Genomic DNA, 115343 nt, shown 5'->3' with positions numbered 1-115343 from the left:
CGCCGTACGCACTCTCCGCATGAGCGACCATCTGCCGGATCGACGCGGCCTCGCCCTGGCCGCGCCGGTTGTCGATCGGCTGGAACCAGTTGAAGCATGTGCTGAAGTTGTTCGCGGACGTCGTCTCTGCGAAGACCAGCAGAAAGCCGTGCCGGTCGGCGAAGGTGGTCAGCCCGGAGTTGTCGGCGTAGACCTGGGCGCTTTGTGTGCAGCCGTGCAGTGCGACGACGACCGCAGGATGCGCGGGCAGGCTCGCCGGCCGGTACACGTACATGTTCAGAGCGCCGGGATTGGCACCGAAGTCGCTCACTCGTTCCAGCGGCACGGTGGCCGCGTGCGGCGCGGGTGTATCCACTGCGGCCGCGTGCGCGGCGGGCGTGTCCAGTGCGGCCGCGTGCGCGGCGGGCGCGGTGGCGAGCCACAAGGTGGCAAGGAGCAGGGCGAGTAAGGAACCGAGGATCCTGACCGGACGGGGCAGGTATGGGGGCAACGGCATCAAGGACCTCCCGCAGGCGTACCGAGGTGCCGATCACGCTAGAAACGATCTCGCGCCCCGGAAATGGTGACGCCACCCATAGCGTTGCCCGCCGACTGCGGCGCACACCCCGTTGCCTGAGCGCCGTCCGCCTGCTACGAGCGGCCCTGGGTACCGCCCGCGCGGGGCAACCCCGCTGGCGTGCGCATTCCGATGGGTAGTGGTGCACTGGACATGTAGGAATCAGACCTCATCCAACGAATATTTCTCGCTCGCAGGAGCGGTTCCGCCAGCCTCGCGTGTCGATGAAGAGCGATCGCTGCGACGGCACGGACTGTCATTGCCTAGTTGGGGTCCTCGGCGCGTTCCTTGCGAGTAACCGAATCCACTGGATTGGGAGGTGCTTCATGTCTGGTCACGCCGGCAAGATTCGTAACATCTTCCTCGTTGGGCTGATTTGGCCGCTGATCACGCTGGGCATCTACCACCTCGTCTGGTACTACAAGGTGAATCGCGAGGCCCGGGATTTTGATCCGCGAATCGAAGTCAACCCAGTACTGTCCGTGCTGGCAATAACCGTTGGCTGGGTGGTGATCGTTCCCCCCTTCGTTTCGGTCTACAACACTGGTCAGCGCATTGCCCGAATGCAGAAGTCGGCGGGGATGCAGCCCACCTGCAACCCCTGGATCGGAATCGTCCTCTTGATTTTTATTGTTTTGTACCCGCTGTACTACCAGCACGAGCTGAACCAGATCTGGACCCATTACCAGAACCCGGTTGAGGGTGAGCAGGTACCTCTCGCGGTCTGACGGGTAAACGGGTAATTGGGCACGGCTCCGGAGAGCGATTCAGCCGATGGTCAGGGTCGACCGGCAGCAGCTGACAGCCCCTGGCAGTACTTGACCGTCGCCGGGTCCGCCCGGTCCGCCGGGCCGCCGTCCGTCTCCGGCGGCAGGGGATACGCGGCGACCTCGTCGTACAGCTCCCGCAGCGGCTTGGAGCGGGCGAGCGCGATCTGGCGCTCCATCTGGGCCAGCAGATGGCCGCGCCACTCCCGCAGATTGCGGATCCGTGCGGACAGTCCCTCCGGGTGGAGCGTGATCCGCATGGCGTTCAGCGGCGGCGTGAGCAGGCGCTCCGGCAGGCCCTCCAGCAGCATCGCGATGCCCCGGTTCGCAGCGACCACCGTGTACACGCCGTCGACGACAATGGCCGGAAACAGCTCGTACCCCTGGAGCAGTCGCTCGATCCCCTCGCGCAGCGCCCCCATCGCGGGGTCGTCGAGCGAGGTCTCGGCGTACCGAGGCGCGTAACCGGCCGCCAGCAGCAAGGCGTTGCGCTCCCGTACGGGGATCTCCAGGTGCTCCGCCAGGCGCAGGATCATCGCTTCGCTCGGGCGGGAGCGTCCCGTCTCTATGAAGCTGATGTGACGGGCCGAGGAGTCCGCGCGAAGGGCCAGTTCCAGCTTGCTGACCCCGCGCCGCTCGCGCCAGCCGCGCAACAGTGGTCCTACTCCCGTGCCGGACGCGACAGTTGTCATCCGCCGACCGTAATACGACATGGCGGCGCCGCGGCGGCAAAGAAGGTGCCCCGGCTGGACGGGGGTTCCGGCCGGGGCGGCACGTGGGGCGCGCCCGTGGCGCTCATCCACATGTGGGTGAAAGGTAAACCATTGGAGTTCGTTCTGTGTAGCCCCTGTGACTCTTGTGGCGTGAGTTATGCGTTTTCGCTACTGACCGGCGCCCCGCGGCACCACCGTCGCCAGCACGGCAGGCAGCGGATACCAGTCGGCCGAGACCACGCTCGCACTGCGGCCCGCCAACAGCGCGACGCGGTCCCGGGCCTGAGTCTCCGTCGGGTTCGTACCGTCGATCGCGGGCGCGACACCCGCCGCGTCGGTCATGACGACGAGGTAGCGGTTCCGGTCGTACCAGGACGTGTCGATGGAGCCGCCCGCGTAGGCGGAGGCATCACCGTCGAACAGGACGAACCACGGGCGAATACCGGCGTCGGCATACCGGGTGCGGGGGTCACCCGCCGAAGCGCCGAGGACCGCGGGGAACGCGCCCGCCTCGCGCAGCCGGCCCGCCGCCGCGAGATCACGCAGATACGTGGCGTATTCCCGGTCGGTCCACAGCGTGTCGAACGGGTTGCCCGTCTCGACCGTGCCCGGGATGAGCTCGATCACGAACTTGCCCGCGAGCGCCGAACGCGCGGGCCAGCCGTTCGTCCGTGTGGCCGTGTCGAGGTTCGGTTGCCCGCCCGCCAGGTCCGCCGGACGGTACAGCGCGTCGCCGAGCCTGGCCGAGAGCAGGGCGTCCAGCGCGGCGGGACCGCGTCCGTTCTTGCCCTGGAAGCCGTCCTTCATCTCGACCTTGATGAGGATGGGCCGGTGGCCGGGGTGGGCGTCGTGCCAGGCTCTCATGTCCGCGAGGCAGCCGCCGAGATCCTGGTTGCGGGACTTGGTGCGCAGCTCGGCGGGGTTCGCGGCGTTCTCGCAGTTGTTGTCGTTGCCGACGGGGTTGCTGTGCGACACCCGCCACGACCGGCCGAACACATTCGTCCAGACGTCGAGTTCGAGCATCCCCGCGCCGGAGTCGAGAGCGTCGGCGAAGTAGCTGTACTTCCCCTTCTCGTAGGCGTTGTGGACGCCCACCCAGGTGGCCGAGGAGTAGGGCAGCTGCCCGGGGTCCGCCGAACCGGGCGCGGCGGCCTGTGCCGGAGTGAGTGCGGCGGCGAGCAGTCCGGCCGCGACTGCTGTGGTCGCGGCAGCACGCGAGAACTTCCCCATGGGTCCCCTGTCTTTACGTCGTGTCTATCAAGTCGACGGAAGGTTAGGGGAGTTGTGTGAACCGTGGGGAGACTGTACCCGGCCGTTACAGATGCTTCGCCGTTACGGAGGCTTCGGGGCGTGAGCCGTGATCGAGGAACTCGTCCAGGATGCCGGGGGCCGTCACGGCGGCGAACGCGGGCGCCCGGTCCGCCGGGAAGTCCCGTATGTGGTAGCCGTGTTCGCCCGCTGCCACCGCCGCCGTGATCGTCACGAGCCCGGCCCGGCGGGCGAAGGGCGAGCTGGAGAAGGTCCAGGCGGCGATCGCGTCCCGCTCCAGGGCGAGGGTGTCGCGGCTGAACGTCCCGGCGCGGACAAGGAGATGCGGGCCGTGCAGCGCATGGCCGAGACTGCGGTACGCGTCCCGGGCCAGCAGCCACACCGCAGGCGTCGCCACCAGCGCGAAGATCCACGCGCAGTGCAGCAGTACGGATGTCAGCAGCGCGCCGGGAATCAGCAGCGCAGCGGTCACCGGGAGGACGAAGAGAAGCATCCCGCGCATCATCCGGCGCCGTAGGGCGACGCGGGGATGTCGTTCCAACTCGACCGATACAAGGGGTAGTCGGGGCGTACGCAGCGCACCTGCGGCGACGCGCAGTGCCTCGTCGCGCGGAGCGGGCGGGAGCAGGACGCTGCGTGCGCGGGCCTCCTCCCGGTTCCCGAGCCCGCCGGCGACCGCGGCGGCGCTCGCCCCGCCACCGGCGCGCAGCAGCAGCGGCTCACGGAGCAGGACTCCGCGCAGCCGGGCGCGTTCGATGCTGACCGAGCGCGTGGTCAGCAGCCCGCGGCGTACGGTCAGCGTGCGCGCGTCGGTCCATGCGGCCGAGAAACCCCACCAGTTCTCGACGTACGTCGCGAGGGCGCCGACGGAGCCGAGGGCGATCACGGCGACGAGGGCCGCGGGGACCGTCAGCCACAGCACGCTGTTGCCGAACTGCCTGAACGCGTTCTGGACGAAGCCCACCCGCCACAGCTCCACGCCGACGCCGTCGAGGATCCGGTAGACGGTGCCGGCGACGACGCCCACGCCGCCGATCACCCAGAAGGTGAGCGGCGCGTAGCGCAGCCAGCGCCAGTCGATCCGGCTGAGCACCGGGTCGTCGGCGAGCGCGCGGCTGTCGGCACGCGCGAGCAGCGCGCCGCTCAGCCGGTGCGCGTCGCGGACCGGCACCGCGTTCAGGGCGATCTCGCCCCGGCCGTCGCCGCTTGTGGTGGTGCCCGCCCTGACGACCGTGAGGCCGAGCAGCCGGTGCAGTGGCGTGGCGGTCAGATCGACGCTGCGGATGCGGTGCAGCGGGACGGTGCGCAGGCGCGTGGTCAGCACTCCGCTGCGGATGGCCAAGGAGTCGGCGGTGACCTGGTAGTGCGTACGGGACCAGCGGATCAGGCCGATGGCGGTGACGACTGCAAAGGAGAGCGCGAGGGCGGCGAGGGTGATCCAGCCGCTTGCGGGTATCCGCCCGCCGGTGGCCAGGGCGGTCAGAGCGAGCGAGCCGAGAGGCGGGGCCAGCCAGCCGCAGTGCACGAGCAGCGTGCGCGGATCGGGCCGGTGCCAGGGCATGGACGCCGGTGCGTTGTTCACGCGGCATCCCCCGGCACTGCCTGGGCTGCCTCGCCGATACGCCGCGACAGCTCCTCGGCATCCGCGTCCGACAACCCGGCGATCTTGATGTCGCCCGCGGTGGACGCGGTGGTGACGGTGAGCGTTGCAAGCCCGTACCGCCGCTGTACGGGGCCGCGCACCGTGTCGACGGTCTGCACCCGTGACAGTGGCGCGATCCTGCGCTTCTGCCAGAGCCAGCCGCCCGCCGCGTAGACGGAGTGGGTGCCGAGCTCCCAGGCGTGCACGGTGTATCGGCGGCGCGGCATGAGGGTCAGATAGCCGAGCGCCGGCAGTACGAGAGTGACGAGGAGCAGGGGACCGAGCCAGGGGAGCGCTCCGGCGAAGAACAGCGCGGAGAGCAGGGCGAGGGTGAACGCCGTAAGGAGCATCGGTCCGCTCACGACTATGAGCGCTTGGACGGTCCACCAGCGCCGGGCTCGGGGGTCGACCTGGTGCCGGGGCGGCCGCAGGCGGGGGGCGGCGTGGAGGGACATGTCGGCAGTCACCCTTTCCAAGTCAACTGTATTGGATGGCGATACGTTACAACGGTACAAGTGACTTGTAAAAGAAAGGCGGTTGCCGGTGCCGAAGAAGGTCGACCACGAGGCCAGACGCCTGGAGATCTCCGAGGCGCTCTGGAGGATCGCGAGCACGCGGGGGCTCGACGGGGTGAGCCTGCGGGACGTCGCCGCGGAGGCGGACATCTCGCTGGGCAGGCTGCAGCACTACTTCCGTACGAAGGACGAGATGCTGCTCTTCGCCCTGCGGCACATCAACGTCCTGGCGGACCGGCGGATCCGGGAGCGAGTGTCGGCGGTGGCGGCGGACCTGGGCGGCGAACCGCCACCGCGGACGGTGCTGCGCGAATGCCTGGCGGGGATGCTGCCGCTGGACGAGAAGAGCCGGGTGGGGGCGTTGGTGGGCGCGGCGTATTTCGCACGCGCGGTCCACGACGACCGGCTGCGCGCGGAGGCGCAGGAGGGGATCCCGAAGCTGGCGGAGTTCTTCGCGGGGCTGTTGAGGGAGGCGATGGAGCGGGGGGAGGTGGTGGCGGGCCGGGATGCGGATGACGAGGCGATGCGGCTGATCAGCCTGGTGGACGGGTTGACGGCGTACACGCTGCTGGGGGTGCAGGGGGCGGAGCGGGCACTGGGGCTGCTGGACGGGTATCTGGAGGGGCTGTTCGTGGGGTGAAGGGCGCCGCGCCCTCGTGGGGCGCATTCGCAGGGACCTAGGGTTCCCGGCAACGGCCGCACCGTGGGTGCGGTGGCTCGGCCGGGTTCCGGCGCCGCGAAGCCGGCGCTTCAGGGCCGGGGGGCAGCTCCCGAACTCCCTACGGGGTCCGGGGCGGAGCCTCGGTTTCGGGATGGGGGTACTCCCCCTGGCTGCGCCGGGGGCACCCCCACCCAGGCGAAGCTCTGGGGGAGGGCGGGTAGGGGAAGCTCCCCGGCCGAGCCACGGCACCCCACGCCCGACGGACCCGCGCAACACGACCCGCGGACCCCCACGCAACGTGACCTGCGGACCCTCGCCCCCCGCACCCGACGCGCCCCCATGCAACGCGACCCCATGCAACGCGACCCGCGGACCCCCGTACCCCGCAGGCCGCCCGCAACGCGACCCGCGGACCCTCGCACCCCCCACGCAACCCGCACCGCACCGCGTACCCCGCGTGCGCCCCCCGCCCCCGCGAGGCACCATGGCCCCATGCTTCTGGCCCGGCTCGCCGGCACGTCACGAGACGTCGCCGCTACCTCCGCCCGCTCGCGGAAGATCGCCGCGCTCGCCGACCTCTTCGTCGGCACCCGCCCCGAGGACGTCGCCCTCGTCATCGCCTATCTCGCCGGCCGCCTCCCCCAAGGCCGCATCGGCATCGGCTGGAGCGTCCTCAAAGAGCCCACCCCTCCCGCGGCCACCCCCACCCTCACCGTCTCCGCCACCGACACCGCGCTCACCGCGCTCGCCGACGTCACGGGCCCCGGCTCCCAGGGCGAGCGCAAGCGCCTCGTCCACGACCTCATGGCCTCCGCCACGGCCGATGAGCAGGAGTTCCTCAGGCGGCTGCTGATAGGCGAAGTACGCCAGGGCGCGCTCGACGCGATCGCCCTGGAGGCCGTCGCGAAAGCCGCCGGCGCACCCGCCACAGACGTACGCCGTGCCGTCATGCTCGAGGGCTCGCTGCCCCGCGTCGCCCGCGCCCTGCTCGCCGAAGGACCCTCCGCCCTCCAGCAGTTCCAACTCCGCGTCGGCACCCCCGTACTGCCCATGCTCGCCCACACCGCGAAGACGGTCACCGAAGCGGCCCATGCCCTCGACGCCCCCTGCGCGGTCGAGGAGAAACTGGACGGCATCCGCATCCAGCTGCACCGCCGCGGCGACGACATCCGGATCTACACCCGGTCCCTGGACGACATCACCGACCGCCTCCCCGAAGTCACCGACGTGGCACGGCAGATGACGGGCGACCAGTTCATCCTGGACGGCGAGGTGATCGCCCTGGACCCGGCCGGGCGCCCCGTGTCCTTCCAGGACATCGCCTCCCGCGTCGGCTCACGCGTCGACGTGGACGCCGCCCGGGCCACGCTGCCTCTCTCGCCCGTCTTCTTCGATGTGCTCGCCGCCGACGGGGAGCCAACCCTCGACCTCCCCGGCACCGCACGGCACAGCGCCCTCGCCCGCCTCGTACCCGAGCCGATGCGTGTGCGCCGTACGCTCATCGAGGACCCGGCGGACGCCCAGCAGACCGCCGCCGCCGAGGAGTTCTTCACCGCAACCCTGCGCCGCGGCCACGAGGGCGTCCTCGTCAAAGCGCTCGACGCGCCCTACGTCGCGGGCCGCCGCGGCCGCTCCTGGCTCAAGGTCAAGCCCGTCCACACCCTGGACCTCGTCGTCCTGGCCGCCGAATGGGGCCACGGCAGACGCACCGGGCTCCTCTCCAACCTCCACCTCGGCGCACGGGCCGCCGACGGTACGTACGTCATGCTCGGCAAGACCTTCAAAGGCCTCACCGACGAGATGCTGCGCTGGCAGACGGAGCGGCTGCGTGAACTGGCAACCGGGGACGACGGGTTCACGGTGACGGTCCGCCCCGAACTCGTCGTCGAGATCGCGTACGACGGAGTGCAGCGCTCCCCGCGCTACCCGGCCGGCGTCACACTGCGCTTCGCGCGAGTGCTGCGCCACCGCCCCGACAAGCCCGCCGAGCAGGCCGACACCATCGAGCAGGTCCTGGATTCCCGCGGCTGACCCCGGCTCAGCGCAGCCCCAGCACCTTCTCGGTGAAGGCCGTGAGATTGTCGACCGTGCGGGCGATACGCTCGTCGAGGCCGAGCGTCTCCTCGTGCAGTCCGCCGCGCAGCTTGGGCTGCTTCCGGCCGCGGATGTACAGCGAGCAGGCGAGATCCGCACAGAGGTACGTACCCACGGTGTTCCCCTCCCGCCCAGCGGCCCCGGCCAGCGGGGCGGCGAACAGGGTCACCCCGGACGAGGCATGCCCCGTGAAGCAGGCCTGGCACATGCTGGACTTGACGGCACTGGTCCGTCCGGCGGAAGGCACCCGCAGGGTCACGCCCACCGGACGGCCCTCCCGGGGCAACACAAAATGCGCGCGCAGCGGCGCACCCGGATCGGTCCAGCCGAGAAAGTCGAGGTCGTCCCAGGGGAGCTCGGCGAAGTCGAGGGGCAGTTTCATGCGCGTGGCCTCGCCCTTCGTGCAGTTGACGAAGGATCCGCGTATCTGCTTTTCGGTCAGTGGTTCCACCGATGGAACGTACACAGAGCGCGTTTGCACGGGCATCCCATTTAAGGTGGCCGAAGCCGCCACCGTTTCCTGAGCCGCTTCCTGAGCCGTTTCCTGAAGGGATCCCGGTCATGCCCACAGAGCCGCTGTCGCAGAAGGAGATCGAGGACCGCCTGCGGGAGCTCCCCGGCTGGTCCCTGGAAGGCGACCGGATCGCCCGCACGTACCGCCTCCCCAACCACTTCGCGGCGACCGCGATGGTCGTGCACATCGCCCAGATCCAGGACAAGCTGAACCATCACTCGGATCTGACGCTGGGCTACAACACTGTCGCTGTGTCGGTGAACACCCACGACGCGGGTGGCGCGGTCACCGAGAAGGACTTCGAGCTCGCCCAGCGGGTGGAGGAGATCGCCGCAGGCCACGGCGCGAGCTGAGCCGACGCGTCGGGGACACGGACCCAGGGGCCGGTGTCCGCGACGACGGATCACTGTGGAGGCGCGAGGAACCTTCGGTCACGCGGCGGACGCAGTTGTGGCACGACCTCGATCGTCAACGCCGGCCCAGCCGGGGTCGCGAACCCACGCGCGCCGGCATGGCCAGTTCGGCCCGTAGCGCATCTTCCAGCGCTGAAAGGCCGTCCTCCACGCCCTGGAGCGGCCATTCGTCCGCCGTTGAGCTGCCCCCGAAGGCCACGGGCCGGACCCGGAGCAGGGCACTGTGCACCTCACTCACAGCGGAACGAACCTCGTCGCCGGATATGAGGGACGCCTCGACGATCCACTTGTAAGCGGCCGACCGATTGTCGAGCAGCTTCCCGTCATCCTCGTCCTTCAAGATGGAGGCGAGAGAGTCATGCCAGCCGTAGAGCCTGATCAAGAGGTCCCTGTACAGGCCCTTCTTGTCATCCAGCCAGCGGACCTGTTCTGCATGTGCTCGTTGTTCCTGCTGGATACGTACCTGTCCGCGCTGAGCAAGCCATGCGCCCGCAAAGCCAGTTACAGCCCCCACCGTTGTGCCTGCAAGTCCGACCAGTGCAGCTTCCATGACTGCTTCCTAGCAGAAAACTCGCTCGGCGAGCAGAGAAGGATCAAGGTCGGCCGCCTCGCCCGGCCCGCAGACGGCCCGGCCATGCCCGTTCATAGATTTTTTCCGACCGCCGCCCACGCCGACCTGACCGGAAAAATCCTTTGGCGTCGGCGCGAGGGTACGGGCGGCCGCGGCTCTCGTATCGGTCCGAGCACTGTCGCACGCTGACGATGCGATCAGTGCTGCCGTGGTCAACGCGGCGGTGAAGAGCGGAAGGATTTGCGCATCAAACACTCCAGCGTTCCAGCGCTGACATTGCCGCGAATCCTAGTACCACGGCCGTAGATCGCGCCGGTGACCTGCGGTGACGCTGGAGGCAAGGCAGCCACCGGTTTGGACGCGGCCTGTGATCCGTCGTGAGCGGGGAGTTCCGCTGCGGCGTCCCGGCCTGGTGGCGTGAGCAGGGGGCATCGTGCTGCGCGCTTCAAGATCGGTCGGCATATGCTGTTCGAGGAATCGGACGTGCGGCCTGGATCAAGGCGCACGGCATACCTGCCGAGCCTGGTGCCGGGCGTCGCAAGGACGCCGGCTGCGGGACGGGGTGGTGACCGATGCACCGGGCGAGGCGGTCGGCGAGTACGAAGCTGGGTGCCGTCGCGGCGATGAGTCTGCCGGCGCCCACGGGTCTACCTCCCGACCGAAAACCAACTCATCGGGAGTAAGTCATGGGCCTCATCCACATCGAGATGTTCGCAACCCTCGACCTCGTCGGGCAGTCGCCCGGCGGCCCCGACGAGGACCCGGTGGGGTTCCCGTTCGGCGGCTGGCAGGCGCCCCTGCTGGACGAGGTCGCCGGGGCGCAGGTCGGTGCCGCGTACGAGGGCACGGACGCCCTCCTGCTCGGCCGGCGGACGTATGACATCTTCGCCGCCTACTGGCCGTACCAGGAGGGTGGCGAGGACAACGAGATCGCCACGCTTTTCAACAGCGTCCCGAAGTACGTGGCCTCCCGCGGCAGGCCCGACCTCTCGTGGGCCGGGTCCACGCAGCTCGGCCCGGATCTGGCCGGTGCGGTGCGCGAGATCCGTGACCGGCACGAGCATGTGAAGGTCGTCGGGAGCCTGAACCTGGTGCAGACCCTCCTGCGCGAGAAGCTCTTCGACCGTCTCGACCTCTGGGTGCACCCGATCGTGCTCGGCGTCGGGAAGAAGGTGTTCGACGGTGGCGCGGTGCCCACGAACGTCACACTCCTCGAACCGCCGGTAGCCGGTCCGAAGGGCACCGTGTACCTGCGCTACGGGCTCGCCGATGGCACGCCCGCGACGGGGGACATGAGCGCACCCGATCGTGGTGCCGGGCGCGACGACTGAAGCCCCCCGCGCCAGGTGGGTCCGTGTCATCGGCGGTGAATGGGTGCAGGCCAATGCCGCGCTGCGCGTGGAGTGACGAACGGCGGGGGGCGGGAACCCGGGCCGCCGTGGCCTCCCCGTGCTGCTGCGCCCGGGCGATGTCGCGATCGCGCGCGGACCGGGCATGTACACCACCGCGGATCAGCTCATGCGTGAGCCGATGGCCGTCATCGGCCCCGGCGGCACCTGTCACACCCTGCAGGGCGAACCGCTCGCGGAGTCCATGCACTTGGGCGTACGGAGCTGGGGCAACGACCCGCAGGGCTCGGCCACCATGCTGGTCGGGACGTACCAGATGAAGGGCGAGGTCAGCGGGCGTCTCCTGGACGCGCTGCCCGAGTTGCTCCATCTGCCCGCCGACATCTGGAACTGCCCGCTGATGCCAGTGCTCGACGACGAGATCTCCCGGGACGAGCCGGGCCAGAGCGTCGTCCTCGACCGGGTACTCGACCTGGTGCTGATCGCCGTGGTGCGGGCCTGGTTCTCCCGCCCCGACGCGGCGGCACCCGCCTGGTACGTCGCCATGGGCGACCCGGTGGTGGGCAGGGCGCTGCGGCCGCTGCAGGACGACCCCGCCCATCCCTGGACGGTCGCGTCGCTGGCCGCCGAGTGCGGGGTCTCCAGGGCCGGACTCGCGCGCCGGTTCAACGAGTTGGTGGGGGAGCCCCCGATGGCGTATCTCACCGGCTGGCGGCTCACGCTCGCGGCGGATCTGCTGCGTGACACTGATGCGACGGTCGAGGCGGTGGCCAGGAAGGTCGGCTACAGCGGGTCCTTCGCGCTGAGCGCCGCCTTCAAGCGCGTACGGGGCATCAGCCCGCAGGAACACCGCGCGGGCGGCGTGTTGCCGGAGCCGCAACAACAATCGTCGTGACCGCGCCGCCGCCTGCCGGTACGGAGCAGGGGAGCGGGAATCAGGTGCAGGGCTCCAGCTGCCACCACTGGCCGGGCGAGTCGGTGTCCTCCCACTGCTGCACCCGCGCGCCGTCGTCCTTGCTGCCGTCCGCGACTTCGAGCAGCAGACCGCTGATGAAGCTGACGATCGTGACGGTGCCCGGGGCGTCCAGATGTCTCTCGACGATCCACTCCTGGGCCCCGAAGTTGTTGGGCCGCCACTGCTGGATACGGGCGCCGTTCTCGGTCGACGCGTTCGCGACGTCCAGCCGCTTGCCGCTGGCGGCGTTCACGAAGTGGTAGAGCCCGCTGCCGTTCGGCACGGGGTCGATCTGCCACTGCTGGCCCGGGGTCCCCGTTTCTTTGGCCTGCTGGACAACGGCTCCGCCGCCCTTGGCTCCGCCGTACACCTCCAGGAGCAGCCCGCTGCCGATGTTGCGCACCAGGTAGAGCCCAGGTTTCAGTGGCCCGCTCAATGTCCGTACTCCTTGCTCTGCGGTGTCGCGTCGCGCAGAACGATCGTACGAGAGGGGTCTGACACGCCGCCGGGCCGAATGAGCGCCGGGCCGTATGACCGCCGGGCCGAATGAACGAAGCCCTCGCCGGACGCCTCACGGCTGCGAGGGCTCAGCCCGTGCTCAGTGCACTGTCCAGCGGTGCACTGCCGAGTCAGCGCACCGCGACCTTGAAGACCGGCGAGCGCGTGCCGCCCCCGACGATCCGCAGCTTGTTCTGGCCCTTGAGGCCGAGGTAGACGCGCATCTTGAAGCTCGACCTGTGATTGAGCTGCATGGACGCCGGCAGAGTCACCCATGTGTCGCCCTGCTTCTGCTGGAGCGTCACCGTGGTGCCGGGGGACAGGTGCCTGGCGGCTCCGTAGACACGGAACTGCTCCCATGCCCGGACGCCGCTCACGGTGGCTGTCGCGGTCAACTCGGGTCGTACGGGGTCTGGCCGCGCGCTGTCCTGGCCGGTTGCCGACGTCCGCGCGGGAGGTGTCGGGGACACGACGGCCATTGCTACGCCGACCGACCCGGCCAGCACGGCGGCGGTCGCGACTCCGGCGACGGATGCGCGTCTGAAACGCTCCATTGGGGGCTCTCCTGGGTGAGGGAACGGTGGAACTGTGGATCACCAAACCTAGACATAGTGGTCGTAAATATGATGAATCGACGCGCCCGGCGCCGACGCGCCTCATACGACAGCGCCGCCCGGCTCGTGCCGGGCGGCGCTGTCGTATGAGACCCATGAGGCTGTGGCTGAGAGTCGGGCCGAGTCGGCCCGAGCCAGGGCGATTCGTCGCTCAGGCGCCGTAGTCGAACGTCGCCGGGTTCGGGCCGAGGCGCTTGCCCTCGTCCAGGGCGGCCAGAGCGCTCATGTCCTCGTCGTCCAGCTCGAAGCCGAAGACATCAATGTTCTCCTGGATCCGGGACGGGGTCACGGACTTGGGGATCACGACATTGCCGATCTGCAGATGCCAGCGCAGCACCACCTGGGCCGGTGTGCGCTCGTGCTTCTGCGCGATCGCGACGACCGTCGGGACCTCCAGCAGGCCCCTGCCCTGGCCGAGTGGAGACCAGGCCTCGGTCTTGATGCCGTGCTGGGTGTGGAAGGCGCGCAGTTCCGCCTGCTGGAGCTGCGGGTGCAGCTCGATCTGGTTCACGGCGGGGACGACCGAGGTCTCCTCGATCAGTCGGGTCAGGTGCTCCGGAAGGAAGTTGGAGACGCCTATCGCCTTGGCGCGGCCGTCGGCGTAGATCTTCTCGAAGGCCTTGTACGTGTCCACGTACGCACCCTTCGAGGGCACCGGCCAGTGGATCAGATACAGGTCTATGTGGTCGAGGCCCAGCCTGTCCAGCGAGGCGTCGAAGGCGCGCAGCGTGGAGTCGTACCCCTGCTCGCTGTTCCACAGTTTGGTGGTGATGAAGAGTTCCTCGCGGGGGATGCCGGAGGCGGCGACGGCACGGCCGGTGCCCTCTTCGTTCTCGTAGATGGCTGCGGTGTCGATGCTGCGGTAGCCGGCCGCCAGGGCCAGGCCGACCGCCTTCGCCGCCTCGTCGTCGGGCACCTGCCAGACGCCGAAGCCGAGCTGCGGCATCGCGACGCCATTGTTGAGGCTGATGGAGGGGACCTTGCTCACGAGCGGTCGATCCTTACGTCGTCGGCTGGTACTCGGATGCACTCGAATGCACGCGAAGGGTCAACGATCTACCCCCTGGGTGCATTCCCGCCACCGAAGTTGGCGTGATACAGCTCCGACCTTATCGGTCCGGACCATTGACCGCGTCTCATCAAGACGCAACTCTATGGCACATAGCTGAACGCCGGTCGCTCATGTGAACAGGCGTCCAGTCCTGCTCCACCATGCGTCACGGCGCAATCACTCATGAATCACTCCTGACCCCCACATCTCAGGAAGGCAGGTACGGCTCATGCAGGACAGCAAGGAAACATCGGAGGAAACGGTCAACTGGCAGACCCCGGAGTATGTGGTCGTCGAGACCGCTCTCGAGGTCACCGCCTACGCACTGACCGACCGCTAGGCCCCGCCGCCATGCTGCTGCAGGTGCTCGGCACCGCGGCGGGCGGCGGACTGCCCCAGTGGAACTGCGCGTGTCCCGGCTGCGCCGGGGCGCGCGCACACCCGCACCGGCGCCGTCGTCACGCCTCACTCGCCCTGCGCGCTGACGAGGGCCGCTGGTATCTCGTCAACGCCACCCCCGACATCGGCGACCAGATAGAGGACAGCCATGCGCTGCGGCCCGGGCCCGGACCGCGCGAATCCCCCGTGGCGGGCGTCATCCTCACCGACGCCGAACTCGACCACACGCTCGGCATCGCCCGGCTGCGCGAGGCAGACGGCTTCGACATCCTCGCCACCCGGCCAGTACGGGACGCACTGCTCGGCCGGCTGCGGCTCGGCGAGGTACTCGCCCCGTACACCCGTATCGAATGGCGGGAGTTGGGCCGCGAAGCGGAACCGCTCGACAAGCGCGGCACCGTGGAGATAGCTGCCGTAGCCGTTTCGGCCAAACGCCCTCGCTATGCCGCCGGCACCGGAGAGGACGAGCGAACCTGGGTCGTCGCCCTGCGGCTGCGCGAGAGAACCACCGGCCGCAGCCTGCTCTACGCGCCCGCCCTCGCCCACTGGACCGACGCCTTCCAGCAGGCCGTCGAGGAGGCCGACTGCGTCATCCTCGACGGCACGTTCTGGGACGACGACGAGCCGCAGCGGACCGGGATCTCGGCCGGGACAGCAACCGGAATGGGTCATCTGCCGATCGACGGGCCGAACGGCACCGCGCGACGGCTCGCCGGACTGCGCGCCCGCTGCCTCTATACGCACCTCAACAACACCAACCCCCTTGCGGACCCGGACGCCCCGCAGCACGCGCTGCTCGGCGAATGGGGACTCGAGGTCGCCGCCGACCGAATGGTGATCGAGCTGTGAGCACAGTCGCCCCGCCCGCTGCGGGCACCGATGAGTTGTGGAGCCCGGAGGAGTTCACGGCGCACTTACGTGCCGTACCGGCCGATCGCTACCACGACCGGCACCCGTTCAACGTACGGATGCACGAAGGCGCTCTCACCCCGGAGGAGCTGCGCCGCTGGATCCTCAACCGCTTCCACTACCAGCGGCACATCCCCGTCAAGGACGCCCTGATCCTCGCCAAGTTCGACGACCCGGCGCTGCGCCGCTCCTGGCTGCGCCGGATCCAGGACCACGACGGACTCGTCGAGGGCGCGGGCGGTATCGAACGCTGGCTGCGGCTCGGTGAAGCCGCCGGGATCGACCGCGAGCGGCTCCGGTCGGGCGCGGAAGTGCTCGCGGGCGTGCGGCTCGCGGTCGACGGATACGTCAACTTCTGCCGGCTGCGCTCCCCGCTCGAAGCCGTCGCCGCCTCGCTCACCGAACTCGCCGCGCCCACCATCATGCGCACCCGCATCGACGCCTTCGAACGCCACTACCGGTGGATCGAGGCCGACGGACTCACCTACTTCCGCACTCGCATCGGGCAGGGCGGCCGCGACAGCGAAGAGGCGCTCGCGCTGGTACTCGCATGGGCGCGGACCCGGCAGGAGCAGGAGGCGGCCGTCGGGGCCCTCCGCTTCAAATGCGATGTGCTCTGGTCCCTGCTCGACGCTGTCGACGGCGCGGGGGAGCGGACATGACCGACAGCTGGAAACCGGTGCTCTCACGGTCGGTGCTGTTACGGCACGACCGGGTGCGGGGCACCGATCTGCTCGTACTGCCGGAGCGCGTGGTGGTGCTCCAGGGCAACGCCGGATCCATCGTGCGGCTCTGCGACGGCGAGCGTGACGTCGACGCGATCGTGGCGGAGCTCGCCGAGCGCCACCCGGGCGCGCCGGTGGCCGAAGAAGTCCCGGTATTTCTGGGCCGATTGCGCAAGGAGGGCTGGCTGAAATGACGGACCGCATCCGCACGGACGTCGATCCGCCGTGGGCGCTGCTCGCGGAGCTCAGCCACGGCTGTCCGCTGCACTGCGCCTATTGCTCCAACCCCGTCGAACTGGTCGGTCGGTCAGAGGAGTTGACCACTTCGCAGTGGGCCGATGTCTTCCGTCAGGCCGCTGACCTGGGCGTTGTACAGAGCCATCTGTCCGGCGGCGAACCGCTGCTGCGCCGCGATCTGACAGAGATCGTCGCAGCTGCCGACGGCGCGGGCATCCACACCCAACTCGTCACCAGCGGCGTCGGGCTCCACGAGAGGCGGCTCGCGGCCCTGACTGCGGCCGGGCTGCGCAGTGTGCAGCTCTCCGTCCAGCACGCCGACCCCGTCGCCTCGGAGCTCATCGCCGGAGCCCGCTCCTTCGCCGCGAAGGAGCGCGCGGCCCGGCTCGTACAGGAGGCGGAGCTGCCGCTCGGCCTCAATGTCGTACTCCACCGGGCCAATCTGGACGCGCTCGACGACCTGCTCGAACTCGGCCTGGCCTGGGGCGCGGAGCGGATCGAGCTGGCCAACGCCCAGTTCTACGGCTGGGCCCTGCGCAACCGGGCCGCCCTGCTGCCGGACCGGCAGCAGATCGCCGACGCCCTCGAACGCGTCGAGCGGTGGCGCGAGCGGCTGGCCGGCCGGATGGACCTGGTGTGGGTCGTGCCCGACTACATCGACGGCACCGCCAAGCCCTGCATGGGCGGCTGGGGCGCGGTTTCGCTCACCATCGCGCCCGACGGCACGGTCTACCCCTGCCCGGCAGCCGCCGCGCTGCCCGGCCTGGACGCACCCAACGTCAAGGACCACTCCCTGGAGTGGATCTGGCGCGAGTCCAAGGCGTTCGACATCTACCGCGGCGAGGAGTGGATGCAGGAGCCGTGCCGCAGCTGCGAGCTGCGCACCAAGGACTTCGGCGGCTGCCGCTGCCAGGCGTACGCCCTCACCGGCGACGCCACCCGTACGGACCCGGTCTGCCACCTCTCGCCGGACCACGCGTTCGTACGCGACCTCGTCGACCACCCGCCGATGGCCGCACCCGCGTACGCCTACCGCAAGGAAGGACCATGAAGCGATTGACTCCCCTGCTGCTGGCGGCTGCTCTCGCGGGCAGCGCTCTGTCCGCCGTGCCCGCCACCTCGGACCCCGCAGTCCCGACCGCGGCCGTTCGGTACGAGGCCGAGAGCGCCCTCATCCACCAGGGCGCCGTGGAGAGCAACCACGCCGGATTCACCGGAACCGGATTCGTCAACTACGACAACGCGGCCGGAAGTCATGTCGAGTTCACGGTGGACTCCGCCGAGACCACGAGCACCACCCTGGCCCTGAGATTCGCCAACGGCACGACGGCGAACCGCCCGCTCGACATCACCGTCAACGGCCAACTGGTCGCCGACGATCTGGCCTTCGACTCCACCAGAAGCTGGACCGGCTGGCAGACCAAGAACGTCACCGCAGTCCTGAAAGCCGGGTCCAACACCGTACGAGCCACCTCCGCAACCGCGGCCGGCGGCCCCAACCTCGACTCGCTCACTGTCGGCGAAAGCCCCTCCGCCGCCGACTGGTCGGTCGCGATGGTCGAGTCCACGATGGCGCGCTACTCGCCGAGCCAGATCGGCGGCTGGTCCTATCCCGTGGGCCTGTATCTCTACGGCCAGTACCTCGTCTACCAGCGCACCCACGACGCCCGCTATCTGAGCTACATCAAGAGCTATGTCGACCGATTCGTCGACAGCGGCGGAAACATCGGGCAGAGCTTCAACAATCTCGACAGCATGCAGGCCGGACGGCTGCTCACCATCCTCCACCACGAGACGGGACAGGCGCGCTACCAGAAGGCGGCGAAGAAGATCCGGGACCGGCTGGGCACCTATCCGCGCACCTCGGAAGGCGGATTCTGGCATTCGACATCGGATTCCCGGCGCAGCCAGCTCTGGGCCGACGGTGTCTACATGGTCAATCCGTTCCTGGTCGAGTACGGAAAGGAATTCGGCGACTCGACGTACACCAGCAATGAGGCGACTATGCAACTCGCCGTCTACGGCGGCCATTTGCAGGTCGGCAGTGGGCTGCTGAAGCACGCCTGGGACGAGTCGCGCGACGCGAGCTGGTCCGATCCGAAGACCGGTCTCGCGCCCGAGCACTGGTGCCGCGCGATCGGCTGGTACTCCATGGCGATCGTCAACGTCCTGGACGCCGTGCCCGCCGACCATCCGCGCCGCGCCCAGCTGCTGACCCTGCTGCGGAATCTGGCCGCGGGCATCGAGAAGTACCAGGACCCGGAAACCGGCCGCTGGTTCCAGGTCGTCGACAAGGGCTCACGCAGCGACAACTGGACCGAGACGTCCTGTTCCAGCATGTTCACCTTCGCCCTCTCCCGCGCCGCACAGCAGGGATATGCCGACGCCCACTACGCACAGGTGGCGCAGCGCGGATATCAGGGCGTGCTGCAGAAGATCTCGCTCGGCGGCGACGGCCGCACCAATCTCACCGACATTTCCATCGGGACGAATGTCGGGAACTACGGCTACTACATCCAGCGCGACCGGAAGACCAACGATTTCCACGGTCTCGGTGCGTTTCTCATCATGAACGAACAACTGAGGGCGAACAACTCCGGCCGAGGTGAAGGAAAATGAACACATCCCGCAGAGCCGTACTGGGCGCAGCTGTCGGCAGCGCCGTGGCGGCAGGACTGCCGTCGCTCGCGACCGCGGCGAGCACCGCCTCCTGGCAGCTGCGCTGGTCGCCCTCCGCGAGCGGCGACAAGCTCAAGGCCTTCGAGACGATCGAGGACGACCGGGCGGGCTCCCACCCGGCCGGCGCACCGCACATCTTCGCCGAGGGCGACAACTTCCGGTTCAACATGCACACCGTGGACCGGGACACCAGCACCGACCGGCAGCGCCACGAGGTCACCGGCTGCCGCAACGGCGGCTCCTACCTCCAGTGGAAGTCCGGCCAGACCTGGCGCGTCACGTACTCGATGTACATCCCGAGCACGCTGAAGGCGACCACCAGCTTCACGCACATCATGCAGATGAAGCAGCCCGGCACCGGCTCCTCGCCGATCGTCGTGCAGTCGCTGCGACGCGTGAACGGCGTGCAGACCATCGAGCTCAAGGTCATCGCGGGCGATGTGCTCGTGGGCCGTACGAACCTCGAACCGCTGCACAACAAGTGGACCGACGTCGACTTCCAGATCAAGATCGGCAACGGCACGTCGGGATCGGTCCGCTGGATCCTCAAGAGCGGCGGCACCACGGTGATCGACAAGTCCAAGTCGGGCGTGGACACCTTCCTCGCCGACCGGGTGCGCCCCAAGTGGGGCATCTACCGCTCCCTGGGCGACAGTTCGGGCTCCCTGCAGAACTGCCACATGCTCCTCACCAATATGCGCGGCTATCAGCTCGTCTGAGGAGGACGACGTGAAGAACTTAACGAGAACCGCCGCCACCGCCTTGCTCGGCTTCCTGGTCGCGCTGGGAATCGCGCAGCCGCCGGCCGGGGCCGAGCCGCCCGCACCACCTTCGCTCGCGACCCCCGCGGCGGCAGCGGTACCCGCACCCGCTGCCCCCGAGTTCAACGTCCGCGACTACGGCGCCGTCGGCAACGGCTCCACCAACGACACCGCGGCCATCAACAAGGCCATCACCGCCGCCAACACGGCAGGCGGCGGAATCGTCCGCTTTCCCCCGGGGACGTACGAGTCCAAGAACACCATCAAGATGAAGAGCAATGTCACCCTGCAGCTCGACGCGGGGTCGACCATCAGCGGCAACGGCGCGGACACCTATGACCCGCCCGAGTCGAACCAGTGGGACGACTACCAGGACTACGGCCACAGTCACTTCCACAACGCCATGATCTACGGCGACAACCTCAGCAACATCGGCTTCACCGGCTCGGGCGTCATCGACGGCGACGGCGCGCTCATCACCGGGAACCCCAAGTCCGGAGAGGCCGACAAGATCATCTCGCTGACCCGCTGCAAGAACCTCACCCTCAGCGGCATCACGCTGCGCGAGGGCGGCCACTTCGCCGCGCTCCTCAACAACTGCGACAACGTCGTCTCCGACCGCCTCACCATCGACACGGCGATGGACCGCGACGGCTGGAACATCATCTCCACCACCCACGTCAAGATCACCAATGCCCACCTCGAGGCCAACGACGACGCGCTCGCCTTCAAGAGCGACTACGCGCTCGGTGCCAAGCTCAACAACGGGCATGTCACCGTCACCGACTCCTATCTCTCCGCCGGCTGCTGCAACGCGCTGATGTTCGGCTCCGAGACCTGCGGTGACTTCACCGACTATCGCTTCGAGCGGATCACCATCAAGGGCTCGGACAAGTCCGGCCTCGGTCTGGTCTCCATGGACGGCGCCAAGATCTCGGACGTCCACTACAAGGACATCACCATGACCGACGTCCGCTCGCCGATCATGCAGAAGGTCGGTACGAGGAAACGGTGCGGGAACAGTCCCGGCGTCGGCTCCATCAGCAACATCACGTACACCAACATCAAGGCGACCGGCACCACCCCGTCCTTCTCGCCGACCATCTGGGGCGAGTCCGGCAGCGGCCGCATCCACGACATCACCTTCAACAACGTCGACATCACCGTGCCCGGCGGCAACGGCAGCATGTCCACCAACCCGCCGAGCAACGACCCTAAGGACTACAACCCCAAGGCGATCGGCACCCGCCCCGCCTACGGCTGGTACATCCGAAACGCCGACAACGTCCGCTTCACCGACAGCGAGGTGCGGTTCGCGGCCAATGACGGCCGGCCCGCCGTCATCGCCAACAACGCCACCGGTATCCGCTTCGACCGCTTCACCGCGCAGCGCGGCAGCAACAGCCCAGCGGACCTCCTCTTCCAGTCGGTGAACGGCTACTGCGTGGCGGGCAGCGCCAATACGAGTGGGGGCGAGCTGCGGATCGGTCAGACCGGCTCCAGCCAGCACTGTGACGGCGGCGGCCCTGGCCCCTCGCCCACCCGTTACGAGGCCGAGAACGCCGCGTACTCCACCGGCTCGACCGTCGACTCGGACCACACCGGCTACTCCGGCGCGGGCTTCGTCAACACTCCCAATGCGGTGGGCGCCTATGTCGAGTGGACGCTGAACGCCACCGAGGCGGGCAGCGTCGACCTCGCCCTCGCGTACGCCAACGGCACCACCACCGCACGCCCGATGGACATCGCCGTCAACGGCGTCACCGTCGCCGGGGGCTCCCCCTTCGCCGGCACCGGCGCCTGGACCTCCTGGCGCACGGTCACCGTGCCCGTCGCCCTGAAGGCGGGGACCAACACCGTACGCGCCACCGCGACCACCCCGAACGGCGCACCCAACATCGACTATCTGGACGGCCCCGCATGACCAGACGACTCTGGGCGCGTCTGGCGCTGGTTGGCGCGCTGCTCCTGGGCGCGCTCACCCTGCCGGGACCCGCCCGTGCCGATCTCCAGCACCCGCGCCAGGACTTCCTGCGCGCCTCCGTCGGCGGTCTCTTCCTGCACTGGGGGCAGCGCACTGCCCCGTCGCACGACAGTTGCGGCCAGTGGGAGACCGATGTCACCGGTGGCGGCTGGACGCCCGACTACTGGGTCCAGGAGGCGCAGAAGCTGCACACGCAGTACCTGGTGCTCGCGACCTTCCACAGCCGCCTGGGCTACGCACGCCCCTGGCCGTCCAAGATCCCCGGAAGCTGCAGTACGAAGCGCGACTTCCTCGGTGAGCTGATCACGGCAGCCAAGGCCAAGGGCCTCAAGACGATCCTGTACATGACCGACGACCCTCAGTGGCACAACGAGGGCGGGCATGAGTGGCTCGACTCGGCGGCGTACTCGAAGTACAAGGGCCGCACCGTCGATCTGACCGGCCGGGACGGCTTCGGGGAGTTCAGCTACGACAACTTCTTCGAGGTCATGGACCGCTATCCGGACCTCGGCGGCTTCTGGATCGACAACGACAACGCGTACTGGGAGAGCCACAACCTCTACGCGCAGGTGTACCAGAAGCGCCCGGGTTACACGATCAGCAACAACAACGAAGACACGCCGATCATGGACATGATCAGCAATGAGCAGAAGACGGGGATGAGCCCGTCGTACGACTACCCCCAGGCGGTCTACACGGCGGCGCCCCGGCTCATCGAGGCCGACTTCAAGCTCCCTTCCACCGGATCGTGGTGGTACACCGGCTCCGATCCCTCCGTCGACCGCAAGCTCACCCTCGGCCGGCTCATCACCAACGTCGGCTCCTCGGTGAAGGCGCTGATGGCCGAGACCGCCATGGTCAACGGCAAACTCCCCGCCAACCAGGTCGCGTTCAACAACTTCGCCAAGGGCTATCTCGACGCCATCGGTGAGTCGCTGAACGCCACCGAGGGCGGCGGCTATGTGCACGGGGGCCTCGCGCCCGGGTTCTGGAACGACGGCGCGCACGGAGTCACCACCGTCAGCAAGGCCGACCCGGACAAGCACTACATCCATGTGCTGACCCCGCCGTCCACATCCACCCTGCGGCTGCGGGACAACGGCTACCGGGTGACCGGGGTGACCAACCTCCGTACCGGCGTGCCCATTGCGTACAGCCAGAGCGGAGGAACGCTCAGTCTCAGCGGGCTCGGCGGCTGGGATGCGTACGACACCGTCTTCAAGGTCACGACGGCCGGACGCGAAGGCATCATCCCCGCCGCCTCGTACACGATGAGCGCCAGTGCATCGGCAGCCGGGCACGGCGCCGAGGCCGCCGCGGACGGCGACTACCGCACCTACTGGGACAGCAACAAGACCACCCCCGTCTCGCTCCGCTTCGACCTGGGGTCGGCCGGGCGGGTGCAGTATCTCGGCGTCAACCAGCGTGAGGACTCGGTGAGTTACGCACGCTCGGCCACCGAACAGTCCGCCCGGATCAGGGACTACCGGGTGTACGTCAGCAGCGACGGCACCAACTGGGGGAGCCCCGTCAAGACCGGCACCCTGCCGAGCCGCCGCGGGGTCGCCGTCATCGACATCCCCGCGACCACCACCCGCCATGTGCGCCTCGAAGTCGTCAACACCCATGCGGCATCGAGCGATTCGACCCGCTACAAGCGGCTGCGGATCGACGAGGCCTGGATCGGGAGCGCCTACGCGGCGGGCGGCACCACCACTCCGGCGCCGCAGCGCCACGAGGCCGAGGACGCCGCATACTCCACGGGTGCCACCGTCGACTCGGACCACACCGGCTTCACCGGCACCGGTTTCGTCAACACGCCCAACGTGGCCGGGGCGTATGTGGAGTGGACGGTCCAGTCGGCGACCGCCCGCAGCGCCTCGATCGCGATCAGGTACGCCAACGGCACCACTGCGGGCCGCCCGCTGGACGTCGTGGTGAACGGCACGGTCGTGTCCGCGAACCGGGCATTCGACGGCACCGGCGCGTGGACCACCTGGGCCGACTCGACCCTCACCGTCCCGCTCACTGCCGGGGCCAACTCCGTACGCGTCACCGCCACCAGCGCGAACGGCGCACCCAATCTCGACCATCTCGACGTGGAGGCGCCATGAGAGCCCATAAAGCCCTGCTGGCGGCGGCGCTCGCGCTGCCGCTCGCCGCGGCCGGACTGACCGCGGCCCCGCCGCCCGCCGCCGCATCGGACAACGGCCAGTCCCTGCGGCCCGCGATGGGCTGGTCCAGCTGGAGCTTCGTACGCCGCTGGCCCACCGAGGCCAAGCTGAAGGCCCAGGCCGACGCGCTGGTCAGCAGCGGTCTCAAGGACCACGGCTACGTCTACATCAACCTCGACGACTTCTACCAGAGGTGCGACTCCAACGGCTTCTCGGTCGACCAGTACGGGCGGTGGGCCGTCGACGAGGCGAAATTCCCCTCCGGCATCAAGGCGCTGGCCGACTATGTCCACTCCAAGGGGCTGAAGTTCGGCTTCTACGTCACTCCCGGCATCGCCAAGAACGCCGTCACCAAGAACACGCCGATCGAAGGCACCTCGTACCACGCGAAGGACATCGCCGACACGTCCAAGCTGGAGAAGAACTACAACTGCAAGAACATGTACTACATCGACTACAGCAAGCCCGGCTCCCAGGAGTTCGTGAACTCCTGGGCCCGCCAGTTCGCTTCCTGGGGAGTCGACTATCTGAAGATCGACGGCGTCGGCAGCCATGACATCCCCGACGTCCGCGCCTGGGACAAGGCCCTGCGCGCTTCGGGCCGGCCCATCAACTACGCCCTCTCCAACAACCTCGCCATCGCCGACGCGCCCACCTGGCGACAGCTCGCCAACAGCTGGCGCACCCAAGGCGATGTCGAGTGCTACTGCGGCCCCGGGCCCAACGGCAGTGGCTTCCCCCTCACCACGTGGGACAAGGTAACCTCCCGCTTCACCTCGGCCGCGAACTGGCAGCAGTACGCGGGACCTGGCGGCTGGAACGACCTCGACTCGCTGGAGATCGGCAACGGCGACCAGGTCGGCCTGGGCGCCGACCAGCGGCGCTCGCACATGACGCTGTGGGCGATGGCCGCCTCCCCGCTGCTGCTCGGCACCGACCTCACCGCGCTCAACGCGACCGACAAGGCGATGCTGACGAACGACCGGCTGATCGCGGTCAACCAGGACGGCGTCGCGGCGAAACGCATCGTCAACTCCAGTCCCAAGCAGGTCTGGAGCAAGCGCGAGGCAGGCGGCGACTACATCGTCGCGCTCTTCAACACCGGGACCTCGGGCAACCAGACCGTCAGCGTGAACTGGTCGCAGGTCGGCTTCTCCGGGGCCGCCGCCGTCACCGACCTCTGGTCGGGCCAGAGCGGCCCAGTGGTGAGCGGCTCCTACAGCGCGGTGCTGCGGCCGGGGGAGACCCGGCTGATCCGGGCCACGCCGCAGTCGGGCACCGGCGCCCGGTACGAGGCCGAGAACGCCTCGTACAGCGCGGGGTCGACCGTCGACAGCGACCACGGCGGCTTCAGCGGCAGCGGCTACGTGAACACGCCCAATGCGGCCGGGGCGTATGTGGAGTGGACGGTCGAGTCGGCCACCGCCCGCGAGGCCGCACTGACCTTCCGGTACGCCAACGGCACCGCCGCGGGCCGCCCGATGGATGTGTCCGTCAACGGCGCCGTCGTCTCGGCGGGCCGCGCCTTCGACGGCACCGGCGCCTGGACCGCCTGGGCCGACGCCACCCTCACCGTCCCGCTCAAGGCGGGTTCGAACACCGTACGCGTCACCGCCACGACGGCGAACGGCGCACCCAACCTCGACTACCTCGACAGGGGATGACCGACGTGCGACCCCCCACCACACGGCTCCGTAACTCCGTGATCGGCGCCTCAGTCACCGGACTGCTGGGCTCACTGGCACTGGCGGCCTTCCCCGCCGCCGGCGCCACGCCCCAACCGCCGGCAGCGACGCCCAAGGCATCCGGCGCGCTGGCCGCCGCTCCGTACGAATACCTCGGCTGGGGCAGCCCCCAGAAGCCGACCGACGTCATGGCCGCCACCGGCATCAAGTGGTTCACACTCGCCTTCATCCTCTCCGACGGCGGCTGCAACCCGAAGTGGGACGGCAGCCGTGCCCTCAAGGGCGGCTCCGACGAGTCGGCCATCAAGTCCATCCGCGCGGCCGGCGGCGACATCGTCGTCTCCGTCGGCGGCTGGAGCGGCGCGAAGCTCGGCGAGAAGTGTTCCAGCGCGACCGCGCTCGCCGGGGCATACCAGAAGGTGATCGACGCCTACCGGCTCAAGGCCTTCGACATCGACATCGAGAACACCGAGTTCGGGAACGCGACCGTGCGGCAGCGGGTGGTCGACGCGCTGAAGATCGTCGAGCAGAAGAACCCGGGCATCGTCACGTACATCACCATGGGCACCACGCCCAGCGGCCCGGACGCCACCGGCAAGGACCTGATCAAGCGCGGGGCCAGGGCGGGTCTGGCCGCCGACGCCTGGGTAGTCATGCCCTTCGACTTCGGCGGGCACAGCGGCACCATGGGCCAGGCCTCGGTCAGCGCCCTGGAAGGCCTCAAGAACGCGGTCAAGAGCGCGTACGCATACAGCGACTCCGTCGCCTACCGGCACATCGGGGTCTCGTCGATGAACGGCAAGACGGACGAGGCCGGGGAGACCGTCACGCTGAACGACTTCAAGACGATCCTCACCTATGCCCAGCAGCACCACATCGCGCGCTACGCCTTCTGGTCCGTCAACCGCGACCGCAGTTGCGGCTCGGGCGGCGCCGGGGACGCGTGCAGCGGTGTGTCCCAGTCCCCCTACGCCTACACCAAGGTCGTCGCCCAGTACGGGGGCTGACACCCCGTCGGCGGCATACCTTCCCCACTCCCCATCCCCCCACGGAGGAACACACAGCTCTGGCCCTCGACGACGAACGCGGACGGGGGTGAGCCGGCCGGGTCCGACAGGTTTTTCCGGGTGACGATCGGTTAGCCGGTCGTCGACAGCGGCCGCCCGGCGCGGAACGCACGCTCCGTGCCGGGCAGTCGCCGCGCCTGTCAGCCGTAGAGCGCGTCCACCTCGACCGCGTACGCGGCCTCGATCGCCTTCCGCTTGAGCTTCAGCGAAGGCGTGAGCAGCCCGTGCTCCTCGCTGAAAGGATGCGCCAGGATCCGGAAGGTACGGATCGACTCGGCCTTCGACACCAGGGTGTTGGCGGCCACCACCGCCCGGCGGATCTCCAACTCCAACTCCGGGTCCCGCACCATCTCGGCCGGTGGCAGCGGCGGCTTGTTCTGCATGGCCAGCCAGTGCTCGACGGCCTCCTGGTCCACGGTGACCAGGGCCGCGATGTACGGACGGTCGTTGCCGACGACGATGCACTGCGCCACCAGGGGATGATGGCGCACCCGCTCCTCGAGGCCCACGGGCGAGACGCTCTTGCCGCCCGACGTCACCAGGATCTCCTTCTTCCGCCCGGTGATGGTCAGATAGCCGTCCTCGTCGAGCGCGCCGAGATCCCCGGTGGCCAGCCAGCCGTCATGCAGCACGGCGTCGGTGGACTTGGGGTCCCCGAGGTACCCGGCGAAGATATTGCCGCCGTGCAGCCACACCTCGCCGTCCTCCGCGATGTGCACCGTGGTGCCCGGGATCGGCTGGCCGACCGTGCCGTACCGGGTGCGCTCGGGCGGGTTGGCCGTCGCCGCCGCGGTGGACTCGGTGAGTCCGTACCCCTCGAAGACCGTGACGCCCGCGCCCTCGAAGAAGAGGCCGAGCCGCCGGTTCATGCCGGAGCCTCCGGACATCGCATGCCGCACGCGGCCGCCCATCGCGTCACGGACCTTTCCGTACACCAGCTTCTCGAAGAACTGGTGCTGCAACCGCAGTCCGGCGGAGGGGCCGGGGCCGAGCCCGAAGGCCCGGTGCTCCAGGGCCTCCGCGTACTTCACCGCGACCTCGACGGCCTTGTCGAAGGGGCCCGCTTTCCCGTCGGCCTCGGCCTTGCGGCGGGCGGCGTTGAAGACCTTCTCGAAGATGTACGGGACGGCCAGGATGAACGTCGGCCGGAAGGACGCGAGGTCCGGCAGCAGCACGCTCGCCTGCAGCACCGGCTGATGGCCGAGCTTGACCCGGCCGCGGATCGCCGCCACCTCGACCATCCGGCCGAAGACGTGCGAAAGAGGCAGAAACAGCAGGGTGGCGACCTCGTCGCCGGGCTTGGAGCGGAACACCGGCTCCCAGCGGGCGATCATCGTGTCGGCCTCGAACATGAAGTTGGCGTGCGTGATCACACAGCCCTTGGGGCGGCCGGTGGTGCCCGAGGTGTAGATGATCGTGGCGATCGAGTCGGGGGTGACCGCCCGTCGGTGCCGGTGCACCACGTCGTCGTCGATGTGCTCGCCCGCCTGGAAGAGTTCGGCGACCGCCCCGGTGTCCAGCTGCCACAGCCGCTTCAGCTGAGGCAGCCGGTCCACCACCGATCCGATGGTCATGGCGTGGTCCTCGTGCTCCACCATGCACGCCGTGACCTCGGAGTCGTACAGCATCCAGAAGACCTGCTCGGCCGACGAGGTGGGGTAGATGGGGACGGACTGCGCGCCGACCGCCCAGATCGCGAAGTCGAAGAGGGTCCACTCGTAGCGCGTAGGGCACATCAGCGCGACGCGGTCCCCGAACCGCACACCGTGCGCGATCAACCCCTTGGCCAGCGCCAGCACCTCGTCGCGGAACTGCTCGGAGGTCATGTCCTGCCAGAGTCCCGCCGCGTCCTTGCGGCCGAGCACGACCCGGTCCGGATCGTCGTCGGCATGGTCGAAGACCGCGTCCGCAAGTCCGCCGACCTGAGGCGCTGCGTCCATGGGTGGGACAGTGAACTCGCGCAATGGCCTGCTCCTTGTGGCGCTCCCCGCACAGCGCCGTGACGCTACCCCACCGGGCCGCCGGGCGGGAGAGCCTTCCAGAACTGTGGACGAATGGCATCAGCACAGGTCAGGGACGGATAGCCGGTCGCGGGGAGGGAGGTTCGGACGTGCTTCTGACCGCAGAGTAAGTAAGCCGCGCCCGAATCTCCACCAAATCTGTACGGTGCGATCACCCTCGCTCTACGGCTACGGGCGGATTGGTCCGTACCTGTGCTTCCGGCGCGGCCGGGGCCCGCACCCACAGCAGCACCGCGAGGCCTGCCAGCAGTCCGGCGATCCCTGCCGCCACCGCCGCGGTGTTCAGCCCCGACGCGAAGGCCGTCCGCAGTACTGTCTCGGCCGTCGTGGCACGCAGCGCCGTGGCGCCGCCGCCCGCGAGGGTGTGCGCCGCGCCCGCGGCCCCGTCGACGCCGGCGCCGTCGAGCGACGTCGTCATCCGGGCGGTGGCGATCGTACCGAAGACCGCGACGCCGAGTGCGTAGCCGAGCTGGCGGAACGTATTGACCGCGCCGCCCGCCATGCCCGCGTTCCGCTGCGGCACGGAAGACAGCGCCGCGCCCGCGAGCGCGGGCGAGACCAGGCCGACACCGATGCCCGCGACGGCGAGCCCGGCGGTCACGGCGGCCCACCCCGAATCGGCGTCCAGCACGCCCTGCGCCACCGTGCCGCCACCGATCAGCAGCAGCCCGCCGCCGATCACCCACCGGTGCGGCGCACCGTGCAGCAGCCGGCCCGAGACCGCGGCCGCCACGAACGCCGTTGCGGCGAGCGGCAACAGCGCAAGCCCGGCCCGCACCGGGCTCATGCCGAGCAGCGTCTGCAGCCAGATCGAGGTGTACGGCAGCACCCCGAAGGCGGCCGCGTTGTAGGCCAGGCCCGCGGCCATCACGGCCAGGAACGAGGGCCGCGCGAACAGCGAGAGATCGATCAGCGGATCGGCCACCCGACGCTCCACCGCGACGAAGGCGGCAAGACCGGCGGCCGCGACGGCGAACCACACACCGGTGCGGGCAGACGTCCAGCCGGCCTCACCGGCCCGTACCACCGCGTAGGTTGCCGCCCCGGCGAACAGCGCGAACGACGCCGTACCCGCCCAGTCGATGCGCCGCGAGCCGCGTCCGGAGGGCTGCACCGCGCGCAGCGTCATCCAGATCGCCGCCACGCTCACCGGCAGATTGATGAAGAAGATCCACCGCCAGTCCAGGCTCTGGGTGAGCACTCCGCCGAGCACCGGGCCGAGCGCCGCCGCCGCTCCGCTGACCGCGCCCCACACCCCGAGCGCAACGGACCGCTCCCGCCCCTGGTACTCGGCGGCGAGCAGCGACAGCGTGGTGGCGAACATCGCGGCGGCGCCGAGCCCCTGCACGCCACGCATCGCGATCAGCGCCGCCGGACCCGACGCAAGGCCGCAGCCCAGCGACGCCGCCGCGAACAGCGCTATGCCCGCCACATACATCCGGCGGCTCCCCAGCACATCGGCGGCCGCCCCCGCGCCGAGCAGCAGCGCCGCGAGCACCAGCGCATAGATGTCGATCACCCACTGCAGATCGCTGAGCGAGGCGTCCAGCGCACCCGCCATGTCCGGCAGCGCGACGATCACCACCGTCACATCCAGCAACAGCATGAAAGTCCCCAGACAGACCGCGGTCAGCGGCCTCCACTTGCCCATGACGTCCTCCGTCGGCATCGGTGTTCCTACCTGCCGTACGATCCGAGAACCAGCCCGCGATCCCGCAGTCGATCGCGAACAGGCGCCGGAATCCGACACGGAGAGGCGGTTCAGCGGTGGAATCGCACGCATCGGACGCGCTCGACCGGCAGCTGCTGCAAGCCTTGGACATCGACGGACGCGCGCCCTTCAGCCGGCTCGCCGCCGTACTCGGCGTCTCCGACCAGACGGTCGCCCGGCGCTTCCGGCGGCTGCGAGCGGAAGTCGGCGTACGCGTCGTCGGCGTACGCGACGTCGAACGCCTCGGCCAGGAGCGGTGGATGCTGCGACTGCGCTGCACCCCCGACGCGGCGGACGCCATCGCCCGCGCTCTCGCACGCCGTCCCGACACCGCCTGGATCGGCCTCGCTTCGGGCGGTACCGAGGTGGTCGGCATGATCCGGATGCGGACCCGCGGCGAGCACGACGAACTGCTCCTCGGCAAGCTTCCGCGCACCCCCAGCATCGTCGAGATCCGCGCCCATCAGCTGCTGCACGGCTTCTACGGCGGGCCGGCCGGCTGGCTGGGCAAACAGGGCGCGCTCACTCCCGAACAGGCCGACGCGCTGCGACCGGTGTACGAGGAGCCGTCGGCCCCCGGCGGCGTCACGCGCATCACCGAGGACGACGAACCGCTCGTCACCGCCCTCGAAGCCGACGGCCGGGCGTCCTTCGCCGAGCTCCAGAAAGCCACCGGCCGCTCGGAGTCCGCCGTACGCCGCAGGCTCGACCAACTCCGGCGCTCCGGCGCGCTCTTCATCGATGTGCAGTTCGACTCCGACGCCTTCGGCTACGGCACTCGCGCCCTGCTGTGGATCACCGCGGCGCCCTCGGCCCTCGAGACGGTCGGCCGCGCGCTCGCAACCCATCCCGAGGTGGCCTTCGCCGCCGCGACGGCCGGGCACTGCAATCTGGTCGCGGTGATCGTCTGCCGTGACACGGCATCCGTCTACCGCTATCTGAACGAGAGCCTCGGCCGACTGGCGGGTGTACAGCATGTGGAGTCCGCGCCGGTCCTGCGGACGATCAAGCAGCTGAGATACGAGGAGCGCCGCTGAAGCCGGTGGGCTGCGTGCTGACGGACTTCACCGGCGAGTGACCGGCGGCCGCGGCCCGGCCGGGCGGTGCAGCCGGTCGCCGCCCGCGAGGATCGACGCGGACAGCGCATCCGCCGCCTCCTGCGCGCCGTGGTGCGCGCCCGCGTGGCGGTTGTGCAGCAGTACGAAGTCCACATCGCCCAGTTCCGGCAGGTCCGCGCGGGCGGGGACCGGGACCAGGCCCGGCGGGATCAGACCGCGGGTGTGGGCCATCACGCCGAGACCGGCCTGTGCCGCCGCGATCAGGCCGCTCAGGCTGGTGCTCGTACAGGCGATCCGCCAGGCGCGGCCGTGCGCCTCAAGCACCTCCAGGGCGCGGGCGCGCGTGATGCCGGGCGGCGGGAAGACGATCAGCGGCACCGGGCGGTCCGGGTCGAGCCGCAGCTGCGGGGCACCGATCCAGGTCAGGGCGTCCTGCCAGACGAGCTCGCCGCGGGTGTCACCGGTGCGCCGCTTGGCGAGCACCAGATCGAGTCGGCCCGCCTCAAGGCGCTTGTGCAGCGTGCCGGAGAGCTCGACGGTGAGCTCCAGATCGACCTCGGGGTGATCGCGGCGGAACGACTGAAGGATCTCCGGGAGCCGGGTCAGCACGAAGTCCTCGGAGACCCCGAAGCGCAGCCGCCCGCGCAGCCGCGTCCCCGTGAAGAACGCGGACGCGCGCTCGTGCGCCTGCAGGATCGTATGGGCGAAGCCGAGCATCGCCTCGCCGTCCTCGGTGAGCACCACGCTGTGCGTGTCCCGCGCGAACAGCTGCCGCCCGGTCGCGTCCTCGAGCCGCCGCACATGCTGGCTCACGGTCGACTGCCGCAGCCCGAGGCGGCGCGCCGCCTGGGTGAAGCTCAGGGTCTGCGCCACGGCGAGGAACGTGCGGAGCTGGGCCGGGTCGTACATCCTTCGAGAGTAGCCTGCTATCGCTAATCGTGATGACAGTCAGAGCGGTGTACGGGATTCCCGATCGGTCCGACCAGGGTGAGCATGGAGGGGGCACGACCCGTACCGAGAGCAAAGTGAGCACATGAGCCGCCGCACGCTGCAGTTGCCGTCCTGGCTGCCGGTAGATCCGTACATCATGGCGCTGCTGGGGACGGTCGGCCTCGCGGCACTGATCCCGGCGTCGGGTGCGGCGGCCGACGTGGTGGGCGGGGCGTCGACCGGGGCGGTGGCGCTGCTCTTCTTCCTGTACGGCGCGCGCCTGTCGACGCACGAGGCGCTGGACGGTCTGCGGCACTGGCGGCTCCATCTGACGGTGCTGGCCGCGACGTTCCTGGCCTTCCCGCTGCTGGGCCTCGCGGCGCGGGTCCTTGAGCCTCAGGTGCTCACTCCGCAGTTGTACAGCGGGCTGCTGTTCCTCTGTCTCGTCCCGTCGACGATCCAGTCCTCGATCGCCTTCACCTCCATCGCGCGCGGCAATGTGCCGGCGGCAATCTGCGCGGGCTCCTTCTCCAGCCTCGCCGGCATCGTGCTCACGCCACTGCTGGCGGCGCTCCTGCTGGGCGGGAGCGCGGGCGGCCTCTCGACGGACTCGCTGATCAGGATCGTCCTGCAACTGCTGGTGCCGTTCCTGGCGGGGCAGCTGCTGGGACGGTGGGTCGGCGGGTTCCTGACGCGCCGGAAGAGGGCGCTCGGGTATGTCGACCGGGGGTCGATCCTGCTGGTCGTCTACACGGCCTTCAGCGAGGGCGTGGTCGCGGGCGTCTGGCACCAGGTGACTCCAGTGCGGCTGGTGGCGCTGCTGGGGGTGGAGGCGGTGCTGCTGGCGGCGATGCTGTTGCTTACGTGGTACGGGGCGAAGCGGCTGGGGTTCGGGCGGGGGGACCGGATTGCGATCCAGTTCGCGGGGTCGAAGAAGAGCTTGGCGGCGGGGTTGCCGATGGCGACTGTGCTGTTCGGGGCGCAGGCGGCGGTGGCTGTGCTGCCGTTGATGCTCTTTCATCAGATGCAGTTGATGGTGTGTGCGGTGCTGGCGAAGCGGAGGTCGAGGGATGCGGGGGCGGTGGCTTTGCCCCACTCCGCCCCGGGGCGCGCCCCAGCCTCCAAGGCCCCGAATTCGCGGCGCAGCGGGTCGAGTTGGGCTGCGTGACGAGCTGCTCGCGGACCTCACCCCGGCCGAACGTGATCAATTCGTCGCCCTGCTGGGGCGCATCGCCGACCCCGACGCGCCCTGCGACTGACAGGATCGCCAGGTGACGACGTACGCCATACGCCCCTTCGGGCCCCGCCCCTGCACCCTGGTCGTATGCCGCGGCTGCTGCTGCGGTGACGCCCGCAAGAACCCCGGCACCGACCACGACGGCCAGCTTGCCAGGCTGCGCGAGGCCGCCGCGGACTCCGGCGGGCGGCTTGCGGTGCGTACGAGCGACTGCCTCGGCCCCTGCGGCCAGGCGAATGTGATCGTGGTCCAGCCCTCCACGGAGGGTCGCGGTCGAGGGGCCCGCGCGGCCTGGATCGGCTGGGCACTGGACGACGACGCGACGGACGACATCCTGTCCTGGGTGCGGGCGGGCGGCCCGGGCCTTGCGGAACTCCCGGCCACGCTCGAACTCCAGACGATCCCGGCCCCGGCGGAAACCCGGCGCCGCGCCCGCACCTCGCGCCGGACAGGGTCCAAGTGACATCGACCCGCATCGCCGGCCGGGCAACCGATGTGCTGCCGGTCAGAAGCCGTCAGCCCGCACTGGGGCGGGGTTCCGGCCTCTTCCAGCGGCGCCCTCAGAGTAGAATTGGTACTCATGTCGAAGCCTGATGATCTGCTCGTCGACGTCGCCGCCATGGTGGAGTCGGAGCAAACCAATCAGATGTCCTTGACCGTGGTCGTCCCTGGTGCCGTTATCACCGGACGGCTGGCTCCTGAGGCCGTGTGGAGGGCGCGGGTGGCTGAGGTTCTCAAGGATTCGGACCGGCTCGGCCCGTTCGCCACCATTTTTGTGACCGCCGGGGCGGGCGCCCCGGCCCAGCAGGGCGACAAACCCTCACATCTGCACTTTCATGTCGCGAGGATCCTCCAGGGCAGTCTCGGGATTCCGGAGACCGGCGGGATGTACCGCATCGCCATCAAGGACGTGAGCGCCTGGACCGTAGGGGACTTCAGCTACTCCGACCACTGAGCAGGGCGCCCTCGACTGCGGCCGGACCGGCAGACGCGGAAGAGGTGCATGTGCATGGGGCCGAAGTCGCAGAGTCACGAAGAGCCGACCGAGGCCGTCCATGAGGTGGACCGGGCAGTACAGCACGCCCTGGACCGTCTGACGTTGCTGACCAACGCCGCTGAGGCGCTGGGCAGCACCCTCGACATCGACGAGGGTCTGCGACGCCTGTGCCGCACGCTGGTGCCCGGTCTCGCCGACTGGTGCGCGGTGGATGTGCTCGACGAACACGGCCGCCTGCACCGGAAGGTGATCGAGCACCGTGAGTCGGATCTGCTGTCACCCGGCCTGTACGAGGGTGAGCTGCCACCCGTGTCCGAGAAATCGGCTGCGTCGGTGGCCCGCGCGCTGCGGGGCGCCGGCCCACTGCTCGTCACGAATTTCACCGCACCCGCAGGCGCGCCCGATCCACTGCACATCAGGGAGCTGGAACTCTTCGACCACCTGGGAGCCGACACGGTGGTGATCGCGCCGCTGCGGGCCCGCCGCCAGGTACTGGGCGCTCTGACCCTGGCACGCACAACGGCTACCGGTGCGCTGGACGAGGGCAGTCTTCCGCTGGCGGAGGACCTGGCACACCGCATCGCGCTCGCCGTCGAGAACGCACGTCTGCACGGCGAGGTCCAGCACACAGGGGAGCGCATCCAACGCTCCCTGCTGCCCGATCTGCCCACCGACGGATACCTCGAGCTGGCCGCCCGCTACCAGCCCGCCCTGGCCACTTCCCAGGTCGGCGGAGACTGGTACGACTCGTTCGTGCTGCCCGGCGGTGCCATGACCCTCATCATCGGAGACGTCGCCGGCCACGACCTGCAAGCCACCGTGACCATGAGCCACATGCGCAACATGCTGCGGGGCATCGCCAGCGACCGCAAAGAGCCGCCGGGCAAGATCCTCGGCCGGCTGGACGCGGCTATCAGCATTCTCTACCCGCACCAGACCCTGACCTGCATCTACGCACTGGTGGTGAAGCCCGACGAGCATCAGCGGTGGAGTATGCAATACGCCGTCGCCGGCCATCCCGCTCCGCTGTTGATCACTGCGGAAGGCGACACGCGATTCCTGACGGAGGGCCGCAGCATGCTGCTGGGGGTGGATTCCACCCAACTACGTCCCGACGCCACCGAAGTTCTGCCGTCGAACTCCACCGTCCTGTTCTATACCGACGGCCTCATCGAACGGCGCACCGAAAACCTCGACCGCGGCGCCGCCCGGCTTCGCCAGCACGCCGCCGCCCTCGCCCAGGAACCCCTGGAGTCCTTCTGCGACGAGCTGCTCACCGGCCTCGCACAGGCCGGCAGCGACGATGTGGCACTCATCGCCGTCCGCATCCCTGAGCGACACGAAAGCCCGGAGTCGGCCACCGCCACCGCCGACTGAGGTCAGCAGGTCCGCGCCCCGCCCGGCCCGCCGACCGACCGAATCCGGCCACTCGCATTCACGAACTCTTCGCCCAGCCGTCGCCGTTCCGGTGCCGCTGCCGACCACGGCCCCTCGCTAGCGTGCACTCGATCACCCCGACGATCGTCCCGCGGAGAGTCCATGTGCCGTCCGCTCCACCAGCCCGACGGCCCGCTGTCGGCCGGCCCCACCGCCAGTCGTCGCACCGTCCTGCGTGCCGCCGGGCTCACCGGCGCCGCGACTGCTGCCGCGGGACTTGGGCTTGCGGCCGCCACGACCGCCGTCGCCCTGCCCCGTCAGAACACCGCTGACAACGTTGCCAGTTGGCGTCCCGACCCCGACAGTCCCAGATTCACGCTCGTCGTCATGCCGGACACCCAATACCTTTTCGGCGGCGCCAGTATCCACACCGAGCCCGTCGAGGCCTCGCTGCGCTACATCCTCGACCACGGGCGCGACGAGAACATCGTCTTCCCCTCCCATCTGGGCGATCTCACCGAGCACGGACTCGCGGCCGACTTCGGGCCGCTGAGCGAGGCGTTCCGGCTGCTCGACCGGCGGCGGGTCGGATACAGCGTGCTCGCGGGCAACCACGACATCGACTCCAGGACCGACGACCAGCGCGGCCGCACCCCGTATCTGGACGCCTTCGGCCCACAGCGGCTGCGCCGGCTGCCCACCTTCGGCGGGGCCACGCCCGACGGCTACAACACGTACCACCTCTTTCGCGCGGCCGGCCGCGAGTGGCTGGTCCTCGCACTCGACTGGCGTCCCTCCGCGGCCTCTTTCGCCTGGGCGAGGGACGTCATCAAGAAGCACCCGAAGACGCCGGTCATCCTCACCACGCACGAGATCGTGTACGCCGACCAGTACGGCGACGAGGCCGACTTCGCTCCGCACGGCAAGCGGCTGTGGGACGAGCTGACAGCCGACAACGACCAGATCTTCCTCACTCTCAACGGCCACTACTGGCCGCCCGCCCGCACCACCCGCACGTACACCGCGGGCCACGACGTGCATCTGCACATCACCAACTACCAGAACCGCTACTACGGCGGCAGCGCGATGATCCGGCTCTACCGCTTCGCCCTGAAAAGACCGAGGGAGACCCGGAAGAGCCGCTTGCCACCCTCTCCCTCTCCGACGGTCCGGGACTCCAGTGGGCGGCCGCGCCGCTCAACCAGCCCGGCCTGGTCACCAATTGGAGCCATGAGCTGGAGCGGGACCGATGGTGGCATGTGGCCGTCGTCAACGACGGGCAGCACACCACCATGTACGTCGACGGCTGCCCCGGTCGCCCGCAACCCCGCCACGCGTACCACCGGACTCGCCACCCTCGGCCTGCCCTGGCTGCTCGGCGGCTACGAGTACGGCGGCACCCTCGACCAGCTGATGCACGGCTGGCTCGGTGACATCCGGATCGTCGAACGCGCCCTGCCCGTACGCGACTTCATGAACGCCTGACCGCTCAGCAGCCAAGGAGAAAGACACCGTGCACAGAAACGATCAGCCCCTGCCGCGCTGGGCCGACCCCGCAATACCCGCCGACTCGCTCGACCCGCAGGGACTTTCCCGGCGCGGACTGCTGCGCAGCGCGGGCCTGTTCGGCGCCGCCTTCGCGACCGGGAGCCTGCTCGCGCCCACCGCGGCCGAGGCGCACACCCCGGCCCTGGGCGACCCCGCCCTCTCCTATCTCGTCGGCGACCACCATGTGCACTCGGTCTACAGCCATGACGCGAAGTACACCTTCTCCCAGCTCGCAGGCGCCGCATCCCAGTACGGCCTGGACTGGATGGTCCTCACCGAGCACAGCAACATCGGCCACCACAAGGCGCACGGCGCCCGGGCCGAACACGAGGAGATCCTCAGGGCCCGAGCCGAGAACCGTCGCATGCTGCTCTTCCAGGGCCTGGAGTGGTACATCCCCGGAGCCGAGCACTGCACCGTCTTCTCACCGCCCGGGCGCCACGAGGTCGAGCTGCTCACCCGGTTCGAGCAGGAGTACGACGGCAAACTCCTCGGCTACACCGCGGGCGGACCCGGCCACCCGGACACCGCGCGCAACGAGGCCCACGCCGTCAAGGCGCTCAAGTGGCTGGACGAGCAGCGCCGTTGCGGCTACGTCGATGACGTACTGGTCCTTGCCAACCACCCGCTGCGCCTGGGCATCGACTCCCCGCACGAGATGCGCGCCTGGCGGGACGCCGCCCCCGGCATCATGATCGGCATGGAGGGCGCGCCCGGCGCCCAGGCGGGTGCCTTTCCCGGCTGGGCCGGACCGAACAGCATCCGCGGCGAGTATGTGAACAAGCCGTCCGAGAACTCCTGGCCCGGCTACCCGGCGGCGGCCTATGTGACGTACGGCGGCTTCGACTGGGCGACCGCGACGGTCGGCGGGCTGTGGGACTCGATGCTCGCCGAGGGCCGGCTGTTCTCCATCACCTCCAACTCCGACGTGCACCGCGTCGCGTACGACACCTGGAAGAACGGCGACTGGCTGCCCGGCCAGAACTTCGACAACACCGGCCGGCTGCCCGACCCGGTCAACACCACCCAGCCGCAGCCCGGCGGGGACTTCTGGCCCGGCCAGTTCAGCCGTACGCATGTCGGCGTGACCCGCTACGGCTACCGCCAGGTGATGGCGGGCATGCGGGCGGGCCGGGTCTGGGTCGACCACGGTCAGCTCATCGACGGGATCGACGTACGGGTGAACAGGGAGCACGGCATCGGCCGCGGTGTAACGCTCGGCGGTCGGCTGCGCGTACGACGCGGCGAGAAGATCGTCCTCAATGTCACCGTCACCACGGCCTCACGTCCGAATCACCACGGTGAGGTGCCGCGGCTGGCGCACCTCGATGTGATCCGCGGCGCGGTCCGCGGGCCGGTCGCCGACCGCGACGAGTGGCGGGCACCCGACACCCGCGTCGTGCACACCGCCGATGTCGAGGGCCGCACCGGCCGTTACACGCTGCGTATCCCGGTGGGGAGGGCCGAGGAGTCCTTCTATCTGCGGCTGCGCGGCAGCGACGGCAAGCGCAATGCGCCCGGTTTCCTGGGCGCGGCGATCGACCCGCACGGCCCGATTCCGCATGAGCCGGGCAACGGCGACCCGTGGCTGGACACCTGGTGCTACACCAACCCGGTCTTCGTGGACGTGGTCCGCTGACGGATCCCGTGCAGCGGACGCGCCTCAGACCTCGGTGCTCAGGACGATGCGCCGGTCGCCCGCGTACACGTTCATATTGGCGCCGCGCAGAAAGCCGACCAGGGTCAGACCGGTCTCGGCGGCCAGGTCGACGGCGAGCGAGGAGGGCGCGGAGACCGAGGCAAGCACCGGGATGCCGGCCATCACCGCTTTCTGCGCCAGCTCGAACGAGGCCCGTCCCGAGACCAGCAGGATCACCCGGGACAGCGGCAGCCGGTCGTCCTGGAGGGCCCGGCCGATCAGCTTGTCGACCGCGTTGTGGCGGCCGACGTCCTCCCGGATGTCGAGCAGCTCGCCCTCCTCGGAGAACAGCGCGGCCGCGTGCAGACCCCCGGTCCGATCGAAGACACGCTGCGCCGCCCGCAGCCGGTCCGGGAGGCCGGCGAGCAGCGCGGGCTCGACGCGGACCGGGGGAGTGTCGGCGATCGGGAAGCGGGCGGTGGTGCGTACGGCGTCGAGGCTCGCCTTGCCGCACAGACCGCAGGAGGAGGTGGTGTAGACGTTGCGTTCGAGGGTGATGTCGGGGACTGGCACGCCGGGCGCGAGCTGGACGTCCACCACGTTGTAGGTGTTCGTGCCGTCGTCCTTGGCCCCGGCGCAGTACACGATGTTGCGTACGTCGGCCGCGGAGCCGAGCACGCCCTCGCTGACCAGGAAGCCCGCCGCGAGCGCGAAGTCGTCGCCGGGGGTGCGCATGGTGATGGCGAGCGGCTTGCCGTTGAGGCGGATCTCCAGCGGCTCCTCGGCCACGAGGGTGTCCGGGCGGGACGTGACAGCGCCGCCCCTGATGCGGATGGTGCGGCGGCGCTCGGTGACCCGTCCCATGGTGATCAGTTCCGATTCTGTGCGTGCTGGACGCCGAAGCGGCGCTCGGCGCTTTCATTCTCCAGCACGGGCAGACTCACGCCGTGGCCCCTGGTGACGAGGACGCGGTGGTGGTCGTCGCCCGTGCGCCGTGCATGCGATCCGGTTCGACTGGAAGCGTCGACAGAATATTGTGTACAGTATCCTTTTCGAAGGGCGTCAAGAGTCGTCACACCCTTCGGGAAGCTCCAAATTCAGCACCCCGAATCCTGTGGGATCACATGCCGTCGTACCGGGTGGTAGCAGCCAAGACTGGGTGATTCCTGTATCCGGACGAGGGGGACCACATATGACCGGCTCACGCGTCGTCGCGCTCGGCCATTACCAGCCCGCCAAGGTGCTCACCAATGAAGACCTGGCGGCCATGGTCGACACGAGCGACGAGTGGATCCGCAGCCGCGTCGGGATCGAGACCCGGCATGTGGCCGGACCCGATGAGCCGGTCGACGAGCTGGCCGCGCACGCCGGCGCGAAGGCGCTGGCCGCCGCCGGTCTCGCGCCCGCCGACATCGATCTCGTCCTGGTCGCCACCTCCACCGCGATCGACCGTTCGCCGAACACCGCGGCCCGCGTGGCGGCCCGGCTCGGCATGGGCTCGCCCGCCGTCATGGACCTCAATGTCGTGTGCGCCGGGTTCACGCACGCGCTTGCCACGGCCGACCACGCCCTACGGGCCGGATCCGCGACCCGGGCGCTGGTCATCGGGGCCGACAAGATGGCCGACGTCACCGACTGGAGCGACCGTACGACCTGTGTGCTCGTCGGCGACGGCGCAGGCGCCGCGGTCGTCGAGGCGACCGCCCCGGGCGCCGAGCCCGGGATCGGCCCCGTCCTGTGGGGCTCGGTCCCGGAGATGGGGCATGCGGTACGGATCGAGGGCACCCCGCCCCGTTTCGCGCAGGAGGGCCAGTCCGTCTACCGCTGGGCCACCACCCAGCTCCCGCCCATCGCCCGCAAGGTCTGTGAGCGCGCCGGAATCACCCCCGAGGAGCTGGCCGCGGTCGTCCTGCATCAGGCGAATCTGCGGATCATCGAGCCGGTCGCCCAGAAGATCGGCGCGGTGAACGCCGTGATCGCCCGCGATGTGGTCCAGTCCGGCAACACCTCGGCCGCCTCGATCCCGATGGCCCTCTCCAAGCTGGTCGAGCGCGGCGAGATCGAGTCGGGCGACCCGGTGCTGCTCTTCGGCTTCGGCGGCAATCTCTCGTACGCGGGTCAGGTCATCCGCTGCCCCTGAGTGCTCAGGGGCAGCGGTCGGGGGTGGCGAGCTCACCGACTGCTGTCAAACGCGTGCGGAGTGTCGCCGAACCGGGGCAAACTGAACCGCATGGTGGTGAAGCGAAGCGCGGGCCTGCTGCTGTTCCGCAGGCGGAGTACGGACACCGAGGTTCTCATCGGGCATATGGGAGGGCCTTTCTGGGAGGCCCGCGATGCCGCGGCCTGGTCTGTGCCGAAGGGTGAGTACACCCCGGAGGAGGAGCCGATGGCGGCCGCCCGACGGGAGTTCGAGGAAGAGCTGGGCCTCGCGCCGCCCGAGGGTGAATGGGCGCCGCTCGGCGAAGCGCGGCAGCCGGGCGGCAAGATCGTCACCGTCTGGGCGCTGGAGGGCGACCTCGACACGGACCTCGTGGTGCCGGGCACCTTCACCATGGAGTGGCCCATGCGCTCGGGCCGGATGCAGGAGTTCCCCGAGATCGACCGCGCTGAATGGACCGGCATGGACGAGGCGCGTCAGAAGCTGGTGCCGGGTCAGCGCGTTTTCCTCGACCGGCTGGAGGAACTGCTCGATACCTTCCAGAGATGACGCGGCCGGTTGGCGGGGATTGCGCTCGGTAGACTGTAGACGATAGCCAATTGGCCGCTCGTCGTTGACGGCCCGGAGGGGGACCGTGATGTCGTCCGCAGGACTGCCGCAGGGAACCGTGCCCAAGCTGGAACGCCACGGTCCGCTGCGCGAGCGGGTCTACGAGGCACTGCTCGAGCTGATCACCACGCGTGCGTTGCGCCCGGGCCAGCATCTGGTCGAGAGCGAACTCGCAGGCCACCTCGGTGTGTCCCGGCAGCCCGTACGCGAAGCGCTGCAGCGGCTCAACACCGAGGGCTGGGTCGATCTGCGCCCGGCGCAGGGCGCGTTCGTCCATGAGCCGACCGAGGAGGAGGCGGACCAGCTGCTCTCGGTCCGTACGCTCCTGGAGGCGGAGGCCGCCAGGCTGGCCGCTGCGAACTCCGGCTCCGCGGGCGTCGCCGCGCTCGAAGAGCTCTGCGCACAGGGCGAACAGGCCGTCGCCGCCGACGATGTGGACCTGGCGGTGGCCACCAACACGGCCTTTCACGCCAAGGTGATGGAGCTCGCGGGAAATCCCGTGCTGGCCGGGCTGGCGGCGCAGGTGGACCGCCGGGTGCGCTGGTACTACACACCTGTCGCACGGCAGCGCGGCCGGCAGTCGTGGATCGAGCACAGGGCGCTGATCGCGGCGATCTCGGACCGTGACGAGCTGCGCGCGACGGAGGTCATGCGGGCGCACACGGAGCACACGCGCAAGGCCTACCACCCGCGCGAGCAGTAGGGCGGGGACCGCTCCCTCGGCTCAGCCGGGCGATCCGCTCGTGGTGAACTCCGCCCGGGCACCGGGGCGTTGACTTCGGAGATCCAGCAACAGGTCGGCGCGGTGGCCGGCGGCGTCCTGTACGGCGGGGTGAGGCGCGGGTCCTTGCTGTGGTTCGGACCGTTCCAGGACGTCGGCGAGTTCGCGGCGTGTGGTGACGCCGAGTTTGGCGTAGGCGTGCTGGAGGTGGTTGTTGACGGTGCGCACCGACAGGTGCAGGGCGTCGGCGATGTCTTTGCTGCGCTTGCCGGTCGCGGCCAGCAGGGCGACTTCGCGCTCTCGGCCGGTGAGCCGGGCGGTGGGGGCGGCGGCGGTCAGCAGTGCGGTGCGGGCTTCTTCACAGCGGCCTGCGATGGCGGCGGCCAGACTGGTGGCGGCGGTGGCGCGGCGGGCCTGACCGGCCCGTTGCCATGCGGCGGCGGCTGCGGTCGCGGCTTCGGCGGCCAGCAGGTCGGCGCCGGCCTGCTCGAATTCGGCGGCGACGGCGAGGAGTTGGTCGGGGGCGTCGGCGGCCAGCGCGGCGGCAAGGCGGGCGCCGGCGCCGGTGAGCGCGCCGTCGCTCCGGCGGGCGAGTTCGGCCAGCCGCCCGGCCACCTTCTTGGCGCCGCCGAGGCGGGCGATGTCGGTGAGCAGCTGCGCCTCAGGAGTGATCAGGCCGGCGGTGCGGGCGCACCGGGCGGCGTCGGCGAGGACCGTACGGGCCTGGGCGAGGTGGCCCCGGGCGGCATGCAGCCAGGCTCGTCCCAGATACTCCTCGGCCGCGAAGACGTCCGGCCACAGGTGGTTTTGGGCTTCGGCGCAGGCCAGTTCGGCTGCCTCGAGGTCGCCGAGTACCGCTGCGCAGGCGGCCAGACCGCTCAGTGCCGGGCCCAGGGGCCTGATGTGGTGGGATGCGCGAGCCAGCGCGGCGGCTTCGGCGTACCAGCGGCGGGCACTTGCCGGGTGCCCGGCCAGCCACTCGGTGCGGCCCAGACTGCAGGCCAGCCAGATCTGGGGTACGGGAGTTGAGGTGACCCGGGCGAGCTCGGCGTAGCCGCGCCTGCCCACCTCGCGGGCTTCGGCCAGCCGTCCATGGCTGCTCAGAGCGTGGTTCACCGAGATCAGCTGGACTGCCGGGTGGGGATAGAGGGTGTGGTGGTCGACTGTGAGGTGGGCGGCGTAGGCGCGTTCGGCCCAGGCCACTGCGTCGCCGGTGCGGCCGAGAAGTTCCAACCCGAGTGGCTTCATCAAGGCGCCGGTGAGCCAGGCCACCGGGTCGGGAGCGTGGTGGATGTCTTCTTCCATGTCCTCCAGCAGGGCCAGCCCGCGTACCGCCTCGCCCGAGGCGATCCGCATGGACCCCTCGCAGTACTGCAGCATCCGCAGGGCCTCAGCACTCGTGGCCCGGGCGCGGGCGGCGTCGTTGACGGCCAGCGCCTCGTCGGCCTCCGCGGACCCCCAGAACAGATTGAAGGTGCGCGCCATCGTGACCGCCAGCCTGTCCTGCTCGCTCTCGGCACCCGCGACGGCCACGGCCAGCACTGTCTCGGCCCGCTGCGGTTCGCCCAGCTCGAACAGTGCCTCGCCCAGCATCAGGCGGGTGGCGGTGGTGTGGTGCTCTTCGGGCAGAGCCTGCAGCAGAGCGCGGGCCTGCCCGTAGTCGTGGGCGTTGCGGGCCAGCGCCGCCGCCTCGGTCAGCGCCGCAGGATCCGCCGTGCCGGTCGCCGTAAGCCGCCAGGACGCGACGTGCAGCGCGTCGGCGCGACGCCTCATGCCTCGTGCCTCGACCCTTCGAGCCTGGCGCAACAGCAGCGCCCGCCGACGCGTCACCGGGAGGCCGGCTCGCAGCACTTCTCCGTACAACGGGTGCGCCAGCGCCACCGATGTGCGCCGTCCGTGCTGTCCCACCCGCACCAGCCCGGCGTACTCCAGCCTGGTCACCGCCTCAGGTGACGCGACCTGCTCCGTGTCGGTCAGGGACAGCGGTTCGCACAGCGCCAGCAACTCCAGTACCGGACGAGCCCCGGTCCCGGCCGCGGCCAGCCGCGCACTGATCAGCTCCACGAGCCGGCTCGTACCGCGAACCGGACCAGCCGCCAACTCCCAGATCTCCCCGTCGCTGACCAGGGCCCCCCGGTCCAGCGCACCGGTGACCAGCTCCCGCAGGTAGAGCACATTGCCACGGCTGGCCGCGTACAGCTCCCGCAGCGTCCTTTGCGCCACCGGCCCGCCCAGCACCGCCTGCAACAGCTCCTCGACGTGGCCACGGTCCAGCTCCGCCAGATCCACCCGCCACACTGCGTCGCCGCGGCACAGCGTCTCCACCGCATCCCCCACCGGCGCACCGGAGCAGATCGTCCCGAGCAGTCGCACCACACCCGCGTCCATCAACTGCCGCAGGAGTACCGCCGAGACGGCATCCAGCAGGTGTACGTCATCAATGAGCAGTACCAGCGCACGCCCGTCCCGACCGGCCAACTGCCGTGCCACTGTGGCGAAGCCCGTCACCGGATCGGACAAATCCGCCCCCGCCGGGACCAGATGAGCGATCGCGCCCAATGGAACCGTCCCTGCCGCCGCGGTTGCGGTCGCCCGCGCAACCCGGAACCCCTTGCCCGCCGCTCGCGCCAGGCACTCCTCGACCAGCCGCGACTTGCCCACGCCCGCCGGCCCGGACACGACGAATCCCTGGCACCGTCGATTCGCCAGCCCTTGGGTGAACAGCCCCAACTGCTCGCCCCGGCCAACGAACACATCCGCAAAACCAGGCACTGTCACGGCAGCCCTCAAGGTCCGCGGCGCTCTGCGGCGGCATGGGGTGGCGCATCAGGTGTGAGCGGCCCGGGCGAGGCGTTCATGGGGTGTCTCTCTCGGTGAGTCCGACGATGAGGGCTTCGGTGGCGGGGCGCAGCAGTGCGGCACCGTCCGGCGTCAATTCCAGGCCCAGAACAAGGGCGATGGCGATGTCAGCGGCCTGCGTCGGTGTCACTGTCGTGGTGCCGGCCGCGGCGAAGGCTTCGGTGAGCAGGTCGTGCAGGTCCTTGGTGAACTGCTGAACGGTCGGCCCGCAGAGCCGGTCGGTGGTGTCGATCAGCTCCGAGGCGTGCGGGGAGTCCTCGACGACCTTCTGGAAGAGGTCGAGCTTGGCGCCGAGGATCCCGCGGATGCGTTCGTGGGCCGTGCCCTCGGCGACCGCGGCCTGTTCGGCCTGGGCCAACGCCTGCCCGTGCAGGCGCTCGGCGAGCCGCAGGAAGGCGTCGTCCTTGTTGCGTACGTACTGGTAGACGGCGGCGCGGGACATGCCCGCCGCCCGGGCGATGTCTTCCATGGTGGTGCGGCGCACGCCGTGCTTGGTGAAGGTCACGTACGCCGCGTCCAGCACCTGATCGAGTCGGGAGTTCACGGCTCGCCCTCGACTTGTCATGCTGACACTTTATGCGTGAAACGTCAGATTGTGCAACGGGGACCGTCCGCCTTGTGCGCGGCGTGCCGGAAAGCGTCTGTGGCAGCAAACTGACACTCAAGAGCACATGGCACTCGAAGCTGATGCGGGTGCCCGGGTGCCCGGCAGCTTCGAGTTGCGTGCCGGACCCGGAACTGAGCAGTTTTTGCTCATCCCGTTGCGCTCGTGAGCCACCAGGGTTGTCCCGACTGCAGCAAGCGGGCCGCGCGGCAGGACAAGCGGCAGGTCCCCGGCTTCTCTCCTCTTCCAAGGACTTTCGCAAATGGATGTAACGGTCAACGGATCTGCGCGTCAGGTCGGGAGCGAACCAGACGCCACCGCGGTCCAGCTCTTGCGCGACACGTTGGGCCTGACGGGGACGAAACTGGTCTGCGGGGCGGGTGTGTGCGGGGCGTGCACGGTCCACGTCGACGGTGTCCCGAAGGTCGCCTGCCTGACCCCGGCGGCAGTCCTGGAGGGCAAGGCCGTCACCACCGTGGAGGGTCTGCAGGGCAAGCACCCGGTGCAACGGGCCTTCGCGGCGCATGACGCGCTGCAGTGCGGCTACTGCACGCCCGGATTCGTCATGGAAGCCACGAGTTTCGTGGACCGCTGGCGGGCCGAGCACGGCGACACCGCTCCGTCGCGGGCTGAGATCGCCGACGCTCTGGCGGGACACTTGTGTCGCTGCGGTGCGTACGAGGGGATCTACGCGGCTGTCGCTGCGGCGTGCACGGGCGCACACGACACGGATGACGCCCCGCCGCCCCGCGTGGAAGCGATGGAGAAGATCACCGGCCGGGCCCTGTACACGACGGACGTCCAACCGGACGGCCTCCTCGACGGGGTCCTCATCCGCTCCCGGCACGCGCATGCCCGCGTCAGGTCGGTGACCGGCGCCGACCGGCTCGTCGATCTGCTGCCCGCCGACCGCACGGTCCGATACGTCGGCCAGCCGATCGCCGCTGTCGCCGCCGGGACACTCGCCGAGGCCCACGCCGCCGCCGAGCGGGTCCAGGTGGAGTACGAGGTGCTGCCCGCCACCGTCGACCTGGCCCGGGCCGAGCGCCCGGACAGTCTCGTGGTCTATCCCACCAAGGAGGAGCGGAAGCAGGCCCCCACCTCTGCCGAGGGGCTGATGACACCGGCCAAGTGGGACGGGAACGTACGGGGCCCGGTGCGGATGAACTGGCGTGGCTCGCTCGCCCTGAAGCGGATCGAGCAGGCCCGCGCGCACGGCGAGGACCGGCATCTGGTCGAGGCCACCTTCACGACCGAGCCACAGGTCCACACACCGCTGGAGCCGCACGCCTGCCTGGCGTCGTGGGACCGCGCCGGCGACCTTCATCTCTGGGTATCCACCCAGGCTGTCGCCGGAGTTGCCGAACGCGCCGCCGAACGATTCGGTCTGCGACCCGGGCAGGTGCATGCCTACGCGGTCCACGTCGGCGGCGGATTCGGTTCGAAACTCACCTTGACCAGCGACATCGTCGCCGCGGCGAAACTGGCCCGGCTGCACACGGCCCCGGTGCGGGTCGTGCTGAGCCGGGCCGAGGAACTCACCGACGGCGGCCACCGGCCCGGCACCCGGGCCGACATCGCCATGCTCACCGACGACGACGGCAATCTGGCCGCGCTCACCCTCGATGTGCACGGAGACGGCGGCACGTCCGTCGGGTCGGGTGTGGCCGCGCTGGCACGGTTCATCTACGGGAACGCCCCGCGGCGGCTACGGGACTTCGACATCGTCACCCACCGGCCTCCTGCCGCCCCCTTCCGCGGACCCGGCGGACCGCCCCTGGCCTGGGCGCTGGAGCAAGCCGTCGACGAAACGGCCCACCGCCGGGGGGAAGACCCCATCGCGCTGCGCCGCCGCTGGGACGGCAACGCCAAGCGGCGAGCCCTGTACGACGTGGCAGCGGCTCTGCCGTTGTGGACGCAGCGGCCCGCCATCGGCCCCCGGACCGGCCGCTTCCGGCGCGGCGTCGGCGTCGCCGCCGCCAACTGGATGTACTTCCTCGACCCGGCTACGCAGGTCGAGCTCACCGTCGAAGAGGGCATCGTGGTGGCCCGCACGGCCACCCAGGACATGGGGCAGGGCGCCCGGTCCGTCATCGCCGACGTGATCGCCGCCGAACTGGGCCTGCGTCCGGATCGGGTGCGCGTCGACATCGGCCGTACCGGAACCGTCCACGGACCCACCTCGGGCGGCAGCCGGACCACCCCATCGATCGCGCCCGCTGCCCGCGACGCCGCCGTTCGCCTGCGCTCCGCGCTGGCCGCCAAGGCTCCGGCGCAGGGTGCCGGCAGCTCCGTTGAACAGCTTCTCGCCGACGCCGAAGGCCTTCGGGTGGTCGGCAAGCGCCGACGGGACCGCCGTGGCTACGCCACTCCCGTACGGCTCGGTGGCGTGATGATCGGCAGGGGCTTCACCGGCGCCGTCCATGTCACCGAGGTCGAGGTCGACACCCGCCTCGGCCACACGCGCGTCACGCGCGTCTGGGGCGGGATCGCCGCCGGTCGCATCTACTCGCCGGCCGCTGCCCTCAACCAGTGCCAGGGGGGCGTCATCCAGGGCATCGGCTATGCCCTGTACGAGGAGCGCATCACCGACCCGCTGACCGGTGTCGTACTGACCGACAACCTCGAGGACTACCGCATCCCCGGGATCGGCGACATTCCCGAGATCGACATCCACTTCCACGAGGAGGGTTTCGATCACGTCGACGGCGGCGGCGTCGGCCTGGGAGAGGTGTGCACGATGCCGGTGGCCGCGTCCGTCGGCAACGCCGTCCACGCCGCCACCGGCTGGCGCCCCCATCACCTGCCGATCCGCCCGGACCGCCTGCTGGAAGGACTGCGCCCGTGAACCAGCCCCGCACCCTCGACGAGGCCGCGGCCGCCGTTCTCGACAACGGCGCGGAACTGCAGGCAGGCGGCACCGACACCACCGCCCGCCGACGCGGTGGAGTCACGCGCAGCGCCTCCGTCCAGATTCCCCTGCTTCCCGCCCTGCGCGGCATCACCCGCCAAGCCGACGGGACCACGCGGATAGGAGCGTTGACCGGTGTGGCCGAGATCTCCGCCGCCGCCGGGCTGCAGGCGGACTACCCGGCCCTGACCAAGACGGCGGGCGCCCTGGCCACGCCGCAGATCCGTACCGCCGGCACGCTGGGCGGCAACCTTCTCCAGCACAACCGCTGCTGGTATTACCGCAATCCCCACTTCAGTTGCTACCGCGACGGAGGCGAGGGCTGTCCCGCACGCACCGGGATCCACCTGCACGCGGCGGTGATCGACCAAGGGCCCTGCATCGCTGCGAACCCTTCATCGATCGCGATCGCCCTGCTCAGCTATGACGCCCGGATCGACGTACGTGGACTCGGGACCTTGAACGTCGCCGACCTGTACGGCGACGGATCCGACCCCACTCGCGACCATCTGCTCGCTCCTGAGCAGATCCTCACCGCCGTCACTCTGCCGGCTCCGCTCCCCGGCGAACGGGCCGCCTACAACCGGGCCATCAGCCGCGCCAAGGCGGAATGGCCGCTGGTCGAAGCGGTGGCCCGGGTGACCGTCTCCGACGACGTCGTCACCGCGGTCGCGGTCGCTGCAGGCGGCATCGCCCACACGCCCCTGCGACTGCCGGAGGTTGAGGACGCCCTGCTCGGGCATGAGCCGACCCCCGAGAACCTGTTCAGTGCCGCGAGCGCGGCCACTGAACGCTGCTCGCCCCTGCCGCAGACGCGCTACAAGGTGGAGCTGCTCCGCGACACCGTGCTCGACGTGCTCGAGAAGGCGATCGGGGCCGAGACCAGCTGACAACTGCTCAGCGCTTTGTCCCGGGTGTGGAGAAAGTTGTGCCGGAACTCCGCGCAAGTTCTTCCCAGTTGAGGAAAGCGCTGCTACGTTCCCCTCGAAAGCCCGACGGAATGCCCGAGAGGCGGGGAGGGGCACGTGAGACGTATGACCGCTCGACCCGCGAACGCGCACCAGGCACGACTGCTCAGGCTGCTGCGTGACGGTGGGCCCAACTCCCGTGCCCAGCTGGGCGATCAGGTGGACCTGTCGCGCTCCAAGCTCGCCGTGGAGGTCGACCGGCTCCTTGAGACGGGTCTCGTGGTCGCGGACGGCCTCGCCGCCTCGCGCGGTGGACGCCGCTCCCACAACATCCGGCTCGCCCCCGCCCTGCGCTTCCTCGGCGTCGACATCGGCGCCACCTCGATCGATGTCGCCGTCACCAACGCCGAGCTGGAGGTGCTCGGCCATCTCAACCACCCCATGGACGTACGCGAGGGCCCGGTCGCCGTCTTCGAGCAGGTGCTCTCGATGGCGGCCAAGCTCAGGGCCTCCGGACTCGCCGAAGGCTTTGACGGAGCGGGCATCGGCGTCCCCGGCCCGGTCCGCTTCCCCGAGGGCGTGCCGGTCGCGCCGCCGATCATGCCCGGCTGGGACGGCTTCCCGGTGCGCGAGGCGCTCAGCCAGGAACTGGGCTGCCCCGTCATGGTCGACAACGACGTGAACCTGATGGCGATGGGCGAGCAGCACGCGGGCGTCGCACGCTCCGTGGGCGACTTCCTGTGCATCAAGATCGGTACGGGCATCGGCTGCGGCATCGTGGTCGGCGGCGAGGTCTACCGCGGTACGACCGGCAGCGCCGGCGACATCGGCCATATCCAGGTCGAACCGGAAGGGCGCGCCTGCGCCTGCGGCAACAAAGGCTGCCTGGAGGCCCACTTCAGCGGTGCCGCGCTCGCCCGCGACGCCCAGGATGCTGCCCGCACGGGCCGGTCGGACGAGCTCGCCGCCCGGCTCGAGAGCGCGGGACGGCTCACGGCCGCCGATGTGGCGGCCGCCGCTGCCGCCGGGGACGCCACTTCGCTCGACCTCATCCGCGAGGGCGGCAACCGCGTCGGCCAGGTCATCGCCGGACTCGTCAGCTTCTTCAACCCCGGACTCGTGGTGATCGGCGGCGGGGTGACCGGCCTCGGCCACACGCTGCTGGCGAGCGTACGCACCCAGGTCTACCGCCAGTCGCTGCCACTGGCGACCGGCAATCTCCCCATCGTCCTCGGCGAGTTGGGACCCGCCGCCGGAGTGATCGGCGCGGCCCGGCTCATCAGCGACCACGTGTTCTCGCCGGCCTGATCGACCAGGCCGACACGTACGACCCGCAGGACCCGCTCGTACGACCCGCAGAACCCGCACGTACACCTGGAAACGCCCTGCCCGCTCACCGGCCGCACCCGCCGAGGGGATTTGTCATGGCACCAGAACCACCCCTGCTCACCATGTCCGGCATCACCAAGTCGTTCCCCGGCGTGCGCGCGCTCGACGGCGTGGACCTGGAGGTTCAGGCCGGCGAAGTCCACTGCCTCCTCGGCCAGAACGGCGCCGGCAAATCCACCCTGATCAAGGTGCTCGCCGGGGCCCATCAGCCCGACACCGGAGAGATCACCTGGCGCGGCGACCCGGTCCTGCTCAAGTCGCCCATCGCAGCGATGCGGCTCGGCATCGCCACCATCTACCAGGAGCTCGACCTCGTCGAAGGGCTGTCCGTCGCCGAGAACGTCTTCCTCGGACACGAGCCGACCTCCGCCGGTTTCGTCGTACGAGGCAGACAGGCACGAGCCGCAACCGCCCAGATACTCAAGCGACTCGGGCACCCCGAGATCGACCCGGCCCGCCGGGTCGGCGACCTGTCCGCGGCCCAGCAGCAGATCGTGTCCATGGCCCGCGCGCTCTCCCACGAGGTACGCCTCATCGTGATGGACGAGCCCTCCGCCGCCCTCGACCCCGACGAGGTCGACAACCTCTTCCGTATCGTCGGCGATCTGACCGCCGACGGCGTCGCCGTCGTCTACATCTCCCACCGCCTTGAGGAGATCCGTCGCATCGGTGACCGGGTGACCGTGCTCAAGGACGGCCGGGCGGTCGCGGTCGGCCTGCCCGCACGGGACACTCCCACGCGCGACATCGTTGCCATGATGACCGGACGGAACGTCGAGTACGTCTTCCCCAAGCGCCCGGAGTACCCGGACACCGCACGTGCGGCGGACCGGGAACCGGTCCTGCGGGTCGAAAGGCTCGCCAGGAAAGGGGAGTTCGCCCCCGTCGACCTGGAACTGCGGCCCGGCGAGATCGTCGGGCTCGCCGGACTCGTCGGCTCAGGACGCTCCGAGATCCTGGAGACGATCTACGGTGCCCGTCGGCCCAGCGCCGGACGTGTCCTCGTCGACGGCAGCCCGCTGCGCCCCGGCAGCGTCCGCTCGGCCGTCCGCGCCGGAATCGGCCTCGCTCCGGAGGAGCGCAAGGCCCAGGGCCTGTTGATGCCCGAGTCCGTCACCCGCAATGTCTCCGTCTCCTCGCTGTCCCGCTTCTCCCGCGGCGGCTGGCTCGACCGCAAGGGGGAGCGGGCGGCCGCACAGCAGGCGACCAGGGAACTCTCCCTGCGCCCCGACAACCCCGACGCCCGTGTTCGCACCCTCTCCGGCGGCAACCAGCAAAAGGCCGTACTCGCCCGCTGGCTGCTGCGCGGCTGCCGGGTGCTGCTGCTCGACGAACCCACGCGCGGCGTCGACGTCGGCGCGCGCGCCGAGCTGTACGCGGTGATCCGCAGGCTGGCCGACGAAGGCCTCGCCGTACTGCTCGTATCCAGCGAAGTGCCCGAAGTACTGGGCCTCGCCGACCGGGTGCTCGTTATGCGCGAGGGCAGCGTCGTGCACACGGCCGACGCCCGGGAGCTCGACGAGCACCGTGTACTCGACCTTGTGATGGAAGGGAGCCCGACGGCATGACGCAGCCAGCCTCTCCGGCGCAGCAGGACGCGCCGATACCCACCGCCAAATCGCGGCCGGACACGGGTGCTTGGCGTCGCCCGCTCGGACTGCGCGCCGATGTCCGCAATCTCTCGCTGCTCGGCGTCCTCGCCGTACTGGTGGTGGTCGGCGGCATCACCAAACCCGACGAGTTCCTGGCCACCAGCAATCTTCAGCTCGTCCTCACCCAGGCGTCCATCATCGGTGTCGTCACCGTCGGCATGACCTTTGTGATCACCAGCGGCGGCATCGATCTGTCGGTCGGCGCGATTGTGGCGCTCGCCTCCGTGTGGGCGACAACGGTGGCAACGCAGGAGTACGGCTTCGCGGGCATTCTCTTCACCGCAGTGATCGTCGGGTTGAGCTGCGGCTTTGTGAACGGTCTGCTCATCGCGTACGGCGGGATGGTGCCGTTCATCGCGACCCTCGCCATGCTCGCAGCGGCCCGCGGCCTCGCCCTGCAGATCACCGGCGGCAAGACCCAGATGGTCACCGTGAACCCGGTGCTCGACCTCGGCATCAAGGACGCGTACATCCTCGGCATCCCGCCGCTGGTACTGGTCTTCGCCTCGGTGACCGTCATCGGCTGGCTGCTGCTGAACCGTACGACCTTCGGGCGGCGGACGGTCGCGGTCGGCGGCAACGCGGAAGCCGCCCGCCTCGCCGGTATCGACGTACGCAGGCAGCGGCTCCATCTGTATCTGCTCTCCGGCCTGTGCTGCGGAATCGCCGCCTTCATGCTGATCGTGCTGGCCGGCTCGGGCCAGAACACCAACGGCAACCTCTACGAACTCGACGCCATCGCCGCGGCCATCATCGGCGGCACGCTGCTGAGCGGGGGCCGGGGCACCATCGTCGGCTCGGTGCTCGGCGTCCTCGTCTTCACCACGATCACCAATATCTTCGCCCTCAACAACCTGGAGAGCGCGGTCCAGCAGATCGCCAAGGGCGCGATCATCGTCGCCGCGGTTCTGGTCCAGCACCGCACCCTCCGCGGCGGCGAAGCCTGACGCTGCCGTCCTGTCCAACTTCCCCCATCACTCGCACCCGCCCAGCCGAAGGGTTGATCCGCCATGCCAGAAATCCCAGCCACCAGCCGCAGAGGACTGCTCTTCGGCACCGCCGCCGTCTCCGCCGGCGCGCTGCTGACCGCGTGCACCAGCAACGAGCCCAAGAAGTCCGAGACGGCCGCAAACAACGCCGCGGCCGCCGACGACAAGCCCGGCAAGGCCGTCACCATCGGCTTCGCCGGACCGCAGGCGGACCACGGCTGGCTCAACGCCATCAACGAGAACGCCAAGTTGCGCGCCAAGAAGTACTCCGAGGTGACCCTGGAGATCACCGAGGGCTCGAACGACACCGCCGCCCAGATCGGCCAGGTCCAGACACTGATCAACAAGAAGGTCGACGTCCTCGTCATCCTGCCCGCCGACGGCAAGGCCCTGACCCAGGTCGGCCTGCAGGCCATGAAGGCGGGCATCCCCGTCATCAATCTGGACCGCATCTTCGCCTCCCCGCAGGCGTACCGCTGCTGGATCGGCGGCGACAACTACGGCATGGGGCTCAACGCCGGCCGCTACATCGGCGAGCAGCTCAAGGACAAGCCGGGCGCCAAGGTCATCGAGCTGGCCGGGATGGACAACCTGGAGCTGACCAAGCAGCGCACGCAGGGCTTCGACGACGCCCTGAAGAACTACCCCAACATCAAGAAGGTGGCCCGCCAGGCCGCCGACTTCACCGTCGAGTCCGGCCAGGCCAGGATGGCCCAGCTCCTGCAGGCACAGAGCCGGTTCGACGCGCTGTGGAACCACGACGACGACCAGGGCGTGGGCGCGCTGCGCGCCATCGCCCAGGCCGGCCGCAAGGACTTCCTGATGGTCGGCGGCGCCGGCGCCAAGTCCGCGATGGACGCCATCAAGGCCGACAACAGCGTCCTGAAGGCCACCGTCCTGTATCCGCCGACGATGGCCGCCTCCGCCATCGACCTCGCCCGCGCGCTGGGCCAGGCCAAGGGGGTGAGTGGACTGTCCGAGCTGGAGATCCCCGCCTCGATCACCCTCTACTCCGCCGTCGTGACCAAGGACAACGTGGACGAGTACCTGCCCACCGGCTTCAGCTGACCGGCGCGCCCGCCCCCACCGAGCAACCCGACGAGGAGGAATCCGTATGGAACAGAGGGACAGTGAGGCCGCTCGGCCGACCCTGGGCGTAGGCATGGTCGGTTACGCGTTCATGGGCGCCGCCCACTCACAGGGGTGGCGCACCGTGGGGCGCGTCTTCGACCTGCCACTGCGGCCGGTCCTCGCAGCGATCGGCGGCCGGGACGCGGCAGCAGTGCGGGCCGCGGCCGACAGACACGGCTGGGCGGCGGCGGAGACCGACTGGCGCGACCTCGTGACCCGCGACGATGTGCAGCTGGTCGACATCTGCACACCGGGGGACAGCCATGCGGAGATCGCCGTCGCGGCGCTGGCGGCGGGCAAGCACGTGCTGTGCGAGAAGCCGCTGGCCAACTCCGTCGCCGAGGCCGAGGTGATGGCGGCCGCGGCCGAACGGGCAAAGGCCAACGGTCAGTTGGCGATGGTCGGCTTCAACTACCGGCGCGTGCCCGCGATCGCGTACGCGCGCCGGCTGATCGCCGACGGCAGGCTCGGCGCCCTGCGGCACGTACGCCTGGCCTATCTGCAGGACTGGCTGGTCGACCCCGACTTCCCGCTCACCTGGCGGCTCAGGCGCGAGCACGCGGGCTCGGGGGCGCTGGGCGATCTGGGCGCGCACATCGTGGACCTCGCGCAGTATCTGGCGGGGGAGCCGCTGGTCGGGGTGTCGGCGCTGTCGGAGACCTTCGTACGGGAGCGCCCGCTGCTCGCCGGGGCCTCGGCCGGTCTCACTGCGTCGGGCGGCGCCGAGCGCGGTCAGGTCACCGTCGACGACGCGGCCCTGTTCACCGGGCGCCTCGCATCGGGGGCGCTCGCCTCCTTCGAGGCCACCAGGATGGCGTCGGGCCGCAAGAACGCCCTGCGGCTCGAACTCAACGGCGAGCTCGGGTCGCTGGCCTTCGACCTGGAGCGGCTGAACGAGCTCTCCTTCCACGACCACACCGAACCCGCGGCCTCCTCCGGCTTCCGGCGGATCCTGATCACCGAGGCGGAGCATCCGTATCTGGAGGCCTGGTGGCCGCCCGGCCACGCGCTCGGCTACGAGCACACCTTCGCCCACCAGGCCCGCGATCTGGTCCACGCGATCGCCGCGGGTACCGACCCCGCCCCGTCGTTCGCGGACGGGCTGCAGGTGCAGCGGGTGCTCGCCGCGGTGGAGGAGAGCGCCGAGAAGAACGCCGTCTACACCCCCGTAATCCCCGAGCGGACATCCGTACAGACACCCGTACAGACACCCGTACAGACATCCGTGCAGGCACAGGCTTAGGAGGTCCCCATGCCACGTCCGTTCACGCTCTTCACCGGCCAGTGGGCCGATCTGCCACTGGAGGAGGTCTGCAGGCTGGCCCGGGACTTCGGCTACGACGGCCTTGAACTCGCCTGCTGGGGCGATCACTTCGAGGTCGACAAGGCGCTCGCCGACCCTTCCTACCTCGACGGGCGGCATGCGCTGCTCGAGAAGTACGGTCTCAAGTGCTGGGCGATCTCCAACCATCTGGTCGGCCAGGCCGTCTGCGACAACCCCATCGACGAACGGCATCAGGGCATCCTGCCCGCCCGGATCTGGGGCGACGGTGAGCCCGAAGGCGTACGGCAGCGGGCCGCCGCCGAGCTGGCGGACACCGCGCGGGCCGCTGCCGCCTTCGGGGTGCGTACCGTCATCGGTTTCACGGGCTCCTCGATCTGGCATCTGGTGGCGATGTTCCCGCCGGTGCCGGAGCGGATGATCGAGCGTGGATACGAGGACTTCGCCGAGCGCTGGAACCCGGTCCTGGACGTCTTCGACGCGGAGGGCGTGCGCTTCGCCCACGAGGTGCACCCCAGCGAGATCGCGTACGACTACTGGACAACTCACCGCGCTCTGGAGGCGGTTGGTCACCGTCCCGCTTTCGGGCTCAACTTCGACCCGAGCCACTTCGTCTGGCAGGACCTGGACCCGGTCGGCTTTCTGTACGACTTCCGGGACCGGATCTACCACGTGGACTGCAAGGAGGCACGCAAGCGCCTCGACGGCCGCAACGGGCGGCTCGGCTCGCATCTGTCGTGGGGCGACCCGCGGCGCGGCTGGGACTTCGTGTCGGCCGGACACGGTGACGTCCCCTGGGAGGACGTATTCCGGATGCTGCGCTCGATCGGTTACGACGGTCCGATCTCGGTGGAGTGGGAGGACGCCGGAATGGATCGACTGATGGGCGCACCGGAAGCGCTTGCTGACCTGAAGCGGTTTGATTTCGACCCACCATCCGCCTCCTTCGATGCGGCCTTCGGGGGCGGCGACTAGTCCTTCGAAGCCCATCGACGCAGGTCTACGCCCGGCGGCGGATCCGCCGCCGGGCGGTCAAGTGTGCCCACAAGGGTCTTTGTCCTGCCGTGGGAAAAAGTTCAACTTGCCTATTGCACAAGGGCTTTCGGTCCCGGACGAACCCGACTACCGTCCCGTGAGGTGTACAGGACATAGGTGGTCCCCGGTGTGACGGCGCACTCCGGTTCCACGCTCGGCCCGCCCGGCGACTGAGGGCACCACACACTCCGCCCGTTCGACCGGCCATCCCGGAGGACATTCGTGCACTGGAAAAAGCACAGCTCGCGCAAGGCACTCGCACTGCTCGCCGGCAGCCTTCTCGCCGCCGGCTCGCTCGCCCTCACCGCGCCGCAGACGGCGCTCGCCGCCGACCCCGGACCCGCCGCGGCCGCCGAGGAATTCCAGCAGGTCACCCTCGCCAAGGGCGGTGAGGAGACCGGCGAACCGATGTCGCTGGCCGTACTGCCCGACCGCAGCGTGCTGCACACCTCCCGCAACGGCGAGCTCCGGATGACCGACAGCGCCGGCAACACCCGCGTCGTCGGCACCATCCCCGTCTACTCGCACGACGAGGAAGGCCTCCAAGGCATCGGCCTCGACCCGAAGTTCAGCACGAACCGCTTCATCTACCTCTACTACGCGCCCCCGCTGAGCACCCCCGCGGGCGACGCGCCGAACGAGGGCACCCCCGCGGACTTCGCGAAGTTCGACGGCGTCAACCGGCTCTCGCGCTTCGCCCTCAAGGCAGACGGCACGCTCGACAACGCCAGCGAGAAGAAGATCATCGACATCCCGGCGAGCCGCGGGATCTGCTGCCACGTCGGCGGCGACATCGACTTCGACGCGCAGGGCAACCTGTATCTGTCGACCGGCGACGACTCCAACCCCTTCGCCTCCGACGGATACACCCCCATCGACGAGCGGCCGGGACGCAACCCCGCGTACGACGCCCGCCGCACCTCCGGCAACACCAACGATCTGCGCGGCAAGCTGCTGAGGATCAAGGTCAACGACGACGCGACCTACTCCATACCCGACGGCAACCTCTTCGCGCCCGGGACTGCCAAGACCCGGCCCGAGATCTACGCCATGGGCTTCCGCAACCCCTTCCGGTTCAGCGTCGACAAGAAGACCGGCATCGTCTACCTCGGCGACTACGGGCCCGACGCAGGCGCGGCCGACCCGAAGCGCGGCCCCGCCGGACAGGTCGAGTTCGCCCGGATCACCAAGCCCGGCAACTTCGGCTGGCCCTTCTGCACCGGCAAGAACGACCCGTACGTCGACTACGACTTCGCGACCAAGACGTCCGGAGCGACCTTCGACTGCGCGGCCCCCAAGAACGAGTCGCCGTACAACACCGGCCTCGTCGACCTGCCGCCCGCCCAGCCGGCCTGGATCCCGTACGACGGCGGCTCCCTGCCGGAGTTCGGCACCGGCTCCGAGTCCCCGATGGGCGGACCGGTCTACCGCTACGACGCGGCCTCCACATCCCCGGTGAAGTTCCCCGAGAGCTACGACGGAGACTTCTTCGCGGGTGAGTTCGGCCGCCGCTGGATCAAGCGGATCGAGCAGGGCGAGGACGGCGCGGTCCAGTCCATCAACCCCGTTCCGTGGACCGGAACCCAGATCATGGACATGGCCTTCGGCCCCGACGGCGCGCTGTACGTACTTGACTACGGCACCGCCTGGTTCGGCGGCGACGAGAACTCCGGTCTGTACCGCATCGAGAACGCCACCGGCGGACGCTCCCCGGTCGCCGAGGCCGCCGCGAACAAGACGTCCGGCACGGCACCGCTGCGCGTCGCGTTCTCCTCGGCCAGCACATCCGACGCCGACGGCGACGCCCTCAGCTACGCCTGGGACTTCGGCGACGGCGGCACGTCCACCGCGGCCAACTCCACGTACACGTACAAGAAGAACGGCACCTACACGGCGACCCTCACCGCCAAGGACCCCAGCGGCCGGACCGGCTCCGCCAGTGTGCATGTCGTCGTCGGCAACACCGCACCCAAGGTGACCCTCGAACTCCCCGCGGAGGGCGCCCTGTTCAGCTTCGGTGACGAGATCCCCTTCAAGGTCAAGGTCACCGATCCCGAGGACGGCGCCGGCGGGCCCATCGACTGCGCCAAGGTGAAGGTGAGGTACATCCTCGGTCACGACAGCCACGGCCACCCCGTGACCACGGCCAACGGCTGCACCGGCACCATCAAGACCTCCGCCGACGGAGGCCACGACCCGAACGCGAATATCTTCGGAGTCTTCGACGCCGAGTACACCGACGGCGGAGGCGGCGGCCAGGCCCCCCTCACCAGCCACGACCAGGCACAGCTTCAGCCGCGCCACCGGCAGGCCGAGCACTTCTCCCACTCCCTGGGCATCAAGACCTACGACAAGGCCGCCGCGCACGGCGGCAAGACGGTCGGCGACATCAACAACGGTGACTGGATCTCCTTCACGCCGTACAACCTGACCGGATCGACCAAGCTCACCGCCCGCATCTCCTCCGGCGGAGCCGGCGGCTTCCTGGAGGTACGCACCGGATCGGCGACCGGGAACCTGCTGGGGTCCGCCCCGGTGCCCGTCACCGGCAGCTGGGAGACCTTCCAGGACATCGACATACCGCTGCGGTCCGTGCCCACCAGGACCACCGAACTGTTCCTGGTCTTCAAGGGCGGCGACGGAGCGCTCTACGACGTCGACGACTTCGAGCTCTCCAACACACCCGTCGACCGCACCGCCAAGAGAGTCCTGGTCTTCTCCAAGACCGCCGGGTTCCGCCACGACTCCATCCCGGCAGGCATCGCCGCACTGCAGGAACTGGGCAAGACCAGCAACATCACGGTCGACGCCACCGAGGAGGCGGCTCAGTTCACCACCAGCAACCTGGCCCGCTACGACGCCGTCGTCTTCCTGTCCACCACCGGTGACGTGCTGAACGCCGACCAGCAGAAGGCGTTCGAGAACTATGTCTCCACCGGCGGCGGCTACATGGGTGTGCACGCCGCGGCCGACACCGAGTACGACTGGGCCTTCTACGGCGGGCTCGTCGGCGCGTACTTCGCCTCGCACCCGCAGATCCAGCCCGCGACCGTACGGGTCGAGGACCACACCCACCCCTCGACCGCGCACCTGGACGACGCCTGGGAGCGCACCGACGAGTGGTACAACTACCGCACCAATCCCCGAGGTCAGGCCCGGGTGCTGGCCAGCCTGGACGAAACCACCTATCAGGGCGGCACGATGAAGGGCGACCACCCGATCGCCTGGTGCCAGACCTACCAGGGCGGCCGGGCCTTCTACACCGGCGGGGGCCACACCAAGGAGTCGTACGCCGAGCCGGCTTTCCGCGGGCACCTGCTGGGCGGGCTGCGCTATGCCACAGGTCAGGTCAACGCCGACTGCAGGCCCCGGGCCGGATACCGGCCGATCTTCAACGGCAGCACCCTGGACGGCTGGAAGCAGGCCGGACCCGGAAAGTTCAACGTCGTCGACGGCGAACTGCGCACCGAGGGCGGCATGGGCATGCTCTGGTACCAGGCCAAGGAGCTGAAGTCGTACTCGCTCAAGCTCGACTGGAAGCTGGACGGCGACGACAACTCCGGTGTCTTCGTGGGCTTCCCGGCCTCCGACGACCCCTGGTCGGCGGTGAACAACGGCTACGAGGTGCAGATCGACGCGACCGACGCACCCGACCGGACCACGGGCGCCGTCTACGGCTTCAAATCGGCGGACCTCAAGGCCCGTGACCGCGCGCTGCGGCCGCCCGGTCAGTGGAACAGCTACGAGATCCGGGTGCAGGGCGAACGTCTGCAGATTTTCCTCAACGGCGTGAAGATCAACGACTTCACCAACAGCGACCCGGTGCGCAGCCTGAAGGACGGCCACATCGGCATCCAGAACCACGGTGCCGACGACCAGGTGTCCTTCCGCAACATCCAACTCAGGGAGCTGCCCTCCTAGGTCGGACAGGGCCTGAGCGCCCCCCAGTCGGCGGCGGGCGGGGAGGCGCCGTACCCCCCGTCCGCCGTCCTCCACCACACCGAATGGCAGGGAGGCAGCCCGTGTCCGCTTCAAGAAACGTCGGGGTCTGGTTCGTCGGAGCGCGTGGGTCCGTGGCCACCACGGCCGTCGCCGGGTGCGCGGCGGTGACCGCAGGACTGCATACCCCGAACGGCATGGTGGCAGAGACCGCGCCGTTCGCCGGATCGGGGCTGCCCGCCCTGTCGTCGCTGGTCTTCGGCGGTCACGACACCGCGCACTGCCCGCTGCCCAAGCGGGCCGAGGAACTCACCGCGGCCGGGGTCCTTCCGCACGGCCTCGCGGCCGCCGTACGCGGCGAACTCGCCGCCGCCGACGAGGAGATACGTCCCGGCGGCCCGCAGAGCGGTGACATCCGCACCGACCGCGAACTGATCGCCGCCTTCGAGGCGGACATACGCGACTTCCGGGAACGGTACGAGCTCGCCCGGGTGGTCGTCGTCAACGTCTCCTCCACCGAGCCGCTGCCCGAACCGGACGCTACACGGCTGCCGCCCAGCTCGCTCTACGCCTCCGCCGCGCTGCGGGCCGGCAGCCCCTTCGTCAATTTCACCCCCTCCACCGGGCTGCGCACCGCGGCCCTCACCGACGCCGCCGCGGCCAGTGGACTTCCCCACGCGGGCCGCGACGGCAAGACCGGCCAGACGCTGCTCCGTTCCGTACTCGCCCCGATGTTCGTGCAACGCGCCCTGTCCGTACGGGCATGGTCGGGCACCAACCTGCTGGGCGGCGGGGACGGAGCGGCGCTGGCCGACCCGGGCGCAGCGGCCGCGAAGAACGCCGGCAAGGAACGTGTCCTGGCCGACACGCTGGGCCACACCCCGGAAGGGGAGGTCCACATCGACGACGTACCGGCGCTCGGCGACTGGAAGACCGCCTGGGACCACATCGCCTTCGAGGGCTTCCTCGGCTCGCGGATGATCCTCCAGACGATCTGGCAGGGCTGCGACTCGGCGCTCGCGGCCCCACTGGTCCTGGACCTGGCGAGACTGGTGGCCCGCGCCCACGAGGCGGGCCTTTCGGGGCCGCTGCCGGAACTCGGCTTCTACTTCAAGGACCCGGACGGCGGCCCGGCAGGGCTCTCGGAGCAGTTCGAGGCGCTGCTGTCGTTCGCCGGGCGACTGCGGGAGGCCCGGTGACCGTGCGGGCATGGGCGGAACTGCTACGCGTGTCGGCCCTGTTCAGCGTCCCGGGCGACGCCCTCGCGGGCGCGGCCGCTCTGGGTGCGCGCCCCAACCGTGGCACGGCGCTCGCGGTCGGCGCTTCCCTGTGCCTGTACGGGGCGGGCATGGCCCTCAACGACTGGGCCGACCGCGATGAGGACGCCGCGGACCGCCCCCACCGCCCGATTCCCTCGGGCCGCATCAGCCCCCCGGCGGCCCTCGCTGCCGCGGGCGCACTGACGGCAGCGGGCCTGGCCCTCGCGGCCCGCGCCGGCCGCCCGGCTCTGAGGGTGGGCAGTGCGCTCGGGGCGACGGTCTGGTCCTACGACCTCCACTTCAAACACACGGTGGCCGGCCCAGCGGCGATGTCGGCGGCCAGGGGTTTGGACCTGATGCTGGGGGCGGTTGCGACGGGCGGGGTCCGGCCCGGCGGGGCGGCGAGTGGGGGTGTGGTGCCGGGCGCGGGCGCGCGGGGCCTGCGGTCCGACGGGGCGGCGGGCGTCGGCGTCGTCGCCGCCGCGTTGCCGTCGGCCGTCGTGCTGGCGGCGCACACCTACGCCGTCACCGTCGTATCCCGCCACGAGGCGCAGGGCGGCTCAACGGCCGCGCCCCTCGCCGCACTCGCGGCGACACTCGGCCTCGGTGCCCTCGCGTCCCGCACCCCACGTCCCGTCTTCGCGCCGCGAAGCGTGCGAGCCGAGCTGCGGGGCGTGCCCGCGCTCCCGTCCCCGGCCCGGGGATCTGCGGGCCTGCCTCTCACCCCCGCCCGCCTCCTCGCCGCCACATACATCCGCACCGCCGCCAAACCCCTCCTCCACGCCGCCCTCAATCCGTCTCCTCCCCTCACCCAGCGCGCCGTCGGCGGCGGCATCCGGGCCATGATCCCGCTCCAGGCCGCCCTCGCCGCCCGCACCGGCGCCGGTGCCACCGCCCTCGCGGTGATGGGACTCGTCCCGCTCGCCCGCAAGCTCGCACGGAAGGTGAGCCCCACATGAGCCCAGCACCCCATCTCCGCCTCGGCTACGGCACCAACGGCCTCACCGACCTCCGGCTCACCGACGCCCTGGCCCTCCTCGCCGACCTCGGCTACGACGGCGTCGGACTGACCCTCGACCATATGCACCTCGACCCGCTCGCCCCCGACCTCGCCGCCCGCACCCGCCAAGTCGGTGCGAAACTTGGCGAGTTGGGCCTCGGAGTCACCATCGAGACCGGCGCTCGCTATGTCCTCGACCCGCGCCGCAAGCACGGCCCGTCCCTCATCGACCCGGACCCCGCCGGCCGCGCCGCCCGTACCGCCCTGCTGACCACCGCGGTACGGGTCGCCGCCGACCTCGGAGCCCACGCCGTGCACTGCTTCAGCGGCATCGCCCCCGCGGACACCGCCCCCGACACTGCCTGGAAACGGCTCGAAGAGTCCCTCACCCCCGTCCTGGACGCCGCAGCCGACGCCTGCATACCCCTCGCCATCGAACCCGAGCCCGGACACCTCCTCGCCTCCCTCGCCGACTTCCACCACCTCCGCGGCATCCTCGGCGACCCGGAACCCCTTGGGCTCACCCTCGACATCGGCCACTGCCAGTGCCTGGAGTCCGCGCCGCCCGCCGACTGTGTGCGCGACGCCGCCCCCTGGCTGCGCCACGTCCAGATCGAGGACATGCGCCGCGGCGTCCATGAACACCTCCCCTTCGGCCAGGGCGAGATCGACTTCCCGCCCGTGCTCGAAGCCCTCGCCGCCACCGGCTACCAGGGCCTGACCGTCGTCGAACTGCCCCGCCACTCCCACGCAGGCCCCGAACTCGCCCGCGCCTCCATCCAGTTTCTCCGGGCGCAGGCCCCCACTGAGGGGAGCACCGGCATGGTGACGCCGACCCGCGAGGAACTGGACGCCCAGCTCCCCGACGCCGCCCGCACCTGGCTCGCCGCAGCCCTGACCGAGGCCGCTCACGCCGCCGACGCACCCCGGATGAACCCGTCGCCGTACGCGGCACACACCTGGGAGCTGCGATTCGCCTCCGCGGGTCGCAACTGCGGCCAGAAACATGCCGACTCCGTACGCACCCTGCTCCTCGTCGCGGCCCGAGCTGACCTGGACACCCTCACCCGCCTCTACCGGCAGGGCGCCGCCGCCGAACGCCGTGCCGTACTCCTCGCCCTGCACCTCCTGGTCGACAGTCCCGCCGTCCTGCCTCTCGTCGAGGACGCCCTGCGCACCAACGACACCCGGCTGGTCGCTGCGGCCGTCGGCCCGTACGCCGCAGCACACCTCGACCCGCACTCCTGGCGGCACGCCGTCCTCAAGTGCCTGTTCACCTCAGTGCCCGTCGACGCCGTCGCCGATCTGGAGCGCCGCGCCGCGGGCGACGCCGAGCTGGCCAGGATGCTCGCCGACTACGCCGCCGAGCGCACCGCCGCCGGCCGCGAGGTGCCCCCCGATCTCAACCGCGTACTGACCCTGACCGGCGAGCAGCCCGAGCAGCCCGAGCAGTCCGAGCAGTGTGACGAGCCCGAGGAGTCCTGATGCGCATCTTCGACCCCCACATCCATATGACCTCCCGCACCACCGACGACTATCAGGCGATGTACGACGCCGGTGTCCGTGCCCTCGTCGAACCGTCCTTCTGGCTCGGCCAGCCCCGCACCTCGCCCGCCAGCTTCTTCGACTACTTCGACGCCCTGCTCGGCTGGGAGCCGTTCCGCGCCTCCCAGTACGGCATCGCCCACCACTGCACGCTCGCCCTCAACCCCAAAGAGGCGAACGACCCCCGCTGCACCCCTGTCCTGGACGCCCTGCCCCACTATCTCGAGAAGGACTCCGTCGTCGCCGTCGGCGAGATCGGCTACGACTCGATGACCCCCGCCGAGGACACCGCGCTGGCCGCCCAGCTCCAGCTCGCCGCCGACCACGGTCTGCCCGCCCTCGTCCACACCCCGCACCGCGACAAGCTCGCGGGCCTGCGTCGCACCGTCGACGTCATCCGCGAATCCGCCCTGCCCACGGACCGCGTGCTGCTCGACCACCTCAATGAGACGACCGTAAAGCACGCCACTGACAGCGGCTGCTGGCTCGGCTTCTCCATCTATCCGGACACCAAGATGGACGAGGACCGCATGGTTGCCGTCCTGAAGACCTACGGAACCGAGAAGGTGCTGGTCAACTCGGCCGCGGACTGGGGCAGGAGCGATCCGCTGAAGACCCGCAAGGTCGGCGACGCCATGCTTGTCGCAGGCTTCACCGAGGACGACGTGGACCAGGTCCTGTGGCGCAACCCCGTCGCCTTCTACGGCCTGAGCGGCCGCCTCCAGCTCGACAACCCCGAGCCGGAGTCCCTGCACGAGGGCAACTCCATCCTGCGCGGCGGGGAATGAGGAGGCAGACGCATGCGCTTCCGCCACACCGATGGCTCCACCGTCCACCTCTCGTACTGCACCAACGTCCATCCCGCGGAGGCGCTCGACGGCGTACTGGCCCAACTGCGCGACCACTGCGAACCGGTACGCAAACGCCTCGGCCGCGACCGCCTCGGCATCGGCCTCTGGCTCGCCAAGGACGCGGCCCACGCCCTGATCACCGACCCGGCGGCACTGCGCGGACTGCGCGCCGAACTCGACCGCCGCGGCCTGGAGGCCGTCACTCTCAACGGCTTCCCCTACGAGGGATTCGGCGCCGAACAGGTCAAGTACCGTGTCTACAAGCCGGACTGGACCGACCCGGAACGGCTCGCCCACACCACCGACCTGGCCCGCCTCCTCGCCGCCCTCCTCCCCGACGACGTCACCGACGGCACGGTCTCGACCCTCCCGCTGGCCTGGCGCACCCCCTTCGGCGATGCGGCGGCCGAGGCCGCGCACAGTGCACTGGCCACCCTCGCCGAGCGCCTGGACGCTCTGGAGGAGTTGACCGGCAAGTCGATACGCATCGGCCTGGAGCCGGAGCCCGGTTGCATCGTCGAGACAACCGCGGATTCGATACGTCCCCTCAGCGCGATCGCATCGCGGCGCATCGGCATCTGCATCGACACCTGCCATCTCGCAACCTCCTTCGAAGATCCGCAGGCCGCCCTGGCGGCGCTCACCGCGGCGGGCATCACCATCCCCAAGGCGCAGCTGTCCGCCGCGCTCCACGCCGAAGAACCACACCTCCCAGAAGTACGGGCGGCGTTAGCCGCCTTCGCCGAACCTCGTTTTCTGCATCAGACCCGCACCCTTACCGCGGCCGGTCTGCGCGGCACCGACGATCTCGACGAAGCACTCACGGGCGAAACGCTGCCCGAGGCCGCACCGTGGCGTGCCCACTTCCACGTCCCGCTGCACGCCCCGCCCGCTCCACCGCTCACCTCCACCCTCCCCGTACTGAAGGACACGCTGACCCGGCTCGTCGGCGGCCCGGACCCGCTCACCCGCCACTTCGAGGTCGAGACCTACACCTGGCAGGCCCTCCCGCCCGAGCTGCGCCCCCGCAACCGCACCCAGCTCGCCGACGGCATCGCCGCCGAACTCGCCCTCGCCCGCGACCTGTTGACCGACCTCGGCCTGAAGGAACTGCCGTGACAGACGCCGCACAGACCACGCCGACGCCGCTTCTGGTCCTGGACGTCGTCGGTCTCGCCCCCCAGCTCCTGGACCACATGCCGCACCTCAAAGCCCTCGCGGCCTCCGGCTCCCAAGCCCCCCTCTCCACCGTGCTGCCCGCCGTCACCTGTGCCGCCCAGTCCACCTTCCTGACCGGCGCCCTGCCGGCCGAGCACGGCATCGTCGGCAACGGCTGGTACTTCCGCGAGCTCGGCGAGGTCCTGCTGTGGCGCCAGCACAACGGTCTCGTCGGCGGGGACAAACTCTGGGCCGCCGCCCGCCGCGCCCACCCCGGCTACACGGTCGCCAATATCTGCTGGTGGTACGCCATGGGCGCGGACACCGACATCACCATCACCCCTCGCCCCGTCTACTACGCCGACGGCCGCAAGGAACCTGACTGCTACACCCGGCCCCCGGCCCTGCACGACGAACTCACCCAGCAATTCGGCACCTTCCCCCTCTTCCACTTCTGGGGGCCCGGCGCCGACCTCGTCTCCAGCCAGTGGATCACCGACGCCACCCGCCACATCCTGCGCACCCGCCACCCCGACCTGACCCTGTGCTACCTCCCGCATCTCGACTACGACCTGCAGCGTTACGGCCCCGACGACCCCCGCTCGTACCAGGCGGCCGCCGACCTCGACGCCGTCATGGCTCCCCTTCTAGACGACGCGAAGCAGGAAGGCCGCACGGTCGTCGCCCTGTCCGAGTACGGCATCACCCGCGTCAGCCGCCCCGTCGACATCAACCGCGCCCTGCGCCGCGGCGGCCTGCTGGAAGTCCACACCCAGGACGGCATGGAGTACCTCGACCCGATGGCCTCACGGGCCTTCGCCGTCGCCGACCACCAGATCGCGCACATCTACGTGCGCCGCCCCGAAGACCTGCAAGCCACCCGGGAAGCCCTCGCCGACCTCCCCGGCATCGACCAGCTCCTCGACGACGAGGGCAAGAAGAGCCACGGCCTCGACCACCCCCGCTCCGGCGAACTCGTCGCAGTCGCCGAACCCGGCGCCTGGTTCACGTACTACTACTGGCTCGACGACGCCCGGGCCCCCGACTTCGCCCAGCTCGTCGAGATCCACCGCAAGCCCGGCTACGACCCGGCCGAGCTCTTCATGGATCCCCTCGACCCGTATGTACGCCTCAAGGCGGTCAAGGCGATCGCCCGCAAGAAGCTCGGCATGCGCTACCGCCTCGCGGTCGTGCCTCTCGATCCTTCACCTATTCGCGGCAGCCACGGCCGCCTCCCCACGAGCGACGACGAAAGCCCGCTCATCCTGTGCTCCACCCCCCGCGCCGTAAGCGGCCGCGTCGCGGCCACCGATGTGAAGTCCCTGCTGCTTCAACTCGCCGGTCTCCACTGAAGCAGACGCCACTGACAACCAGGCCAGGACGACCAGGCACTGACAACGAGGAGTCATCCACATGAGCCGCACGAGCAAGACCGACGACCCCGAACTGACCCACAGGCTCAGCAGACGCGGCATGCTCGGCGTCGCCGCGGGCGCGAGTGCCGCCGCAATCGTCGGCGCGGCGGCAGGCCCGGTCGCCGCCGCGTCCCCGACGACCGCCGCCGCCCCCGGCCGGGGCCGCCCCGTCCTTCCCCCCGGCCGTCTCGGCACACAGCTCTACTCCCTGCGCGACAAGGTCTCCACCCTCGGCTTCGCGAAGGTCTTCGCCGAGCTGGAGCGCTACGGCTACGACGAGATCGAGTACGCCGGGTACACCCAGGGTTCCGCAGGCCCCATCACCCTCGCCCAGCTGAAGCGGCTCGCACACGACCACGGCCTGCGCGGCATCGGCAGCCACGTCGGCTACTACTCCAGCGACCCGAACGCCTATACCTTCGCGCAGAACCTCGACAAGGTCCTCGACGACGCCCAGGCTCTCGGCCTCAAGCACATCGGCACCGCGTCCGGACCCTTCCGCTACGGCTCCACCGTCGACGCCTGGAAGCGTGCCGCCGAGGAGTTCAACACCTACGGAGCCGCGGCCCGCGCGCGGGGCATGAAGTTCTACCAGCACAACCACGCCGAGGAGTTCTCCTTCGCCACCGACCAGCCGAAGGTCCGCCTCTACGACGTCCTGCTCGCCGAGACCGATCCCGGTCTGGTCCATCTGGAAATGGACATCTACTGGGCGCACGTGGGCCAGTTCCGCTTCAGCAAGCGAGCCGACGGCACGCCCGCACCCTTCGACCCCCTGCGCTATGTGCTCGAGCAGCCCCACCGCTACCCGCTCTTCCACGTGAAGGACGGCGTCCATGACGAAGCCGCCCGCGACGGCTACCGGATGGTGGACGTCGGGGACGGCGACATCGACTACCAGCGCTTCATCTCCGCGGTGAACAAGACCCCCGGCGGCTACCGCAACCATCACTGGCAGACCGAACACGACAACCCCGTCGAGTCGTTCGCGTTCGCGCGGAAGTCCAGCGAGCACCTGCACTCGCTGCGCGAGACGGATTGCTAGTTCGCACGGCCTCGGCCCGCCGTAGACCGCCGCGTACACAGCCCCGTACACAGCTCGTTGACCGCCCGTCGGCGCACGCCGCCGACGGGCGTCTCGCGTGCTCGGGGTCGTGCGCGGCAGATCTTGCTACCGACCAGTAGAGGGAACGTTGCCTTCCGTACATCATGAGCCGCGAGCATGCCAAGACCCTTTCCGTCCGTTCGGGACCGAAAGGCTGCCCTGAACTGTTCCGAAACCCAGGAGAACCCCCCATGCATGCACGCAATTGGCGAATCCGGTCGGTGGCAGGCGTCGCCGCGCTGGCTTTCACCATGGCCACACCCGTGGCATCGGCAGCGTCACATCAGACGGCACAAACGGCACAGTCGAGCCGTGCCACTGCGCAGCTTCTGGATGTCGACTACGAGACGTGGCAGCGTGATGTGGCGGCCGTCGCCGCCGTCGCCCGCCCCTACATCGAGCAGCGAACCTCGAACGCGTCCGGCCAGAAGCTGGCGATCGTCCTGGACATCGACAACACCTCGCTCGAGACGGATTTCCACGGCTTCTGGAAGTACCCGACCCCCGCGGTCAAGCCGGTCCTCGACCTCGCCTGGTTCGCGGACTCCCGCGGCGTGGACGTCTTCTTCGTCACCGCACGCCCGGGCATCATCTACTCGCTCACTTCGTACAACCTGAAGAAGGTCGGATACCCGGTCTCCGGTCTGTACGTCCGGGATCTGCCCGACCTGTTCGACGAGGTCAGCGAGTACAAGACCGGCAAGCGCGCGGAGATCGAGGCGAACGGCCACACCATCATCGCCAACATCGGCAACAAGTCCAGTGACCTGGTGGGCGGTCACGCCGAGCGGACGTTCAAGCTGCCCGACTACGACGGCCAGTTGTCATGACACCGGGTGGCCGCGGCGCACCGGATTCCCGGCCGCCGCGGCCGCCCCTGGCTGTGCTCGATCCGGCCGAGGTCGACCGAAGTCCCTGACTCGGGACATTGCCGCCAAGCCCGGTCGCGTGGGACTCGTCTCCAAGTCGGGCACGCTCCCCTATCAACTGATGTACGAGCTGCGGGGGATAGGTTTCTCGTCCGCGTGACACCGAGGAGCGCGCCACGGCGTACGTCGCCGACCACAGCAGCAAGCCGAGTGCGTGCCACCCACTCACGGTCCCACCGTCCGGCCCCTCCCGCCCTCTTCCGAGCGGAGACCACCCTCATGGCGCTCACCCTCACCGCACCCACTCGCACCGCAGCCACTCTCACCCTCAAGCCGGGCACGGCTTGGCCCGACGCCTGGCAGCGCGCTCTCGCCGTCGCACCCGAGGCCTTCCGGGACGACCGCGTACTGAACCTCTGGTCGGCGAGCTGGCACGCCGACGGCAGCGCCCTGCCCGCCACCAGCCCGGTCGACGGAAGCCCGATCGCGGGCCCGCCGCGACTGGATGCCGCCACCGCCCAGCAGGCGGTACGTGCCTCGCTCGACCAGCACCGCGCCTGGCGGCAGGTACCCATCGACGAGCGCCGGGCCCGCGTCGCCGCCGCCCTCGACGCGCTGACCGAACACCGTGAACTGCTCGCCCTGTTGCTGGTCTGGGAGATCGGCAAGCCGTGGCGGCTCGCCCAGGCCGACGTCGACCGTGCGATCGACGGAGTGCGCTGGTACGTCGACGGAATCGAGCCGATGCTGGCGGGGCGCACCGCGCTGACCGGCCCGGTCTCCAACATCGCCAGCTGGAACTACCCGATGTCCGTCCTCGTCCACGCGATGCTTGTGCAGGCGTTGGCGGGCAACGCGGTCATCGCCAAGACCCCGACGGACGGCGGCGTCGCCTGCCTCACCCTCGCGAGCGCACTCGCGGCCCGCGAAGGCATCCCCATCACGCTCGTCAGCGGCAGCGGCGGCCAGCTCTCGGAAGCGCTCGTCCGCTCCCCGGAGATCGGCTGCGTCTCCTTCGTGGGCGGCCGCGACACCGGAGCCCGTATCGCCACCGCGGTCGCCGACCTCGGCAAGCGGCACATCCTGGAGCAGGAGGGCCTGAACACCTGGGGCATCTGGAACTACAGCGACTGGGACGCGCTGACCGGCGTGATTCCCAAGCTCTTCGACTACGGCAAGCAGCGGTGCACCGCGTACCCGCGTTTCGTGGTCCAGCGCGAACTGTTCGCCGACTTCCTCGCCGCCTATCTCCCCGCCGTACGCTCCATCCGCACCGGCCACCCGCTGGCGGTCGAGAACCCCTCCGACCCGCTGCCGGCCCTGGACTTCGGCCCGCTGATCAACGCGGCGAAGGCCAAGGAGCTGGGCGAGCAGGTCGCCGAGGCGATCGACCGGGGGGCCGTGCCCCTGCACCGGGGCACACTGGCCGACGGCCCGTTCCTGGCGGGCCAGGACACCTCGGCGTATCTGCCGCCAGTGACGCTGCTGGGGCCCCCGCCCTCCTCGCCGCTGCACCACGCGGAGCCGTTCGGCCCGGTCGACACGATCGTCCTGGTCGACACGGAGGCGGAGCTGCTCGCCGCGATGAACGCCTCCAACGGCGCGCTGGTCGCGACCCTTTCGACCGATGACCAGGAGACGTACGAGCGGCTGGCCCCGCAGATCCGTGCCTTCAAGACGGGCCACGGAAAGCCCCGTTCCCGGGGCGACCGCGACGAACTCTTCGGCGGCTTCGGGGCGTCCTGGCGGGGCGCCTTCGTCGGCGGCGAGCTGCTGGTCCGTGCCGTGACCGACGGTCCGGCGGGGGAGCGGCTGCCGGGCAACTTCCCCGACTACCACCTGATGCCGTGACCCCTGCCGTGACCTTGTGACCGGTTCAGCCGACTGACCGGTTCAGCCGATCCCTTGGCGGTCTGGCAGGAGCGCGAACTCCCGCTCGGCCGCCTCGGGAACGACCCGCGCCACCGCCTGAACCAGCAGCGCACGGTGCCTGAGCAGCGGATCCTTGCGCTCCTCGGGCACGAGCAGCAGCAGATCGTCGATCCCGGCGATCAGCCGCCGGCTGACCTGCGGATTGCCAGTCGAGTGGAGCCGCACCTCGGCGAGGGCCAGATCGACGAGATCCGTCCACTCCGGCACGTCCTGCACCAGACGCACCGCGCCCTTGTGATCCCGGTAATGAACGGCCCCGAGCGGCTTCCTCGCCATCACCGACAGAAACTGCACGATGCGGTCCAGACACTGCACGGCGGTCGTCGGATCGTTCACGGCGGGCGACAGTGCCCTCAGCGCGATGTCCGACAACTGCCGCAGCCCGAAACCGAGATCCTGGAGAAAGGTGCGCTCAACCCCCACGGACACGGTGTAACGCAACGCCGACCGCGAGGGCTCGCCGGTCCCGTGTACGGCCAGCATCGGCGTCCCGGGCACCACGAAATCCCCGATTCGCGGAATGAGCCGCAGCACGACCCCCTGCCGCCGGGCGGCCCGCACCAGCCGCGCGACATTCACATCCCGCAGCACCCCGGGCCGCCCCCGATACGGAATCCACCCACTCTCCGGCGCGAGCGGCGCGGGCTCCCGCTCCCCGGCCGGCGCTCTCTCCACCATGTGCAGGGCCTCATGCGCGATGCGGTCGACGACCGGTCCGACCTGCATCAGCCGTAGCATGGCGCTCACATAGGCGATGAACAGCAGCAGACTCAGCGTGAGCAGCACCATGGTCAGCAGACTCTGCAGCCACGGCACGGAGGTCACCCGGCGCGGATTGGTCTCGCTCTCGTACGAGGTCAGCACGAGGAGCGAGAACAGGAACGTCGCGAGGAAGACCGTCAGCGTCGCCTTGCTGATCCGGCTCCGTACGAAGATCCGCACCACGCGGGGAGTGAGCTGCCCGCTCGCCATCTGGACGGCGACCAGCGAGATGCTGAAGACGACACCGATGAAGGTCATCATCGCCGAGCTGATGGTCGTGACGATCGTCTTGGTGTCCTCGACGATCGAGATCAGATCGCTGAGATCGTCGTACGCCTGCTCGTCCTGGAGATACCTGACGATCTTGTTGTCCAGCGACGAGGCACCCCACCACAGCGCGACGGACAGGACCAGCCCTACGGTCGGCGCGAACCAGAAGGTGTCCCGCAGATGCTCGCGCAGCTGCGTGACCGCGCGGGGAGGGCGATAGCGGCGATCACTCACGCAGTCGACCGTAGCGTCACCCTGCGCATGTGTATGGATACACGCTGTACGGCTTGAGGTGGGCTCGAGCCCTTCTTTGTCCACAACCCGTTACTGAGGTTGAACTCGTGATGTCGTCTCGCTGCTCAGGCTGCTCTGATGGTCAGCCCGGTCTCTGCCGGGCAGCCGTCTATGAGGTGGCTGCGGTACTGGATGTGCCGTAGGCCGAGCCGGATGCGCTGGACGAGGTGTTCGGGGTACTGAAGGCGGCGTTGGAGAGCCAGCCGCGTCGCAGAAGGGAGCAGATCCCTTCGACCGGATTGAGGTCGGGCGCGTAGGGCGGCAGGTAGTAGATGGTCAGCCGGTCCCGGGCCGCCGCCCACCGCCGCAACTCGGCGGCTTTGTGGACGCTGAGGTTGTCACAGACGAGCCCGATCGGGCCGCCGAGCTGCTGGTGTGCTGCGGTCAGCAGGTCCCGGTAGTCGCGCCAGGAGAAGCTCTTGCGCCCGTCGCGTTGGCCGTCGTCCCGGCGCCGCCGGTAGACCAGCCTTGAGCGGTGGCCGGGTTTGTAGCAGGTCAGCGCCGCGATCGAGACGCGTCTGCGGGAACGGCCGCGGACCCGAACCAGATCCGGGCGAGCGTCCATCGTTGGTCCTCCCGGCTGTGCGCGGCCGGACCCTTGGCCAGATCCGCCTCCAGCTGCGTGAACTGCTTCTGGTTGAGCCTCGGCAGCGACGCCGGCCCCTGCGACCGCAGCGCCCGCGGACCGCCCTCGTTCCATGCCCGCCGCCACCGCTGCACCGACCGGACGACCCGCAGGTCCTCGGCGATCAGTGCACTCGCCTCACCCCGAGCGAACCGCTCCGCGGCCTGGAGCGGTAACCCCTCGCGAGACTCCTGGCGTTCGGCGGTCAGCCCGCCCCTCGTGGATACCGCATGCCGCCGGCGATACCGCAGCGGACGACCAGCCGTCAGTGTGACTTGGCGCTTCAGTTGGCGAGTTGAGCATTGTGGTCGGCGAGCGAGGCGATCTCGCCCCGACACGCAAGCTCTCGCCGCCCGAATCGACCGAGACGCCGCAGCCCAACCCACCCGGGGTCATGGCGCATGAGCACATAAGGCTCACGTGTCGGGGTGTCGTTAAGGCTCCGCGTCAGGACCGGGCGAGGACGCAGAACTCGTGGCCCTCCGGGTCGGCCAGGCAGGTCCACGGGACGTCGCCCTGGCCGAGGTCGAGATCGGTGGCGCCGAGGGCCCGCAGCCGGGCCACCTCCGCTGCTTTGTCGTCACCGGGGTCCGGCACCAGGTCAAGATGGACGCGGTCCGGCACGGTCTTCACGCCAGTGCGGAGGAACTCGAGATACGGGCCGACACCCTTGGCGGAGCGCCACACCGCATGATCATCGGTGACCTCGTGCAGGGTCCAGTCCATCGCCTCGTCCCAGAACCGGGCCATGGCCCGCGGATCCGCGCAGTCGACCACCACCCGGGCGATCGGCCCGGTGTCCTGGTAGATCTCCCGAGGCTCCAGCACGCAGAACTCGTTGCCCTCGGGGTCGGCGAGGACCGTCCACGGCACTTTGCCCTGGCCCACGTGGGCGGGCGTCGCACCGAGAGCCTGGAGGCGCGCGACCAACTCCGCCTGATGGGCTGCAGAGGTGGTGGCGAGATCGAGGTGCACACGGTTCTTTGTTGTCGTCTTGGGTTCCGGGACGGCAATGACGTCGACGCAGACGGTGACCGGGTCCAGCCAATCGAAGCCGACGGGTTGAGCGGCGGTCGCGCCGGGTTCCTCGCTGGTAACACGCCAGCCCAGCGCCTCCGCCCAGAACCGGCCGACCGCCGAGTCATCAAGAGCCTTTATGTTCACCAGAACAGGTCGCAGTGTCATGCCGGCGATCCTATGCACCCGCTCTGCAACGGCATCCGCACCGTCGTCAAACAGGGATCAACTCGCTCACCAGCCGCAATGCTCAGCTCGCCAACCAGAGCGCTCAGCCCCGCCAGGTGAACTGCGCGTTCGATCTGGCGGGACGGGTCGCCGACGCGGTCACCTGGGAAGAGGGAGACGAGCTGCAGGCGATGGCCGCGGCGCAGTCGTGTTCCGCCGGCCGCAGCCTGCCTCCCCTGCCCGGCACCGGGCGTCCGCACGATGTGCCGCAAGTACCTCCCGGAGCCGACGCGCCGGCTCCATGCGCCGATTTGATGCGGCACGTCACGCGGCCCTCACCGCTCTGGCGCAGGCGGCCGCCACCAGCGGCGGGGACCCGCACCGTCCTGCATCAGCCTCGAACAACACGGCGGCACGGTGGGGTGCACGTTGCGCTCCAGGGGCCGTTGCGCTCCAGCATGCGCACAACGAGATGGGCGTGCTCACCGCGTGTCGGTCACTCCCCTCCCATCGAGACGATCGTCGCGATCCACAGTTCGCGGGCTCCCCCCCTCGCCAGTGAGGTCGACGGCCTTGCCCCGCAGCCGCAGGAGCGGTCCGACGAGCAAGCCGAGAGTGTCTTCGGCTCCGGAGGCGTACACCGACAGTTCGTCGTCCGTCGTCCGCAGCACGAAGGCCAACACCGGTCGGTTGTCCGGGCCGATGACTGGGGGTACTGCGTGCAGCGTGCCGACGAATTCCCGTTCCGGTTCGGGCCGCGCCGCATACCACGGCTGCCTGCGGTGGACGTCGACGACTTCAGGTGGGTGCATCAAACGGGCGGTGTGTAGGCGGCAACGTAGACTGTCTGCGGACCGGACGGGACGTTGTAGCCGTGGACGCGCACCTTCCAGACGCCGCCCGCTATGGGCGCGGAGACCCGGCACCGCTCGAAGACGCTGTTGACCGAAATGCTCGATGCCCGGACGTTTCCGGAGGGATCGACCAAGGACAGGTCGATGTCGTTGTGAGCAGCACCGTGTTCGGGCCACCAGATCGCGGCATCGATTGTCTGGGCTGTGCCGCCGACCATGCCGAAATCGATGTCGATCACCGCGTGATGGGCGACGCTCACTTTCCCGAACACCTGCAGGCCGTCAAATGGCAGGCGCAACGGGCCGGCGCCGGATGTGTTGTCGAACGGGTGTGGTCTCTGGCCGGAGAGGATGAGGTTCGCGTAGACCTGGCCCGGGTCGATCGAGCCGGTGCCGCCGCGTAGCCAGTTACGCACGAGTGCTGCCGCGCCGCTCGCGTAAGGCGTTGCGCCGCTCGTGCCGTTGAAGACTCGCCTCGCGGTGTCCGACGTGTTGCTTGCCGTCTCGGTGTTGGTCGGGGCCTGGATGTCGGGCTTGAATCGGCTGTCCGCAGTGGGGCCGCGACTTTGACTGGTGATCTGCTGGAGGGTCTGGACGTCGAAGTTCCCGACTCCGATGGCCCGACGGGCGTTGGCTGGGCAGTTCACGGTACTTGCGTTGGGGCCGTTGTTCCCGTTGGCGGCGATCACCACGGCGCCGGCGTCGAACGCCGCGTCAGCAGCCTGGGCGATCGCGCTTTGGTGGTCACCGGACCCCTGCATCTCAGCCACGATCACGCGGTCAAGCACCTGCACCGCGGCCTGGAAGCCGCGCACTGTCGCCGCCCCATCGAGCCCCCCGCAGGGCGTGGCGGTTGCGTAGACCTTGAAGCTGTCCAGGGTGATTCCGGTTACGCCGCGGAAGTCGTTTCCCTGGTTGGTATTGGCCGTGATGATCGCCGCCGATGACGTGCCATGGTTCCAGCAATCGTCGTTGGGGTTGAGGTTGGTACCGGAGTTGCAATCCGCGCCGCCGTTGATGCAGTCCCGGCGAATGTCGACATGCGAGGGATTTGTGAACAGCGTGTGGCTGAATCGCACGCCGGTGTCGAGCAGTCCGATCCAACCCGCAGTCTGCCCGAGGTTGAAGTACGGGTCGGTGTTGATGCGGGCCCGCCCGTCGTCCACCTCGTCCTGCGGTGGTTCTTCGCCGGAAAAGCGAGGCTCGATCGACACGACATCCTCGCGTGCTGCGACGCGCTCCACCGACTTGAGTGGCATCTCGGCCAGGACGCCGTTGATAATCCAGAACCGCTCCAGCAGCTTCGCCTCGTAATCGGCCAGCTGGGCCTCCAACTGCTGGTAGCCCGGTGCCCGCTGCGCTTCGATCGAGCGCACCAATTCCTGTGCCCGGTCGAGCAGCCGACGGTTGCGGTCCGAGTCCCGCGACTCGTCGATCGCGGGCTCGGGAAAGCGGGGGATCGACACAGGGTCCGCGAGGACAACGACGGTCTGTTCCCGTTCGTCACCCGACCTGTTCGCCAGCCACTCGCGTAGCTTTGGATGGACCTTGTCCCGGTTGTGCTGCGGCTCGGGCTCGCCCACCTGCTTGGGCTCTTGCTCCTGCGGGTAGTACACCGCGTCGTCGGGGAGCGGGTGTGCCTCGACCTGCTCAGCCGCTCCATTGCTCAGTCGAGCGTGGTACATGACGTTGAAGACGTCCTCGTCTTCGCGTCCTGTCGGATCGGTAGCGTTTGTCCTGTCTGTCATGGCTGCTTTCCCATTCGGCTGTCGATGCTTTGCCCATGCGCGGGATTTGCCGCACCCGCAGAGTCCGTCTGTGTGGCTGCCCCTTGCAGACAGGCCAATCCACAGTCAGCGCTCTTGGCTCCCAATCGCTGTGCCCGCTCCGCTTGCGGCGCTGTTTCCTGTCAGGGAGAGGAGAAAGTCCACGAAGTGATCGGCCATCGGCTCATCAAGGAGCGGTTCCAGGAAGAGGAACTGGCCTTGCGGGTTCACTTCGAGCCACACTGGCTCCCCGTCCGGTGTCAGCTTGAGGTCCACGATGCCCATCCGTAGCCCGAGCTGACGCAGCACCGCCGTCACTCGCTGCGCCACATCCTCCGGAACGCTCCATTTGGCCATGGCGACGTTGAGGTTCGGGCGCCAGTCAAGGGCGTCGGTCTCGATGAGCGCGGCGTACATCTGCTCACCGAAACAGTTGAGCCTTATGTGCCGACGGCCCTCGATGTACTCCTGATAAGTGGCGGGACACACCTTGAACGACGCTGCCGGGATCGGCGCCGGGTCGTCGATGTACTGCGTGAACATCAACGGTCCGCGAGCTCCGACCACAGGTTTGACGATGGCCCGGCCGACTTGCTGGGTGAATGCAACAACTTCCTCGCGCGACTGTGAGACGAGCGTCTGTGGCACTCGGAACCCGGCCTGTTTCGCCACCGCAAGTTGGTACAGCTTGTCCGCGGCGCGATCGGTCGCGTCCGGAGGCGAAATCCACTGCCCCTGGAACTCTGCGGCAAGAGCCCCGGCAAGCGCCCCGCGGCAGTCGTTGTTCACAAGGCTTCGCTCGTGCTCGCCGGTCGCGTGAACTGTAGCCTCTTGATCGGCTCGCACCCGCCGCCACCAGACCAGCGACGCATCCTTGATGGGGATCGCGATTCCCTCAGAGCTCCGTATGGTGGCCGGCGTGTCTCCGTGCGAGCGCCAGGAGAGGCTGTGCCCACCGCTGATCCTGTCGCACTCGACGATGTGGAAGTCGTGGTATCCCCGGCTGCGTGCCGCGTGTTGGATGGCAAGGGCATGGAATTCGTTGTGGGTTGAAATGGTGAGGATCACGTCACTGGAGTGCGCAGTCGTCGCTGATGCACTTGTTGTTGCCGGGTGACCCCGACTCGCTTGCCCTACCCACCAGATTGTCGGCGACTATCTCGATCCCGGTTGTCATGCGGACCGCGGCTTCCCATGCGCGCAGTTCCTCGGGAGTCTCCATGGGAATGAACGCGTTGGGCTGAACGGTCAGTACGACAGGGGGCGGCATCTTGACGAAGCCTTCTGCATTCTCGTCTATGGGTTCGCCGAGCTTGAACTCAGCCATCGCTCTCACCTCAGAAATAGGAGCGAATCTGCATTTACCCGTACCTCCATGAGACCACTGTTGCGCTCGGCGAACAAATCATGACTGAGAGTAGTCTCTGAGGGTTGTACTTCCAGTGCTGGCTCGATTGTCCGGTGCTCGGTAGTTGCCCCCGGGACGGGCAGCCGGGCTCGCCGGTCACCGCCACGTTCACCAATCCTCGCGGACAAGGGCTTTGCAGGCCTGGTTGGTCGACGCGTCGGGTGTACCTGTTTGACGTACAGACGCTGTCCGATCACGTTGCGTAGGATAACGAGATGCGTTTCCAGGCCGTTGTAGTACTACTGACCGGACTGCTGCTGACTGCCGGGTGCACCTTCTTGTCGGAATCAGAATCGCGTGCCGCCGAGGATGCCGTTTCAAGTGATGTTCGGATGACGGTCAGCTCGGCCAAGGCGGCATACACCCGGCAGGAGCAGATCGCCCTTTCCATCGGCCTCACCAATACCGGAAGCACGGACTGCACGGTCAGCCGCGTCTCGGAAGGCGCCGTGACGATTGTGTCGTTCCTCCGTGACGGCGTGCCCGTGGCGCCCGCGCTGACGAACGGCAGCTACATCGACGGATTCGCGGCCTTCCTGTCCGCCAACCTCGTTCCGTTGCGTCCTGGCGCCTCGTTGTCTGTGCCGTGGACGAGCGAGGGGGGTACCTCGGTGGAGGACCGTCGGGCGCTGAGCACCTCGAGCCTGGACAACCTCGATGAGGCCGCGCTCGCGTTTTGGGCGGTCGACGCACCCGGGAAGTACGAACTGTCTGCCCGGTACGTCCATCCCCTGCCGCCCGCTGCAGCGCCGGCCGGTAGTCCCTGCCTTGCCTCGAGTGAAGCGGCCTCGGTCGCGTTCACCGTGACCGGAGGATGACGTTGACGACCGTGTGGCACCGGCTTCGGCGGAGGGCGGTGGTCCCGGCCGCCGCCGCACTGGCTTTCACACTGGCGGTCGCGGTCGCGACGCCTGCAGCGGCAGTGGTCGACGTCGGAGACGGCCTGCACGGCGTCTACGACGGTTGCATCGCCAAGTTCACCGCCGCGGGCAAGCGCGATCTCGTCGACCAACTCGACCGATCGCCGAACAAGTTCAAGTTCGAGAAGTCGCCCGGCACCGTCTCCAACCCCGACTGGTGGACTTCCGAACGCGCCGCCAACGGGCAAGGCACCGGCGGGACGACCAAGTGGAACCCCAACGACACCACACCACTCCCTGGTGAAGACCCCGACGTACACCGCGATACCTGCGCCACGCTCTACCACGAAATGAGCCACCTCGCGGATTACGACAAGGGAACGAACCGGCGCGACACCTGCCGCTACATGAGTGCCGGAAACGAAGTCGACACCGGCATCACAGTCGCCGAAGTCAAAGCGACCCGAAAGGAAAACGAGTACCGGGCCACTCAACCGGGTCTCCTTCCACGCACCAAATACGGTCAGGGCAAGCCCCTTCCGCCCGAGGGCACCGACTGCCTGGACAAGCCAGACCCTCCGCCGTCCCAGGGTGGCTGCGGCGCAGGCTGCGCGATCGGCACGGGCGACCCACATCTGACAACGTTCGACGGCCTCTTCTACGACTTCCAATCGGTGGGAGAGTTCGTGCTCACCCGCACGTCCGCCCGCGAGCCTGGCATCCGCCACCTGGACATTCAGGGCAGGCTGAGCCCGCTACCGGGCCTGACCACCGTGTCGCTCTTCTCGGCGGTGGCCGCCGACGTGGGAGGCGACCGGGTCGGGGTGTACCTGGAGCATTCCGGTGCCGTACTCCGCGTGGACGGCAAGGCCGTCGTAGCGTCGAGCGGCGTACGCGCACTGCCGCACGGCGGAGAGATCGAGCAACGCGGTCCCGACACCGTCGAGATTCGTTGGCCGGACCGGTCCGTGCTGCTGGTGGAAGCAGTGGGGACATCGTCGCTCACCGTCTCGATCTACCTCGCGGATGCCCGCAAGGCAGCAGTGGAGGGGCTGTTCGGCAATGACGACGGTCGGACCGACAACGACCTGGTGGTGCACGGCGGCCCCACGCTCGGTACGACACCGGCACCCGAAGCCCTGCACTCCACCTACGCGGACAGCTGGCGGGTGACGCAGAGCCAGTCACTGTTCGACTACAAGCCCGGCCAGACCACCGGCACGTTCACCGACCGTACGTTCCCGCATGAGACCGTCGTGGCCGCCGATCTCCCCAATAGGGCCGCAGCCGAGGCGATCTGCCGCAGCACCAACGTCACCGCGGCGCGATCTCTGGAAGCGTGCATTGTCGACGTCGGACTCACCGGCGAGATCGCGTTCGCCGCCGCGGCGGCCGCCACGCAGAAGCAACTCGCCGCAGGCACGGCAACAGAGTTGTCCGTCTCGCAGCCCGGCGGTGAGGCCGAGCTGGCCTTCGACGGAATGTCGGGCCAGAGGGTCTTCGTGGACGTGCTGTCGTCGAACCTGCCCGACCAATGCGATGTTCTCCATCTGATGGATCCGTCCGGAACGAAGGTGGCCAGCGGCTGCATCGTGGACGGCAAGGGCTTCGTCGATGCGACCGCCCTGACTGCGACGGGCCGGTACAGGGCGGTTCTGGCCCCCGCCGATGGTGCAACCGGCCAGGCGGTCGTGCGAGTGATCACGACCGTTGATCAAGTGGGCGCGATCTCCAAAGGCGGTCCGCCCGTGAGCGCGGGCGTCGGCCGGGTCGGCGGGGAGAGCCGCTTCTCGTTCACTGCTACCGCGGGGCAGAAAGTCTTCGTGGACGTGCCCGAATCCACCCTGCCCGACACGTGCAACGTCTTCAGACTGCTCGATCCCGCAAACGACGTCATCGCTCATGGCTGTGTGGCAAACGGCAACGGCTGGATCGACGCCGTCACCCTGCCCGAGTCGGGCCGGTACACGATTCTCATCGATCCCGCCGACCGCACCACCGGCGTCTCGCAACTGCGCCTGATCGACGCCACCGACCAAGTCGGAACCATCACCGTCGATGGCCCCGAAGCCGTCGCGAGCATCGCTCAGGCCGGCGCCGCAAGCCGCTTCCGCTTTTCGGGCACCGCCGGACAGACGTTCTTCGTCGACGTACCCGTGTCGACGCTGCCCGATCAGTGCGACGTCCTCAAACTGCTTGGACCCGGTGACGAGGTCCTCGCCAGCGGGTGCGTGACCAACGGAAAGGGCGGCATCGACGGCACCGTTCTGCCCACCACCGGTGACTACACGCTCCTCGTCGACCCCGCCGACCGGACCACTGGCGCGGCACACCTGCGCCTGCACACCTGAAGTCCCGGCACCGGCCAAGAAGCCATCGCATTTGGCGAGTCTGCGGTAGCAGATGAGGGTACAGGCGATGCTCGTGAAGGCTAGGAAGTGCTTTGCTTTGCGCTCGTAGCTTCGGTGGAGACGTCGACACCCTGCGAGCCAGGCCATGGTGCGTTCGATGGTCCAGCGGTGGCGGCCCAGTCATTGCGAGGCGCACCGCCATCATTTTCGCGGCGACCCACGTCTGGGTCGTCCTCGGCTGTGGCTCACGGCGAGTGATCAGGTGGATACGTAGTGTGCAGGCGATGTGGCGACGCGCGCTACAAGCATTCGGCGGAGACTGCTACAGGTCACTGACCACGGGAAATGCAGGTGAGGGGCACCTCGATCCCCTGGTATTGTTGTCCATGTCGCCGCGGGGAACCGCGGCCGATCACCTGGTCCGGGTGGCGGAATGGCAGACGCGCTAGCTTGAGGTGCTAGTGCCCTTTATCGGGCGTGGGGGTTCAAGTCCCCCCTCGGACACATTGAGAAACCGACGAAACGGGTCTCTGCCAGTGACGAAAGTCCTGGTGAGGCCCGTTTCTCGTTGATCGGACAGCTTGTAGGGCGTGCCGAAGAGGCTGCTCAACTCTCTGTCGGCGCGTTCCGCGTAACGCGTTCGGACAAGGACTCGGCTGCCGCGGCGAGGTATGCCCAGGGCCGTTGCCGTCCGCCGCTCACGGCGGCGATCCCGGCCACGTCGTAGCGCGAGGTCGCGAGGGACCAGGCGAGGTTGCCCGCCATCAGGTGGCCCATGCCCTCCACATAGTGGTCGATGTGCCCGCGCACCTCCGCAGGCACACCCCGTTCGCTCAGCGTCCTGGGAAGGGTGGCGGCGAGCTGTGCGAATCGGGCAGTCCGCGCATTGGCGAGGGCGGCGATGCGCTCGACGGACCGCTCCAGGGAGCAACCCTCCTGTTCGCACAGGACGATGACGCTGTTGTTCACATCGCCGGCGGCCAGTTCCTTGGCGAGCGAGACGATGTCGTTGACGAAGATCACCACATCGCCGGTGATCTCACGCATCTCCCGGAGTGGGGAAGAGTCGTGCAGCTCGTCCGGCAGGGTGTATCCGCCGCACCGCTCGGTGAAGTCGAGGCAGGGCTGTACGCCTATGGAGTCCCGCCGGACCTTGAGGAACTGCTCCGGAGAAGGCAGGCGGTCCGCATTCCGGTGGCGTGCTTCCCCTTGATGGGCGGCCATGTAGGACTGCCAGTGCGTACGGAACCGACGCTGCCAGCCGTACGGAGTACCGGCGGTGGCTCGGCGCCAGATGTCTCGGAACCCCTGGACGAGTGGAGGGCCCGCCCTGCCGGGTGCCAAGGGCGCGCCCTCCGCCGTCATGGTCCGTACGAGGGTGGCCACCACATGCTCGATCGCCTCGGGCCGCATCCCCAGCCGACCGTCGAACTGGTCGTCGAAGATGAAGAACCATGCGTTGAAGTCGGCCGCGAGCTCAAGGTCGATGCCTGTGGCGTCGGGGTAGAAATACGCCATCAGCCGCTCGAGCCGCAGCGCGTCGTACTCTGCCGTCTCGGCTTCCCCCGTCAGCAAGCCCAGCTCCTGCAGCCACTGCAGTGTGTGTCGCCGTGCCCGCTCCGCGTGCGGGCTGAAGCGGGCAGGGAACGGAATCCTGATGGCGGCAGTGCGCCGGGTCGGGTCCGCAGGGACCGGGTGAAGGCCGGAAGTCATCCTGTTCGCCATACGCACCCCCTGGGTGTCGCGGCGTGTCCCGCCGGCTCGGCGGTGCAGGTCTGACGCGTTCGCGCCGCGCTAAGAGGCTAGGTGCCGCATCAGTCGAACGACCGTGAGCGACGGGTGTCATGTGGCGCGATACCGGCGTACGCGACCGCGTACGCGCCCCCTGAAGAGGCGCATCGGGAGGCGGGGGCAGAGGAACCGCCGTGCGGTCGCCGGTATTACCAGAATCCATTGGTCTCCGTGGGCAAGACCTCCGCAAAGGACTACGGACCGTCTCCGCGGGCGTACCCTTCGCATACTCGGGGACCGACACACGGCCGAAGGAACGGATGTGGCCTACACAGGAGACCGGCCGGGGCGACCGCGCCGACTGCTGCTGGAACGTGACGCGGAACTCGCGGCACTGGATGCCCTGTTGACCGACCTGGGCGCGTCGTTCACAGGGGCGGCCGCACCCTGCACGGGCGGCTTGGTGGCGTTAGCCGGGCCGGCCGGACTCGGCAAGACCACACTCCTCAACGAGGTGCGCAGGCGGGCCGTGGCGCGCGGCTGCACGGTGCTCTTCGCCTGCGGAGGAGAGCAGGAGCAGGGTGTGGCATTCCATGTCGTACGCCAGCTCGTCCAGCCCGTACTTGCGGCCGGTTCCGAGAAGGAACACCGCAAGATACTGGGCAGTTGGTATGACATCGTCGCCCCTGCCGTGGGCTTGGTGGCGGGGAACGGCAACGCCTCCCCCGATCCGCAGGGCGTGCGGGACGGCCTGGACTGGATCGCCACCCGCTTCGCCGTGCAACACGCGCCGCTGGTGGTGATGCTGGACGACGCCCACTGGGCCGACGCCGAGTCGCTGGCCTGGCTCACCGGCTTCGCGCCGCGGGTCAGCGAGCTCCCGATGCTACTCGTCGTGGCCTACCGCTCCGATGAACTCCCCGTCGATGCGGTGGCGTTCGGCAGGCTGACCGAACGCCTTGGATCGCGGCCCTTCGACCTCGTACCGCTCACCCCCAGCGGGGTCAGCCGCATCGTCCGGGAAACTCTGGGTGAGGAAGCCGATGAGGCGTTCTGCCGAGAGAGCTGGGCGGTCACCGGAGGGAATCCTTTCGAGACCGTCGAACTCGTCGCCAAGGTCGCGGATCGCGGGCTGAAGCCGCAGGTCGTCCACGTGCCCGAACTGCGGGAGCTCGCCTCCGCGGTGAAGGGCGGCGGGCTCGTCGAGCGGCTGGAGCGGCTCGGCACCTCCGCCGTCCGGTTCGCCTGGAGTGCCGCCGTGCTGGGCTCCGAGGCGTCCCGGAGCCTGGCCGCGAGCGTTGGCGGCCTGGGCGAGGCCGAGTCCGCCGACGCCGTCGCCCGGCTGCGCGAGGTCCGCATTCTTGCCGACGCAGCTCCGGACGCCCCCGACGACGACCGTTTGGAGTTCTTCCATCCGCTGGTCGCCACCGCCGTCTACCGGGCGATTCCCGCGGCGTTCCGCGTCGCGATGCACGGCCAGGCCGCCGCGATCGTCTCGAGCGCGGGCCTGGGCGCCACCACGGCTGCCCGGCACCTGCTGGAGATGCACCCCGAGAGCGACCCCTGGGCCGTACGAACGCTCCGCGAAGCCGCCCGCGAGTACCTGCGGGCAGGTGCTCCCGAGGCCGCCCGGCGCTGCCTCGCCCGGGCGCTGCGCGAGCCACCCGCCCTGGAGGAGCGGGCCGACCTCCTGTTCGAACTCGGCTGCTCCGCCCTGCTGACCGAACCCGCGACCACCGTCAACCATCTGCGGGCCGCACTGGACGAGCCCGTCCTCGACCCGGCACTGCGCGAGGCCATCGTCTACCGGCTGGCACAGGCCCTCGGCCACTCGGACCGGATGGCCGAAGCCGCCGAGACGGTTGCCGAAGCCGCCCGCGGGGCCACCAACACAAGGACACGGCTGCGCATGCAGGCGGAGCAGTTCATGTGGAACGCCTTCCGGGCCGACGAACGGGACTCGCCCGCCCGCTCGCGCAGGCTGGCCCGGCTCGCCGAGCACCTCACCGGCCGGGGCATAGCGGAGCGGTACATCCTGGGGCTGCGCGCCTGGGACGCAATGGTGCGCGGCGAGCCTGCGGCCACCGCGCTCCACTACGCGGAAGAAGCCCTCGGCGAAGGCCTCAAGTGGACCGATGAGCAGTGGGGTTTCGAGGTCCCGGTCCTGGTCGCTCTCACTTTCATGTACTGCGACCAGCCCGGACGAGCGGAGGAACTCTTCAACAGGGGCATCGCGGAATGCGAGAGCAGGGGCTGGCGCGGCGCCCATCTCTCGTTCGGATACACGCTGCTGGGCTATATCCGCCATCGCCGCGGACGCCTCGACGAGGCCGAGACCCTGGTCCGCGGCGGGCTGCGGATCGCGGACAGGGTCGGGCACCAGGTGCCCGCACAGTACTTCGCCATCGGCATCCTCATCGAGATCCTGCTTGCCCGCGGCCGCATCCAGGACGCCCAGGAACTCGCCACCACGTACAGCTACGGCGAGGTAGTGCCCAGCGCCGTGGTGTACCCGGACTCCCAGACCGTCTACAGCGAGCTGCTGCTGGCCCTGGGCATGCGGCGGGAAGCCGAGCAGCACCTCGTCCAGGTCGGCGAGCGGCTCGAACCGCGCGGCATGCGCAACCCCGCCTGGTGCCCCTGGCAGCTCCACCTGGCCCAGGCAGTGGAGGTTTCCGACCCGGAACGGGCCCTCGAGCTCGCCTCCGAAGGTCTGCAGAGAGCCCGCCGATTCGGCACCCAGTCCGCCATCGGGCAGGCGCTCCGTACCATGGCGTCGGTGACCCACGGTGCGGAGCGGGTCACCCTGCTTGCCGAGGCCGTCGTACACCTCGAGCGCTCCCCGTCCGGCTACGACCTGGCGTGTGCGCTGGTGGACCACGGAGTCGCCCTGCGCCGTGCCGGGCTGCCGCAGGACGCCGCCGAGCAGCTTCACCGTGGACTGGAGGGCGCCGTGCAGGGCGGGGCCGACGCACTCGCCGCACGGGCCCGCGAGGAGCTGGACGCAGCCGGTCTGTGGCCGCTCCAACTGCGCACCGCAGCCACGGATTCACTCACCGCGCAGGAGCGGACCGTGGCCGAATGGGCCGCTCGCGGCTGGTCGAACGCCCGCATCGCCGAGGAGCTGGGTGCGCAGGACCGGGTGGTGACCCGGCTGCTGTCGGACATATACCGCAAGGTCGGCTCCGATCAGGTGGGACTGCCGAGGCTGATCGGGATGCAGGGAGGTGCGTCGCAGACACCGCATGACTGAGCCGTACGAGTGCGCGGCCGGGCGGACGCCAGCTGAGGGGGCGCCGCCTACGGCTCGACGATATGCCGCAGATAGGCGTGCGGGTCGGCGAGATAGCGGCGCCAGTGGTCCACGACGCCGAGCTCCCGCCAGGCGGCCCTCCGCATACCGTGCTCGCCGACCTCGACGATGTCCGCGCCCGGCAGTGCGGTCAGCAACGGTGAGTGCGTGGCACAGATGACCTGGCCGCCCTCCTTGGCCAACCGGTCGATGTGCCCGATCAGTTCGAGGCACGAGGAGAACGAGAGCGCCGCCTCCGGCTCGTCCAGGACGTAGAGCCCGGCGTGCAGGAACTTCCCGCGGAACGCCGCGAGAAAGCCCTCACCATGGCTGACCGAGCCCGGCGAGAACCCCTCCCTGCCCAGGGCGTCCAGCGCGGTCTCGGCCCGCAGGAAGAAGCCCTTGCGGGCCGACCAGCTCGTGACCATGCGGCGCCCGCGCGGGGCAGCGTCGAACCTCATCCGCTCGCCGAGTGCCGACTTGCCACGCGCGGAGGCGTAGCTCCAGTCGTGGGAGCCGCCGTAGGAGTCCAGACCGAACCCCTCCGCCAGCGCCTCCACCAGGGTCGACTTCCCCGAGCCGTTCTCGCCGACCAGAAAGGTCACCGGCGCGGTGAAGCGCAGCCCTTCGTCGAGCAGTTGCCGGACGCAGGGCACCGACCAGGGCCAGGCGTCCTCGTCGTACGAGGAGAGATGGGCATACGCGCGTTCGACAATCACCCGACCAGTGTCGCCCGCGCTCAGATGTCCGGGAACGCGGGCGGAGTGCCGAGAGTTCCGGCAATGACCTGCCAGATCGCTGCCTGCGCGGCGTCGAGGGTGACCCGCGGGTCGTCGAGCATCAGCCGGATACCGAAGCCGTCGCACAGAGCGAGAATCAGCGTGCTGGTGGCGTCGATGTCGCAGTCCGCGAATTCCCCGGTGCCGATTCCCCGCCGCAGTGCCTCGGCGACCCAGGTGTGGAGCTGGTCGTACAGGTCCACGGTGAGATGGTGTGCGGATTTGTCCCGCAGCGCCCGCACCCAGAGCTCCTGCCAGAGCTTCCAGTCCTGCCTCAGTTCCGGGTCCGTGGGCAGCATGCTGTGAATGATGCGTGCCAGCGTGACCGAGGCCGGGACCGAGTCGGCGTCGCGTTCGAGTTCGGTGCCGGTCTGGGCGAAGGAGTGCGTCATCGCTTCCGCGAAGAGCTTTTCGCGGGTCTCGAAGTGGTAGTGAAGCAGAGCCGTCGATACGCCGGCGTGCTCGGCGACCATGCGCATACGGATCTTCTCGAAGCCGACCTCGGCAATCACTTCGCACGCGGCGGAGAGAATCCGCTCACGCGTTTCCAGCGTGCGTTCGGCCTTGGCCACGTTGCTGCTCCTGTTCCGTATCGCCGCGACTGTGCTCGGCGGGGCCCGTCTGTCCGCCCCGCGCCTGTCCATCTTCCCGTATCTCCGCCGGCTCCGGACCCCGGGCCCCTGGCCGCAGGCGTCGCGAAACGCGGGCCGCGCTGTGCCGACTCATCGGTACGTGTGGAAGCCCCGGCCCGACTTACGGCCGAGCAGGCCCGCGTCGACCATCCGGGCCAGCAGCGGCGGCGGGGCGTACAGCGGCTCCCGGAACTCCTCGTACATCGACTCCGCGATGGCCTGCGTGGTGTCCAGTCCGATGAGATCGGTCAGGGCGAGCGGACCGAGCGGATGGGCACAGCCGAGGGTCATGCCCCGGTCGATGTCCTCGACCGACGCCGTACCGGACTCGACCATCCGTACCGCGGCCAGCAGGTACGGAACGAGCAGCGCGTTGACGATGAACCCGGCGCGGTCCCGGGCGCGGACGACCTGCTTGCCCAGCACATCGGAGGCGAACGCCTCCGCGCGCTGTGCGGTGCTCTCGCCGGTCAGCAGCGACGGCACCAACTCGACCAGGGGGAGGACCGGGACGGGATTGAAGAAGTGCAGGCCCACCACGTGCTCCGGGCGCGCCGTGGCCGCGGCCAGCCGGATGACCGGGATGGAGGAGGTGTTGGACGCCAGAATCGCGTCCTGGCGTTTCACGGTCGCGTCGAGCCGGGCGAAGACCTCCACCTTCGCCGCTTCGTCCTCGGCGACGGCCTCCACGACCAGATCCCGGTCGGCCATCAGGTCCATGTCCGTGGTCGTCGCGATCCGGGCCAGCGCGGCATCCCGGTCCTCGGGGGACAGCTTTCCGGCGGCGGTGGCCCGGTCGAGTGAGCCGGTGACGCGTCGGTGCCCGGCGTCCGCTGCCGCGCGGCTCGTCTCGACCACGATCACGTCTCGTCCCGCCCGTGCGCACACCTCGGCGATACCGGATCCCATGAGGCCGCAGCCGACGATCCCGATCCGTTCGATATCGGCCATTGCTTCTCCTCGGTTCTCTCTGACGGTCTTACGGGTCGTGCGGCTGCGGGCCACCGGGCCGCCCCCGGGCCCGGTCGCGTGGACCGGGCCCGGCGGCCCGCCTGCGTTCAGCCGGCGGTGGGCATCTGCAGAACGCCCGTGCCCCGCTTGACCAGTTCACCCGCGATGATCAGGCGCTGGATCTCGGAGGTGCCTTCCCAGATGCGGTCGACGCGCAGTTCGCGGTAGAGGCGTTCCACGGGATAGGAGCGGTCGTAGCCGCGTCCGCCGAAGATCTGGACGCACCGGTCGATGACCCGGCCGGCCGCTTCGCTCGCCGACAGCTTGGCGATCGCCGCCTTGGCGTGCAGGGTCTTGCGGTCGGCCCGCCCTTCGTCCACCTCCCAGGCGACCTGGTGGGTGTAGGCGCGGTTGACGGCGATGTCGACGGCGCAGTCGGCGAGCATGCCCTGGATGAGCTGGAAGTCGGCGATGGGGGAGCCGAACTGGCGGCGCTCGACCGCCCAGTCGCGGGCGAGCTCCAGCGCCCGCTCGGCCGCACCCGTCGTCCGCGCGGCGATCATCAGCCGCTCCTCGGTGAACCACGACCGCGTGATGTCGTACCCGTTCCCGATGCCGCCGAGGACCGCGTCCTCGGGGACCTGGACATTCGTGAACGTGAACTCGGGGTGCTCGTAGACGAAGGTGTGCATGAAGCGCGGCACCCGGGTCATCTCGATGCCCGGCGTTTCCTTGTCGACGAGGAACAGGGTCGGGGCCCGCTCCTCACCGGCAGCGGCCAGCACAATCATGAAATCCGCGTGGTCGCCGACGGTGACGAACCACTTCTCGCCGTTCAGCACCCAGCCGCCGCCGGTCCGCGCCGCGGTGGTCTCCAGATTCTGCGGATCCGATCCGGCCTCGGGCTCGGTCACCGCGTAGCAGTCACGCCGCCTTCCCCGGATGACGGGGACGAGGTACCGCTCGCGCTGCTCGGGTGTGCAGAAGCGCAGGGCGTTCGCCGGCCGCCACACCGTGTCCCACAGGGCACCGGTGAGCCGGCCGAGCTCCTCCTGGACGGTGGCCTGCTCCAGGATCGTGAGGCCGGCGCCGCCCCACTCCGTCGGCATGTTGACGGCCTGCAGCCCGCTGCCGAGCACGGCGTCGCGGATCTCCGCATGGGCCTGCGGGGGCAGGCCGTTGTTCTCCTCGCAGTCCAGCTCGTACTTCATGATGAAGTCGGTGAGCCCGCGCGCGGAGCTCTTGAGCTCCTCCTGACGGGCGGTGAGGCGGAAGTCCATGTCATTCCTCGAAGTTGTCGGGTACGAAAGGTGTGCCGGCGGAGGCGAGGGCCGGGGGAGTCAGGAGGCGGGCAGCGCGAGTGCCCTGGTGCCGCGCTTGATGAGCTCGTTGGCCACGATCAGGCGCTGGATCTCGGAGGTGCCTTCCCAGATGCGGTCGACGCGCAGTTCGCGGTACATGCGCTCGACGGGGTACGAGCGGTCGTAGCCGCGTCCGCCGAAGATCTGGACGCACCGATCGATGACCCGGCCGGCCGCTTCGCTCGCCGCGAGCTTCGCCGTCGATGCCTTGGCGTGCAGGGTTTTGCGGTCGGTGCCCGGCTGATCGGCTTCCCAGGCGACCTGGTGGGTGTAGGCGCGGTTGACGGCGATGTCGACTGCGCAGTCGGCGAGCATGCCCTGGATGAGCTGGAAGTCGGCGATGGGGGAGCCGAACTGGCGGCGCTCGACGGCCCAGTTACGGGCGAGCTCGAGCGCACGCTCGGCCGCACCCGTCGTCCGGGCGGCGATCATCAGCCGCTCGTCCGTGAACCACTCCTTCGTCAGCTCGTAGCCGTTGCCGACGTTGCCGAGCACGTCCTCGTCGGGGACGAAGACATCGGTGAAGGTGAACTCGGGATGCCCGTTCACGGCGGAGTGCATGAAGCGCGGCACGCGCGTCATCTCGACGCCGGGCGCATGCTTGTCCACGAAGAACAGAGTCGCCGCGCGCTCCGGGCCCGCATCGGCCTGCACCAGCAGGAAGTCGGCGATGTCACCGCAGGTCACGAACCACTTCTCGCCGTTCAGCAGCCAGCCGCCGATAGTGCGATCGGCGGTGCTCGTGCCCGAGCCGGGGTCCGAGCCCGCTCCCGGTTCGGTGACCGCGAACGCGTCGAACCGCTCGCCCCGGACGACGGGAAGCAGATACTTCTCCCGCTGTGCCTCCGTGCCGTACGCCAGCACGTTGGCAGGCCGCCACGGGATGTCCCAGAGGCAGTTGGTGACCTTCCCGAACTCCTCCTCGACGATGACCTGGTCGAGCAGGGACAGTCCGGCCCCGCCCCACTCGGCCGGCATGTTGATCGCGTACACGCCGGCGTCGATCGCGGCGCGGGTGAGCTCGCGGACCGTGTCGGCGGGCAGCGGACCGCCCGCCTCCTCCGACTGGTCCTCGTACTGCATCAGAAGCCGCGCATACGCGGCGGCCCGCGCCTTGAGGTCGGCCTGCTCGGATGTGTAGCGGAAGTCCATGGTGTCCTCCGAAAGCGGTGGTGAGGGGGAGTGGGTGTCAGGCGAGTACGGCCCTGGCGTCCAGGGCCAGTGCGCCGTCCGGGCGGACCAGCAGCGGGTTGACCTCGAGTTCGGCGATCTCCGGGTGGGCCGCGGCGGCGGCGGTGATGCGCTCGATGACGGCCGCCGCGGCCGCCACGTCGACGGCCGGCCGTCCGCGGACGCCCGCCAGTAGCGCGGCGGTACGCAGAGCGCGCAGCAGATGTCCGGCCCGGCGGGCTGGGACGGGCGCCAGGGAGAAGGCGACATCGTGCAGCGTCTCGGTGAGGACGCCGCCGAGACCGACCATGGCGACCGGACCGAACTGCGGATCGCGGTTCACTCCCACGATCAGCTCGATGCCGTCCGTGAGGTCGGCCATCGCCTCGACCGAGTAGGAGGGAGCGCCGAGCCGGGCATGCATGTCCCGGTAGGCGGCGGTGAGCGCGTGCCGGTCCGCGAGCCGCAGCGCCACGCCACCCGCGTCGGACTTGTGCAGTACGTGCAGGGCTTTGAGTACGTATGGGCCGGTGAACTCCTCGGTTGCGGCGAGCAGCCCGGCCTCGTCGGTGATCTCGCGTGCCGGCGGGAACGGCACACCAGCCGCACTGAGGAGGCCCCGCACCCCGTGGTAGCCAGCGTCCCGCAGCGGGGTCGCCGCCGGTGGCAGCGGGGCGACACCGGGCGGACCGCCCGCATCGCGGACAGTCATCGCCGCAAGCGCGCGGGCGGCGTCCTCGGTGCAGGAGAACACCGGTATCCCGGCGTCGGCCAGCACCTGGCAGCTCGTCGACCGCGGATACATCGACTGGACGACCAGCGGCTTGGGCATTGCTCTTCGGTGCGTGACGATCGCCCGTGCAGCCTGCAACTCGCCCTCGGCGAGCGCGGATCCACCGCCGCCGAGGCCTCCACCGAGGCCTTCACCGAGACCGCCGTCGGAAGCCGCGTAACCGCCGAAGTAGCCCGTCATCAGAACGGCGTCGACCTCGTCGGTGGCGAGCAGCCCACCGACCGTGTCGGCGTACGACCCCGGGTTCTGCTCGCCCATCCCGGCCAGGTCCACCGGATTGCCGACCGCGGACTGCTCCCACAGCACCGTTCTCAACTTCTCCTGGACCGCTGCCCGGAGTTCGGGCACCTCGAGACCGGCGGCCTCGGCGGCGTCGGCGGCGATCGCGCCATGACCTCCGCCGTCCGTGAAGACCGCGGTACGCCGTCCGCTCGTACGCACGCCTGCGTTGAGCGCGGCGAGGACGACGGTCATCTCGCGCGGCGTGGCGACGAGTTCCACGCCGGCGTCACGGCACGCCGCGGCCACGACGTCGGACGAGGTGGTGAGGGCGCCGGTGTGCGACTGGGCGCTGCGGGCCGACGCGGTGCCGCGTCCGGCGGTGAGCAGTACGACCGGCTTGCCTGCCGCGGCCGCCGCCCGGGCGAAGGCGCGGCCGTCCCCGAAGTCCTCGGCGTACACGGCGATGGCCCGGGTGGGTTCGTGCCGCGCACAGTCCTCGACGAGGTCGACGAGTGTGACATCGGCCTGGTTGCCCAGGGAGACGAAGCGGGAGAAGCCGAGGCCGTGCGGCGCGCAGCGGAGCTGGAGCTCGAGTGCGAGATTGCCGCTCTGGCTCAGCAGGGCGATGTCGCCGGGCGCGAAACCGTCCGAGGCGAGGTACAGCTGGGTCGTGTTGTCCGCGATCCCCAGGCAGTTGGGGCCGACCAGGACAGCTCCGGCGGCGCGTACGCGATCGGCGATCGCCCGCTGCCGGGCCAGTCCTGCCGGGCCCGTTTCGGCGAAGCCGGCGGTGATGCCGACGATCGCCCGGGCTCCGCAGGCCAGGGCGTCGTCGACGGCGGCCTCAAAACCGGGACCCGGTACGGAGATGACCACCAGATCGACGGGTTCGCCTATCTCCGCGAGGCTGGTGGCCGCGGCGCGGCCCAGGACCGTACCGCCGCGGCGGTTCACCAGGTGCACGGGCCGCCGGTCGGGGGCGCGCAGCGCCTGTGCGGCCACCGCGTGGCCGTACTTCGCCGGGTCGTTGCTGGCGCCGATCACGGCGACGGACTTGGGGTCGAAGAGAGCGGTCAGATCACGTCCCATGTCACTTCTCCAGCCGGAGGGCGGAGTTGGGGCAGGCCTCGGCGCAGGCGCGGGCCGAGTCCTCGCCGCCGTCCGGCACCGGTACCGCGACGACCGTCGCGTAGCCCCATTCGTCGAGCTCGACGAGGCCGGGGGCATGCTCCTGGCAGAGGCCGTAGCCCTGGCAGCGTGTGGAGTCCAGAAAGAGTTTCACGGTGTTCCTTTCAGCGCGGGCACGGGGGAGGAGCCGGGCGGTGGGGCATCGGACGGGGTCGCGTCCATGACGTCCGGTACGGGCACGGAGAGCCGGTGGCCGCCGCCGGTAGGGCTTGCGTCGCAGGCCGGACAGGGGGTGCCGAGGTGGGCCCGGACGGATTCGGGGAAGGAGCGCAGGAGGCTTCCGGCGGTGCCCGCGGCGGCGTCGAGCAGGCCGCACGCGCCGCGCCCGGGCAGGCCGGACGACCACCTCAGCAGCCGTTCGACGGAGTCGGGCCCGGCCGTGCCGGCGATCAGGTGGTGCAGGGTGTCGCTGATCGCGGCCGTGCCCGACACACAGACGCCGCACTGCCGGGAGCTCTCGGCCGCGAGATGGTCGAGGGCGTCGGCGGCGAGTGCCACCGGGCACTCGCCCGGGGCGAGGAAGCGGATGGCTCCGCAGCCCAGCGCCGTGCCCGCGGCGGTGAGCGCGCCGGGATCCAGCGCGAGGCCGAGCGATTCGGCACCGATCAGCCCGCCGAAGAGCCCGCCCATGAGCGCCCCGGTGGCATCGGGAGTCCCCTGGGCCGCGGCCAGCGTCGCCAGCGTGGAGCCGTACGGAACTTCGGTGAGCAGCCCAGTGCCATGGGCGCCGGACAGCGTCAGCAGCGTGGTGCGGGCGATCCGGTCGCGCAGTTCCGGCCGGGCGGCGATGAGGGCGATACGGGCCAGCGTCTCGACGTTGGAGACGAGCGTCGGCTCGTCCCCGACTCCCCGCTCGAACGGCCGGGGCGGCTTGGCGGTGGGCAGGGCGGGCCCGCCGTTGATCCGCCGTACGACCGCGGTCTCCTCGCCGGCGACGTAGGCGTGCTCGGTCTCGATCACCTCGACCGGCAGCCGTGGCGGGCGCTCGGCGAGGGCCCGGCGGACGCGTGCGCCGGCCCGGGCGTCGGAGAGGTAGATGTAGCCCCGTACGGCTCCGGTGATCGCGGCGGCGCGGGCGAGGCCGTCCAGGACGAGATGGGGCCGGGCCCGCAGCAGCCAGCGGTCCTTGACCGAGCCGGGCTCGCCCTCTTCCCCGTTCGCCACCACCACCGGAGCACCGCCGGCGTCACGGACGGTCCGCAGCTTCACGGCGACGGGGAATCCGGCGCCGCCACGGCCACGCAGCCCGGCCGCCGCGATGTGGGCCAGCAGCACGTCCGGGCCCACGGCGTCCCGGTAGCCGCCCGTCGCGGCGTACGCCCCGGCGCTCTCCGCGACGGCCGGTGCCGCTCCGAGCAGGGAGCCCGTCCGGGCCGAAATGTGGGACCGGATCCCGGTCATCCCCGGCCTCCTTCCGCTACGTGGGTACGCAGGGTGCGCACCGCGTTTTCGAGGGCTGTGCGGTCCGCCGCGGTCCGGCCGTATCCGGGTCCCGGAAGGCCGATGAGCATGCGGTGGTGGTCGAGCACCACCTCTGCGGCGAGCAGGGCGGCCCGGGGGTCGCCCGGGCGGGAGCCGTCGGCGACGGCGGTCACCAGATCGGTGACTTCAGCGAGATAGCGCAGCCAGCCGCGCCCGCTGCCGTGCAGGATCAGGGTCTCCACGCGGCGGCGCTCGGCGGCCGCCAGTTCCGGTGGCGCCGCGACCGCACCCGGCGCACGGGTGCGCAGGGCGGCGACAGTGGGGGGCAGTTCCCGCTCCGGTTCGGGAGTGAGCCCGAGCCAGATGAGACTCCGACGACCGCTCATGCCTGCCTCCGGGAGGGATGGGAGAGCCGTCACGGCCTGACCGGGCCCGGCTGGGCCAGGGGCGCGATGTGCGCCGGCTGTGGCTCACTGCCGGGACCGGGGTGCCGTGCGACGGGGATTCGGCTGTACGGACCGGGCGGGGGTGCCCGGGAGGCTGCCGGCGTCCGGTTCGACGGGATACGTCGAAAGGCCGGGAGCGGCGATGAGGGCTACGCTAACTAATCAATTAGTCAGTCCACAAGTCTTGACACTGCGGAAACGCGGCAGCAATCTGACTGACCAATTAGTCAGCGCGGCTTTCCCGGTGTCCCACCACGGCCCGCAGACAGCCCCTGGGCCGCCTCAACACCGATCGCCGCATTTGCGGCATGGAGGAGTCAGCCGATGCAGCCCGAAGCCCCCGAAACCTCTGCACCAGCAATGGCCTCGGAAGCCCCCGAAGCCTCTGCGCCATCGATGGCCTCGGAAACCCCCGAAGCCTCCGCCGCACTTCAGGACCAGCTCAGCCCCGGGCAGGCCCTGCCTGCCCGCTACTACACCGACGCCGGCACGGCCGCCGCCGAGACCCGGCACATCTTCGCCAAGTCCTGGCAGCTCGTGTGCCACGAGTCCGACCTGCCCGGACCCGGCGCCCGGCTCGCCGCCACGGTCGCCGACCGCGAGGTACTGGTGGTCCGGACCGAGGACGGCAGCCTGGCAGCCCACCTCAATGTCTGCCGCCACCGCGGAACACGCCTGGTCACCACCCCCGAGCCGGCCGGAAAGGCGATCCGCTGCCCGTACCACGGCTGGACGTACAAACTCGACGGACAGCTGGTCGGCGCCCCCGAGGCGCGGCAGATCCCCTGCCTGGACAAACCCAGGCTCGGGCTGTTCCCGGTCCGCGTCGAGTCGTTCCTCGGCTTCGTCTTCGCCAACCTCGACCCGGACGCCGTACCGCTGGCGAAGCAGTGCGCCGGCCTCGGCGAGGCGGTCGGCCACTACGCCGGAACCGATCTGGTGCCCATCGGCCGCAGCCGCATCCACGACCTGGAAGGCGCCGAGGTCCAGCACGCCAACTGGAAGGTCGCCGTCGACAACTATCTCGAGGGCTACCACGTGCCCGTCGCCCACCCCGGGCTGATGCGGCTGCTCGACTACCAGGGCTACACCAGCGAGATACGCGACGCGTACACACTGTTCGCCTCACCGCTGCGCGACAAGCCGTCCTCGAACTGGGCGGAGCGCCTCTACCAGCGCATCACCGCCCCCATGCCCGGTCTGACCGAGGCCGACCGCCGGGTCTGGCGGTACGCCGTGATCTACCCCAACACACTTATCGACTTCTACCCCGACCATGTGCTTGCCTGGACCGCGATCCCGACGGCGGTGGACCGCGTGGCCGTACCCGGAGCGTTCTACACCCGCCGTGGCACCGGACTGCGCACCAAGCTCGCCCGGCGGCTGAATATCCACATCGGCTGGATCACCAACGACGAGGACGCCGAACTGGTGGCCCGTGTGCAGAAAGGACTCACCACACCCGGCTTCGAACCAGGTCCTCTGTCCCGGCGCGAGTCGGCGGTCGGCTGGTTCGCCGGCCGCGTCCGCGCCGATCTGAACGGCGTGGAGCCCTGAGCCGAACCCGTCCCCGCGGCCGCCGGGCAGCACTGAGCTGACCTCCCTCACGGCCGGCGTGGAGCCCGAACCGCCAAGGCCACCCCCCTGTCGAGTACGCCGTCGGTCCCCCCGAACCGACCCCGCGGCTCCCCGGTCCCGCACGTGCATGCGTGCCAGGGACCACCCCGCCCGCACCAGGTGTCCGTTGCCCCGCGGACCCCACGGAGAGGACCTTTTATGTCCCCCGAAGCATTTCCCCCCTCCCGGCGTTCCTTCCTGCGCACCGGCTCCGCCGCGGCCGTCGGTCTCGGCCTGACCGCGGCCGGCTGCGGATTCTCCTCCTCCGGCCCCGCCGCGCAGAAGGCCGAGGACAAACCCATCGACGTCAAGGTCGACGGTGATCTCGTCTACTTCAACTGGGCCGACTTCGTCGACCCGGCCGTCTTCGCCGGATTCGAGAAGGAGTACGGAGTCAAGGTCATCCAGTCGAACTTCGACTCGATGGAAGGCATGGCCGCCAAGCTCAACGCCGGCAACCGCTACGACATCATCTTCCCCACCGCGAAATGGGCCCAGCGGCTGGCGGAAGGAAACCGGCTGCGCCCCATCGACCACACCCGGCTGAAGAACGCCGACGCCGTCTTCACCCACTACGACTACTTCGCCGACCCCTGGTACGACCCCGGAGCCCGGCACACCCTCCCCTTCACCATGTACAAGACCGGGATCGGCTGGCGGAAGGACAAGATCGGCAGCGACCTGGCCGGCTCCTGGGGCGATCTGTGGAACGCCCGGGCCAAGGGCAAGGTGTTCCTGCTCGACGACCGGGACGAAGCCCTGGGCATGGGGGCGCTCAAGCTCGGTCTCGACGTCTCCACGAGCGTCGAGGGTGAGCTGAGCCGTATCACCGACTCCCTGCGCTCGCTGCGGCCCCATCTGCGCGGCTTCTCCAGCGACAGCTACAACAACCTGCTCACCGGCAACGCGGCCATGACCCAGGCATGGAGCGGCGATATGGCCGCCATGCTCAACCAGGCGAAGGACCCCTCGATCTTCGGCTTCGAAGTCGCGAAGGAAGGTGCTCCGATCAACTCGGACTGCTATGCCATCCCTTCCGACGCCCGCCACCCCGGCACGGCGATGCTCTTCATCGACTACATGCTCCGCCCGGAGAACGTGAAGAAGAACATCGAGTACATCGGCTATCCCATGCCGGTCGGCGGCAGCGAAAAAACCTACGCCGCGCTCGTGGAGCCGTTCCCCGAGTGCCAGGTCTCCGCCGACGACCTGAGGGACGAGCTCTACTTCCGCAATGCCACCTCCGAGGGCGAACAGGCCCGCGACACCGCCTGGACCCGTGTGAAGGCCGGCTGACGACATGAAACGACGCACAGATCACGTCCTGCCCCGGCCCCGCACAGGGCCGTCTGCAGGCGGCAACCGGCTGTGGGCCTGGCTCATGGTCCCGGGCACCCTGTGGATGTCCGCCTTCCTGGTCGCCTCCCTCGTCCTGGTGGCCGCACTGGCGCTCGGCACCACCGACCCGCTCGGCAATCCGCACTTCGGACTCAACTTCGAGAACATCACGGCACTGGCCGAACCCGCCTACCGGGCCGTGCTGCTGCGCTCCCTCGGCTATGCACTGCTCACCTGCGTCATCTGCCTGGCCGTGGCCTACCCCGTCGCCTACGCCATCGCCCTGCACGGCGGACGCCTCAAGAACCTCCTGATCGCCGCCATCGTCGTCCCGTTCTTCGCGAACTACCTGGTCCGGATGTACGGCTGGTCCGTCGTTCTGTCCGACGACGGCCCCCTGCTGAAGGCACTGCGCGCCGTCGGGCTCGCCGACAGCGGCACGAAGATTCTCCAGTCCGGCGTGGGTGTCATCGCGGGGCTCGTCTACGGCTTCATCGTGTTCATGATCATTCCACTGTACGCGGCGCTGGAGCGCATGGACGTCTCGCTGATCGAGGCGGGGCGCGACCTCTACGGAGGCCCCCTGCGGACCTTCTTCTTCGTCACGCTGCCCGCCACCCGGCAGGGCGCGGCAGCCGGCTGCGTTCTCGTCTTCCTGCCCGCCATGGGCGACTTCGTCAGTGCCCAGCTGATGGGAGGCCCCGACCAGATCATGATCGGCAACCTGATCCAGGACAAGTTCTTCCAGGGCCAGAACTGGCCGCTCGGCTCGGCACTCACCATGCTCATGATGGCGGTCCTGTTCCTCGGGATGATCGGCTACCTCCGCCGGGCCCGCAAGGACGAAGCGGAGGCGACACGATGACTCTGCGCCCGGCCCTCAAACCGCAGCGCCGCCCCGCCCCCCGCCCGCTCCGCGCCGTGGCCACGCGCACGGGAAGCAACCCGGCCACCGGCGCCTCCCGCATCCGCACAACCGCCCGCAGGCGCCGCCGGGGCACCGACCGCAAGCCCCGCTTCGCCCTCGCCGTCACGGTCGCGTTCTTCGCGCTTCTCTACCTGCCCATCGGGGTCGTCGTCCTCTTCTCCTTCAACTCCCAGAAGTCCCTCACGGTCTTCAAGGACTTCAGCCTCCGCTGGTACTCGGCGTTCTTCCGGGACGATGTCCTGCTCGACTCGCTCGGCATGAGCCTGCGGGTGTCCCTGGTCGCGATGGCCGGTTCGCTGATCCTCGGCGTGGCACTGGCACTCGGCCTGGTCCGCTGCCGCAGCCGCCTCGGCTCCCTCGCAGGCCTCATCATGCTCGTCCCCCTGATCACCCCCGAGATCGTCACAGGGGTCGCGGCCATGATGCTCTTCAAGGGCATGGGCGTCACGCTGTCCTCCGGCACCGTCATGCTCGCGGAGATCACCTTCTCCATCTCCTACGTGACGGTCATCCTCCGGTCCCGGATCGCCGCCCTCAACCCAGAGGTCGAAGAGGCCGCGATGGACCTCGGAGCCACCCGCTGGCAGGCGCTGCGTCTGGTCACCCTGCCCGCGCTGCTCCCCAGCATCCTCGCCTCCGCCGTACTCGTCTTCGCCCTCGTCTTCGACGACTTCGTCCTCGCCTACTTCACCACCGGCGTCGACCCACAGCCGCTGTCCGTCCGCATCTACTCGGCGATCCGGTTCGGCGTACAGCCCACCATCAACGCCGTCGGCACCCTGATGCTCGCCGGATCCATCGGCCTCATCGCCCTCGCCCTGTTCATCCCGCGCCTGTTCGGCCGTCGCGGCGGCCTCGACCTCCTCTCCGGGAAGTGACACCCGTGACCACGACGACCACCACGGCCGCCCTGGCGGCGACGGACACCGCACCCGCGGTCCGGCTCGACTCAGTCAGCAAGAGCTACGGCGACTCCTTCGCCGTCCGCGACCTCACCCTGGACATCGCGCCCGGCGAGTTCTTCTCCCTCCTCGGCCCCTCCGGCTGCGGAAAGACCACCTCGCTGCGGATGATCGGCGGATTCACCGACCCCACCGACGGCACCATCCTGCTCAGCGGCGAAGACGTCACCGCCCTGCCTCCCAACAAGCGCAACGTCAACACCGTCTTCCAGAGTTACGCCCTCTTCGACCACCTCACGGTCGCCGACAACGTCGCCTTCGGTCTCAAGCGCGCAGGCGTCGGCCGCACCGAGATACGCGAACGCGTTGCCGGCATGCTGGAGCGGGTACAGCTCGGCAGCCTGGCCGACCGCAAGCCCCACACCCTCTCCGGCGGCCAGCGCCAACGCGTCGCCCTGGCCCGCGCCCTGGTCAACCGCCCCCAAGTCCTGCTCCTCGACGAGCCGCTGGCCGCTCTCGACCTCAAACTCCGCCGCCAGATGCAGGTCGAACTGAAGCAGATCCAGCGGGAGATCGGCATCACCTTCGTGTTCGTCACCCACGACCAGGACGAAGCCCTCACCATGTCGGACCGGGTCGCGGTCATGAACGAGGGCCGCGTCGAGCAGTGCGGCACCCCCGAGGACGTGTACGAACGCCCGGCCGGCAGCTTCGTCGCCTCGTTCATGGGCACCTCCAACCTCGTGCCCGGCATCTACCGTGCCGGTGAGGTCCACGTCGACCAAGGCCCCGTACTCCCTGTCGGGCCCCGCGCCGGCATCAGCGACGGCAGCCGGGTCAGCCTGTCCATTCGGCCGGAGAAGATCTGGCTCTCCGACCTCGAACGCGGCATGACCCGCGTGAACGGCGTCGTCCGGGAAACCGTCTACTCCGGCCCGACCACCACCTACCTGATCGAACTCGCCCCGGGCATCACCCTTTCCGTACTGGAGCAGAACACCGACCGCTCCCGCATGGAGGACCGCTGGAGCGGCGGCGAGAGCGTCGAGATCGGCTGGAAGCCCGAACACTGCCTGGTCCTCGACTGACTGCCCGCCCCGCAGCCGATCCAGCGAAGGAACGCCCCCATGAAACACGATGTCATCGTGCTCGGCGCCGGTCTCGCGGGTCTCGCCGCAGCACGGGACCTGGCCGCGGCAGGAGCGCACGTCCTCGTCCTCGAGGCCCGCGAACGGGTCGGCGGCCGCGTCGAACAGACCACGCTGCCCGACGGCCGGCTCGTCCAGCTCGGCGGCGAAGTCGTGGGCCGCGCCCACACCTCGTATCTCACCCTCGCCGCCGAACTCGGCCTCACTCTGATCCCCAGCTATGTCGCCGAGCCCGGGGTCATCGCCCGTGCCACACCGGAGGGAATGTCAGCCGGTGACCCTCCGCACTGGTTCGGCCCCGGCGACGACGCCTGCCACCAGGGGGTCACTGCCGCATTCACGGCCCTGGCCCGCACCGTCGACCCGGACGACCCGTGGTCCCACGCCGAAGCCGCCGCCCTCGACAGGATTTCGGTCGGAGACTGGCTGCGCTCCGAGGGCGCGACCCCCGCCGTCGTACGCCTCTGGGAGATCGGCCAACTCGCCCTGGCCAGTGGCTCGTACGAACGGACCTCGCTGCTCGCCGCCCTGCGCAAGCACGCCGCCGTACCCGGCACCGGGCATGCCGACCACTACGACTACGAGGACTGGGAGGGTCTGCGGGTCGCGGAGGGTTCGGCGACCGTGGCGCTGCGCATGGCGGACGGGCTCGGTGAGCGGATACGGCTCGGGGCACCGGTCGACGCGATCACCGTACGGCCGGGCGGCTGCACCGTACGCCTGACCGGAGGCGAAACCCTCACCGCCGGTGCCGTCGTCAGCGCGCTGCCCGTCGGCCCGCTCCGCTCGGTCACCGTCACCGGGGTCCCCGACGAACGGCTCGCCTCGCTGCACCAGCAGCGCCAGGCGGTCGCGGCCAAGTTCGTCGCGGCCTACGACAAACCCTTCTGGCGCGCGCACGATCTGAGCGGCCTCTCCGAATGCGAAGGGGTCCTCGGCAGCACCTGGCCGCAGAACGAGGGCATCCTCTCCGCGCTCATCCCGCCCGAGCGCTACGGCGTACTGCTCGGCATGCCCGGCCGGCTGCGCGTGCCCGAACTGCTCGGCGACATCGCCCGCCTCTACGGCGACGAGGCCTACAAGCCACTCACCGCGTATCTGCGGATGTGGGGCACCGATCCATGGACCCAGGGCTACGTCACACAGTGGACCCCCGGCGACGTCATGGCCGTCGGCCCCCGGCACGGCACCCATGAACCGCCGTTCTATGTGTGCGGCTCCGACCAGTGGGTGGCCGGTTATATGGAGGGCGCGGTACGCACCGGCCGCGCCGCGGCGAAGGAGGCGCTGCGTCGTGGCTGAGCCTTCTGCGTTTCCCGCGATCCTCAACCACATGGCGGGAGCCGAACTCCCCGCCGCCTCCGGTGAGTTGATGGAGCTGACCGACCCGGCAACCGGAACAGTGCACCGCACCGCACCGCGCTCCGGACGGGCCGACACCGACGCCGCGTGTGCGGCGGCCGCAGCCGCGTACGACCGCTGGTCCACGACCACTCCGGCGGAACGGCAGCGCGCGCTGCTGCGCATCGCCGACGCCATGGAGGCCCACGCGGACGACCTCGTGGCCGCCGAGGTCGGGGACACCGGCAAGCCCGCGGGCCTCTTTCGGTCCGAGGAACTGCCCGCGATCACCGATACCTTGCGCTACTTCGCGGGAGCCGCCCGGAACCTGCCCGGCGCCGCCGCTGCCGAGTACACCGAGGGGCGCACCTCGGTGCTCCGCCGCGAACCGGTCGGTGTCTGCGCCCAGATCACCCCGTGGAACTACCCCTTGATGATGGCGGCGTGGAAGATCGCCCCGGCGATCGCGGCCGGGAACACGACCGTGCTCAAACCCGCCGACACCACCCCCTCCTCATCAGCCCTGCTGGCCCGGATCGCGGCCGAACACCTGCCGCCGGGCGTGCTCAACATCGTCTGCGGCGACCGGGACACCGGCCGGGCACTCACCGCCCATCCGGCCGTCCGGCTGATCGCGGTCACCGGCAGCGTCCGGGCCGGCCGGGAGATCGCGGCCGCCGCCGCGGCGGACCTCAAGCGGGTCCATCTCGAGCTCGGCGGAAACGCTCCCGTCATCGTCCACGACGATGTGGACATCGAATCCGCGGCGGCGGACCTCGCGGCGGTTGCGTACTACAACGCCGGCCAGGACTGCACGGCCCCCACCAGGTTCCTGGTGCACCACCGCATTCACGATGCGTTTCTCGCGGCGTTCTCCGCCCGGGCACAGAAACTGCGCACCGCGGCGCCCGACGAGCCGGACGCCGACTACGGCCCGCTCAACAACGCTGCTCAACTGGCCTCTGTGGAGGCCCTGTTGAGCCGACTGCCGGATCATGCCGAGGTCGTCACCGGGGGTTCTCGGATCCGAAGGCCCGGATACTTCCACGAGGCGACCGTGGTCGCCGGTGTCCGCCAGACCGACGAGATCGTGCAGGAGGAGATCTTCGGACCGGTCGTCACCGTGCAGCCGTTCTCGGACGAGGACGAGGCGCTGCGGTTCGCCAACGAGGTGCGGTTCGGCCTCGCGGCCGGCGTATGGACCAAGGACCACGACCGCGCGATGCGCGCGACTCGCGCCCTGGAGTCCGGGATCGTGTGGGTGAACACGCACGGCACCACGGTGTCGGAGATGCCGCACGGTGGGGTCAAGCACTCCGGCTACGGCAGTGATCTGTCCCTGGCCGGCCTGCTGGACTACACCCAGGTCAAGCACGTGATGCTGTGACGTCGCGACAAGCCGGGTCGCAGGCTCCCGCTGTCTGCCGGGGTTTCGTCGCTCCCACTCTTGTCGCAGGCCCAATGACCTGGTCTTGTGTACCGCGGCAGCCAAGGACGGTTCTGCCGACGGGTTGCACGCGTTCCGCGTGGCCGAAGGTGATGGGGAGCAGCGTGGAATCAGTGACGGGGCAGGACGTACGAGGCACCCTGCCGGAGGGGCTCGCCGACGCGATACGTGACACCGCCGAGGACATCGCCGCGCTGCTGCGTGGGGTCGCCGACACGGGTGCGCCGGTGCCCGGGTCGGAGTGGACCATGGGCGAGGCGGCGGCGCACCTGGCGCAGGCCAACGAGTTGATGGCCGACATCGCGGCGGGGCGCGAGCGGAGTCACGGTGACGGCACGCCCCAGAGCCTGGCCGCGGCCAATGAGCGTGCACTCGCGGAGTTCGGGGAGCGTGGGGCCGATCCGCTGGGCGCGATGATCGTGGCGCACGCCGCTGCCTACCTCAAGGCGATGGACGAGGGAGCGGCGGATCGGACAGTGGCCACCCCGCTGGGCCCGATGAGCCGGGTGGAACTGGGCTCGTACCTGCTGACGCACATGCTCGGCCACGGCTACGACCTCGCCCGCGCGGTGGGCCGCCCGCACATGATCGACGCCGCCCGGGTGGAGCTCACCCTGCCTTTCATGATCACGGCCATGCCCCGGGTGACCAACACCGCTGCCACGGCCGGGCTGACCGCGCGCTATCGGGTCCGCATGCGGGGCGGCACGGGCTTCGGCGTCACGCTCACGGACGGTGCCGTAGCCGTGAGCAGTGAGTCCCCGAGCCACCCCGACTGCACGATCCTGACGGAACCGGTCACGTTCCTGCTGATGGCGCTGGGTCGCTGTAATCCGTGGGGCGCGATCGCCCGGGGGCGGGTGCTGGCGTGGGGGCGCAAGCCGTGGCTGGCCCCGCGGTTTCCGACGCTGTTCACGGCGCCGTGAGCTCCTGCACGATCTCAGGGTTGATCGTGTCGAAGTAGACGCGGTCGGTGCCCCGGTCGAAGTGGAATTGTCCCTGGTAGACCGACTTGGTGATGTGCCGGTCATAGCGGGCGCTCTTCATCCACTCAGGGTGTTCGGGAAGGAATTGCGCCAGCGCTTCCGGCACCTTCGACGGGCTGCCGACAGCAAAGCCGTACGCAGAACTCCTGACGATCGATGTGACGGCACCTGCCGGCAGCTGAGCGATTCCGACAACCCGTATCCGAGGATCCTGGTCGGGGATGGTCTCACGTCCGGAATCGTTCGGGTTGTAGCCGAGCCAATGCGGATCGGAGAGCTGCCCGATGGCACGGAATCGTCGCAGCAGCGGTTCCGTATCCTTGCGCACTCGCTCGCGATCAGGGACGGGCGTGTCACCGCTGGCCGCATAGACGCCGGTCCCGCCGGCCAGTACAGCCAGCCCACCCAGGACGAACACCATGCGGCGGCTGAGAAAGCGTTGCTTGGACACTTGCGCGGCCCCCCTTGTCCGGAGGACGGATCTTATCCCGTCAGCCTGTCCAATTCGTCCAGCACGAGGGCGGCATGCTGCGAGGGGTCCGGGATCGGGTGCAGCAGCGCCCGTACTTGTCCCGAGCGGTCGAGGATGGCGGCGGACCTGGAGAACAGGATCCGGTCGCACACCCGAACCTCGGGCGCACCCACGGCGCGGCCGAGCGTCAGTTGACTGTCACCGACGAGCGGATAGCCGAGGTTGCGCTCCTTTGCGAACGCGGACAAATGGTCCGGTGCATGGGCACTGACGCCGAGTACACGGGCGTCGGCCCGTGCGAAACGCGCCGCAGCGTCACGCACCGAGCACAGCCCGGTCGTGCAGCCGGCCAGCTCGGGGAGCACCTCTCCGATGCCCGGCTCTGTGATGAAGAACAACACGGTCCACCGGTGATCCGGTGAGGGAACAGCAATTGAGCCTTCGGAGGTCTCGACGATGTGGTCCATGAATGGACCATAATCGACAAGGGCCTTCTGTTGTCCGGCCGCGTGCGTCAGCGGTTGAGGACCGCCTCCATGACGCGCTTGGCGATCGGTGCGGCGATCTTGTCTCCGGAAACTGCCTCGCCGGTCTGGCCGGGAGTCTCGACGACTACGGCGACGGCAACCGCCGGGGATCCGGATTCCTGCGTCTTGGCGTAGGAGATGAACCAGGCGTACCCGGTCGGACTGGTGCCACTGGGGAGCTGGGCGCTGCCGCCCTTGCCGCCCACCAGGTTCCCGGGAATCTTGGCCCTGGATCCCGGTCCGTCCTCGACGACGTACTCCATCATCTGCTGCAGCTTCCTCGCGTTGAGTTCGCTGAGCGATCGGCTCAGCGCCTTGGGCTTGTGCTGCTCGATGAGCTTGCCGTCGGCGGTCTGCAGACTGGCGACCAGGTACGGCTCCATGAGTGCGCCCTCGTTGGCGACGGCCGCGGCGACCATGGCCATCTGCAGAGGGGTGACGGCGGTGCTGCCCTGGCCGATGCCATCCAGGGCATTGAGCGAACCATCGTCCGCGGGATAGATGGACTTGACCGCGAGCACGGGGGTGGTGATCTCCTTGTTGAAGCCGAATGCGGCGGCCTGCTGGCGCATCTTCGTGTTTCCGAGGTCGTTGCTGATCTTGGCGAAGACGGTATTGCAGGAGTACACGAGAGCGGACTGGAGGGAGGCGTTCTCGCACTCGGCGCCGCCCTCGTTCTTCAGCTGGACCGTGGTCTCCGGTAGCACCCACGGCACCGGCGAGTCGGTGGCTGCGTCGACGTTGCTGTAGAGGCCGTTCTGCAGCGCGGCCGCGGCGGTGACCACCTTGAAGGTGGAGCCCGGCGGATAGGCCTGCTTCAGCGCGCGGTTGAGCATGGGTTTCTTCTTGTCACTGTTCAGGGCCGTCCAGTAAGCCCTGTCCTCCTTGGCCGCGCCGGCGATCGCCGACGGGGAGTAGGAGGGGGAGGAGACGAGCGCGAGGATCTTGCCGCTGCTCGGGTCGAGTGCCACGACGGCGCCCTGTTTGCCATGCAGGCCCTCGTACGCGGCTTTCTGGGCAACGGCCTCGATGGTGGTGAACACCTTCCCGGCGTCACCTGAACCAAGTCGGGAGTCGGTGCCGGTCAGCAGCTTGTCCTCAACGCTCTCGAGCAGACTCGTGCCGTACAACTGGGAGGCATAGCCGGTGACGGGCGCGTACATGGGGCCGTCGGTGTACGTGCGCTTCCAGCGCAGTTTCTGCCCGGTGTCCGAGGAGCCGGTGACGGTCTTGTTGTTCACCAGGATGAGTCCACGCGGCCGGTCGTAACGGCCATGAGGGCCGGGGTCGTTGAGCCGGCCGACGAGTATGGGCGTGACTGTCGCGGCAGCGGCGAGCAGGACGACGACCCCGCCGAGCGCAACGCGTCCTCGGCGAGTGCGCGGCAGGGGAAGCCTGCGCGGCGGTCCCTGCGCCGGACCGACTGTGGGCGTAGCCAGGTTGATCAGGACGGGCTGTGGCGCATCGCCATCGGGAACGGCGTCGTCTGACAGGGTCTCGTCGGACGCGTCGTCCGCCGGAGCCGGGGCGTCGGCTGCAGTGTCCGGCTGCTCATCGGCAGATGCTTCCGCGAGAGGCGGGCCGGAGTCACCTGTGCCAGTGTCACCTGTGCCGGTGTCCAGCTGGGCGCGGGCGGCTTCCGCCACGCGAGGAATGTCCTCGTCGGCGATCTGCTCGAGCGCCCGACGGGCGGCCAGAGCACGGGCGGGGTCGTCATCCGTGAGCCATTCACCCATGGCGGCGACAGCGCCGAGCCGGATGGCCGGATGGGGATTTGCGAGGCCACTGGTCCAGGCGTCGGGCAGGGAGGCGGAGGGGACCCGGACGCCGGCGGGACTGCGGGCGAGCAGGATCTTCCCCTCGGCTCCGTAGAGCCAGCGTTGTGGTGTCTGCGCGACATCGTCGGCTCGCAGCCGGTCGAATGCGTAGGCGTAGGCGTCGTCCACCGAGATGTAACCGTCGTGGTCGGTGTCGGCCGCACCGCTGCGAATGCCGGTCACCAAAGCGCTGGTGAACACGGACCCCGGCAGGACCTCCCCGGGGACCGGCTCGCCTTCGAAGGAGTACTCGGTGGCCCGGGATGCCGTCAGCACGACCCTGCCGCGGGCGTGACCGTGGAACCGCTCACCCAGCCCCAGATCGGTCTCACCCTTGCTGCGTTGCGCGAACGCGCCACTGAAGCAGCAGTCGAGGATGACGACCTGCCTGCGTGCCCGGCAGTCGTCCAGCTGGTCGAGGACCCATTGCGCCTCCACTCCGGTGGCGGCCAGCCGGTCCTTGCGGGTGTCCGCGGCGGCGAAGTACAGACGCCTGCGCGCATCGACGAGCCCGTGGCAGGACACGTACACCACCACAAGGTCGTTCGGCGCACGATGGCTGAGGAATTCCTCGAAGGCCAGCCGGACATCCTGAGCCGTCCTGTCGATCACCTGGGTGACCGTGAACCCGCCGATCCCCGGATCGGAGAGGACGTCGCTCAGACCGGCCGCGTCATGTGCGGGCGCGCGCAGCCGGCGCAGGGACGCATCGGCGTACGTGGACGTCGCCACCACCAGAGCCAGCCGCCGCTCGGCCGGTAGCTCAGGTGTCGGCTGCATGGCGGGCGAGCCAGGCACTGATGAGCAGTTCCTGCTGCGCCGAAGTCGCTCCGGTGACCTTCAAGGTGTCCCCGCCGAGGCTGATTTCGACCACCCGGTCCGTGCGTCCCGCCCAGCCGCCTACGGCGTTCACCACCGCGCGCAGCCCCTCGGCGGTGCGCAGCTGGATGGCCAGCCAGCCCACTACCGTGGCAAGTCCCTTGGCTTGCGCCGGCTCGGCCGGATCCCTCACCGGATCGACCGCCATGACGTCGAGATCGAGCAACTCCGCACGCAGCCGACCGGTGAATTCGGCGAGTTCCTCCGGATCGCCGTCCGGAAGTGACTGAACCTGCACGTGCAGGCCGATGACGTCCGACACAAGGCCCCCTCCTGTACCCAGCACCACCGAGCGTAGCCGCTCGGCCACGCCCGTGCGGGCTGCTTCCACCGGATCCGCGAGGAGCCGTCAGCGCGTGTACAGCGCGTCGATGTCCGCCGCGTACGCGCCCGTGATCGCCCGTCGCTTGAGCTTCAGCGTCGGTGTCATCAGACCGGCGTCCACACTGAATTCGTTCGGCAGGACGCGAAACGCGCGGATGGACTCCGCCCTCGAGACCCGGGTGTTGGCCCGGGAGACCGCCCGTTGGATCTGCGCGCGCAGGTCCTCGTCGTCCGCCATCACCGACATGTCCGCCTGCGGTTTCCCCTTCAGCGCCTGCCAGTGGGCCAGGGCCTCGGGATCCAGGGTGATGAGCGCCGCGATGTACGGCTGGTCGTCGCCCACGATCAGACACTGCGAGATCAGGGGATGGTGGCGCAGCTGCTCCTCCAGAGGCAGCGGGGCAACGCTCTTGCCGCCGCTGGTGATGATGACGTCCTTCTTGCGCCCCGTGATGACGAGGTAGCCCTCGTCGTCGAGACGGCCCGTGTCGCCGGTGGCGAACCACCCGTCGCGCAGCACCGCTTCGGTGGCCTTGGGGTTGTTGAGGTAGCCGGCGAAGACGGTGTCGCCGCGTACCCACACCTCGCCGTCAGTCGCGATGTGTACCGCGCAGCCTGGGATGGGCCGGCCCACCGTGCCGAATCTGACCTCTCCCGGCGGCTGGGCCGTGATCGCGCCCGCGGTCTCGGTGAGGCCGTAACCGTCGTACACGGTGACGCCCGCGCCCGAGAAGAACAGTCCCAGCTCCCTTCGGAGCGTCGAGCCGCCGGACACGGCGTTGCGCACCTGGCCGCCGAGCACGGCGCGCAGCTTGCCGTACACCAGGCGGTCGTAGGCGGCGTGCAGGACTTTCAGGGACGGGCCCGGGCCGTGGCCCGAGCCCATGGAGTGCCGTTCCATGGCCTCGGCGTAGCGCACCGCGACGGCTGCGGCCTTGTCGAAGAGGCTGACGTGCCCTGCGGCCTCGGCGGCGCGGCGGGCCTTGTGGAAGATCTTCTCGAAGATGTACGGGACGGCGAAGAGAGACGTCGGCCGGAAGGATGCCAGAGCGGGGAGCAGTGCCTCTGGCGCCAGATCCGGTTGGTGGCCGAGGCGGACGCCGCCGCGCAGGCAGGCGACCACAACCATCAGCCCGTAAATGTGCGCGACAGGAAGGAAGTTGAGGATCGACGGCTGGACACCGGGCTCGGCGAGGGTGCCACCCCAGCCTTCCACCAGGATGTCGCATTCGGCGGCCAGATTCGCGTGGGTGATGAGACAGCCCTTGGGTGTTCCGGTGGTGCCGGAGGTATAGCAGATCGCGGCGATCTGGTCCGGCAGTACGGCAGCGCGGTGACGGTGAATCAGTTCGTCGTCCATGCCGAGGCCCTGGTCGATCAGGGACGCCACACAACCCAGGTCCATCTGCCAGATCGCGGACAGCCGGGTTTCCGCGTCGCAGGCCGCCGCCACGGTCATGGCATGGTTCTCGTGCTCGACCACGATGGCCCGGACGTCGGAGTCGTACAGGATCCAGCGCACCTGCTCGATGGACGACGTGGGGTAGACCGGAACGATCTCGGCGCCGAGGGACCACAGGGCGTACGCCAGAACCGTCCACTCGTAGCGCGTACGGGACATCAGTGCGACCCGGTCGCCGAAGCGGACGCCGCCGGCCAGGAACCCCTTGGCCACGGCGATCACTTGGTCGCGGAACAGCTCCGCGCTGATCGGCTCCCAGTCATCGGGCCCCGTCCGGCGGGACAACTGCACCAGGGAGGGATCGCGCCCGGCGGTCTCGTACACCGAGTCGGCGAGGCCCCCCGACCACGGAGGTTCGGCACGGCGCGGAGGACCGCTTCCTTGCATAGGGCGTTCCCTTCCCGTGTTCGGGGCGTCGCGCTGTGCAACTCAGGGAGCGAAAGGTACATGTTGGCGGCGTTGCTGCCTAGTTTCCGGGGGTAGCCCCCAGGTCCCAACGAGCCACAGCCAGGGCCGCGGTTCGCGGTGTCTCAGGCCGCCCGGCTTGATTTCATCGGGTTCGCGGCAGTCTGAAGCGTCTGTGGGCAGTTGGAGCCGGGGGACGAGACCCCGGCTTCGGCCCGCGCGAGCCGCACCGCAGGTTCAGCGATCGCCGCGGGCCTGGTCGTCTCCTCGGCCCTGACGCGCCACAGCCACCTGATGTCCCGTCCGAAGGACCAGCTGAGCAGCGCCAGCGCCAGGGCGACCATCGCGAACGCCAGCAGCCGCGGGAGGACCCCGGCGCCGACCACCAGCAGCAGGATTCCCTGCAGCGCGGCCACCGTCTTGCGGGCCGTGCTCGGCGGCAGGGCTCCGTTCAGCCACGGCAGCACCCTGGCCGCCGCGACGAAGGCGTAGCGCATGGTGCCGATCAGCAGCACCCACGGGCCCAGCGACATGGCGACATGGATGCTGAGCACCAGGATCAGGAAGGCGTCCACCTCCATGTCGAAGCGTGCCCCCAGCGCGGACGCCGTCCCGGTGCGCCTCGCGACCTTGCCGTCGACCGCGTCGAGGATCAGCGCCACCGTGGTGAGAGCGACCAGGACCGTGACCGGCGGCGGGCTCTCGAAGGAGTCCGCGACCAGCGCGGTCACACCCCCGACGAGCGTCGCGCGGGCCAGTGTGACGCGGTTGGCCGGTCCGAAGGACTTGAGCCAGGACCGGCGCAGGGCGCGAGTGAGCACCGCCCAGGTGGCGACCGCGAAGGCCAGGCCGGTCAGCCAGCCCGCGGGTCCCAGGCCGATCGCCGTGCCGAGCAGGGCCAGCAGGAGGATCTGCGCGCCTGCTCCCACCGCCGTCTCGTGCCGCAGCGGCCTCATGTCGTAGGGGTTGTTCAGGGCCACCGTGCACCCTCCGGGGGTGTGACAGATTCGATCAGTCCCGCGTACCGTGTCCGCGGCTTTGTAGTGATCAGTACGTGCATCCTCACCCGACTGTTCAGGAGGACGCCAATGGAGCGTGCCGCTCGTGCTTTCTGGCTCCGGTCTCCCGGTCACGGGGAGATCCGGGACGTTGCCCTGCCGGAACCCGGCGACGACGAGGTGCTGGTGCGCACGCTCTGTTCCGGGGTGAGCCGTGGCACGGAGACGCTTGTCTTCCGCGGCGGCGTACCGCAGAGCCAGCACAGCGTGATGCGGGCGCCGTTCCAGGACGGCGAGTTCCCCGGGCCCGTGAAATACGGCTATCTCAACGTCGGGCTTGTCGAAGCAGGACCGCGGCACCTGCTCGGCCGTACGGTCTTCTGCCTCTATCCGCACCAGACCCGCTACGTCGTCCCCGCGAGCGCCGTGACTCCCGTGCCGGACGCCGTCCCCGCCGGGCGGGCCGTGCTGGCCGGGACCGTGGAGACTGCGGTGAACGCCCTGTGGGACGCCGCACCGCTGATCGGTGACCGGATCGCCGTGGTCGGAGCAGGCATGGTCGGCGCCGGCGTGGCCGCCGTACTCGCCAAGTACCCCGCCGTCCGTGTCCAGCTGGTCGACGCGGAACCCGCGCGCGCCGGCATCGCCAAGGCACTCGGCGTCGACTTCGCGCTCCCCGAGGACGCCGCGGGCGACTGCGATCTCGTCGTCCACGCCAGCGCCACCGAGGCCGGACTCGCCCGCTCACTGGAACTCCTCGCCCCGGAGGGAACCGTCCTCGAGCTGAGCTGGTACGGCGACCGGCGGATCAGCCTGCCGCTGGGGGAGGCCTTCCACTCCCGCCGCCTGGTCGTGCGCAGCAGTCAGGTGGGGACGGTGTCACCGGTCCGGGGGGGCCGCCGGACCTACGCCGACCGCCTCGCGGTGGCGCTCGACCTGCTCGCCGATCCCGCCTTCGACGCGCTGATCACCGGCGAGTGCGCCTTCGACGAGCTGCCACAGGTGCTGCCGAAGCTCGCCTCCGGGGAGCTCCCGGCGCTATGTCACCGTGTGCTGTATGAAACTGCTGCTGATCCGGCCTGAACAAGGAGAACAGGTCGGCCGTACTACAGGTCAGATGTGCTGCCGCACCTGGAGGTTCACCCGTTGTTCAGTATCACCGTCCGTGATCACATCATGATCGCTCACAGCTTCCGCGGAGAGGTCTTCGGGCCCGCGCAGCGCATGCACGGAGCGACGTTCCTCGTGGACGCCACCTTCCGCCGCCCCGAGCTGGACGCCGACAACATCGTCGTCGACATCGGTCTGGCCACCCGGGAACTCGGCGCTGTGGTCGGCGAGCTGAACTACCGCAATCTCGACGACGAGCCCGACTTCGCCGGCATCAACACCTCCACCGAATTTCTGGCCAAGGTGATCGCGGACCGGCTCGCGGACCGGGTGCACGCAGGGGCGCTGGGCGAAGGCGCACGCGGCCTGGCCGGGATCACGGTCACCCTGCACGAATCGCACATCGCCTGGGCGAGTTACGAGCGCACCCTGTGAACCGGGCCGACGTCACCGGGGCGAGCGGGCGGTCGGTGCACATAGTGCTGCCCGGTGGCGTCGACGACCCGGCCGCCCCCAGTGGCGGCAATGTCTACGACCGCCGGCTGTGCCGGGACCTGCCCTCAATCGGCTGGCAGGTCCACGAGCATGCCGTCGCGGGCAGCTGGCCACAGCCCGGAGCGGCCGCTCGCGCCGAACTGG

Annotated in this window: 94 protein-coding genes, 1 tRNA gene and 7 pseudogenes (2 of these 102 only partly in view); 62 read left to right on the top strand and 40 right to left on the bottom strand. The window is 69.6% G+C overall.

Going from position 1 to position 115343, the window contains the following annotated elements; genetic code table 11:
- Nucleotides 1-274, bottom strand: a pseudogene (locus OG729_RS06950) (PHB depolymerase family esterase) (its annotated part extends 293 nt beyond the left edge of the window); the annotation flags it as partial.
- Between the two features lie 608 nt (nt 275-882).
- Here OG729_RS06950 and OG729_RS06945 point away from each other — a divergent pair.
- A complete protein-coding gene (locus tag OG729_RS06945) occupies nt 883-1284 on the top strand; it encodes a DUF4234 domain-containing protein (RefSeq protein ID WP_405804955.1) in 402 nt (133 codons plus the stop codon).
- Nucleotides 1285-1334: 50 nt separating this feature from the next.
- Here OG729_RS06945 and OG729_RS06940 read toward each other — a convergent pair whose 3' ends face one another.
- The 4 genes from OG729_RS06940 to OG729_RS06925 all read right to left on the bottom strand — a co-directional run bounded on the left by OG729_RS06940 (nt 1335) and on the right by OG729_RS06925 (nt 5402).
- Nucleotides 1335-2015 (bottom strand): helix-turn-helix domain-containing protein, encoded by a 681-nt coding sequence (locus OG729_RS06940; RefSeq protein ID WP_405804954.1) that lies wholly within the window; start codon nt 2013-2015, stop codon nt 1335-1337.
- 189 nt (nt 2016-2204) lie between these two features.
- Nucleotides 2205-3266 (bottom strand): phosphatidylinositol-specific phospholipase C domain-containing protein, encoded by a 1062-nt coding sequence (locus OG729_RS06935; RefSeq protein WP_405804952.1) that lies wholly within the window; start codon nt 3264-3266, stop codon nt 2205-2207.
- Nucleotides 3267-3351: 85 nt separating this feature from the next.
- Complete coding sequence (locus OG729_RS06930; protein WP_405804951.1) at nt 3352-4887, bottom strand: PH domain-containing protein; 1536 nt, start codon at nt 4885-4887, stop codon at nt 3352-3354.
- Nucleotides 4884-5402: a PH domain-containing protein gene (locus OG729_RS06925; protein WP_405804950.1), complete on the bottom strand. Its 519-nt coding sequence runs from the start codon at nt 5400-5402 to the stop codon at nt 4884-4886. The genes OG729_RS06930 and OG729_RS06925 overlap by 4 nt, the downstream gene beginning before the upstream one ends.
- A gap of 88 nt (nt 5403-5490) precedes the next feature.
- Between OG729_RS06925 and OG729_RS06920 the strand changes: the two genes are divergently transcribed.
- Both OG729_RS06920 and OG729_RS06915 read left to right on the top strand, forming a co-directional pair.
- Nucleotides 5491-6102 carry a TetR family transcriptional regulator C-terminal domain-containing protein gene (locus OG729_RS06920; RefSeq protein ID WP_360880676.1) on the top strand — a complete coding sequence of 204 codons (612 nt, stop codon included), beginning with the start codon at nt 5491-5493 and terminating at the stop codon, nt 6100-6102.
- Between the two features lie 513 nt (nt 6103-6615).
- Entirely contained in the window at nt 6616-8154 is a 1539-nt protein-coding gene (locus OG729_RS06915; protein ID WP_405804949.1) for an ATP-dependent DNA ligase, read from the top strand.
- A gap of 7 nt (nt 8155-8161) precedes the next feature.
- On the opposite strand, the gene OG729_RS06910 is transcribed toward OG729_RS06915, so the two are convergent.
- Nucleotides 8162-8668, bottom strand: coding sequence for an FBP domain-containing protein (locus OG729_RS06910; protein WP_405804947.1), 507 nt, complete (start codon nt 8666-8668; stop codon nt 8162-8164).
- Nucleotides 8669-8778: 110 nt separating this feature from the next.
- On the opposite strand from OG729_RS06910, the gene OG729_RS06905 reads away from it, so the two are divergent.
- Nucleotides 8779-9084: a 4a-hydroxytetrahydrobiopterin dehydratase gene (locus OG729_RS06905; RefSeq protein WP_360880685.1), complete on the top strand. Its 306-nt coding sequence runs from the start codon at nt 8779-8781 to the stop codon at nt 9082-9084.
- 115 nt (nt 9085-9199) lie between these two features.
- Here OG729_RS06905 and OG729_RS06900 read toward each other — a convergent pair whose 3' ends face one another.
- Entirely contained in the window at nt 9200-9694 is a 495-nt protein-coding gene (locus OG729_RS06900) for a hypothetical protein (protein WP_360880688.1), read from the bottom strand.
- Nucleotides 9695-10401: 707 nt separating this feature from the next.
- On the opposite strand from OG729_RS06900, the gene OG729_RS06895 reads away from it, so the two are divergent.
- Together OG729_RS06895 and OG729_RS06890 are read left to right on the top strand one after the other, a co-directional pair.
- Entirely contained in the window at nt 10402-11046 is a 645-nt protein-coding gene (locus OG729_RS06895) for a dihydrofolate reductase family protein (protein WP_360880691.1), read from the top strand.
- Nucleotides 11047-11155: 109 nt separating this feature from the next.
- Nucleotides 11156-11959 (top strand): annotated as a pseudogene (locus OG729_RS06890) (AraC family transcriptional regulator); the annotation flags it as partial.
- A gap of 40 nt (nt 11960-11999) precedes the next feature.
- Here OG729_RS06890 and OG729_RS06885 read toward each other — a convergent pair.
- The 3 genes from OG729_RS06885 to OG729_RS06875 all read right to left on the bottom strand — a co-directional run bounded on the left by OG729_RS06885 (nt 12000) and on the right by OG729_RS06875 (nt 14119).
- Nucleotides 12000-12455 (bottom strand): RICIN domain-containing protein, encoded by a 456-nt coding sequence (locus OG729_RS06885; protein ID WP_405804945.1) that lies wholly within the window; start codon nt 12453-12455, stop codon nt 12000-12002.
- A gap of 193 nt (nt 12456-12648) precedes the next feature.
- The gene (locus OG729_RS06880; protein WP_360880697.1) at nt 12649-13071 is read right to left on the bottom strand and encodes a hypothetical protein; all 423 of its coding nucleotides are present in this window, start codon (nt 13069-13071) and stop codon (nt 12649-12651) included.
- Between the two features lie 211 nt (nt 13072-13282).
- Nucleotides 13283-14119, bottom strand: coding sequence for an aldo/keto reductase (locus tag OG729_RS06875; protein WP_405804944.1), 837 nt, complete (start codon nt 14117-14119; stop codon nt 13283-13285).
- A 292-nt stretch (nt 14120-14411) separates the two neighbouring features.
- On the opposite strand from OG729_RS06875, the gene pqqA reads away from it, so the two are divergent.
- Genes pqqA through OG729_RS06820 form a run of 11 tightly spaced genes read left to right on the top strand, consistent with a single transcriptional unit; the run spans nt 14412 to nt 26742 of the window.
- On the top strand, nt 14412-14522 hold the full coding sequence (pqqA, locus tag OG729_RS06870) for a pyrroloquinoline quinone precursor peptide PqqA (RefSeq protein WP_360880703.1): 111 nt from the start codon (nt 14412-14414) through the stop codon (nt 14520-14522).
- An 11-nt stretch (nt 14523-14533) separates the two neighbouring features.
- Nucleotides 14534-15430 (top strand): pyrroloquinoline quinone biosynthesis protein PqqB, encoded by an 897-nt coding sequence (gene pqqB, locus OG729_RS06865; protein ID WP_405804942.1) that lies wholly within the window; start codon nt 14534-14536, stop codon nt 15428-15430.
- On the top strand, nt 15427-16152 hold the full coding sequence (pqqC, locus tag OG729_RS06860) for a pyrroloquinoline-quinone synthase PqqC (protein WP_360880709.1): 726 nt from the start codon (nt 15427-15429) through the stop codon (nt 16150-16152). Before pqqB ends, pqqC begins: the two co-directional genes overlap by 4 nt.
- Nucleotides 16149-16409, top strand: a complete 261-nt coding sequence (gene pqqD / locus OG729_RS06855; protein WP_405804941.1) for a pyrroloquinoline quinone biosynthesis peptide chaperone PqqD — start codon at nt 16149-16151, stop codon at nt 16407-16409. Before pqqC ends, pqqD begins: the two co-directional genes overlap by 4 nt.
- On the top strand, nt 16406-17503 hold the full coding sequence (pqqE, locus tag OG729_RS06850; protein ID WP_405804939.1) for a pyrroloquinoline quinone biosynthesis protein PqqE: 1098 nt from the start codon (nt 16406-16408) through the stop codon (nt 17501-17503). The genes pqqD and pqqE overlap by 4 nt, the downstream gene beginning before the upstream one ends.
- Entirely contained in the window at nt 17500-19071 is a 1572-nt protein-coding gene (locus tag OG729_RS06845) for a glycoside hydrolase family 88 protein (RefSeq protein ID WP_405804937.1), read from the top strand. Before pqqE ends, OG729_RS06845 begins: the two co-directional genes overlap by 4 nt.
- Complete coding sequence (locus OG729_RS06840; RefSeq protein ID WP_360880718.1) at nt 19068-19850, top strand: heparin lyase I family protein; 783 nt, start codon at nt 19068-19070, stop codon at nt 19848-19850. Before OG729_RS06845 ends, OG729_RS06840 begins: the two co-directional genes overlap by 4 nt.
- A 10-nt stretch (nt 19851-19860) precedes the next feature.
- Nucleotides 19861-21816 carry a glycosyl hydrolase family 28 protein gene (locus OG729_RS06835; protein WP_405804936.1) on the top strand — a complete coding sequence of 652 codons (1956 nt, stop codon included), beginning with the start codon at nt 19861-19863 and terminating at the stop codon, nt 21814-21816.
- The gene (locus tag OG729_RS06830) at nt 21813-23990 is read left to right on the top strand and encodes a discoidin domain-containing protein (protein ID WP_405804935.1); all 2178 of its coding nucleotides are present in this window, start codon (nt 21813-21815) and stop codon (nt 23988-23990) included. Before OG729_RS06835 ends, OG729_RS06830 begins: the two co-directional genes overlap by 4 nt.
- A complete protein-coding gene (locus OG729_RS06825; RefSeq protein ID WP_405804934.1) occupies nt 23987-25714 on the top strand; it encodes a carbohydrate-binding protein in 1728 nt (575 codons plus the stop codon). Before OG729_RS06830 ends, OG729_RS06825 begins: the two co-directional genes overlap by 4 nt.
- A 5-nt stretch (nt 25715-25719) precedes the next feature.
- Entirely contained in the window at nt 25720-26742 is a 1023-nt protein-coding gene (locus tag OG729_RS06820; RefSeq protein WP_405804932.1) for a chitinase, read from the top strand.
- Nucleotides 26743-26942: 200 nt separating this feature from the next.
- Here the strand turns inward: OG729_RS06820 and OG729_RS06815 are convergent, their stop codons facing one another.
- Both OG729_RS06815 and OG729_RS06810 read right to left on the bottom strand, forming a co-directional pair.
- Nucleotides 26943-28742, bottom strand: coding sequence for an AMP-dependent synthetase/ligase (locus OG729_RS06815; RefSeq protein WP_405804931.1), 1800 nt, complete (start codon nt 28740-28742; stop codon nt 26943-26945).
- A 232-nt stretch (nt 28743-28974) separates the two neighbouring features.
- Complete coding sequence (locus tag OG729_RS06810; RefSeq protein ID WP_405811075.1) at nt 28975-30474, bottom strand: MFS transporter; 1500 nt, start codon at nt 30472-30474, stop codon at nt 28975-28977.
- 116 nt (nt 30475-30590) lie between these two features.
- On the opposite strand from OG729_RS06810, the gene OG729_RS06805 reads away from it, so the two are divergent.
- Nucleotides 30591-31571, top strand: coding sequence for an AsnC family transcriptional regulator (locus tag OG729_RS06805; protein ID WP_360880739.1), 981 nt, complete (start codon nt 30591-30593; stop codon nt 31569-31571).
- A 27-nt stretch (nt 31572-31598) separates the two neighbouring features.
- On the opposite strand, the gene OG729_RS06800 is transcribed toward OG729_RS06805, so the two are convergent.
- Entirely contained in the window at nt 31599-32501 is a 903-nt protein-coding gene (locus OG729_RS06800) for a LysR substrate-binding domain-containing protein (RefSeq protein WP_405804930.1), read from the bottom strand.
- A 124-nt stretch (nt 32502-32625) separates the two neighbouring features.
- On the opposite strand from OG729_RS06800, the gene OG729_RS06795 reads away from it, so the two are divergent.
- The 6 genes and pseudogenes from OG729_RS06795 (at nt 32626) to OG729_RS06770 (ending at nt 39320) form a co-directional block, all read left to right on the top strand.
- Complete coding sequence (locus OG729_RS06795) at nt 32626-33690, top strand: bile acid:sodium symporter family protein (protein ID WP_405804928.1); 1065 nt, start codon at nt 32626-32628, stop codon at nt 33688-33690.
- A gap of 103 nt (nt 33691-33793) precedes the next feature.
- Nucleotides 33794-34222, top strand: coding sequence for a (2Fe-2S) ferredoxin domain-containing protein (locus OG729_RS06790; protein WP_405804926.1), 429 nt, complete (start codon nt 33794-33796; stop codon nt 34220-34222).
- 117 nt (nt 34223-34339) lie between these two features.
- Entirely contained in the window at nt 34340-34714 is a 375-nt protein-coding gene (locus OG729_RS06785) for a hypothetical protein (RefSeq protein WP_360880751.1), read from the top strand.
- 54 nt (nt 34715-34768) lie between these two features.
- Entirely contained in the window at nt 34769-36133 is a 1365-nt protein-coding gene (locus tag OG729_RS06780; RefSeq protein WP_405804925.1) for a PP2C family protein-serine/threonine phosphatase, read from the top strand.
- 162 nt (nt 36134-36295) lie between these two features.
- Nucleotides 36296-37618 (top strand): annotated as a pseudogene (locus OG729_RS06775) (LamG-like jellyroll fold domain-containing protein).
- 28 nt (nt 37619-37646) lie between these two features.
- Complete coding sequence (locus OG729_RS06770; RefSeq protein ID WP_405804923.1) at nt 37647-39320, top strand: PHP domain-containing protein; 1674 nt, start codon at nt 37647-37649, stop codon at nt 39318-39320.
- 24 nt (nt 39321-39344) lie between these two features.
- Here the strand turns inward: OG729_RS06770 and fdhD are convergent, their stop codons facing one another.
- Nucleotides 39345-40184, bottom strand: coding sequence for a formate dehydrogenase accessory sulfurtransferase FdhD (gene fdhD / locus OG729_RS06765; RefSeq protein WP_405804921.1), 840 nt, complete (start codon nt 40182-40184; stop codon nt 39345-39347).
- A gap of 328 nt (nt 40185-40512) precedes the next feature.
- On the opposite strand from fdhD, the gene OG729_RS06760 reads away from it, so the two are divergent.
- The 3 genes from OG729_RS06760 (at nt 40513) to OG729_RS06750 (ending at nt 42790) form a co-directional block, all read left to right on the top strand.
- Nucleotides 40513-41460: a beta-ketoacyl-ACP synthase III gene (locus OG729_RS06760; protein ID WP_360880763.1), complete on the top strand. Its 948-nt coding sequence runs from the start codon at nt 40513-40515 to the stop codon at nt 41458-41460.
- 90 nt (nt 41461-41550) lie between these two features.
- On the top strand, nt 41551-42027 hold the full coding sequence (locus OG729_RS06755) for an NUDIX domain-containing protein (RefSeq protein WP_405804920.1): 477 nt from the start codon (nt 41551-41553) through the stop codon (nt 42025-42027).
- Between the two features lie 88 nt (nt 42028-42115).
- Nucleotides 42116-42790 carry a GntR family transcriptional regulator gene (locus OG729_RS06750; protein WP_405804919.1) on the top strand — a complete coding sequence of 225 codons (675 nt, stop codon included), beginning with the start codon at nt 42116-42118 and terminating at the stop codon, nt 42788-42790.
- Nucleotides 42791-42811: 21 nt separating this feature from the next.
- Here the strand turns inward: OG729_RS06750 and OG729_RS06745 are convergent, their stop codons facing one another.
- Together OG729_RS06745 and OG729_RS06740 are read right to left on the bottom strand one after the other, a co-directional pair.
- Nucleotides 42812-45562 (bottom strand): LuxR C-terminal-related transcriptional regulator, encoded by a 2751-nt coding sequence (locus tag OG729_RS06745; protein WP_405804918.1) that lies wholly within the window; start codon nt 45560-45562, stop codon nt 42812-42814.
- Nucleotides 45563-45662: 100 nt separating this feature from the next.
- Nucleotides 45663-46232: a helix-turn-helix domain-containing protein gene (locus OG729_RS06740; RefSeq protein ID WP_360880775.1), complete on the bottom strand. Its 570-nt coding sequence runs from the start codon at nt 46230-46232 to the stop codon at nt 45663-45665.
- Between the two features lie 301 nt (nt 46233-46533).
- Between OG729_RS06740 and OG729_RS06735 the strand changes: the two genes are divergently transcribed.
- The 20 genes and pseudogenes from OG729_RS06735 to OG729_RS06640 all read left to right on the top strand — a co-directional run bounded on the left by OG729_RS06735 (nt 46534) and on the right by OG729_RS06640 (nt 72560).
- Nucleotides 46534-49119, top strand: coding sequence for a molybdopterin-dependent oxidoreductase (locus OG729_RS06735; RefSeq protein WP_405804917.1), 2586 nt, complete (start codon nt 46534-46536; stop codon nt 49117-49119).
- Nucleotides 49116-50072 (top strand): FAD binding domain-containing protein, encoded by a 957-nt coding sequence (locus tag OG729_RS06730; RefSeq protein ID WP_405804916.1) that lies wholly within the window; start codon nt 49116-49118, stop codon nt 50070-50072. The genes OG729_RS06735 and OG729_RS06730 overlap by 4 nt, the downstream gene beginning before the upstream one ends.
- A gap of 144 nt (nt 50073-50216) precedes the next feature.
- Nucleotides 50217-51398 (top strand): ROK family protein, encoded by a 1182-nt coding sequence (locus OG729_RS06725; protein ID WP_405804914.1) that lies wholly within the window; start codon nt 50217-50219, stop codon nt 51396-51398.
- Nucleotides 51399-51514: 116 nt separating this feature from the next.
- Complete coding sequence (locus OG729_RS06720; RefSeq protein ID WP_405804913.1) at nt 51515-53047, top strand: sugar ABC transporter ATP-binding protein; 1533 nt, start codon at nt 51515-51517, stop codon at nt 53045-53047.
- Nucleotides 53044-54078, top strand: a complete 1035-nt coding sequence (locus OG729_RS06715) for an ABC transporter permease (RefSeq protein ID WP_405804912.1) — start codon at nt 53044-53046, stop codon at nt 54076-54078. The genes OG729_RS06720 and OG729_RS06715 overlap by 4 nt, the downstream gene beginning before the upstream one ends.
- A gap of 63 nt (nt 54079-54141) precedes the next feature.
- Nucleotides 54142-55188: a substrate-binding domain-containing protein gene (locus OG729_RS06710; RefSeq protein WP_405804910.1), complete on the top strand. Its 1047-nt coding sequence runs from the start codon at nt 54142-54144 to the stop codon at nt 55186-55188.
- 46 nt (nt 55189-55234) lie between these two features.
- Nucleotides 55235-56494, top strand: coding sequence for a Gfo/Idh/MocA family protein (locus tag OG729_RS06705; protein WP_405804909.1), 1260 nt, complete (start codon nt 55235-55237; stop codon nt 56492-56494).
- A gap of 9 nt (nt 56495-56503) precedes the next feature.
- Nucleotides 56504-57508: a sugar phosphate isomerase/epimerase family protein gene (locus tag OG729_RS06700; protein WP_405804908.1), complete on the top strand. Its 1005-nt coding sequence runs from the start codon at nt 56504-56506 to the stop codon at nt 57506-57508.
- A 282-nt stretch (nt 57509-57790) separates the two neighbouring features.
- Nucleotides 57791-61489 carry a ThuA domain-containing protein gene (locus tag OG729_RS06695; RefSeq protein ID WP_405804907.1) on the top strand — a complete coding sequence of 1233 codons (3699 nt, stop codon included), beginning with the start codon at nt 57791-57793 and terminating at the stop codon, nt 61487-61489.
- A gap of 83 nt (nt 61490-61572) precedes the next feature.
- Nucleotides 61573-62706: an inositol-3-phosphate synthase gene (locus OG729_RS06690; protein ID WP_405804905.1), complete on the top strand. Its 1134-nt coding sequence runs from the start codon at nt 61573-61575 to the stop codon at nt 62704-62706.
- A gap of 2 nt (nt 62707-62708) precedes the next feature.
- Entirely contained in the window at nt 62709-63725 is a 1017-nt protein-coding gene (locus tag OG729_RS06685; RefSeq protein ID WP_405811073.1) for an SCO3242 family prenyltransferase, read from the top strand.
- Nucleotides 63722-64576 (top strand): annotated as a pseudogene (locus tag OG729_RS06680) (sugar phosphate isomerase/epimerase family protein); the annotation flags it as partial. The gene OG729_RS06685 and the pseudogene OG729_RS06680, both read left to right, overlap by 4 nt.
- Before the next feature lie 12 nt (nt 64577-64588).
- Nucleotides 64589-65251 (top strand): EboA domain-containing protein, encoded by a 663-nt coding sequence (locus OG729_RS06675; protein ID WP_405811072.1) that lies wholly within the window; start codon nt 64589-64591, stop codon nt 65249-65251.
- The gene (locus tag OG729_RS06670; protein ID WP_405804903.1) at nt 65251-66099 is read left to right on the top strand and encodes a TatD family hydrolase; all 849 of its coding nucleotides are present in this window, start codon (nt 65251-65253) and stop codon (nt 66097-66099) included. Before OG729_RS06675 ends, OG729_RS06670 begins: the two co-directional genes overlap by 1 nt.
- A gap of 12 nt (nt 66100-66111) precedes the next feature.
- The gene (gene eboE, locus OG729_RS06665) at nt 66112-67281 is read left to right on the top strand and encodes a metabolite traffic protein EboE (RefSeq protein WP_405804901.1); all 1170 of its coding nucleotides are present in this window, start codon (nt 66112-66114) and stop codon (nt 67279-67281) included.
- Complete coding sequence (locus OG729_RS06660; RefSeq protein ID WP_405804900.1) at nt 67278-68672, top strand: nucleotide pyrophosphatase/phosphodiesterase family protein; 1395 nt, start codon at nt 67278-67280, stop codon at nt 68670-68672. The genes eboE and OG729_RS06660 overlap by 4 nt, the downstream gene beginning before the upstream one ends.
- A 61-nt stretch (nt 68673-68733) precedes the next feature.
- Complete coding sequence (locus tag OG729_RS06655) at nt 68734-69780, top strand: sugar phosphate isomerase/epimerase family protein (protein ID WP_405804899.1); 1047 nt, start codon at nt 68734-68736, stop codon at nt 69778-69780.
- A 251-nt stretch (nt 69781-70031) separates the two neighbouring features.
- The gene (locus OG729_RS06650; protein WP_405804898.1) at nt 70032-70670 is read left to right on the top strand and encodes an HAD family acid phosphatase; all 639 of its coding nucleotides are present in this window, start codon (nt 70032-70034) and stop codon (nt 70668-70670) included.
- 103 nt (nt 70671-70773) lie between these two features.
- A pseudogene (locus tag OG729_RS06645) lies at nt 70774-70866 on the top strand (succinate--CoA ligase subunit alpha); the annotation flags it as partial.
- A 122-nt stretch (nt 70867-70988) separates the two neighbouring features.
- A complete protein-coding gene (locus OG729_RS06640) occupies nt 70989-72560 on the top strand; it encodes an aldehyde dehydrogenase family protein (RefSeq protein WP_405804897.1) in 1572 nt (523 codons plus the stop codon).
- A gap of 42 nt (nt 72561-72602) precedes the next feature.
- Here OG729_RS06640 and OG729_RS06635 read toward each other — a convergent pair whose 3' ends face one another.
- The 7 genes and pseudogenes from OG729_RS06635 to OG729_RS06605 form a co-directional block, all read right to left on the bottom strand.
- Nucleotides 72603-73907, bottom strand: coding sequence for a DUF2254 domain-containing protein (locus OG729_RS06635; protein ID WP_405804895.1), 1305 nt, complete (start codon nt 73905-73907; stop codon nt 72603-72605).
- Between the two features lie 125 nt (nt 73908-74032).
- A pseudogene (locus OG729_RS06630) lies at nt 74033-74532 on the bottom strand (transposase).
- A gap of 507 nt (nt 74533-75039) precedes the next feature.
- Nucleotides 75040-75777, bottom strand: a complete 738-nt coding sequence (locus OG729_RS06625; RefSeq protein ID WP_405804894.1) for a VOC family protein — start codon at nt 75775-75777, stop codon at nt 75040-75042.
- Between the two features lie 482 nt (nt 75778-76259).
- Complete coding sequence (locus OG729_RS06620) at nt 76260-76589, bottom strand: hypothetical protein (protein ID WP_405804892.1); 330 nt, start codon at nt 76587-76589, stop codon at nt 76260-76262.
- Complete coding sequence (locus OG729_RS06615; protein ID WP_405804891.1) at nt 76589-78379, bottom strand: S8 family peptidase; 1791 nt, start codon at nt 78377-78379, stop codon at nt 76589-76591. Before OG729_RS06615 ends, OG729_RS06620 begins: the two co-directional genes overlap by 1 nt.
- 105 nt (nt 78380-78484) lie before the next feature.
- A complete protein-coding gene (locus tag OG729_RS06610) occupies nt 78485-79465 on the bottom strand; it encodes a RimK family alpha-L-glutamate ligase (protein WP_405804889.1) in 981 nt (326 codons plus the stop codon).
- A gap of 1 nt (nt 79466) precedes the next feature.
- Nucleotides 79467-79724 (bottom strand): hypothetical protein, encoded by a 258-nt coding sequence (locus OG729_RS06605; RefSeq protein ID WP_360881058.1) that lies wholly within the window; start codon nt 79722-79724, stop codon nt 79467-79469.
- Between the two features lie 296 nt (nt 79725-80020).
- On the opposite strand from OG729_RS06605, the gene OG729_RS06600 reads away from it, so the two are divergent.
- Together OG729_RS06600 and OG729_RS06595 are read left to right on the top strand one after the other, a co-directional pair.
- Nucleotides 80021-80623 carry a hypothetical protein gene (locus OG729_RS06600; protein ID WP_405804887.1) on the top strand — a complete coding sequence of 201 codons (603 nt, stop codon included), beginning with the start codon at nt 80021-80023 and terminating at the stop codon, nt 80621-80623.
- Nucleotides 80620-83016, top strand: a complete 2397-nt coding sequence (locus OG729_RS06595; RefSeq protein WP_405804885.1) for a VWD domain-containing protein — start codon at nt 80620-80622, stop codon at nt 83014-83016. Before OG729_RS06600 ends, OG729_RS06595 begins: the two co-directional genes overlap by 4 nt.
- Before the next feature lie 48 nt (nt 83017-83064).
- On the opposite strand, the pseudogene OG729_RS06590 reads toward OG729_RS06595, so the two are convergent.
- Nucleotides 83065-83196: pseudogene (locus OG729_RS06590) on the bottom strand (transposase); the annotation flags it as partial.
- A gap of 239 nt (nt 83197-83435) precedes the next feature.
- On the opposite strand from OG729_RS06590, the gene OG729_RS06585 reads away from it, so the two are divergent.
- A tRNA-Leu gene (locus OG729_RS06585) sits at nt 83436-83520 on the top strand.
- A gap of 102 nt (nt 83521-83622) precedes the next feature.
- Here the strand turns inward: OG729_RS06585 and OG729_RS06580 are convergent.
- A complete protein-coding gene (locus tag OG729_RS06580; RefSeq protein ID WP_405804884.1) occupies nt 83623-84729 on the bottom strand; it encodes an isoafricanol synthase in 1107 nt (368 codons plus the stop codon).
- 340 nt (nt 84730-85069) lie between these two features.
- Here OG729_RS06580 and OG729_RS06575 point away from each other — a divergent pair, with 340 nt between their 5' ends.
- Complete coding sequence (locus tag OG729_RS06575) at nt 85070-88000, top strand: ATP-binding protein (RefSeq protein WP_405804883.1); 2931 nt, start codon at nt 85070-85072, stop codon at nt 87998-88000.
- A 47-nt stretch (nt 88001-88047) separates the two neighbouring features.
- Here OG729_RS06575 and OG729_RS06570 read toward each other — a convergent pair whose 3' ends face one another.
- The 9 genes from OG729_RS06570 to OG729_RS06530 all read right to left on the bottom strand — a co-directional run bounded on the left by OG729_RS06570 (nt 88048) and on the right by OG729_RS06530 (nt 96943).
- Entirely contained in the window at nt 88048-88758 is a 711-nt protein-coding gene (locus OG729_RS06570; RefSeq protein ID WP_405804881.1) for an AAA family ATPase, read from the bottom strand.
- Nucleotides 88759-88778: 20 nt separating this feature from the next.
- Nucleotides 88779-89390 carry a TetR/AcrR family transcriptional regulator gene (locus OG729_RS06565; RefSeq protein ID WP_405804879.1) on the bottom strand — a complete coding sequence of 204 codons (612 nt, stop codon included), beginning with the start codon at nt 89388-89390 and terminating at the stop codon, nt 88779-88781.
- Between the two features lie 150 nt (nt 89391-89540).
- On the bottom strand, nt 89541-90401 hold the full coding sequence (locus tag OG729_RS06560) for a 3-hydroxybutyryl-CoA dehydrogenase (protein ID WP_360881072.1): 861 nt from the start codon (nt 90399-90401) through the stop codon (nt 89541-89543).
- 107 nt (nt 90402-90508) lie between these two features.
- Complete coding sequence (locus tag OG729_RS06555; RefSeq protein WP_405804877.1) at nt 90509-91681, bottom strand: acyl-CoA dehydrogenase family protein; 1173 nt, start codon at nt 91679-91681, stop codon at nt 90509-90511.
- A gap of 60 nt (nt 91682-91741) precedes the next feature.
- A complete protein-coding gene (locus OG729_RS06550; protein WP_405804876.1) occupies nt 91742-92914 on the bottom strand; it encodes an acyl-CoA dehydrogenase family protein in 1173 nt (390 codons plus the stop codon).
- A gap of 37 nt (nt 92915-92951) precedes the next feature.
- Nucleotides 92952-95036, bottom strand: a complete 2085-nt coding sequence (locus OG729_RS06545) for an acetate--CoA ligase family protein (RefSeq protein WP_405804874.1) — start codon at nt 95034-95036, stop codon at nt 92952-92954.
- 1 nt (nt 95037) lies between these two features.
- On the bottom strand, nt 95038-95229 hold the full coding sequence (locus OG729_RS06540) for a ferredoxin (RefSeq protein WP_405804873.1): 192 nt from the start codon (nt 95227-95229) through the stop codon (nt 95038-95040).
- The gene (locus OG729_RS06535; protein WP_405804871.1) at nt 95226-96536 is read right to left on the bottom strand and encodes an NADH-ubiquinone oxidoreductase-F iron-sulfur binding region domain-containing protein; all 1311 of its coding nucleotides are present in this window, start codon (nt 96534-96536) and stop codon (nt 95226-95228) included. Before OG729_RS06535 ends, OG729_RS06540 begins: the two co-directional genes overlap by 4 nt.
- Complete coding sequence (locus OG729_RS06530; protein WP_405804869.1) at nt 96533-96943, bottom strand: hypothetical protein; 411 nt, start codon at nt 96941-96943, stop codon at nt 96533-96535. The genes OG729_RS06535 and OG729_RS06530 overlap by 4 nt, the downstream gene beginning before the upstream one ends.
- A 456-nt stretch (nt 96944-97399) precedes the next feature.
- On the opposite strand from OG729_RS06530, the gene OG729_RS06525 reads away from it, so the two are divergent.
- From OG729_RS06525 to OG729_RS06490, 8 genes are all read left to right on the top strand, one after another.
- On the top strand, nt 97400-98560 hold the full coding sequence (locus OG729_RS06525) for an aromatic ring-hydroxylating dioxygenase subunit alpha (RefSeq protein WP_405804867.1): 1161 nt from the start codon (nt 97400-97402) through the stop codon (nt 98558-98560).
- 219 nt (nt 98561-98779) lie between these two features.
- Nucleotides 98780-99916 (top strand): spermidine/putrescine ABC transporter substrate-binding protein, encoded by a 1137-nt coding sequence (locus OG729_RS06520; RefSeq protein ID WP_360881090.1) that lies wholly within the window; start codon nt 98780-98782, stop codon nt 99914-99916.
- A gap of 4 nt (nt 99917-99920) precedes the next feature.
- Nucleotides 99921-100823 carry an ABC transporter permease gene (locus tag OG729_RS06515; protein WP_405804865.1) on the top strand — a complete coding sequence of 301 codons (903 nt, stop codon included), beginning with the start codon at nt 99921-99923 and terminating at the stop codon, nt 100821-100823.
- Nucleotides 100820-101764, top strand: coding sequence for an ABC transporter permease (locus OG729_RS06510; RefSeq protein ID WP_360881094.1), 945 nt, complete (start codon nt 100820-100822; stop codon nt 101762-101764). Before OG729_RS06515 ends, OG729_RS06510 begins: the two co-directional genes overlap by 4 nt.
- 5 nt (nt 101765-101769) lie before the next feature.
- On the top strand, nt 101770-102876 hold the full coding sequence (locus tag OG729_RS06505) for an ABC transporter ATP-binding protein (RefSeq protein ID WP_405804862.1): 1107 nt from the start codon (nt 101770-101772) through the stop codon (nt 102874-102876).
- A gap of 39 nt (nt 102877-102915) precedes the next feature.
- Nucleotides 102916-104238 carry a flavin monoamine oxidase family protein gene (locus OG729_RS06500; protein ID WP_405804860.1) on the top strand — a complete coding sequence of 441 codons (1323 nt, stop codon included), beginning with the start codon at nt 102916-102918 and terminating at the stop codon, nt 104236-104238.
- A gap of 31 nt (nt 104239-104269) precedes the next feature.
- Entirely contained in the window at nt 104270-105664 is a 1395-nt protein-coding gene (locus OG729_RS06495; RefSeq protein WP_405811070.1) for an aminobutyraldehyde dehydrogenase, read from the top strand.
- A gap of 152 nt (nt 105665-105816) precedes the next feature.
- Nucleotides 105817-106650, top strand: coding sequence for a maleylpyruvate isomerase family mycothiol-dependent enzyme (locus OG729_RS06490; RefSeq protein WP_405804858.1), 834 nt, complete (start codon nt 105817-105819; stop codon nt 106648-106650).
- Here the strand turns inward: OG729_RS06490 and OG729_RS06485 are convergent.
- From OG729_RS06485 to OG729_RS06460, 6 genes are all read right to left on the bottom strand, one after another.
- A complete protein-coding gene (locus OG729_RS06485) occupies nt 106637-107161 on the bottom strand; it encodes a hypothetical protein (RefSeq protein ID WP_360881102.1) in 525 nt (174 codons plus the stop codon). The genes OG729_RS06490 and OG729_RS06485 overlap by 14 nt on opposite strands.
- Before the next feature lie 32 nt (nt 107162-107193).
- A complete protein-coding gene (locus tag OG729_RS06480; RefSeq protein ID WP_405804855.1) occupies nt 107194-107649 on the bottom strand; it encodes a redoxin domain-containing protein in 456 nt (151 codons plus the stop codon).
- Between the two features lie 47 nt (nt 107650-107696).
- Nucleotides 107697-110306: a penicillin-binding transpeptidase domain-containing protein gene (locus OG729_RS06475; RefSeq protein WP_405804853.1), complete on the bottom strand. Its 2610-nt coding sequence runs from the start codon at nt 110304-110306 to the stop codon at nt 107697-107699.
- The gene (locus OG729_RS06470) at nt 110290-110667 is read right to left on the bottom strand and encodes a hypothetical protein (protein ID WP_405804851.1); all 378 of its coding nucleotides are present in this window, start codon (nt 110665-110667) and stop codon (nt 110290-110292) included. The genes OG729_RS06475 and OG729_RS06470 overlap by 17 nt, the downstream gene beginning before the upstream one ends.
- An 87-nt stretch (nt 110668-110754) precedes the next feature.
- A complete protein-coding gene (locus OG729_RS06465) occupies nt 110755-112578 on the bottom strand; it encodes an AMP-dependent synthetase/ligase (RefSeq protein ID WP_405804849.1) in 1824 nt (607 codons plus the stop codon).
- A 143-nt stretch (nt 112579-112721) separates the two neighbouring features.
- The gene (locus tag OG729_RS06460; protein WP_405804847.1) at nt 112722-113576 is read right to left on the bottom strand and encodes a CDP-alcohol phosphatidyltransferase family protein; all 855 of its coding nucleotides are present in this window, start codon (nt 113574-113576) and stop codon (nt 112722-112724) included.
- A 108-nt stretch (nt 113577-113684) separates the two neighbouring features.
- On the opposite strand from OG729_RS06460, the gene OG729_RS06455 reads away from it, so the two are divergent.
- From OG729_RS06455 to OG729_RS06445, 3 genes are all read left to right on the top strand, one after another.
- Nucleotides 113685-114677, top strand: coding sequence for a zinc-binding alcohol dehydrogenase (locus tag OG729_RS06455; protein ID WP_405804845.1), 993 nt, complete (start codon nt 113685-113687; stop codon nt 114675-114677).
- A gap of 63 nt (nt 114678-114740) precedes the next feature.
- Entirely contained in the window at nt 114741-115139 is a 399-nt protein-coding gene (locus tag OG729_RS06450; RefSeq protein ID WP_360881116.1) for a 6-carboxytetrahydropterin synthase, read from the top strand.
- Nucleotides 115136-115343 carry the 5' portion of a glycosyltransferase family 4 protein gene (locus tag OG729_RS06445; RefSeq protein ID WP_405804843.1) on the top strand. It continues 914 nt past the right edge of the window, so the window shows 208 of its 1122 coding nt (coding positions 1-208); its start codon is at nt 115136-115138; the stop codon falls past the right edge of the window. Before OG729_RS06450 ends, OG729_RS06445 begins: the two co-directional genes overlap by 4 nt.

Origin of the sequence: Streptomyces sp. NBC_00210, assembly GCF_045160975.1 — a bacterium.
Taxonomy (GTDB): Bacteria; Actinomycetota; Actinomycetes; order Streptomycetales; family Streptomycetaceae; genus Streptomyces.
Note: the sequence above shows the minus strand (reverse complement) of the source record. Positions and strands in the feature narration are given on the sequence as shown.

Excerpts from the sequence above, each read along its gene's own strand:
- OG729_RS06945 (WP_405804955.1), top strand. The coding sequence starts at position 883 with ATGTCTGGTCACGCCGGCAAGATTCGTAACATCTTCCTCGTTGGGCTG.
- OG729_RS06940 (WP_405804954.1), bottom strand. The coding sequence starts at position 2,015 with ATGACAACTGTCGCGTCCGGCACGGGAGTAGGACCACTGTTGCGCGGC.
- OG729_RS06935 (WP_405804952.1), bottom strand. The coding sequence starts at position 3,266 with ATGGGGAAGTTCTCGCGTGCTGCCGCGACCACAGCAGTCGCGGCCGGA.
- OG729_RS06925 (WP_405804950.1), bottom strand. The coding sequence starts at position 5,402 with ATGTCCCTCCACGCCGCCCCCCGCCTGCGGCCGCCCCGGCACCAGGTC.
- OG729_RS06915 (WP_405804949.1), top strand. The coding sequence starts at position 6,616 with ATGCTTCTGGCCCGGCTCGCCGGCACGTCACGAGACGTCGCCGCTACC.
- OG729_RS06905 (WP_360880685.1), top strand. The coding sequence starts at position 8,779 with ATGCCCACAGAGCCGCTGTCGCAGAAGGAGATCGAGGACCGCCTGCGG.
- OG729_RS06900 (WP_360880688.1), bottom strand. The coding sequence starts at position 9,694 with ATGGAAGCTGCACTGGTCGGACTTGCAGGCACAACGGTGGGGGCTGTA.
- OG729_RS06895 (WP_360880691.1), top strand. The coding sequence starts at position 10,402 with ATGGGCCTCATCCACATCGAGATGTTCGCAACCCTCGACCTCGTCGGG.
- OG729_RS06880 (WP_360880697.1), bottom strand. The coding sequence starts at position 13,071 with ATGGAGCGTTTCAGACGCGCATCCGTCGCCGGAGTCGCGACCGCCGCC.
- pqqA (WP_360880703.1), top strand. The coding sequence starts at position 14,412 with ATGCAGGACAGCAAGGAAACATCGGAGGAAACGGTCAACTGGCAGACC.
- pqqB (WP_405804942.1), top strand. The coding sequence starts at position 14,534 with ATGCTGCTGCAGGTGCTCGGCACCGCGGCGGGCGGCGGACTGCCCCAG.
- pqqD (WP_405804941.1), top strand. The coding sequence starts at position 16,149 with ATGACCGACAGCTGGAAACCGGTGCTCTCACGGTCGGTGCTGTTACGG.
- pqqE (WP_405804939.1), top strand. The coding sequence starts at position 16,406 with ATGACGGACCGCATCCGCACGGACGTCGATCCGCCGTGGGCGCTGCTC.
- OG729_RS06845 (WP_405804937.1), top strand. The coding sequence starts at position 17,500 with ATGAAGCGATTGACTCCCCTGCTGCTGGCGGCTGCTCTCGCGGGCAGC.
- OG729_RS06840 (WP_360880718.1), top strand. The coding sequence starts at position 19,068 with ATGAACACATCCCGCAGAGCCGTACTGGGCGCAGCTGTCGGCAGCGCC.
- OG729_RS06830 (WP_405804935.1), top strand. The coding sequence starts at position 21,813 with ATGACCAGACGACTCTGGGCGCGTCTGGCGCTGGTTGGCGCGCTGCTC.
- OG729_RS06825 (WP_405804934.1), top strand. The coding sequence starts at position 23,987 with ATGAGAGCCCATAAAGCCCTGCTGGCGGCGGCGCTCGCGCTGCCGCTC.
- OG729_RS06815 (WP_405804931.1), bottom strand. The coding sequence starts at position 28,742 with ATGGACGCAGCGCCTCAGGTCGGCGGACTTGCGGACGCGGTCTTCGAC.
- OG729_RS06810 (WP_405811075.1), bottom strand. The coding sequence starts at position 30,474 with ATGGGCAAGTGGAGGCCGCTGACCGCGGTCTGTCTGGGGACTTTCATG.
- OG729_RS06800 (WP_405804930.1), bottom strand. The coding sequence starts at position 32,501 with ATGTACGACCCGGCCCAGCTCCGCACGTTCCTCGCCGTGGCGCAGACC.
- OG729_RS06795 (WP_405804928.1), top strand. The coding sequence starts at position 32,626 with ATGAGCCGCCGCACGCTGCAGTTGCCGTCCTGGCTGCCGGTAGATCCG.
- OG729_RS06785 (WP_360880751.1), top strand. The coding sequence starts at position 34,340 with ATGTCGAAGCCTGATGATCTGCTCGTCGACGTCGCCGCCATGGTGGAG.
- OG729_RS06780 (WP_405804925.1), top strand. The coding sequence starts at position 34,769 with ATGGGGCCGAAGTCGCAGAGTCACGAAGAGCCGACCGAGGCCGTCCAT.
- fdhD (WP_405804921.1), bottom strand. The coding sequence starts at position 40,184 with ATGGGACGGGTCACCGAGCGCCGCCGCACCATCCGCATCAGGGGCGGC.
- OG729_RS06760 (WP_360880763.1), top strand. The coding sequence starts at position 40,513 with ATGACCGGCTCACGCGTCGTCGCGCTCGGCCATTACCAGCCCGCCAAG.
- OG729_RS06755 (WP_405804920.1), top strand. The coding sequence starts at position 41,551 with ATGGTGGTGAAGCGAAGCGCGGGCCTGCTGCTGTTCCGCAGGCGGAGT.
- OG729_RS06750 (WP_405804919.1), top strand. The coding sequence starts at position 42,116 with ATGTCGTCCGCAGGACTGCCGCAGGGAACCGTGCCCAAGCTGGAACGC.
- OG729_RS06740 (WP_360880775.1), bottom strand. The coding sequence starts at position 46,232 with ATGACAAGTCGAGGGCGAGCCGTGAACTCCCGACTCGATCAGGTGCTG.
- OG729_RS06735 (WP_405804917.1), top strand. The coding sequence starts at position 46,534 with ATGGATGTAACGGTCAACGGATCTGCGCGTCAGGTCGGGAGCGAACCA.
- OG729_RS06725 (WP_405804914.1), top strand. The coding sequence starts at position 50,217 with ATGACCGCTCGACCCGCGAACGCGCACCAGGCACGACTGCTCAGGCTG.
- OG729_RS06720 (WP_405804913.1), top strand. The coding sequence starts at position 51,515 with ATGGCACCAGAACCACCCCTGCTCACCATGTCCGGCATCACCAAGTCG.
- OG729_RS06715 (WP_405804912.1), top strand. The coding sequence starts at position 53,044 with ATGACGCAGCCAGCCTCTCCGGCGCAGCAGGACGCGCCGATACCCACC.
- OG729_RS06710 (WP_405804910.1), top strand. The coding sequence starts at position 54,142 with ATGCCAGAAATCCCAGCCACCAGCCGCAGAGGACTGCTCTTCGGCACC.
- OG729_RS06705 (WP_405804909.1), top strand. The coding sequence starts at position 55,235 with ATGGAACAGAGGGACAGTGAGGCCGCTCGGCCGACCCTGGGCGTAGGC.
- OG729_RS06700 (WP_405804908.1), top strand. The coding sequence starts at position 56,504 with ATGCCACGTCCGTTCACGCTCTTCACCGGCCAGTGGGCCGATCTGCCA.
- OG729_RS06690 (WP_405804905.1), top strand. The coding sequence starts at position 61,573 with ATGGCAGGGAGGCAGCCCGTGTCCGCTTCAAGAAACGTCGGGGTCTGG.
- OG729_RS06675 (WP_405811072.1), top strand. The coding sequence starts at position 64,589 with ATGGTGACGCCGACCCGCGAGGAACTGGACGCCCAGCTCCCCGACGCC.
- OG729_RS06670 (WP_405804903.1), top strand. The coding sequence starts at position 65,251 with ATGCGCATCTTCGACCCCCACATCCATATGACCTCCCGCACCACCGAC.
- eboE (WP_405804901.1), top strand. The coding sequence starts at position 66,112 with ATGCGCTTCCGCCACACCGATGGCTCCACCGTCCACCTCTCGTACTGC.
- OG729_RS06655 (WP_405804899.1), top strand. The coding sequence starts at position 68,734 with ATGAGCCGCACGAGCAAGACCGACGACCCCGAACTGACCCACAGGCTC.
- OG729_RS06650 (WP_405804898.1), top strand. The coding sequence starts at position 70,032 with ATGCATGCACGCAATTGGCGAATCCGGTCGGTGGCAGGCGTCGCCGCG.
- OG729_RS06640 (WP_405804897.1), top strand. The coding sequence starts at position 70,989 with ATGGCGCTCACCCTCACCGCACCCACTCGCACCGCAGCCACTCTCACC.
- OG729_RS06625 (WP_405804894.1), bottom strand. The coding sequence starts at position 75,777 with ATGACACTGCGACCTGTTCTGGTGAACATAAAGGCTCTTGATGACTCG.
- OG729_RS06620 (WP_405804892.1), bottom strand. The coding sequence starts at position 76,589 with ATGCACCCACCTGAAGTCGTCGACGTCCACCGCAGGCAGCCGTGGTAT.
- OG729_RS06615 (WP_405804891.1), bottom strand. The coding sequence starts at position 78,379 with ATGACAGACAGGACAAACGCTACCGATCCGACAGGACGCGAAGACGAG.
- OG729_RS06605 (WP_360881058.1), bottom strand. The coding sequence starts at position 79,724 with ATGGCTGAGTTCAAGCTCGGCGAACCCATAGACGAGAATGCAGAAGGC.
- OG729_RS06600 (WP_405804887.1), top strand. The coding sequence starts at position 80,021 with ATGCGTTTCCAGGCCGTTGTAGTACTACTGACCGGACTGCTGCTGACT.
- OG729_RS06595 (WP_405804885.1), top strand. The coding sequence starts at position 80,620 with ATGACGTTGACGACCGTGTGGCACCGGCTTCGGCGGAGGGCGGTGGTC.
- OG729_RS06580 (WP_405804884.1), bottom strand. The coding sequence starts at position 84,729 with ATGACTTCCGGCCTTCACCCGGTCCCTGCGGACCCGACCCGGCGCACT.
- OG729_RS06560 (WP_360881072.1), bottom strand. The coding sequence starts at position 90,401 with ATGGCCGATATCGAACGGATCGGGATCGTCGGCTGCGGCCTCATGGGA.
- OG729_RS06555 (WP_405804877.1), bottom strand. The coding sequence starts at position 91,681 with ATGGACTTCCGCCTCACCGCCCGTCAGGAGGAGCTCAAGAGCTCCGCG.
- OG729_RS06550 (WP_405804876.1), bottom strand. The coding sequence starts at position 92,914 with ATGGACTTCCGCTACACATCCGAGCAGGCCGACCTCAAGGCGCGGGCC.
- OG729_RS06545 (WP_405804874.1), bottom strand. The coding sequence starts at position 95,036 with ATGGGACGTGATCTGACCGCTCTCTTCGACCCCAAGTCCGTCGCCGTG.
- OG729_RS06535 (WP_405804871.1), bottom strand. The coding sequence starts at position 96,536 with ATGACCGGGATCCGGTCCCACATTTCGGCCCGGACGGGCTCCCTGCTC.
- OG729_RS06530 (WP_405804869.1), bottom strand. The coding sequence starts at position 96,943 with ATGAGCGGTCGTCGGAGTCTCATCTGGCTCGGGCTCACTCCCGAACCG.
- OG729_RS06525 (WP_405804867.1), top strand. The coding sequence starts at position 97,400 with ATGGCCTCGGAAACCCCCGAAGCCTCCGCCGCACTTCAGGACCAGCTC.
- OG729_RS06520 (WP_360881090.1), top strand. The coding sequence starts at position 98,780 with ATGTCCCCCGAAGCATTTCCCCCCTCCCGGCGTTCCTTCCTGCGCACC.
- OG729_RS06515 (WP_405804865.1), top strand. The coding sequence starts at position 99,921 with ATGAAACGACGCACAGATCACGTCCTGCCCCGGCCCCGCACAGGGCCG.
- OG729_RS06510 (WP_360881094.1), top strand. The coding sequence starts at position 100,820 with ATGACTCTGCGCCCGGCCCTCAAACCGCAGCGCCGCCCCGCCCCCCGC.
- OG729_RS06500 (WP_405804860.1), top strand. The coding sequence starts at position 102,916 with ATGAAACACGATGTCATCGTGCTCGGCGCCGGTCTCGCGGGTCTCGCC.
- OG729_RS06495 (WP_405811070.1), top strand. The coding sequence starts at position 104,270 with ATGGCGGGAGCCGAACTCCCCGCCGCCTCCGGTGAGTTGATGGAGCTG.
- OG729_RS06490 (WP_405804858.1), top strand. The coding sequence starts at position 105,817 with ATGGGGAGCAGCGTGGAATCAGTGACGGGGCAGGACGTACGAGGCACC.
- OG729_RS06480 (WP_405804855.1), bottom strand. The coding sequence starts at position 107,649 with ATGGACCACATCGTCGAGACCTCCGAAGGCTCAATTGCTGTTCCCTCA.
- OG729_RS06475 (WP_405804853.1), bottom strand. The coding sequence starts at position 110,306 with ATGCAGCCGACACCTGAGCTACCGGCCGAGCGGCGGCTGGCTCTGGTG.
- OG729_RS06465 (WP_405804849.1), bottom strand. The coding sequence starts at position 112,578 with ATGCAAGGAAGCGGTCCTCCGCGCCGTGCCGAACCTCCGTGGTCGGGG.
- OG729_RS06455 (WP_405804845.1), top strand. The coding sequence starts at position 113,685 with ATGGAGCGTGCCGCTCGTGCTTTCTGGCTCCGGTCTCCCGGTCACGGG.